This window comes from Sulfurimonas aquatica (assembly GCF_017357825.1).
Lineage (GTDB): Bacteria > Campylobacterota > Campylobacteria > Campylobacterales > Sulfurimonadaceae > Sulfurimonas > Sulfurimonas aquatica.
Genome location: NZ_CP046072.1, coordinates 2,131,094 through 2,246,436 on the forward strand (window position 1 = coordinate 2,131,094; position 115,343 = coordinate 2,246,436).

Sequence of the window (115,343 nt, forward strand, 5' to 3'; positions counted from 1 at the left end):
TTAAATCTGCTTTATCCACAGCTTTTAATATCTCAGCTATTGCAAGTTTATCAAGTGAAACAATATCTTCAAAGGTAAACATCATCTCTTTAATAAGTGTTGCTAACTCTTCATCTACCTGCTCAATATTTGAGAGTGTTGATTTAGAACTCTTAGCACCAAGACGATTAAACACATCAGCAACAGCACGTGGACCACCCACTTCAACTTTATATGAAGCGAGTGATTCTAGCTTTGATTCTAGTACTGCGGAGACTCGCTTAATAACTGATGGAGATATATCTCCAAGTTTAGCCATTCTCATCGCTACTTCACTTCGTAACTCGTCTGGGAAGAACTGAAGGGTATCTGCAGCTTCTGTCGCATCCATATGTGCCAAAATAAGGGCAATTGTTTGTGGATGCTCATTTATAATAAAGTCCGAGAGTTGCTGCGGTTTAATTTTAGATAGATATGCAAAGTTTTGTGTATTTTGCATATTTTTGGAGAGTTTTTCCAAAACTTTTTTAGCTTCATCTGGGCCAAGAGTTCTATGAAGTAGCTCACGCGCATACTCCATACCTCCACTTGTTAGATACTGTCCAGATTGAAAGATCGCGTGAAACTCTTCAAGTATAGCAGTGGCGACGGCCCTATCTATACTTGTATTTGCTACGATAAATTTTGAGACTTCAGTAATGCTATCAACACTCATAGCCGCAAAAATAGCCGCTGTAGTGTCTTCTCCAAGTTGAAGAAGCAAAATAGCAATTTTTTCAGACATACTCATCTCATCAAAAACTGCCTGCTGTTGTGGAGTTAAATTTGCCATATATTAATTCCTTAAGACTTTTGGCCAGGTATACCTGACTCTTCACTTATTAATGCTTGAAGAAGAGCTGCAATATCTTCTGGTGCATCATCTGCCATTGTTCTTACTTTGTCAAGTATAACGTCATATTTAAGTTCATCTTCATTAAATCCTTCACCAACACCTAGTTGATCCTCAACTTTTTTACGCATTGCTTGTACTTTTTCTACTAAATCTTCTTCTTCGTCATCTTCCACATTTAATACTGGACTCTCAAGTTCCTCTTCTTCACGAGAAACTTCCAGCATTTTATCAGCAAATGGAGATATGATTTTTTTATAAAGTATAAATAAGAGTATAAGTACAAACAGGTATTTGAACAATCCAGTAAATGGTGCTAAATATGCTTCACTCATAGCAAGTGCATTCGTAACACTGTCTGCAACTGCTTCAGTTTTTTCTCTATCAAACTGTAAGTTCTGCACACTAATCTGATCACCTCTATCTTCATCTATTCCAATAGAACGACTTACTAGTGATTTTAGCGCTGAAATATCTGCATCATCGAGTGCAACATAATCAACTTCATCTGTTGGCTCTCCATTTTCATCAATCTTTGTTTTATACTTACCATCAACAAGCACAGCTGCAGTGATGCGTTTAATCCTTGCAAATTGACTTTTTACAACGCTAACTGTTTTTCCTACTTCGTAATTTGTTGTACCTGTATTTTTTTCATATTTTTCAGTTGTTTTAGATCCACTAAGCCCTTGCACTGGACCTATATTACTAACAGTACCCGGAACACCACCTACAGGTTCAGCTGAGCCACCATCACGTTTCTCTTCACTTACTTGCTCACTTCTGACTACGTTTTCAGGATCGTATGTTTCAGACGTAGAATTTTGAATAGAAAAGTCAAACTCTATGCTAACCTCTGCTACCACTTTATCTTTGCCACCGACAAAAGGAGAGATAACTTCTAAAATTTTATTTTGGCGTTTTTTTTCTTCTTTTACTTTGTACTTTTGTTGAACAGTTGAGAGCTCACCCATTTGAGCCATTTCATCTTCATCACCTAGTGTCTCACCACTACTACTCACCAACATAACATTTGAAGAGGTAAGTTTAGGAACTGATGCTGCTACTAAGTTTTTGATACCACGGACCTGCTTAGCTGAAAGAACTCTATCCTCTTTCATCTCGACCATTACTGAAGCAGTTGGTTCAACTTGCTTAGATACAAAAAGTGTATCTTTTGGCAATGCTAAACTTACACTTGCTTTTTCTATTGGCTCGAGTGCGTTAATTGTTCTGGAGAGCTCTCCCTCTAAAGCACGAAGATGTTTAATTTTTTGATCAAAACTTGTAGCTCCAAACTCCTGCTTATCAAAAAGTTCGAACCCTACTCCACTATCTTTAGGAATACCTAAAGAAGCTATGGAAATTCGCTGTTTATAAACCGCTGAACTTGGAACCTTGATGACATTATTTGCGCCAAGTTCGTAAGGAATGGAGTCTTTTTCAAGTTGTTCTACAACTTTTGCCGCATCGGAGGAGCTTAAGGAATCAAATAGAACTTCATAATTACTTCTTTCGCTTTTTTTAGCAGTAAAGACTACCAAAAAGATTAAAAAACTTATAATCCCTGCAATTGCAATAGCGATGATAATCTTTTGCTGTTTAGTTAGTTTTGCATACAAAACAACTAATTGTGAAAAAAGTACTTTAAAGTCCATTAATGTCTCATATTAAATTTTATAATAGTTCTGATGTTAGTTCAAAAAAGCGAGTGTTTTGTTCTTTTGTTCCAACTGTTACACGAATTGCATTCATTCCATAACCACTTAAGTCTCTCACAATCATCCCTTTTCTAAGTAAAGAGTCCGATATTTGAGTAGAATTTTGAGCATCATTGAGGCATAAAGTAACAAAGTTTGTATAACTCTCTATTATATCTATATTTTTCTCATTTACAAACTCTTTATAACGATTCATCTCTTCAAAATTTAATGCGATACAATTATTTACAAACTCTTGGTCTTCAATCGCAACAGACGCCGCTTCAAGAGAGAGTGTAGTGATATTAAAAGGTGGTCTTAATTTATATAGCTCTTTAATTATTTTTGGATTTGATATTCCATAACCAACTCTCATTCCACCAAGTCCATAAGCTTTAGAAAATGTACCAAGATATATAACGTTGTCAAATTTTTCTATTAACTCTTTAGGAGTTATACTCTTATTTTTATCTTTAAATGCCGCATACTCCATATAAGCGCCATCAACAACAACTAATGTCTCACTATCTATCTTGGATATAAACGCAACTAAATCAGTTGTGCTAATAGCATCGCCCGTTGGATTATTTGGAGTACATAAAAATATTATTTCTGGTTTTTGGGCCTTATAAAGTTCATAAAACTCATCCAAATCATGCTCTTGTGACGCCGTTCTAATTACTTGAGCTCCTATATGTTTTGCATAAATCTCATACATGGCAAACGTAACGCTGTTCATTAATATTTTTGAATTAGAATCTGCCTTAGCATGCATGATAAATTCAATAACTTGGTCACTTCCGCTACCAATAATTATGTTTGGAACCTCAATGTCAAAGTGTTTTTTCACTGCGTCTTTGAGTCTTGTCATACTATCATCAGGGTATAGCGACATCTTTTTGACAATAGCACCTACCGCATCTTGAACTTTAGTAGAACAGCCATAAGGATTCTCATTTGAAGCAAGTTTTACAATCTCTGTGGATTCAATTCCAAACTCGCGTACGACTAACTCTATTGGCTTTCCAGCCTCATAAGTTTTTATATTTTCTAATTTTTTATTAAATTTCATTATTCGCCTTTAACATAACTTCCAAGCCATGTCACTTCATTGGTGTGTTTCTCTAAAACTTTTTGAATTTTAGCCTCGTCTATATGACCATAAAAATCAATATAAAACCAATATCCAAATCCACTCTTATCTTTTGATGGACGAGACTCAATTTTAGATAGATTTATTTTTTGATCATCAAAGTCCTGTAAAAAGTGTACAAGCGAACCTGCTTCCACCGCATCCTTTAATCGCACTAATATTGACGTTTTATCATGTCCGCTTATAGCGTTTTTAAAGTCGCTCAGTATTATAAAACGAGTTGAGCTATCATGTTCGTCTTCTATGTTTTCAAACATTGTAGGAATGCCATAAAGCTTCGCAGCTATATGTGAACATATTGCGGCTGAATTCTCATCTTCAGCTGCTAGAATAGCAGCCTTGGCAGTTGATTCTACGGGAATTTGGTCGATATTAACAAAGCCATGTTCAGATAAAAATTCTCGACATTGACCAAAACCCTTGTCTTTTGAGTATATTTTTTTAATGTCTTCTAGTTTTTTTGCCTTCGTAGCAAATGACATATGTATCGGCATATAAAGTTCTGCCACAATTTTAACAGAACTTTTAGAGAGTAAATCTAACGTCTCTCCTACAATTCCATCACGAGAATTTTCAACTGGGACTACTCCAAATTTAGCACGTTTTGACTCTAATGTTTTAAAAACTGAATGAATAGAGTTTAATGATAAATAATCACTCATTGCGCCAAATCTACTCTCAGCAGCTTGGTGAGTAAAGCTTCCCTCAGGTCCTAGGTATGCTATACGTTCTGGTAACTCTAAGTTTCTTGAAACTGCAAATATTTCTAGATAGATCGCTTCAATTGCGCTTTTATTTAGTACTCCTCCGCTCTCTTTACTCATCGTAGTCAGTCTCTCAATAATGGCTTTTTCGCGCTCGGGTCTATAGATGGCCCCACCCGTGTCATTTTTAATTTCACCAACTCTCTCAACGACTTTCATTCGCTTATTAAGCAGTTCTAATATCTCATTATCAATAGCGTCTATAGCTACTCTACAATCATCTAAAGTTTTCATATTTTCTCCAACTTGTATTGATCTAAAATATCTTGCATATCAGCATATATAAAATCTGGTTTTAACTCATCTTTTAAAAATGGCACTATCTCATCTTGCGTTTTATATTTTCCACTAGTTACAAAAATAGTATTCATGCCAAGCTCTTTAGCTCCACCCAGGTCGCCCTTAACGTCATCGCTAATCATAGTGATATTCTCATAAGACGCATTACTATCTTGCGACATCAGTCTTTTAAGAGATTCAGAATAAAAAGAAATACTTGGCTTACCGACTACGTCATAGCTAGAGCTTGTAGCAAACTCCAACATCTTTAAAATTGCACCAACTCCAGGGTAACGTTTAGAGTTTTTTGCATAAATAGATGTCTCATGCATTCCAACAAGAGTAGCGCCTGCAAGAATAAACTCTATCATCTGCGCATATTCATCTGCCATAAAGTTCTCTTTAATCGCTATTAGCACCGTTTTTGGATTATTAAAGTCCAGTTTATATCCCATGCTTTTGAGTGTTTCTAAAAACTCATCTGCTCCATAAGCGGCTACCGCTTCTTTATCAACTCTTGATTCGAGCAGCATTAAAGGATCTATGTATTTATCATATGAAAATTCAAATCCTAATGATTGTAAAAATTCATAAAAATCTGATGATTTTTTCTTTGTATTATTTGTTACAACCATATAGGGAATATTTCGCATATTTAAATTGTTTATAAACTCTATGCTCCCACGAATAGGTGATTTATCTTCATCACTAATAAGAGTGCCCTGAACATCTATGAAATACAAACCATATCCTCTTGATTTAAGCTTTTAAAAACTCTTGCTCTAAAGCGATTAGATCTTCAAAAGTTTCACGCTTTCTTATGAGTCTATCTTCTCCGCTCTCAAGTGCCACCTCTGCACTACGTCCACGTGTATTGTAGTTGCTTCCCATGCCAAATCCATATGCACCAGCACTGTTTACAATAACTAAATCATTATGATTGAGTGGGGGTAGTGGATAGTTCTTAGCAAAAAAGTCACCACTTTCACATACTGGACCTACGATATCTACAGCCCGTGGCTCCTCTTTTGAGTCTGTTATAACGTCTATCTTATGATAAGCATTATAAAGTGAGGGGCGTAAAAGATCATTCATCGCACCATCTATAACAACAAACTTTTTCTCTCCATTTTGCTTCTCGTACAGTACTTTTGAGATAAAATAGCCTGCGTTTGCAGTTAAGAAACGGCCAGGCTCACATAAAATAGTTAAATCGAGTGCAGTCAATGTTCCTAAAATAGCTTGAACATAGTCATAAGGCTTAATGGTAATCTCATTATCGTATCTAATTCCTAATCCACCACCGATATCAAAAAACTTAAGCTCAATGTTTATTCCCTCTAATGAGCGAACTAAATCAGCAACAATTTCTGCTGATTCGCGGATAGGTTCTAACTCCGTTAGTTGTGAACCTATATGAAAATGAATTCCAACAGGATCTAGATGCTCTGAATTATTTGCTTTGATGTACATACGTTTAGCGCTATTTAAATCAACACCAAACTTATTATCATGAAGACCAGTTGAAATATATGGATGCGTTTTAGGATCTATGTTTGGGTTAACGCGAATACTAATACGTGATACTTTGCCTAACTCTTTGGCGATAAGTTCAACGCGACCAAGTTCCGCTTCACTCTCAACGTTTATATATAAAATATCTTTTTCTATAGCTTCGCGAATCTCATCATCACTCTTTCCAACACCAGAAAAAATAATTTTATAAGAAGGCACTCCTGCCAAAAAGGCACGTCTCACCTCTCCAATAGAGACACAATCAGCTCCACTTCCCATATCTGCAAAATGTTTGACAACGCTTAAGTTTGAGTTTGCCTTAACAGCGTAAGCGATAATGGACTTTCTACCTTTAAAAGCGCTTTTCAACTCATCATACTGAGCAGCCATGTAATCAAAATCATATACATAGAGTGGCGTTTGGTACTTATTTGCTAGTTCTTTAAAATCAATCATATAAATATTTCCGAATTCTTTTTTAAGTGATTTTATCTAAAATGTGCTTATATTGGTGTTAAGAGGTAGTTTTACGTGGCTGTTCTATATTTACGCCACTGCAACGCGGCTAGTATAAAAAGTAAAAATATAGGAGCGATAACGCCTAATTCACTTGGAATTGTTTTTGTATTTGAGAGTTCAATAAGCATAAAAAGTATGCCCCAAACCAAAAGAGTTGAGAGAATGGCTCCAAAACTAAAGAGTGAAACATTTAGAAAACGCACGCTTATTGGAACAAAGAAAAAGATGATAATTATAAGAAATGGCACAAAAAATGGATAGATGAAAATCTTATAAAGCGCGCCTTTAATGCTACTAGTATTTATGTTCTGACCATTTAAAAGTATGATTGCGTCTATAGCGTTTTTAATGGTAAAGTTAACTTTTCCCTCATAAACCTGATCTAAAATTTTCGGACGGAATCCTTCTAATATTTTCAAATCATTTGATTTACTTATTTTTATTCCATTTGAGGTGAAACTTAGCTCATCAGGTTTTGTAATGACGTCCGCTTCTTTTATTAGCCAGTATTCATCCCTATATACTGCTGAGGATGCTACTACAACCTCTTTTAATGAGTTGTTTTTTATACTAAATACACGTATCCCCTCTGCTTTTTCTTGCAAGGGAAGCATCTTGGAAAAATATACATACTGCCCTTTATATGTAAAGAAAAGGTCTCTAGTTGGACTTAAATACTGAGAGTTCTTTTTAATATTGTTAGAAAATTCATCTGCTCTAGCAAAACTAGACCAAGAGTGAAGAGAGATAAAAATAACTATTATACTTGTAGAGACGACAACGAAAGGGCGTAGAATATCGACTCTTGAGTATCCTAAAGAAAAAAAGGAAACAAGCGCGTTTGATCGTATTAAAAATATTTTTGTTGATATCATGGCAAATACCAATGCAATTGGAAGGAGCATATCTATGGCAAAAAAAGATTTATATACTAGATATATTAAAAGTAAATTTGCAGATTTTGAGAGGCCATCGGTATTGCCCATGTAGTCAAATCCAACCAAGAACATGACTAGAGCACCAAGAATTATAAAAAAATACTTTAGATAGTGAAAGGCCACATACTTAAAGGCTAACACTTAAGTGACCTAATAGCATACTTAGAACTTGTATCTTCCATAGAATTTTCAAGTAAAAAAGTCACTGCGTCACATGTATGAGAGATAAACTCATCTAAATGTTTTATTTGATCCTCATTAAACGCACCAAGTACATAGGAGGAGACTTCTCCCTTGTGTTCAGGCTTTCCGATACCCATTCTAATGCGAATGTACTCACGAGAAATTTTAGAATCAATTGATTTGAGTCCATTATGGCCACCATGCCCACCTCCCAACTTAAAACGCAGACTTCCAAAGGGAAGGTCTAAATCATCATGTATTACAACAACATTCTCTACTTTATAAAAATTTTTAACCTTAATGACAGAGTCACCTGAGAGGTTCATATATGTTTGTGGTTTTAATAAAAAATGATTTTTAAATTTGAAAGTTTGCCCAAGAAACGAGCTTGACGTGACATCTATGGCGTTAAATCTTGATGAGAGCTCATCAATGACCATAAAACCAATGTTATGGCGTGTACTTTCATAGTCAGATCCAGGATTCCCTAGTCCGACTATAAGCATGCTAATATTTTCTTTACTACTTAGCTTTAATTATACTAAGTACAGATACACGCTCGCTATCTGTGAAAGTAATGTTTTCTACTGCTGCTAAATCACGAATAAGTCTTGAGTCACCAACATCCATTGAACTAACATCAACATTAATTGCACTTGGAATATTCTCAATTGCTGCTTTAACACGTAAACGTCTTTTAGCAAGGTGAACTAGACCTTTATTCTTAAGGCCTATTGCATCACCTTGTGGTACAACTGGAACATGATAGTGAGTCACAACACCTGGTTGTGCTACCATTAAATCAACATGTAATAGATTACCTGTAACTGCTTGTGATTCATAAGACTGAACTACTACGCTCATCTCTTTACCAGCAATATTTACTGGGAATGCTAAAGTCTCTTTATTACGAACTGTACGGATGTACTCATTCATTTTAAAAGCCGCATTAATATTTTCTAAGCCTTTTCCATAAATGTTCGCAATTAGATAACCATCTCGGCGTAGTGCATTTGTAGCACCTTTACCAGTACTCTCTCTAACGATACCTTCTAACATATAAATTCCTTGTGTTTTAAAAATGGATGAAATTATACCCTCTTAAGCATTAATAATTACTTTAATTCAAAAACATCGTCATCATCTCGATTTATCTTTCTTCTCTCTTTTGGCTCTTCATCTTTACTTCCCATACCACCTGTAAGACCACTGATTTTAAGTTCTAAATCTGAAGCACTTGTTGCGTTTTGAAGTGCTTGTTCTTTTGAAATTATTTTATTATCATAAAGCTCAAGTATAGATTGATCAAAACTTTGTGATTTATAGTGCTCTTTTCCAGCTTCAATAGCATCTCTTATCTCATAATCTCTATCTTCCATAATCAATTTTTCAATTGTTGGCGTGCGTACTAAGATTTCCATAGCTGCACGACGACCACCATCTACAGTTGGCACTAATCTTTGAGATATAATTCCTTGAATAACACCAGCGAGAGAGACTCTAACACGATTTTGCTCATCTGTTGGAAACTGAGAAATTATACGGTTAATAGTCTCTTTTGCATCAATGGTGTGTAGTGTTGATACAACTAGGTGACCAGTATCAGCAGCGTGTAGAGCAAGGTTAATAGTCTCTTTATCTCTCATCTCTCCAACTAAAATAATATCTGGATCCTCACGCAGAGCTGCCCTTAGAGCTGTTCCAAAAGTAAGTGTATCTTGACCAACTGAGCGTTGATTTATAATACATCCTCTATCTTTATGCACAAACTCAATCGGATCTTCAATAGTAATAATATGCTTTTTCTTCGTTAAATTTATCTCATTTATTATTGCGGCCATAGTAGTTGACTTACCACTACCAGTAACACCAGTAACTAGGACCAACCCTCTCTCTTTTTGAGTAAAACTACGAACTACTTCTGGAAGGTGCAGTTCATTAAATGATGGAATTTTTACAGGGATTACACGAAAAACTGCTGAAACTCCATCCATTTGAAAAAAGATATTTACACGGAAACGATTATTATCATCAAATGGATAGACTAAATCGAGCTCTTTTTTCTCAACAAACTCTGCAAATTGACCTTTGAGTAACTCTTTAGCAAATGTTAATGCATCTGCCTTTGAGAGAATACCACCAGAAAATTGCACAATATTTCCATTAATCCTAGCTCGTATTACAGAGTTTGCTTTTATATGAAGGTCACTTCCCCCTATTTCAATCATCTTCTTAAGATGAATTCTAACTCTTTTTAATTGTTCAAATGTTAATTTGCTTACATCAACATGATCACTCATAATGACTCCAGTATATCTCTAAACGCATCTTTAAACGAAACTAAACCATCATCAATCTGTTTATCTAATAAGCCATCAAAATCTATTCCTGCATTTTTAATTTTTAAAAAATGCTTTTCTATTACATCTGCATTTATAGGCAGTGCCTTAGCCGATTTTTTGTTTTTTCTAAAGGCTTGAATTGTCTCTATTGGAGCAGTATTTACACTATTAAATGCTAAAAGATTTTCTATGTAATAATCAGCTGCTAAAGAGTCATCTTTAACACCCGTGCTTGCAAAAAGTGTACGGCATCCATTGACGTTCATACTCTCAACTTCAGCATATATAGCAGCACTATTATATATTCCGCTTAGGGCTACATCAATGCCTAGTTCACTCAACTTAGCATCAAGAGCTCTATCTATTCGACTCACAAATACGCTTATCACCGTGTCTACATAAGAGCCAAAAGTCTCAACTCCTGCTTTAAATGCCTCAGCACACTTTATCGCCTGTGATTTTTTAAAAATAAGTGTCGCGTTAACTGGAATACCAAGTGAAGTTAACTCTTTCATAGCAAGGTAGCCCGCATCGGTAGCTGGCACTTTAATCATGACATTTTTTCTATTTATACTCTTAAAAAGTCTTTTTCCCTCGGCAATAGTTGCCTCAGCATCATCACAAAAGAAAGGATCAACTTCTATACTTACATATCCATCATCATTTTTATCATAAAGTGGTTTTAAGATATCTGCAGCTTTTGTTATGTCATAGATTGCAACTGCTTCATATTTCTCTTTTGGCGAGAGAGAACCAAGGGTCTGAAGCTGTTCTTTATATGCAGGAGAGTTTAGTATAGCATTTTTAAAAATGGCAGGATTTGATGTGGCACCATTAATCACACCACTATTAATGAGCTCTTTAAACTCATTATCAAGATAATCTCTTTCAATAAAATCTGCCCAGAGTGAAAACTTCAAATCTTCTATATACATTGCAATTCCTAACTAAAATTTTACCTATTATAGCTAAGAAAAAATAAAATTACGATAGTTTTTTTGGAACTCGTATGATGAAGGATGTGCCTTTTTCTGAGCTTTGAACATCTATCTTTGAGTTAAACTGTTTTTGCATAATCATCTGGGACATATAGAGACCAAGACCCGTACCATTTTTACCTTTAGTACTAAAATATGGCTCAAAAATACGGTCTATATTTTCACTACTAATTCCGTTCGCATTATCTTTAACTATGAATTTAATGTAATCATTATCAGATAGAACTTCTATTATTATTTTTGCATCAGACCTATCAACTTCCTTAAGTGCATCTATCGCATTATTTACGATATTCAAGACCACCTGAATCAGTTCATTAACATATATAGTAACCATCTCATTCGTATCATCTTTAAGTACTATCTCGATTGTATTTATTCTTCCTTGAATAAGACTCATTACTTTTTGCAGTAACTCTTGTGTAGTGATTTGGCTTAACTCTTTGTTTGGATTAAAGTATGTTTGAAAGTCATCAATAGTTTCAGAGAGATAAACAACAGTATCATTAATTTGCACTAGTGCATTATCAAGCTCATCTTCATTGAACTCTTTATCTAGCATTCTTTTAAGCTGTAAGTTTGAGATACTTAATGTTACAGTTGAGAGGGGTTGTCTCCATTGATGTGCGATCATACTTATCATTTCACCCATTACGGCTTGTTTTGACTGTAGGGTTAAGAGTTTGTCTTTGCTACTGAGTTCATCAATAGTATCTTGAAGTTGCTTTTGCTGTTTTAGAATTAGACCCTGTCCCTCTTGCATCTTATGTTGATAAAAATATATAATTAAACTTATAATTACAAGTACAAAGTTTAAGTAAGTCACTTGGTATAATGAGTAAGAGACTTCAATCAAACCTTGCAGTGGTGTCAGCATTATCATAAAAATCATAAAAAATAGCCAGTAACTACAGTACTTCTTGTCTTGTAGGTAAAGTAGGATTATGGGATATGTAAGTACCCATATATGCTTCATTTGAGAAGGTTCATATGCATATATAAGAAATAAAAAGAAGAGAGAAAACTGAAAGGTAATCATAAACGATACAAATTTCAGTCTCTCTTTATTCTGTCGTAAAAGAAAAATTAAAGCGATATTTATTAAAAGTAGAAAAATCTCTATAGGAACTATTATTCCTTGAACATCTTTAAGTATATTACCGATTAATCCAAATATTAAACCTGTGGATGATAAAAGTATTGCTACATTTACCATCTGAAATCTACCTCTAAGATCTAATTCAGACTCATCAAACTCCCAATTACTTGTAAAAAAATTATTTCTATTTATCATAACTATCCATTAAGGTAAGTATATCTTTTCTAAGAGTTCATTATACTCTGCGTTTACATTACTATCCAATGTAATGCCACCACCACTCTTATAAACATATCCTTCTTCATTTTTTTGTAAGAAGCGTATCATAACACCACTATCTAGCTTGTTTCCATCATATACACCAAACACTCCACTAAAAAAGCCTCTTTCATACTCTTCAACCTTCTCTATTATGGAGAGTGTACTCTTCTTTGGTGCGCCACTTATACTTCCTGCTGGCAAAATAGCTTCCAAAACATCTCCTATTTTCTCATGCCAAAATTCCCCTAACTCACCACTAATGTGTGAGCTAACCTGCAGTAACTCTTTTTTACCAGCATGGATGGACTCAACATATCTAAACTCTTCGACTTTTACGTCTTTGGCTACTATCGAGAGGTCGTTTCGAAGTAAATCAACAACCATTATGTGTTCCGCCATCTCTTTTGCATTGTTTAAAATAGTGTTTTTTGCACCGGGCAATGATGCATCGATAGTCCCTTTCATAGGAAACGTATGTATTTTTGTATCTTCTATTTGTATGAATTTTTCAGGAGAGAAGCATACAAATTCATTTTTATAACGCAACTTATAGCGTGCATTGGCACATTGATAAACCTCTTTTAAACTAAGCGAAGTTTTTACGGGAGTTGCCTGCGTCAGATTTAATATATATGTATTGCCTGATTTTATCTCATCTATAATTTTTTCAAATTTTTTTTTATACTGAGTGAAGTCTATCACCTGCACTTCAAGTTTATTATCATGTTTTTTATGTAAAAAATTCTCATCTATGCAAAAGTCGATATCAGAGCTTTCCAAATCTTTTAAAAGAATCACCTCTAAATTTTCAGCCTTAAAGTCTGTTATAAATAAAAAAGGCTCTCTTCTCTTTCCTAAAGAGTTTAAGTCAGAAAACTTCATCTAATGGCTAGTTCTTACCAATAAGTTTTTTTAAAATTGCCATACGAATATTTACGCCATTTGCAACTTGTTCAAGAACTTTGCAGCGTTTATCATCTAAGAGTGCATCACTAATGTCAATATTTCTATGAACTGGACCTGGATGGAGTAATATTATATCTCTATCTCCAATTAACTCTGGCGTTATACAAAAATCGCTTGCATAATCTTTTAGTGAAGCGTAACTTTGTGAAGAGTGGCGTTCTGTTTGTGTTCTAAGACTCATAATTGCATCTACTTCATCCATAATCTCTTCTAAAAAATGAGTAGTTCGTAGAGAAGTCTTTGGTAAAAAGTGTGGAGGTGCGACTAAGATTACCTCCATTCCAAAACGTGAAAGAAGTTCTATGTTTGAGTTTGCAACACGAGAGTTTTTTATATCACCCACTATGGCTATTTTCTTTCCCTCAAGATTTTTAAAGTGCTCTTTTAAAGTATATAAATCTAAAAGCGCTTGAGAAGGGTGAGCATGGGCACCATCTCCTGCGTTTAATATACTCGCCTTAGTATAGTTGGAGAGTATCTTTGGAACGCCAGAGTTTTGATGACGCACGATAATGGCATGGGGACCCATAGCATCAAGGTTCATAGCAGTATCTACTAATGTTTCGCCTTTCTTTGTAGAACTCTGTGCAACATCTAAGTGGACTATCTCTGCACCGAGGCGTTTAGCTGCTATCTCAAATGAGCTTTTAGTTCTTGTGGAGTTTTCAAAAAAAAGAGTGATTATAATCTTATCTTTGAGTATTCTCTCAAATTTCCCATTACTAAACTCTTTGGCATCTACTAAGATAGACTCAATCTCTTCTTTAGTAAAATCATCTGTTCGAATTAAGTGTGCCATCAAAGAGTCTCCATATATTTATTTTGTAAAATTATACAGGACATCACTGATAGTGTCAATGTCCTCTTTTACTTTTAGTACCTTTTTACTCGTATTTATAAAGTAAGGCTCACTCACACTACTAAAACTGCTATCTTTATCTCTGCAGTTAAATGCCACGACAAAATCAATCTCTGCATCCATTAATGCTTTTGAGCTCAAAAGTGTATCGTTTATACACCCTAGTGAGCAGTGAGTAACAAGAAGGGCTGATGCCTTAAACTCTTTAATCAAGTCAATTATCATATACTGACTATCTATAGGAACATATAGTCCTCCTGCCCCCTCTATAAGTAAAACATCACATAATGGTTCAAGTTTATCAATAGCAGAGTTTATCTTTGCTAAATCTAATTTCTCTAAATCTGAAGCTACATAAGGAGCTGCTGGCAATTCATAACTTATAGGCACAATATCTTCAATACATATCTCTTTAAACTCAGGGTTTAACTCCTGCACAAGTGACAAAAGAAGAGTACCATCAGGATAAACTCCATTAATAACTCCTGTCTCAATAGGTTTTATAACACCGACTCGAAGACCTCTTGAAGCATACTCTTTTAAAAGTAGTTTCGTTGTGTATGTTTTGCCAATATCTGTGTTTGTAGCAGTTATAAAAATTCTTCTTGCCAATATCTTTCTCTTTTTAGCAAATTATATCTCAAAGTGTTTAAAGATACTCTAGTGCTTTGCTTTACCACAGGAGATGTGTTTACAAAGTACTTGCTCTAAAGATTGTCTCTCTATAGGCTTTGATATATAGTCATCCATTCCAATATCCAAAAATCTCTGTTTATCTTCAGCAAAAGCATTTGCAGTTACGGCAATTATTGGAGTTCTAGGGACATCTCTTAACTTTTCTAAACGTCTTATCTCTTTGGTTGCTTCACTTCCATTCATGACAGGCATGTTCTCATCCATTAAAATAACAGAGTATGATCCTAACTTGTATGCCTCGACTGCTTCTGCTCCATTGTTTGCAATAATAACATCAAGCCCCGATTCATTTAAAAGTATCTCCATTAGTATTTGATTAGATAGGTTGTCTTCAACTAACAAGACTGAACCTAAGAGTTCAATCTTATTCTCTTTAGTTGCCTCTTCTATCTCTAGCTCTTCGTTAGCATTTGAAAAAACATCTACTGACATAATAAACTCACTACCCTTGCCCAAAACACTTTTTACCTCTAAATCTCCACCCATCATATTCATGAGTGTTTTACTTATAGAAAGACCAAGTCCCGTTCCACCAAATTTTCTTGTTGTAGTATTATCTTCTTGCTCAAATGCATTAAATATTCTCTCTAAATTCTCCTCAGCTATCCCTACTCCATGATCTTTAACACTACAGACAAGAAGATTTTTTTCTTTTAAGAAGCTTACTTTCACATCTACTTGACTAAGGTGACCTGAGAACTTTATTGCATTGCCTAAGAGGTTTGCATACACTTGCTTTATCCGAGTAGTATCGCCATACGCAACTTTAGGGAGTTCATCATCCATATCAACAACTATTTTTATATTTTTTTTGAGTGCTTTTTCTTCTAAAAGGTCTGTTACTAAATTAAAAAGACTTTTAGTATAAAAAGCTTTTTGTTCCATATGAAGCTTTCCGCTTTCTATCTTAGAAAAATCTAATATGTCATTTATGATTGTTAAAAGTGAATAACCAGACTCTTTAATAATATTTAACTTTTTCAATTTCTCTTTAGATGTTTCATCTTTAAATAATAGATCAATAAAACCTAAAATAGCATTCATTGGGGTTCTTATCTCATGAGACATATTAGCAAGAAAGTCTGACTTAGAAACACTTGCTTTGTTCGCTTCTTCTTCAGAGACTAGTAGTTTCTTATTTAATACTTTAAGATGTCTATTTTTCTCTTCAAGATCTTTCTCTATTCTATGTCGAATGGCGACTTCTTTTTGCAGCGCAACATTTTGATCAATCATGTCTACGTTTACGCCAATCCTTGCAATTACCTCTTCTTTTATATATGGTTTTGTTATAAAGTCATTTGCTCCAGCCTTTAAAAACTCAATCGTAATAATGGGTTCAGAGTGTATAGAAATAGCTAAAATAGAAACCTCTGTACGAGAGTAATGCTTTCTAATTTCTCTAGTTAGTTCAGCTCCATTCATTCCAGGCATCTCATAATCAACAAGGGCAATTTTAACATTATCATTTTCTCGAAGCATTCTTAATGCTTCAACACCATCTTTAGCTTCAAGTGCAGTGTAATTTTGATGTTCAAGTAGGTCTTTAAGTGCATAACGGCTTGACTTTGAATCATCAACTATTAAAATTTTTGTATTTTTATTATTAAGTATGCGTTTAACTGTTGATTGAAGTAGTTCTAAGTTTTTATCATCATTTAGTACAATATAATCAACTAGTTTTTTATTAATTACCTTCTCTCTAAGCATCGGATGAAAACTTCCTGTCATTGCGATACAAGGTATGTTCAACTTTAAAAGATAATCAAGAACACAATCCCCACAATCAGGTAAATTAATATCTACAATAGCTAGAGTCACTTTTTCTTTACTTTGAGAGGTAATCTCTTTTACTTCGCTCATATCTTGTGCAACTATTACAGTAACCAAGAGTGATTCGATAAGAGTTTTTTGATACATAGCAATTGTTTTGCTATCTTCTACTATAAGTATTAAATCTTTCATAAGTAGATATTATCATAATATTTTATTATTTGGAATAAAGTTAAATATTTGGATATAAAAGCTAAGTGAGCTTGCAATTAGATTAATTTTTTGTTGAAAAGTAATTCAAAAGAAAAGACGAAGGATTTTTAATTAGTGGGTATTAGATTTGGATGTTTTTGTAAAGGAGCTTACGCAAGTAAGTAACTGAGCAAATCATCCGAAGATGATGCTCAATAATTAAAAATACTAGTTAGTATCTTGATCTACGATTTTACCCGCAGAAATCCAAGGCATCATTTCACGAAGTTTATTACCAGTTTGAGTAATAAGTTTAGTTTTGTCATTTGTACGCTCAGCGTTCATACGAGGATAACCTGCTTGACCTTCAAGGATGAAGTCTTTTGCAAATCTACCATCTTGGATTTCAGTTAAGATCTCTTTCATAGCAGCTTTAGACTCTGCATTGATAACACGTTTACCAGAAACATAGTCACCATACTCAGCAGTGTTAGAGATAGAGTATCTCATATCAGCAATACCACCCTCAAACATTAAGTCAACGATTAGTTTAAGTTCGTGAAGACACTCAAAGTAAGCTAACTCTGGAGCATAACCAGCTTCAGTTAAAGTTTCAAACCCAGCTTGTACTAGTGCAGTTGCACCACCACAAAGAACTGCTTGCTCACCAAAAAGGTCAGTTTCAGTTTCGTCTTTGAAAGTTGTCTCGATGATAGCAGTACGACCACCACCAATAGCAGAAGCATAAGAAAGAGCAAGCTCTTTCGTAGTTCCTGAAGGATTTTGACCAACAGCGATAAGGTCAGGGATACCACCACCACGAACAAATTCAGAACGTACAGTATGTCCTGGAGCTTTTGGAGCGATCATAGTAACATTAATGTTAGCAGCTGGTTTAACACGACCATAGTGAATGTTAAAACCATGACCAAATGCGATAGTAGCACCATCTTTTAAGTTTGGAGCGATTTCATTTGTATAAATTTCTGCTTGGTTTTCATCTGGTAAAAGAATCATTACAACATCAGATTTTGCCGTAGCTTCTGCAATAGTAAGTACTTCAAAGTTTTTAGCTTCAGCTTTAGCCCATGAAGAACCACCTTTACGAAGACCTACAACAACGCTAACACCGCTATCTCTTAAGTTTTCTGCGTGTGCGTGCCCTTGAGAACCAAAACCGATCATTGCAACTGTTTTGCTTTTGATTAAGTCTAAATTTGTGTCTTTGTCATAATAAACATTTAATGCCATTGTATATCCTTGGAGTTTATAAGCTTAAGTCTTCGCTTAAGTCTTTTAAAATTTTGTGGCATTATACTCAAACTTTTGTAAAACTATTATTAGAGTAAGCTTAGATTTGTGAGTAAGATTTCTTCTTTAATATCACACTCTGTATAATAATGAAAAATTATGTACTAACTTTAAGGAATTTACTTGTCAATTAATAAACAAAAAATATCTATTGAACATAGGTATAGAGGGAGTATAGAACTTCCAGACAATAAAGATGCAAAAGATATATTCTTCCGTGTAAAACAAGCTTATGCAAATCATGACAAGATAAATATTTCACTCGTTTTTTCTAAATCAAAGATTTTGAAACTTAAACGCTATCAAAAAGGTGGGGCAGAAGAGGAGATAGAAAATCTTGATCTCTATATAGCACTAGGAGAAATTTTAGGCTTTCCTACAGAAGACGCTAAAAAACTAAAAAATACGATTCTTTTAACAACTGATAAAGCGCATACAAGTTTCAATATTACCAAGCGATTAAAACTTATTAATAAAAAAAAGGCTTCTAAAGCAGAAGACAACTATCTCTTTTGGGATATAGAGAACTTCTCCAGTATCTCTTCAATTTTTACAGAGATCATAGAAAAACACGACATAGAAGACGATCACATCTTTTTAGCGGCAAATCCAGACTCACTCTACCTAAAGCGCGCAGAGTGGGAAGCAAACCTTTTTGACTACGGAAAGACTCTTAACTCATTTGAGTTTATAAAGTGCGACCATGGAAAAAACGTTGCCGATGATGTTTTACTTGAAAAGTTTATAAACGCCAGGTTAAAAAACTCTAATGTTTTTGTTTTAACCTTTGATAGAGAGCTAAAGGAACGTTTTTGCGAAGTTGCAAATACAAGTAATAATCTCTATATTATGGCTAAATAAATCCAAAGTATTGTGCGGTTAAAAAGATACTAAAGAGTATAGGCTGGTGAATAAGATAAATAACTAAAGAGTTTTTTCCAAGATAAGAAAGTACTCGATTAGCTCTACTTGGAGAGTTAAAAAAACGATTGTTAAATATAACTGTATGAAGTCCAAAATTTCCAAACGCCATTCCTAGTAAAAAAACTCCAAACCATGGAAATATTGTTGCTAGATCTTCTGTATTTTTTGTTGGAAGATGCAGAGGAGTTTTTAAAATATCAAATAGCCAATGCATGTTTATAATAGAAAATGCATACCCAAGGATAATAAATATTCCAAGGAATAAAGAGGTTTTTGGAAATCTTAAAAAAAGTAACCCAACAATAGAAGCAAATAAAAAGAAGTGTAGTATTCCAAAATATATCCAAGTATTTGGAAACTGCGTATAACTTCCTATAGATACAAGAAGACTTGCAAAACTTAGTACAATAACCCTGCGTTTAACTTTAAAAAAATTAATTTCTTCTTTATTTGCAAGAATCAAACTAATGCCAGCGGAAAATACGAAGATACTCACAATGAGATATCTAAAGTACTTCCAAAATTCTCCTCTTCGTACATCAAAATCTACAATGTTAAAATTATCTAAATCAAAACTCAAATGAAACGTTATCATGAGTAAAATTGCAAATCCGCGAAAAATATCTAAACCAGATATTCTCATCTAGCCTATCCGTTTTGCTTTTTTTTGTAGAGGTATCTTTGAAGAATTATCATAGCGGATATGGAGTCTACTCTTCCATCACGAATATACTTTATCTCGCCCTTCATAAGGTTCTCAGCTTCTAAAGAGCTCCCAGCTTCGTCTTGATAAAAAACTTCACCCTCAAACGCCACTAAATTCATAAAGTGAGCGATTCGGCGTTTCATCTCATCTTCGCTACTTCCACCTAGAGGAACGCCAATCACTACGGCGTCAATTTCCCACTCTCTTATCACTTTTTTGACTTCGTCTGAGGCTTGGTTACGATTTTTTCGCATAACTGCCGGGAGAGGCGTTACTAAGTCTTTATGTGCAGAGTATGCTAAACCTATGCGTTTTAGGCCTAAGTCTATAGCAAGATACTTCACCCTATTTTCCTAAACAAAAGGAGCCAAACATCTTATCTAGCATTTCATCATTTTCAAAAGGTCTTGTGATACTCGACATCTCTTTTACTGCTTCATTTAGATGGAAAGAAAAAATCTCTAACTCCTGATCTTCAAGAGGGAAAAACGCTTCTTTTATATTACTCATCGTAGCTTCAACAGCTGAGATTTGGCGTTCTGATATGAGCATCATCTCATCCGAATTATTACTCTCATTCATAATCTCTTCGAGTCTATCAATAAGCTTCGAGACATCATCTTTAGAGTTTAAAGATATATCAAAATCAAGAGAGTCAAGCATAAACTTCTCTTCTAAGTCAATCTTATTTTTCACTACAATGATATTTTTACTCTCTTTGTATTTCTCTATAAGTCTAGCAATCTCTATATCTTCATCATTAACTACTCGAGAGCTATCAAAAAGCGCAACTACGATCTCACTACTCTCTATGGCTTCTAAACTTCTCTCAATCCCTATACGTTCTATCTCATCATCCGCTTCACGAATTCCTGCAGTATCTACTATTTTAATTAAATGCGTGCCAATTTTGACTTGCTCTTCTATAGTATCTCGCGTTGTTCCAGCTATCTCGCTTACGATTGCTCTACTATAATTCAAAAGAGCGTTCAAAAGAGAACTTTTCCCAACATTTGGCTTACCAATAATAGCTACTCGAAAACCTTGCATCAAACCTTCACGAGACTTTGAAGCCTTTAGCGTTTTGTTTAGCAGCGTATGAAGTTCTTCTAACTTTTCTTTTATCTGCAGAACTAAATCTTCGGGTAAATCTTCCTCAGCGTAATCAATACTTACTTCACTATATGCAAGTATATGGATAATCTCATCGCGTACAGACTCTATGAAGCCTTTAAGAGAGCCTTTCATTTGCTGCGCTAATACTTTTGCGGCGTCTTCACTTTTTGCTTCTATAAGTTGAGCTATGGCTTCTGCTTCACTCAAGTCTATACGGCCATTAAAAAAAGCGCGCTTTGAGAACTCACCAGCAGTTGCAAGTCTTGCCCCTGCGCTCAGTACGCTTTTAAGTATGCTTTGAGCAACTATAAAACCGCCATGACATTGGACTTCTATAACATCTTCAGCAGTAAAAGAAAAAGGAGCTTGAAAGTAAAGTACAATACTTTCGTCAATGAGTTCATCTTGAGAGTTATATACGTTTGTGAGTGTGGCGTAACGGGTTTTGAAATTATCTTTTTTGGTAATGTTCTTTGCTATTTCTAAAGCTTTATCACCACTGATTCTGATGATGGAAATAGAGCCAATGCCATTTGCAGTAGCAATAGCCGTAATAGTATCTGACATCTATTTTCTCCTATAGCTAAATCTTAAAAAGTTTAGCTGTTGTGGTAATCATTAACTATAATATATTTAAGACCATCTTTTGTAGAGCGAATAACTACATATTTTTGAGGGTATTTTTCACGTAACTCTTTAAGTGCAATTTGAACTAAAACGCCATCAAGAATTTTCGTTTGAGCGCGTCCATCTTTATCTATATTTTCATATACGTTCGTTAAGTACCTTGCAACCGACTCTTCTTGATTTTTTAAAAACTCAGCTATTTCTAAACGCAATTGAATGTCATACTTAGAGTTTATCCAGTTAAAAAGCATATATGAGAGTGCTTTGTATCTATAACCCTCTTTTCCAATTAACAGTGCTGCGTCATCACCCTTAAACTCTATAAGAAGCGTTTCATTGTCATAAGCGCTTACGTCTATCTTATCTATATTAAAACAAGTAAGATTGAACATAGAGTTAATTTCGTTGCTAACTTCTTCAACTATGGCACTCATATCTTTGCTGACTTCTAGTGGAGTCTCTTCTTCCCCACTCTCGTCAAACTCATCATCATAATCTGCTGTATAGTTAAGTCCACTTCCTATCTCATCTTCATCGTCTTGATCGCTAACAAACGACGCTGGCATGATAGTCTCGTTAAGCATTGTATGAGAAGGCTTAGGAGTAGCTTCCTCTGCAGGGGCCTCTTTCTCTTTTTTCTTAGGAGATGGCGTTGCTTTATCTTTCTCTTTTGGAGTCTTTATTGACTCTTTTTCTGGAGCTTTGGCTTCTTTAACTTGAGCTTTAACTTCAGGAGTCTTATCAACGCTTTGTGTAGCTTTGCTATCAATCGCAGCTACAATAATAGCCGACTTTTTAAACATACCTAAAAAGCCCTTACTTGGCGTTTGAATCACTTCAACTACAAGTTGAGTAACAGAGCAATTAAACTTACTTGCAGCATTTTCATATGCTTCTTCTAGCGTTACTGCTTCAATCTTAACCATCTCTACTTCTCGCTTTTTTTCTCTACTACAGCTTTTGCGTCTTTCGCATTTTTAAACTGTTGGTTTACTATTGACTGCTGAGCAATTGAGAAAAGGTTATTTACAAACCAGTAAAGTACAAGTCCTGATGGGAAAGTTATAAAGAAAACTGTAAAAATAACAGGTAAAAACTTCATAACTTTTTCTTGCATAGGATCTGTGAAGTTTGTTGGCGTAAGTTTTTGTTGAAAAAACATTGACGCGCCCATAAGAACTGGCAATACATAATAGCCATCCATACGAGAAAGGTCATTTATCCATAAAATCCATGGAGAACCTTGAAGCTCAACTGCATTTAAAAGTACGCGATAGATTGCAAAAAAGACAGGAATTTGCATTAACATTGGTAAACAACCACCAAGAGGATTAGCTCCATGTTTTTTATACATATCCATAGTTGCTTGGTTTAAACGCGCTGGATCAGACTTGTACTTCTCTTTAAGATCTTTCATCTTGGGAGCAAGCTCTTTGATCTTCTGCATAGAGACCATACCCTTATATGTTAATGGATAAAGAATAGCTCTGATTATTGCGGTTAACGCGATAATCGCCCATCCCCAGTTTCCGAAAATTCCATGTAACCATGAAAGAAGCGCAAAAAGTGGTTTTGAAGCAAAAGTAAACCATCCATACTCTATTGCGTTTGTTAAAACTGGATTGATAGCTTCTAATGTTTTATAATTTTTCTGACCAATATAACCACTAAACTTAATGTTTTGTAGCCCGTCAAAATATGTAATTGGATTATCGTCACGGTCTCTTTCAACTATGATGTTTCTCTCTTTAGCAAAGCCATACATGATAGACGCAGTATACTGATCAAACGCAGAGATAAGCTCTACTCCAGTAAAAGACTTTCTACCCTCAGCATCTCCATCTTCGATGATGGTTACAAGTTCATCATCAGTATAAACCATAGCGCCAACGACTGTCATCATCTGCTCAGTCTCATTAACTTGTGGACGTTGACCTAGGTAAACAAAGTATCTCTTATCTTGTGAGAGTGAAATCTCTACGTCATAATGGCCATCATCATAAAATGTAAGTTTTTTTACTACCTCAAGAGTTGATAACTTTTGAGTAAGAGTTACGCTCTTAGGCGAACCATCTATATTTAACTCTGCCGCACTTGCGGTATACGCGACTGAAGTTGCTTCTGCGTTTAAATTTTCATCTAAAAATCTAATATAAAGAGGTTTAGTTCCAAATGCAGGAATCAACTGAGCATGGTTATCCTCTTTATCTCTAAATTTCTCTTGACGTAACTCTTTTGAAGAGATACGACCAAGTGTATCCATTTTTAAAATATAATTTTTATTTGTAACGGTTAAAATATTATTTGTAGCGCTTGCCGCTATCTTATCTTGTTTGGAGATACTATGACCAGCTGGAGAATCTACTACTGTATTACTCTCTTCATTTGTGCCTTTAAGCTCTACTGTTTTGGTTTTAGCACCTTGTGCCGCCTCCATCTCTATTGGTGGAAAAATCGCTGTATAAGCTACGAAAAAAATTACTGACAATAGTACTGCTACTAAAAGTCTCTGATTTGGTGACAATTTGTCTAACACTAGTTACCCTTTATATGAAAAATTTTTTATAATGTAATGTCGGTTTTTTTTATTTGGTACCCACCAATATTTTATAGTATCAAGCTCAAGTTTTTTGGGGTTACATTTTAATTTATCGAGCAATGGATGCTCTATCCCACCATCAAAAAGCTGATTACAACGTAGTATTCTAGTAAAAGAGTGGTAAAATGCACTTGAAATTGAGTTATTTTCGAAATTTAGACGTGCAAATTCGCTACAAGATGGGTAATAACGGCATGAACCAAAACCAATTAGCGTAAAAAACTTCTGATAGAGCCATAATAACCCTAATAATAATTTTTTAATCACTACTCACTTCTTTAAACATTTTTGCGTTTGTAAGTACTTTTTTAAAGTCACTGGTAAGTTTTTCATGAGAGCTGTCAAATAGACCGACTTTTGCAACAAATACATAAGAACCATCTTTAAGAGAGTCGGAATATTCACAAAAAAGAGCTCTGAGTCTACGTTTAGCTCTATTTCTTTTAACAGCGTTACCTAACTTTTTTGTTGCGGTAAAACCTACTTTGTGAATTCCATTTTGAGAGAGAAAAAAAAGTACAACACCGCTAGAATGTTGATTCTTTCCTTTGTTATAAACATACTGAAACTCCTTATGGAGCTTTAGTGTGTTAAATCCGCCTAAACTGACAATCTTTTACGACCTTTAGCTCTACGACGGTTTAAAACTCTACGTCCATTTTTAGTAGCCATACGTGCTCTAAAACCGTGAGTTCTTTTTCTAGGTGTTGAATGGGGTTGGTATGTTCTTTTCATTTGACATATCCTTTATGAAATTAAGTTCGAAATATTACAAAAATATTACTTAAAAGGTCATTAAGATTGAACTAGTGTTATGGTAATTACGATACAAGTACCGCAATTTCACCATTTTCTATGTTAAAACTTACTTTTGAACCCTCCATAACTTTACCTTCTAAAATTAAGTCGGCAAGTCTATCTTCTACTATCTCATATAGAGCACGTTTGAGTGGACGTGCACCATACACAGGGTCAAATCCAGCTTCTGCTATATATGCTTTTGCTTCTGGACTTAAGACTAACTCAATATCTCGTTGTTCAACTTTTTTAGCAATATCTTGAAAAAAGATATCTACTATGCCTGTTATTTCATCCTGGCCAAGCGCGTTAAATATCACTATATCATCTAAACGATTTAAGAATTCTGGTTTAAATGCCTGCTTTAACTCAGCCATTACTAAAGAATCTAGCTCATCCGACTGTTCATTATTTATAATTTTATCACTTGCTATGTTTGATGTTAAAATAATTATAGTGTTTGAAAAGTCGATTGTCACACCTTTGTTATCTGTTAAACGCCCATCATCTAAAACTTGAAGCAACATGTTAAAAACATCTGGATGTGCTTTTTCTACCTCATCGAACAAAACTACACTATATGGTTTTCTTCTTACTGCTTCAGTAAGCTGTCCACCCTCTTCATAACCTACATATCCAGGAGCAGCTCCCACTAAACGCGATACTGAGTGTTTTTCCATATACTCACTCATATCAATTCTTACCATTGCATCTTCACTATCAAACAAAAATTTTGCAAGTGTTTTAGCCGTTTGCGTTTTACCTACACCTGTTGGACCTAAGAACAAAAAGCTACCAATCGGTGAATTTAAATCTGAAAGACCTGCCTTGTTGCGTTTAATAGCTCGAGCAACAGCATGAGTAGCCTTTCCTTGACCTATAACATCTTTGTTAAGTTCCGCTTCTACATTTAAAATTTTTGTCTGCTCAGATTGGAGCATCTTATTTACTGGAATATGTGTCCAACGCGATACAACAGAGGCAATAGAGTCTTCATCAACACTATTTTTAAGTAGTGTTCCTTCAGCTTGGAGTTTATCCCAGTTTAGATTTATCTGCTTCTCTTCTTCTAGAAGCGCTGGAATTTCCCCATATTCTATCTCTGCAGCACGGTTAAATTCAGACGCACTTTTAGCACTAGCTGCTTCGCGGCGTTTTAGTTCTATCTCATTTTTTATTTTAGATATTTTCTCAAACACCTCTTTTTCAGTAGCAAACTGAGACTCTAAAGCTCTTACTTCCTCATCAACATCTGCTAACTCTTTTAGAATTTCCAAGAGTCTTTTCTCATTTGCTGGCGTTGTCTCCATCTTTAGTGCTTCTTGTTCAACGTGGAGTTCTGAGCTTTTACGTTTAGCCGTACTTAAAACTGTAGGCTCAGACTCTATCTGCATCTTAAGCTCAGCTGCTGCTTCATCAATCAAATCTATCGCTTTATCTGGTAGGAATCTATCTGCTATATATCTATCAGAGAGACGCGCCGCTGCGACTAATGCACTATCTGTAATGGTTACGTTATGGTGAGTCTCTAAGCGCTCCTTAATTCCACGAAGAATCTGAAGAGACTGGTTTACACTTGGTTCATCTAAATTAATAGGTAAAAAACGGCGTTGTAGTGCTGTGTCTTTTTCAAAGTACTTTCTATACTCTTTAAGCGTAGTAGCTCCAATAGTATGAAGTTCTCCACGAGCAAGTGCAGGTTTTAGAATGTTTGCGGCGTCCATGCTTCCCTCACTAGCTCCCGCTCCGACTATAGTGTGAATCTCATCAATGAAAAGGATAATATTACCACTCTGCTTAACTTCATCTATTACAGATTTTAGTCTATCTTCAAACTCTCCTCTATATTTAGCGCCAGCTATAAGTGAACTCATATCTAATGCTACTACTCTTTTATTTTTTAGTGATGTAGGAACTTCCCCATTGTAAATTCTCTGGGCAAGTCCTTCCACTAAAGCTGTTTTACCAACTCCAGGCTCACCTAAAAGCATAGGATTGTTTTTTGTTTTACGAATTAAAATCTGCATCATACGACTTATCTCTTCATCACGTCCTATTACAGGAGAGAGATTTCCCTCTGCTGCTTCGCTCGTTAAGTCAATTCCATACTTCTCTAACGCCTCAAAATTTTCATCAGAACTTTGTGAGTCTATTTTTGCCCCACCACGCGCCGCTTCTAAATTTTTAGCAAACTCGCTTACATCTATGTACTTTGGTAAAAGAGAAGCCAATGGTTCAGTTTTTAAATTTGCCAATATATATGTATCAACAGCTAAAAAAGCGTCTCCATTTTGTGTCATAAGCCCTGCTGCACCCTCTAGTGAACTTACAAAGTTTCTAGATAGTTTAATGTTCTCTTTTGTAATAGAAGAGGACTTGGCAAGCTTCTCAGCTAAACTCTTTACATCTAACTCAATTGCTGACTTATCAATATTCATTTTGTTAAACATCTGATTTAGAACTGAACTAGAATTTGTTAAAAGTGCCCATAAAAAGTGCACTAACTCTACTTCTTGATTTTTATTATGCAGTGCTAATGAGACTGCTGACTCAATACTTTGTGTCATATTATGTGTTAATTTCTCAAATATATTATTCATTTTTATATCCTTTTTATTTGTATGAGTAATTATATCACCTTGAGTCACTCTTTGTCAAGTTAGTTTAGTTATTGTTCATAAAGAATAAATTTTCTTGCTCTCAGCAAAACTTAGAATCAAATTTGCTATAATTTCAAAAATTTATTTAGGAAGTATGTATGCCAACAGTTTTAGAAGCTTTAAAAAACCGTTCTTCAAAAAGAGCCTATACTGATAAAAAAATACCAAAAGAGATTTTAGAAGAGATTTTAAGTGCAGCGGCAATGACTCCAAGTGGGGCGAATATGCAGCCATGGGTAACTTATGCTATCAGTAATAAAGAGACTTTAAAGAGTGTTGGAGATGCTATCATTGAGAAAATGAGCACTGGTGTAATGCATGACCAGTTTATACAGTACTATCCTGTTAAATGGACTAATCCTTATAAGAAACGCCGTATTGTTACGGGGGCTGGTCTTTATAAACTTATGGATGTTGATAGAAAAGACGATGCTACTAGACTTCAGATGTGGCATGACAACTTTAGATGGTTTGGTGCGAGTACCGTAATCTTTGTATTTACAGATAAGGCAAATATAGATGGGGCGCAAGGTGCGTTTATTGATTGTGGTGCTTATATGCAAAGTATCATGCTAGCTGCTCAAGAGTATGGAATTGACAGTTGTCCTCAAGGTTCTACTACAGAGTTTGGTAAAGTAGTTGCTCGTACGTTAGAGACTCCTGATAATTTAGCTCTTTTATATAGTGTAGTTTTAGGCTATGAAGATAAAGAAGCTAAAATAAATAGCTACCAACCAGAGAAAGTTAGATTAGAAGATAGTGTAACTTTTATAGACTAAACTTTTGCTCATACCGCTTGAGCATACTCTCATTTCCACTCACTCCTCCGCTATGAATATACAATACTTCTTCATCTACTTGATTTAGAAGTGCTTCGAACATAGCCGGAGCATATAGTAAATCAAACTTTATTCCTGCTTCTTGTAGCTTTTTATAAATAGTATAAAACTCTCTATAGGGTTTTGCAAAATGATACTTCTTTTTCGGTTCTAAAATAATTAAGTTACTTGGTATATCTCCAAGTGCCGACATCTGCTCTTTAAGGTAAGTTGTGTTTCCAATACATGGTGTGGTATATACTTTAAATTCAGGAAGAGCTAATGCTAAAAAAAGAGCTGTTGTCCCTGTTCCTGATGGTGTGGCTACACTCTTTACATCTAACATTTCAGCTCTTATCTCCTCAGCTAAAACACCAAGTCCCTCTTTTGCACTAGTGTTAGCCCCACCTTGATCAATAATAAAAGTCTTCTCGTCTGAATTTACTCGTAAGGATGCGATAAAGTCACGGTAAAGTTCTTCTTCTATCTCAATATGCTCCATCCCAAAATTAAGTGAATAAAAATAGTTGCCTCTCTTTTGCTCTTTTTGAGACTTAGATACAGGTTTAGTGTAGTAAACAAATTTCCACTTTTTTTTGTGACACATCGCTGCAATAGCGAGCATAGCATTTGATTGTGTTCCACCATAAGAAATTATTTTTGAGTATTTATTGTCAGGAGTCTGTAAGAGTGCGTATAGTTTTCGGTATTTGTTCCCTGCTAAAAATGGGTCAATAAGGTCGTCACGCTTAACAAGAAACTCTCTGCCCTCTAAAGTGATTTTAGAGATGCTTGAGTTTTGCATGAGGAGTTTTAAAAATTATTTGATTGTTGCTTTTTTCTGTAGAGCATCCATTTTCTCTTTCATAACAGTTTTAAATTTTTCCATCTTTAAACGCTGTTCAATAAAAGCTTTTACATCTGAATATGCACGAGTAGCTGCAGCTTTTTTCTCTTCTAAATAGATAACATGAAATCCAAACTGAGTTTTAACAGGCTCTTTTGTAATAGTTCCCTTTTTCATACTAAATACTTTATCATTAAACGCAGGAACCATTTGACCCTGAGTAAAGAAACCTAAATCTCCACCTTTTGGTCCACTAGGTCCTGTTGATTCTGATTTTGCAAGTTCAATAAATTTAGATTTTAACTTTTGACCACTTAAAGATTTAAGTTTAGAGATGATTTTTTTAGCTTCTGCTTCTTCTTTTACAAGAATATGGCGAGCGTGAACGCTCTCTTTTTCATTGTATTCTTCTTTGTTTTTATTATAGTAATCTTTTAAATCTTTATCAGAGATACTTATGCTATCAAGCTGCTTTTTTTGCCAAACTTGAACTGCAAGTTCTTTTTTCATTCTCTCTTCTAACTTTGCATACTCTGTCTTATACTCTGTTGAGTTTAAAATACCTGTCTTTTTTGCATCACCAAAGATTAACTCTTTACCTATAAGTTGCTGTAGTACTTGCTGTCTAAATTCAGCTTGCTTATCTGCAGGAACTTGGTTAAACCTTCCTTGAGTAGCATTCATAAGTTCAGCATCAACCTCATTCTGAGTTATAGCTTTTCCATTTACAGTTACTAAAGTGTTTGCACTTGCAACTAAACCTGTAAGAAGGATAGTAGATAGAAATTTTGTCGCAGTATTCATTTTGATTCCTCATTTATTAATTACAAGAAGTTTAATCTCAAATAACTAACAATTATTAAACAGCTACTACTCCTGCTCTATATTTAGATACTTTTGTAAAATACTCTCTAACTTTTCACGTGTTAAAGGTTTCGCCATATAATCATCAAGGCCTTTAGCTATAAGCATATCTCTGTCTCCATCCATAGCCATTGCAGTAAGTGCAACTATAGGTGTATCACCATTTGGCGTTACAGCCTCTTTTATCTCTTTAGTAGCCGAAATTCCATCTTTTTCTGGCATATCTATATCCATAAAAACAATATCGTATTTAAATTTAGCACACATATCCACTGCTTCTACTCCATTGATTGCTGTTGAAACTAAAATATTGTAACTTTGTAGCAGAATTTGAATAAGTCTCTGGTTTATTAGATTATCTTCAACAACTAATGCCTCACAATGTGGTCTGATTTTGAGTTTAGCTTTTTCCTCTTTCATCACTAAACTGTTTATTGTATAGAGATGCTTTGCAACATTACTTGCAAGAAGTGGTCTTGCTATAGTCTCATCAATTAGGTGAGTCAGTTGTGTTGGTAGTTTTCCTCCATTGTCTAAAAGGAGAGTAATAGGTGTTTTCTTAACATATGTACCAAGTTGTGATCTCCAAGAAGCATCATCTTTATCTGCAACTATATAAAGAGCTTCAACTCCACTATAAACATTTTCATCTAGTTGATTTGACTTAACAACATCTATAGCAAAAGCACGTAAGTATATAGTTAAAAAGTTTGCTTCATCTACCCTCTTTTGATCTAAGAGAAGTACTTTAACTTTTGTCTTAGGCATCATTTTAAAGTTCTGCCCAACACTTGCTTTAAAGTTAAGGACAAAATTCACATAAGTTCCTTCTCCTCCATTGCTTTGAATCTTTAACTCTGAACCAAGTAGTTTTATAAGGCCTTGAGATAAATTTAGTCCAATTCCAAGTCTTTCATTACCTGCATTACTTGATGTAAAGGGTTCATTTATAGATGCCATCTGTTCTGCAGAGATTCCACTCCCATTGTCCTTAACACCAAAACCAATACTACAATCACCATTTTTCTGGCGTTTAAGAAGTTTTACTTCTATAATAACCTTTCCACCTTTTGGTGTGTACTTCACAGCATTGTCAATCAAAGAAAACATAACTTGGTTTATTTTTTTAGCATCGCTGTAAACTTCTTGAGGTAACTTTGGATCTATAAAAGTTAAAACTTTCACACCCTTTTGTGAGCCCTCTTTACAAAAAACAAATGCGAGTCTTTCCATATTTGGCAAAATGTTTAAGGGGAGTGAATCAACCTCCAGTCTTCCGCTTTGAAGTTGGGAGAGATCTAGAAGTGTTTCTATATTTGTCATTAGGTTTTTTGATGAGTGGCTTATCATATTTATATATTCAAGCTGTTGTTTGTCTAAATTTGTCTGTTGCATAAGTTCAACAAAGCCTAAAATTGCATTCATTGGTGTCCTAAATTCATGTCCAATATTTGCTAAAAACTTAGTTTTTAATTTTTCAACTGCCTCTGTATTTACTTTGGCTTCGTGTAGTTTAGAAACATCTTCTAACTCTAAAATGTAAAAATTTGTATTTTTTGAATAGCTATGGCACTTCGCCTTTATACTTAATACACTCTTATCTTTTCCAAGTATACGCAGTGAGTAACCATTAGTTTTATACTTCTTTATATAATCTAGCCAACTCTTATCTGACTCTGTAAATATCTCTTCACTTTCACTTAAAAACATATCACGGATACTTTCATTCTTCTCATTAAACTCCGCTATATCTGCAAAGTCAAAAGTCTCAAGGAAGCTTTTAGAAGCTCCTATCCAACCCTCTCCCTTAAAAAAATAAACCATCATAGAGCTACTACTATCTACTATTTCAGCAAAGAAATCTCTATCAAAATAGTTATCAAAATTTATACCTTTAGTTGCAGAGTTTTTATTTTCCCTAAAATTTGAGAGTGAAAGTCGTGAAAAAATACCCATATATATTTCCTTAAGAATGTTTAAAGCTTTGATTATATCACAAAAAGAGGGTAAAATGCTTTTATGAAAAAAGCAACAAAAGTAGAGATACAAGAGATACATCAACTCTTTATAGATAGATATAGTGATGCTGTAACAGAGCTAACATATAAAAATGCATATGAACTTGTAGTAGCTGTTGCACTCTCAGCACAATGTACTGATAAGCGAGTAAATATTCTCACCCCACCTCTTTTTGCTAAATATCCATCTCCTGCCGAGCTTGCAAATGCAGAGCTTGATGATGTCAAAAGCTTTATAAATAGCTGCTCATTTTTTAATAACAAGGCAAAAAACATTATTGCTATGGCACAAAGAGTAGTAGAGCACTATGGGGGTGAGATCCCTATGAATGAAAAAGATCTTCAAACACTTGCCGGTGTTGGTCAAAAAACTGCAAATGTTGTTATGATAGAGTACACGGGAGCTAATCTTATGGCTGTAGACACCCATGTCTTTAGAGTAGCACATAGACTAGGACTAAGTGATGATAAAACAGCCATTAAGACAGAAGCAACCTTAGTGAAAAAGTTTAAAAACAACCTCCATGCCCTGCATCAAGGGATGGTGCTCTTTGGTCGATATATATGCAAAGCCAAGAATCCCGACTGCGATAACTGTTTTTTAACACAGTACTGCAAAACAAAAGAAACATTCAAAGTTTAGATATAATTTCTCATGATTAAAATTACCCCTTATTTACTACTTTTAATAGTTCTTTTTACCGGCTGTGTAAACAAGCATGGCATCTCTGCTAAATACTATAGTGATTGTAAAGAGTACTATGACTTGCAAGGTTACTATCATAAAGAGTGTGGAGAAGATGACCTGATTACTTATGAGCAGATGAAAAATGTTTTAAAAAAGAAAAAAACAGAGCCAGAGGGTAATGTTTACTAACCCTTTACTTCACTGCTATAAAAGTAGCAAAGTTAGCCCAACGAAACAGAACCTCACAATGAGAAAATCCAGAGTTTAGTGCCATTTTTATATTTTCATCTTCACTATAAGGGACAAGAACATTCTCTAAAGCCTCACGTTTTTGCATAATCTCATACTCAGAGTAGCCTTGAGTCTTTTTAAAATCATAATAGCACTCTATTAAATCTTTATTGAGTTTAGGACTATGTGAGATAACCTTTTCGCTAAATATAAAAACACCCTCTTTTTTAAGCGCGGCTGATATTTTCTTCACTAACTCTTCACGTACAAGAGGGCGTATAAACTGCAGAGTATAGTTACTGATAAATACATCCGCTTCTTTGTACTCATAAGTTAATATATCTGCATTTTTAACTTCTATATCTACGCCAAATGCTTCACACTTACGTTCAGCTTGCGCAAGCATAGCTTCAGAGTTATCTAGTCCAATTAATTCGGCGTTTACTTCTAGTTTTCTGTGTATATTTAAAAGTAAAGATGCAGTGGAACAGCCAAGGTCATACACTAGTCCATTTTCACTTAAGTTTTTATGGGTAAAAAACTCGGTAATTTTTTGCGACTCTTTATAAAAGGGAACACTTCTCTCTAACATATCATCAAAGACTGCAGCGACCTCTTCATCAAATTCAAACTGTTTTTTTATTGGTTTTGTAAATACTTTATCATTCATAAATGCAATTTTACCTTATTTAGCCTATAATTAAAACCTACAATTACAAAGGTTTTTCATGGAGATTTCTACTTCAAGCTGGATGATGATATTTTTCATACTTGCTCTAATTATAAGTATATGGAAGATATATGCTTTTTTACCAAATAAACAACTAGTTGATGATGATAGAACGAAGGAGCAGTCTGATGTGCTCTATACTATTATGCTTGATATAATTATTTTAAAAGAGGGAGACTTAGATGAGAAAGAGTTGTTTGAAGCTATGAAAAATCATGCTTCTTTTGACAAAGATAGCTTTTGGAGATTTAACCTCAACAGGCTCAATCTACTTTTATCTAACTACTACTTGAAAAATCCAAATGTCAAAAATATCAAAGATATATACGAGCAGAGTCAAGATATTTAGATTTACTTATTATTTAACTCCCATTTGGCTATTTTGCTATCTTCGTGAATAACATGAAGAACTACCCACTCTTCTATAAATAGTGCTAAATTATCTTCAATCTCTTTTAAAGAGAGCAATGAGAATTTTTTAATGAATTCATTCATTTTTATTTTAATATTCTCATGTATCACAATATGCTCTTTTAAAGCAGGATAATTAATCGACTCCATATACTTCTCTTCATTGCTAAAGTGTTCAATTACATATTTATATAATTCATGAATTATATTTTTAATTTTTTCTTTTCTCTGATGTGCAGGAACATATCTAAAAGCTTCATTCGCTATTTCAAAAAGGTGTTTATGCTCTTTATCAATGAGATCATTACCCAGCAAGTATGTGTCATGCCACCTTACACCTTTAATATCTATATGATACTTTTCACACCAGTGACGCATTTTCATATCTTCAAATTTAATATGTGTGATTATTGTGTTCTCAATATTAAATGCCAACTCTCTTTCTAGAGTGCTGATTGACTTATGCTTATGATTTTCTCTCCACTCTTGAAAATCTTTCTTAATTTTATCATGCGATTTTTTTTCATTTTGAAGGCCGGGATAGCCTATTGAGTCCATAAAGTCTTCTTCATGCATCATATGAATTTCAAAGTAATCACTTAATCTTTGTATTAGTGAACTCATCTTCTGCTCTTTTTGAGATGGTTCAACAACACAAAAGGCTTCGTTTGCAATTTTGAAAAGCTCTTGATGCTCCTTATCAAGCATCAAATGACCTAACTCATACTCCTTCTTCCATTCAAACATGATTGCAAACCCTTCTTTGTATCTTCATAATTTTATTATATCACTTTCAGTTTTAAATTAGCTAACAATTATATAATTCTATGTTATAAAAAACATAAGGAAATATAATGAAAAAAAGATTACTTTTATCGCTACTTACTTTAACACTTACGACTTCGGCTATAGCTTATGATACTAATATGGCAGATAGACTCAATAAATTCTATTCACATATGACTCAAAAAGCTTGTGCTGACTCTAAACTATTTATAGAGGCCCAAGAGACGATGAAGATGTTACGTAAAAATGAAAAATTTACTCTACTAGATATAAGAACAAAAGGTGAAAATGCAATTATTACTCTGAGTGCCTTTAATAGTCTACATATACCAATTGAAAATCTCTTTGAAAAAGAAAATTTAGCTAAGCTACCAACAGATAAACCTATAGTGATTGTATGTCATTCGGGAACAAGGGCACTACTTGGTGCAATTGGATTAAAACAGATTGGATTTAAAAAAGTTCAGGTTTTAAAAGGCGGTTTAGTAAGTCTAGCAAAAGCAAATAGCACAAAGAATGCACCTTTGCTATAATGAGTCAAGTTTTCATACTCTTAATATTCTAAGAGTATGAGGCTTTAGTTTCGATCCATCGCGTTTAAGTCTTTAAATGCTTGAAGAACACGCTTTACTAAAGTTTCTTGTCCAGCACGTAACCATTTTCTTGGGTCATAGTATTTTTTATTTGGTTTATCATCACCTTCAGGGTTACCAATTTGAGCCTGCATATAATCACGATTTTTCTCATAGTAGTCTCTTGTACCTTCCCAAGTTGCCCACTGAGTATCTGTGTCAATATTCATTTTGATAACGCCATAGCCTATTGCTTCTTTTATCTCACTAGGCTCTGAACCTGATCCGCCATGAAACACAAAGTTCACAGGTTTAGCAGAAGTTCCAAACTCTTGTTCAATATATTTTTGAGAGTTATCGAGTATTTTAGGTGTGAGTTGTACATTTCCTGGTTTATAAACACCATGAACATTTCCAAATGAAGCGGCAATAGTAAAGTGAGGAGATACTTCGCTTAACTCTTTATAAGCATATGCAACATCTTCAGGTTGAGTGTAAAGAAGCGAGTTATCAATGTTTGTATTATCAACACCATCCTCTTCTCCACCTGTAACGCCTAACTCTATCTCTATACTCATCTCTATTTTACTCATGCGTTCTAAGTAGTTTTTACATAAAAAGATGTTTTCAGTTATGCTCTCTTCTGAGAGATCAAGCATATGAGATGAAAAGAGTGGAGTTCCATTTGCCTTATAATAGTTTTCACTTGCAGTAAGAAGTGCGTCTATCCACGGAAGAAGTTTTTTTGCAGCATGGTCTGTATGTAAAATAACAGCCACACCATAAGCTTCAGCCATCATATGAGTATGAAGAGCACCAGAAACTGCACCAGCTATTGCAGCTTTTTCATCTTCATTTGAGAGTCCTTTACCTGCATAATAAGACGCTCCCCCATTACTAAACTGAATGATAACTGGAGAATTCGCTTTTGCAGCTGCTTCTAAAACACCATTAATAGAGTCTGTCCCTACAACATTAACAGCTGGAATAGCAAATCCAACTTCTTTTGCATGTGCATATACTTTTTGTACATCTTCTCCAAAAAGAACACCAGGTTTTACGATATCTAAAATGCCTTTACTCATTACACTTCCTAAAAATTTAATTCACTAATTATAATATATAGTATATTTAAAAGAACTTTATGTTAAAATTGTTCAAAATCACTCGTAATAAAAGAGCCTATGCTTAAGCCAAAAAATAAAGAGATAAATACTGATATTGTACTAATAGATATTATAAACTTCTCTAAATTGAAATCAGCACAACAACTTGAAATAGTTAGTTTTATCACTCAAAGCTATAGAAGAATGATAGAGAAGATGCTACATGATTCAAATATGCCTCTTTCTAGACTTATTCTTGGCTACATTTCGACTGGTGATGGTTTTTATTGTCTACTCAACCCTAGACTAAAAGGGTTTGGAACTATACTGGGCCTTAGCTTTAACCATTTTTCTGATCAAATAGCCAAGAAGTATCCCTATTTCGAAGGTGTTAAAATTGCTGTTCATACAGGAATAGTGCATGAGTTCAAAGACATATTAGGTAATACTAACTTTATAGGTGATGGATTAAATGATTGTGCTAGATACTTAGAGGTAAAGCACTTTACTATATCTACTGTTATGATTTCAGATAGTGCTTATGAGTATTTGAAAAAGTTTCTTCATCATCATCAAGACTATAATAAGCTTTTAGTCCAAAGAGAATTTAAACACTCTAATGTGCATACCTTTCATGATAAACATGGAAATGAGAAAAAAGGTTGTTTGGTATGGTTAAGAAAATCAGGTATCATTAATCCACCTGACATCAACTTTAATTCACTGATATAAAAAATAAAACTTAAAAGGAAAACAATGAGATTTACAATAGATGCATACTCGAAACAATTTAAAATGTCCACTGAGATGATAAACTCAAAACTCAAGGCTAAAAAACTAAATTATATTATTGAAGATGGTATTACATATATTATAGTTAAACAGAGTTCTGTTATAACTTCTGAAGAAGCACAACCGAGTGAAAATCCTCCTAAAAGCCCTCCTCCCGTTAAACAAAAAACTACCGTCGCTATGGTTCTCTCTTTGTATCAAAAAGAGAATCAACAGCTCAAAGATAAAATCGTTCAACTTGAATCAAAAATTGACAAACTTATTAATGATAAAGAGCAGATGCTTCGAGATGAGATGAGTAGAATAGAACATGTTTACTCTACTAAAGATGAACAGCTAAAAAATATAATAGAGTTAATAAATACAAAACTATCATCAGAGCAAACCAATACGGTACACGAAGTAGAAACTCTCACAAGTATCGAAGTAGAAAAAGCACCTGTTCAAGAGAAAATTGTAGAACTTAAAGATTATCTAAAAACACTTGACTTAGAATCATATCAACGTAAAGTTATAAAAAAGAGATTTTTAGCCGCATATGATGAAGACATCCGTGTTATAAAGCAAAATGGCAAGCTCTATTTAAACTTTTCCAAATATGACTATAGCGATCTACTGGAGTACTAAAAGTACTCTAATGGGTAAATAGTCTCAACTTCTTCGACCTAACAACTCTCACCAACACTCTCTTTTACACAAACTAGCAAATATAAAACATAATAAATAATTAATAACACATATAGAAAATCAGTGATTAATACTTTCAAAAACTAAAACAGTTAATTAAAGTATAAAATTTACACGGAAAACCGTATATAATACCATATATGGTAGATATAATATAATTAAAATATGATATAAAATACATTTTATATATTTTAATACACATATAATATATTATAATACATAATTAAATGTATATTTAAGTATATAATCCGTATAATCTTCCAATGCAAATAAATGATTTATTCAATATTCTTCACAACTCATTAGAATCACAGAACAATGGGAAAAAAATATCTTTAAAAGATATGGCTTCTAACTTTGGAATTTCTATGAGAACATATCAAGACTGGAAGCTTGGACGTGCTAAGCCACAAGCTGCTGCAACAGTCATGCAAATGTTAGGAAAGTTAGATGATGATGAGATCATAAGAGCTGTTCGAAAAATAAATGCACTAGAGGGCTAAGTAATATGAGCGTACTTACAAAAAACGAAAGAGATGGACTAGAAGAAGTATTTTTATCTATAAATTCACATAGAAGCAGATACCAAAAACTCAAAGAAATATCATCTTTAATAATGAAGCAACAGAGTAGCATTGACTTCAATAAACTCTTAAAACAGGCTAAGCATGGGATAAAAGAGGCCAAAAAGTCTAATTTCATCCTTAATATCACTAAAAAGAAGAAAAATTTAAGCAAATAAACTATAAAGTACTTATAGCTGAATTATTTCATTTTCATGAAAATTCGGAAATATTAAATCCAAGGGTAATTTATGAACAAAGCTCAATTCGTTGAATTAGTACAAGCAAGTGGCGACTACAAAACTAAAGTAGAAGCAGAAGCTGCAATTAAAGCATTTACAGAAGCTGTAACTACTGCATTAGTTAAAAAAGAGGAAGTTTCTTTAGTAGGCTTCGGAAGTTTTGCTGCTGCTCTTCAAAAAGGTAAAAGTGGAAAAGTACCTGGTACTGATAAAACTTATACAACTCAAGATAAAATGGTTCCTAAATTTAAAGCTGGTAAAGGTCTTAAAGACCGTGTTGCAGCTGGTAAATAAAAATTAAATTACTGTCAGGTTTTTGGCAGTAATTTTTCTTATAATGAAAATACCTTTCATAGACTCACTTTTTAAAAAAGAAATAAAACCTCTCAGTGTTCCTGATTCCATACTTGTAAAAAAGTTAAAAGAACTCTCTTCGCAAACAGACATATCATTATACAAAGACATGGAAATTTATCACCATACTAAAAGTTTTCATATACCGCTTATGATGTTAGATGCTTCTCGTGGTCTTTATATTTTTGAAGCAAAAGATTGGACATTCGATGAATTAAAAAATGCAAATATTCAAAAAGCAGAGAATCAAACCTCTTCTCATGACACTTTAGCATTTCAAAATAGACAAGATATAATAAGAAAAAAATTCAATGAACTCACACACAGTGATGGAATACCTATTTTTAACTACCTTTTGATGGAAAATTTAAATGCTGATGAATATGAGCATTTAAATGATTCATTTAAAGAGTTACTCCCTCGTGAAAAGATTATTTTTAGCGACTCATCTCAAGGTGATATACTTAAAAAACTCCATGATGCATCAGCACCTCATAAAAATCTTTGTAATGTAAATGACACAATGGGAACACTGTTAACGCAGTATGCAATTTTAGATGATAGACTAAATCTTTATCTCTGTAGTGATGAACAGATCTCACTTATAGATCAAGAGATAGGTAAAGAAACAATTATAAAAGGTAGCTACGGAAGTGGTAAAAGTAGTGTTTTACTTTTAAAAACAGTTGTTGAACTTTTTAACAATCCTCATAAAAAAATTCTAATTATAAAACCTACAGTACTTGCATGTGATATCTTAAAGAAAAAACTCTTAGATATTATAGAACATGGGATTATTGAAGTTGACTTAACATCTGTAGAAATTTTAACTCCATTAGAGCTTCTAAATAAGCATCAAGCTAAACTTGGAAGAGAGACACTTGATAATCTAGATATTGATAACAAACTCATGAGTAAATCATTTAATGTAGCTGATATTATCATGTGTGATGATGCAGATCATTTTTCTACAGATTTTATTGAATACTTAAAACATCTACAAAAGAAATCTCAACTTCTACTCATATATACTGATACTCAAGAGAGTGACTTAAATAAAGAGTATAGAGTAGCAAGGGAGACTATCTCTTTTCATCAAACAAACCCTCATGCCAAGGCACTCCATATCATATCTACACTATTAGCAAAAGGTGAAGAAAATATAGTACTAGTTAGTAATAGTCTAAGTGCTCAAAAACTAAAAGATGATTTGGAAGACTTTATTGAGTATGAGCCAAAAATAGTAGATAGTTCTCAACATATCATTAACCAAAGTAATATTAACTTCATATTTTGTACATATGCTGACCTCAATGAGCTCTCTGCAAAACATATTATTTTAATGGATTTATGTTTTACAAGTGAAAATGAGATAAAATATGCCTTTAATTTATCCACAAAAAGTGTACATGTTCTTTATGAAGAAGATTGCCAAGAGATAAACATTTTAAAGGAATATTATGAAAGTTCTAAAGAGCCAAGAAGAGTGGGAAAAACAACTAAGTCCTGAAGCTTTTTATGTATGTAGACAACATGGTACCGAAGCACCTTTTTCGGGAAAATATAATGATAATAAAGCTGATGGCCTGTACAAATGTATATGCTGTGGAGCTCCTCTTTTTGAATCAAGTACAAAATTTGATTCAGGTTCTGGATGGCCAAGTTACTATGAAAGTATCGAAGATGCTATTACAGAGATAAAAGATGTAACTCATGGTATGGTCAGAGTAGAAGTAACATGTTCTAATTGTGATGCTCACCTTGGCCACGTTTTCCCTGATGGACCTGAGCCTACTGGACTTAGATACTGTATAAACTCCGTTTGCTTAGACTTTAAAGAAGAGGAGTAAATCATGCATAAAATATTAATCTCACTTCTATTTTTACTAAATTTAAATTTATCTGCGCAAAATACACATGTTGTACTTGAGACTACTCAAGGGAATATAGAGATAGAACTTTATAATGACATCGCACCTTTAGCTGTAGAAAACTTTACTACACACATCAAAAATGGTTATTACAATGGTATTGCCTTTCATAGAATTATTCGTAACTTTATGATTCAAGGTGGTGACCCCACTGAGAGTGGTAGAGGTGGAGAGAGTATTTGGAAGAAAGACTTTAAAGATGAGTTCAAAAATAAGGTCTTTGATAAACCTGGAATATTAGCTATGGCCAACCGTGGTCCAGCGACTAATGGTAGCCAATTTTTTATAACTACCGCACCAACGCCATGGCTTAATGGCAACCATACTATATTTGGACATATTACAGAAGCTTCCATGGTGCCTTTATTCAAATTAAATAATGTTGCAACCGATCGTAGAGATAGACCACAAGAGCGTCAAGAGATTATAAAAGCATATATAAAAGAGAGTAAGGGCAAATAATGGAAATACAAACTATTAAAAAACTAGAAAAAGAAGCACTAAAAAAAAGTGGAACGGATTTCACACGATTAGGATTTGCTCTATTTTTTATGATTGGTGTACTGACTTTTAGTTTTTTAAATAACGGTGGTATTTCAAACAATATGTTTTTAGCAGTAGCCGCATTAATTGGTGCATATATGGCTATGAATATTGGAGCTAACGATGTAGCAAACAATGTAGGTCCCGCTGTTGGCTCTAAAGCGATGACCATGACTATGGCTATTGTTATTGCCGCTGTGTTTGAAGCAGCAGGAGCTATCATTGCTGGTGGTGAAGTTGTTAAAACCATCAAAAAAGGCATCATAGACATCTCTGCGTTTGGGGGTAATAGCGATCCTTTTATATGGGCGATGATGGCGGCTCTTTTAGCTGCTGCGCTTTGGCTTAACTTTGCAACAATGATGAGAGCTCCTGTATCTACGACACACTCCATAGTGGGTGGCGTAATGGGTGCAGGTATTGCTGCGGCTGGCTTTAGTATTGTATCATGGTCAACAATGGCAAAAATTGCTGCATCTTGGGTTATATCTCCCATTCTTGGAGGTCTTATAGCGGCTGTTTTTCTTTTTTCTATCAAAAAATCTATAATTTTTAAAGAGGATAAAGTAGAAGCGGCTAAAAAGTACGTGCCTCTATTTGTTGCTATGATGTCTTGGGCTTTTGTTACATACCTTACACTTAAAGGACTAAAAAAAATATGGCCGCAGGTCGTTGATATTTTAAACTTTATTCCTTTTGTTTCAATAGAAATGAGTAAAAAGCCGTCTCTACTTACTGCACTACTTATGGGACTCACTGTTGCTTTAATTGTTTATTTTTATATGGTTAAAAGATTAACTTCAAACAAAAGTAAACTTGAAAATACAAGAGATTCCGTAAACACTCTCTTTACTATACCTTTAATTTTTTCAGCGGCTCTTCTTAGTTTTGCTCACGGTGCAAATGATGTAGCCAATGCTATAGGCCCATTAGCCGCGATTAATGATGCTGTACTTCATGGTGGAATTTCAAGTAAAGCGAGTATCCCACTATGGGTAATGGGTGTTGGTGCACTTGGAATAGCATTAGGCCTTGCGTTATATGGACCAAAACTTATAAAAACAGTAGGTTCAGAGATAACTGATTTAGATCAAGTCAGAGCTTTCTCAATCGCTATGGCAGCTTCCATCACTGTAATTATTGCTTCACAACTAGGACTTCCAGTAAGTTCTACTCATATCGCCATTGGTGGAGTGTTTGGTGTTGGATTTTTAAGAGAGTATCTGCATCTCAACGAAACGGTAAATACTATTGAAGAAGATCAGTTAATTATTGCAGATGAAAAAAATAATCTTCAAGCATATAAAGCTGAGCTTAAAACGCTAGAAGCAAAAGAAGAAAAATCTTCACTAGAATATGAAAGAGTAGTTGAACTATATAAGCTAATATCTGAAGAAGAGAAGTTGATAAAATCAACAAAAAAACATATCAAAAGAGTTCAAAAAGTTGAGTTTGTTAAACGCGATGCAGTTAAAAAAATAATTGCTGCATGGTTAATAACGGTTCCAGCCGCTGCAACACTCTCTGCTATACTCTTTTTTATGATTCGTGGGATTATGCTTTAAGAGTTATCTCATCAAGAGCACTCTGCAGACGGAGTGCTTGTATATGTTCCGCAACATCATGTACTCTAAGTATAGATGCTCCATTTCTTACAGATTCTAGATGAATTGCTAAAGTTCCAGGTAGTCTATCTTTTATCAGTGAAGAAGAGATAGCGTCTATCATAGATTTTCTAGACGCTCCCACTAAAAGTTTTTTACCAAGTAATGAAAAGTTTTCTAAATGTTTAATCAGAAGTAAGTTGTCTTCTAAAGACTTGCCAAAACCTATCCCAACATCTAAAATAATATTTTTAATTCCAAATGAGTCTGCTTTTTCAATTCTATCTTCAAAAAATGAGTAAATATCTGTTAGGATATTATCATATTGTGGATTATCTTGCATGGTTTGTGGGTTTCCTTGCATGTGCATAATAACAACTGTCGCATTATACTTAGCGCAGACTTTACAGACCTCATCGTCAATAAGCCCCGTAATATCATTCACAATGCTAAAACCTGACTTTAAAGCGTACTCTATCACGCTAGGTTCATAACTATCTATACTAAACTTCACCTGTTGATGGAGCTCTTTTTCATTAATGACATCGATAATTGGTTTGACTCGAGAGAGCTCTTCATCTGCGCTTACAGGAGTTGAATTGGGACGAGAGGATACTCCACCTATATCTATTATAGTTGCTCCATCTTCCATCATCTTCTGGATTTGAATAATGGCTTCATCTTTTTCAAATCTACTCTCACTAAAAAAACTGTCGTCATTAGCGTTAATAACGCCCATAACCTCTACTTCACTAGGCTTTTTTATCTTTGAGTACTCTTTTAATATAGCGGCTAAGCCTTTAAGCCCAAATGGCTGAGAGAGCTCTTTTTTTGCAAGAGTTTTTAACTGCGCCGTTGTAGCGATTAAGATGGCGTTGACTTTTGGAGTGGTTGCTAAAACAGTCCCACGAGGAACGGCTAAGTCTGCTCCAATGGAGAGTGCGTCTTGTTTGAGAATATTTGCAGCCCCAACGTTTAAATCTTCTATATATATAATGTGCGTCTTTGCCTTATCGGTCAAAATCTGCACGCCTCCACCATCTACGCCTAACTCTTGTAAATGTTTTTTTACATCTATGGCGTTAGATAACTTTTTAACTATCACTGCTTTTCCTGAGCAAAACTCATTAGTAGCATAGCAAGTACGCTTTGTGGTCTTGAGTTTAGGTCGAGTAGTCTATATGCTTTGTCAAAGTTATCTAACTGCGATGGAGAGAGGATAAGCATATCTGTCACGCTAGCGCGATAAAATAGCGCTTCTACAAGTTCTTTAGCTTCTTGTTTTTTTATCCGTGAGTGTTCTTTTAAAAACTCAAATACCTCTTTATAATCTAGTCTTGCCAAATTTAACTCTAACTGGTTTAGTTTATGGGAGTTTTGAACTTTTAAGATTGGTAAACGTGAACGCACCGTTGGAAGTAAGTTTGATTTTGTTGCAGAGATGATTATAAACTCTATGTTTCTTGGTGGCTCTTCGAGTAGCTTCAAAAGGGAGTTTTGCGCTACAGACGTAAAGTCTGATGAAGCGATTAAAATATATTTTGTTTGGGATTCACTTATGTAAGACTCTGATAGTACGGCTTTTGCATGTTCTATTTTAAAAACGTCTTCTATAAAGCTAACAACTCTAAAAGGCTCTAACTCAGTTTTTAATCTCTCAAGTTCACTCTCATAACTTGAAGAGATGATAATATGACCCTTAACTTGGTTATGAGCTTGCATCTACCTCTCCAAACATTGTAGCGTTTAATGAGGAGTTAAAAAGGCGGTAGAGTTGAAGTAACTTTATATCCAAGTGAGTGTCATATGATTTTAGAGTAAATGAGTTATTAAAATCTTCATCAAAAATCCAAAAATAGCTATCGTCTCTTCTTTTAGCAATATCTGCGCGCTTATCATCGCCACTTCCTATATACCAAAAGAAATAGTCATTTTTATATGACAATGAAAGCATGTCGTCAACAACCGCTATCATCTCTCCACCACTAACACTATCATAGTGTCTGCATATGCTATCTATGCTCACAATAGGAATAAGAGGTCTCTCTTGGGTACTACCATTAATAGATGAAAGTATATAGTTTTCAACCCATTTTCTTTTCTCATCCGTCACTAAAATAATTGTTTTAGCTTGGAGTACTTTCTCTAAAGCAAACGCAGTAGTCTTTGACCACTCAAAACGCTGCTCTTCCAACCATGAGAGACTACCGCCCTCTTCACGAATAGCATCTAAGCTCCATTGTGCGAATTCAGGTGCGTGCGAGTCTGTCATATTAAAGTTACTGATCTAATTTATAAGTATTGTGAAGAGAACGAACAGCAAGTTCTGCATACTTCTCATCTATAACCATAGAGACTTTAATCTCCGATGTTGAAATCATATTTATGTTTATATTTTCAGCTGCCATTGTTGAGAAAGCTTTTGCCGCAACTCCAGCGTGACTTCTCATTCCAACGCCAACAACAGATACCTTACAGATATCTTCGTTATAAGAGTCATCTTTAATCTCACCACTTTGAATAAAAGTATCTACGATTCTTTTAGCGTCGTGAAGATCGCCTACGGGAACCGTAAAGTCAATATTTGTAGCGCCATCGTGAGCTACGTTTTGAATAATCATATCTACGTTTACTTCCGCTTCTGCAAGACGGTTAAATATGTCAGACGCTATCCCTGGTCTATCTACTACTCCCATAAGAGAGATACGTGCTTGATTTCTATCTAACGCAATTCCACTTACTAATGGTGCTTCCATAATATTTTCTTCCTTCGTTATTAATGTTCCCTCTTCATCTGAAAAGCTTGTTCTTGTTACTAAATTTACATTTAATTTTTTTGCCATCTCAACTGAGCGATTTTGCAATACTTTCGCGCCAAGTGACGCTAGTTCTAACATCTCATCATAAGATATCTTATCCAGTTTTTTTGCTTTTGGCTCTATTCTAGGGTCTGTAGTAAATATACCACTTACGTCTGTGTATATCTCACATAAGTCAGCTTTTAAGGCGCCTGCAATTGCTACGGCTGAGAGGTCGCTTCCTCCACGTCCAAGCGTAGTTACGTCACCATGCTCATTTACGCCTTGAAAGCCAGCTACAACTACTATTTTTCCCTCTTTAATTGCGTCTTGCATCTTTTGAGGATTGATCTCTTCTATACGAGCTTTTGTATGATGAAGGTCAGTGATTATTCCTGCCTTTCTCCCTGTCATGGCTATTGCGTCATGACCCATCTCTTGTAGAGCTATAGAAAGAAGCGATGCCGTAACTCTCTCTCCCGCGCTTAAAAGCATATCCATCTCAGCGCGCGCTGGATTTTTTGAAAAATGTTCAGCATATCCAACAAGCTTGTTTGTCTCTCCACTCATAGCTGAAACAACGACAACGACGTCGTTGCCTTTTTTGACTGTTTCACTTACTCTATTAGCAACGTTTTGTATACGGTCTAAATCCCCTACGCTCGTTCCACCAAATTTTTGAACTATTAACATCTATAGTAGTCCTTCTTTTTTAAAATAATTTATAACCGTTTCATAAACGGGTTTTTTAAAGTGTGCCGTGTGATTTAAGACATCATCGATATCTACAAACTTATGGTTTACAAACTCTGGATGCTTTGTATCAAGATTTATTTGAGCGTCTTTTTTTAATTTTATTAAAAAATATCTCTGAGTTTGCCCTTTATATGGCTTCATTTTTTTAGCAATCTTTTCTGGAAAGTCATATGATATCCATTTAGGATACTCTCCAACTATTTTAGCTCTATCAGTTCCGATCTCTTCTTCCATCTCTCTAAAAAGCGCGTCTATAACCTCTTCACCCTTATCAACCCCACCTTGTGGGAACTGCCAAATGTCAAGTAGGTCGTTTCTTTGTGCGATAAAAATCTCTTTTTTTTCTGGATAGTTGTTTGAAACAATTATCATCGCCACATTTGGACGATAGTCTGGTTTTTTACTCATTTAAACACCTATATTATAGTTATCGCGATTATACAAAAATAGTAATTAAAATAAGATAATTTACTCTTAATGACTATGTGGATATACTTCGGACATGTTACTTTACATTCATATTCCCTTTTGCGATTCAAAATGCTCCTACTGCGCTTTTAACTCTTACGTTGATAAATTTCACTTAAAAGAACAATACATGCTCTCTTTAGAGAAGCAACTTATCTTCGAATTAGATAGGTTTAAAGCTCAAAAAAACTTTATTGAAACTATTTTCATAGGAGGGGGAACGCCCTCTACCGTTTCACCTGAGCTTTATAAACCCATTTTTAAGCTGTTACAACCTTACCTTAAAGATGAGATAGAGATTACAAGCGAAGCCAATCCCAATAGCGCAACGATAGAGTGGCTAAAAGGAATGAAAGAACTTGGAGTAAATCGCATAAGTTTTGGCGTTCAAAGTTTTGATGAGAAAAAACTTAAACTTCTAAATCGCGCTCATAATCCAGCTCAAGCAAAAGAGGCTATATTAAATGCCCAGAGCGTTGGTTTTAAAAACCTTTCTCTTGACCTCATCTATGCAACTCTTGGCGATACAAAAGAATTACTTCAAAATGACATTGACATAGCGTTTTCACTTCCAATAAATCATATAAGCGCTTATGCTTTAACTATAGAAGAGGGAACGGCGTTTGAGAATAAACCTCAGATGAGTAGTGAACAACTCTCTTTAACGTCATGGATATTTGAGACTATAGCCTCTCATGGATTTACTCAGTATGAGATAAGTAATTTTGGAACGTACCGATCATCTCATAATCTCGGCTATTGGCTCTATAAAGACTATATGGGAGTTGGCGCGGGAGCTGTTGGTAAACTTGATCTGCAAAGATTTTATCCAAATCCCGATATAGAAGAGTATATTCAAAACCCCTTAGATATAAAAATTGAAACGCTTGAACTTGAAGATAAAAAGATTGAGCAGTACTTTTTAGGTCTGCGTTCATGCATTGGCATAGATAAAAAACTTTTTACGTCAGAGGAGCTTAAACGTGCCGAGATGCTTCATGAAGAAAAAAAGCTAACGCTCAAAGATGGAGTTTACTATAACCCCGATTACCTTTTAGCCGATGAGATAGCTCTTTTTTTAACATCTTAATATTACATAATTAGCTTTTAATCATTCTTTTGATAAAATCCTAAAAATTAATTATGAGGGTATTATATGTTTGGTATGGGTTTTACTGAAATACTTATTATAGCCGTTATCGCCATTCTCTTCTTAGGCCCCGATAAACTTCCTAGCGCAATGATAGACATTGCTAAATTTTTCAAAAACGCGAAAAACACTCTAGGAAGCGTAAAGAGTACGCTTGAAGAAGAGATGCATGTAAGTGACATAAAAAAAGAGGCTCTAGCGTATAAAGCGCAACTTGAAAAAGCCACTTCGGCGTTAGATGACGTTAAAAACATTCCAAATAACCTTGGACTAGATACAAACTCATTTGAGGATACGTCTGCAGACGCAAAGCCTGAAGTAGTTGTCAACAAGTCTGCCACTAAAGCGGAAGAAGTAACGTTTGCAAAAAAATCAAAAAAAATAGAAGAAGATAATACTGATGTTTGATGAACTAAAACCGCACCTAGCAGAGCTTCGAAAAAGACTTGGGATTTCTGTTGGAAGTCTCATTGTGATGTTCTTTGTAATGTTTTACTTTCATGAGCCAATCCTTAACTGGATGGTTGAACCTCTAAATACGGCCCTTATAGAAGTCGGGAAAAAATCTCTTCACGCAGCGGATGGAATGATTACGACTTCCCAAGTTGGAGGAGCGTTTTTTGTAGCGCTTAAAGTCTCTTTTTTTGCAGCCATAGTTGCTTCACTACCTATCATCCTCTCTCAAATCTGGCTATTTATCGCTCCTGGACTCTACTCTAGTGAAAAGAAAATGATAATTCCATTTATAATTGGTGGAACGTTGATGTTTCTCATAGGCGTTTTATTTGCATACTACGTTGTTACCCCATTTGGTTTTGACTTTCTTATCACCTTTGGTAGTTTTAAGTTTACCCCACTTATCAACATCGAAGATTACGTAGGTTTTTTTACAAAGATAATGTTTGGTTTTGGACTTGCGTTTGAACTTCCGGTCTTTGCTTACTTCTTAGCGCTTTTAGGCCTTGTAAATGACAAACAGATGACGGCGTTTTTTAAATACGCTATCGTTATTATTTTCATCGTTGCGGCGCTTCTAACGCCACCGGACGTTCTAACGCAGCTACTAATGGCTGGTCCGCTTATCATCCTTTATGGTTTTTCTATCTTGATAGTAAAACTGGTAAATCCAGCTCCAGATGATGATGACGAGGATGAAGAAGAAGATGAGTCAGCAGATGAAACTAACTCTAAATAAAACTGAGTGTTTAGCAGCCTAGCATGCAAGACATTGAACTACTGACTGCTAGCTATGACTTTGTCCTTCCGGATGAACTCATTGCCACCCATCCAGCACACCCACGAGACCATGCAAAACTTTTAATATATAACAGAGAGACAGACACTATAACTCATGCTCACTTTTATGATTTTGAAAAATACATACCAAAAGATTGCGCTCTTATTTTTAACAACACTAAAGTCATAAAAGCAAGACTGCATGGAAAAAAAACAAGTGGTGGAAAGATAGAACTTCTTATAAATAGACCATTAAACGCCATAGATATAAACGTATACCTAAGAGGTAAAGTAAAAGTTGGCACAGAAGTCCTCTTTAAAAATAACTTAATAGCCGTCGTTAAAGAGCTTAACGAAGATGGAAGTCGCATTGTTAACTTTATGCAAGATGGTATACTCCTGCGTTTTGAAGAGATTTTGCCTATCATAGATAAGATAGGCCATATTCCACTTCCTCCATACATACAACGCGAGGACAACGAAGAGGATGCCGACGAGTACCAGAGTGTTTTTGCCAAAGAAGAAGGAGCGGTAGCCGCTCCTACGGCTTCACTTCATTTCACGCAAGAGCAACACCATAGAGTATGTCAAAACCATGCCCATGCCTATGTAACGCTACATGTTGGAAGCGGTACTTTTAAACCAGTAGACGCAGAAGTTATAACAGAACATCCTATGCACTCAGAGTATTATGACATCTCAGATAAAGCAAAAGATATACTTGACTCAGATATTCCCGTACTTAGTATAGGAACGACTTCAACGCGAACTATTGAGTATTACGACAAGCACGGCAAGATTCAAAAAGGCGAGGCAAATCTCTTTTTACATCCAAACAACAAGCCTAGTAGAGTCAACCACCTACTTACAAACTTTCACCTACCAAAGTCTACGCTTTTGATGTTGGTCGCGTCGTTTGTTGGACTTGAAAAAACACAAAAATTGTATGCGGAAGCCATAAAAGAAAATTATCGTTTTTACTCTTATGGCGACGCGATGCTGATTATCTAAAGCAGATAGAGTCTTGAATTTTTTATCTCTATCTCACCACTAAGTTCCGCTTCAAAAACTCGAGAGGGAAACTTTTTTAAAGCCTCTTCATAAGTTGGGTTAGATTTACAATACTCTAAAAAATCATCAACGCGCTTTACTTCACTCGATTCAGTGGCAAATAAGGCAACAAACGAGTCTATGTCATATATAGCCTTTGCCTTGCCCTCTTGCAGGAGTCTATTCGTTGCTTGGCTCTCGCCTATTCTGTGAGAAAGAACATATATCTCTTTTCCCATCTTTAAAGCATACTCTATGCTTCTCATAGTTCCAGAGTTTAAATCTGCATAGGAAACTATGAGGATGTCTCCTAACGCGACTACCAACTCATTTCTCAGTACAAAGTTATACTTAGTAGAGGGCGAACCTTTTTCAAACTGAGACATAACCAAACCAGACTCTTCTACGCTTTTTATTATGGATGCGTTAATAGCTGGATAGCGTTTATTAAGACCCGTTGCTGCGATAAGTATAGTATTTGAAGGCCCTGCACCTTTATGAGCGATTGCGTCAACGCCAATAGCCCCGCCACTCACTATGCAAACTCCTGCGTTTGAGAGTTTTGTTGCAAGCTCATGTGTTTTATCTCTAGCATATTGGTTGGGAGAACGGCTTCCAACTATGGAAATCTTTTTTCTATGTAAAAGTGAAGTATTACCAATGTAAGAGAGTTTTAAAGGATAGCGCTTCATGCTCTCTAACTCTTTTATATGAAAATCTACCTCTCTAATCATATTTTAAAGCCTATGTATATAGACCAACTCCACTTCTTTAAGTAGTTTTTTTGACTCATAAAGCGCTTGGAGAGTATTTTTATGTGGATGTCCTATTGCAATGGCGCTTCCATTATCTTTTGCTGTTTTTATCGCTTTTTTAATCTGCTCTAGTATATATGGCTTATCCATATGATGGTCTAAAAAAACATCACGCGCGACATACTTCATTCCTAAGTTTTCTAATACTTTTGGAGCCATTGTCTGTGCCGTAGTTCTACTATCTACAAAATATATACTGCTTTTAGTGAGTGCGTATATAAGTCTATTCATAGCGACTTCGTCTGCCGTAAATTTACTTCCTGTGTGATTATTTATATACTTTACTCTAGGAAAGAGTTTTTTAATACTTTTTACACGTGAAGAAATAGTCGCTTGAGAATCTGTAATGCGCAGAGTGTCTGGTTCTTCCGCGCTAAAACTTTGTGCTTCCATAGGTAAGTGAACCATATAGTTATCTTCATGCGATGCTAGTTCGGACGTATGTGGTCGTGCCTTGCTTGGTGGCAAAAAAGACATAGTAAGGGGTAGTCTCAAACTCTTTATCGCCTCGACTTGAGACTTTGTTCCTACGTCATCGATGATAATGGATAAACGCGGCTTGCTAGAACTCACGTTTGCCTTGCGTTTAACAATATTTGGTGCATTGACAAGTGATACGTCTTCAAGTTCATGAGAGGCTGAAACATAATGTTTCTCTGCGTTTTTTAAGACCTCTTGCTTAGAGCTCTTCTCTTTTAAAACTTCTTTTTTTAGAACCTCTTTGAGTCTCTTGTTTACACTTGCTTGTTTTTTATCGACCGTAACTGTCTTTTCAAGTTCTTTGAGTAGCCCTAAGCGCTTCTCTTTTTCCTTTTTTTCTAACTGTGCTACCTCTTTTTTAGCAGCTTCATAACCAAAATAATAGCCCGTGACTACAGAGCTCAATATAAGGGCTACGATTGCCAATGTCCATGCTATATAAGAGAGGATTTTTGAAGTAGATTTTTTTTTAGTAGTTATCTTTTTTCTTTTAGCCATTTTAAATAAAACTTTCTTTGAGTAAATTTATGAAACTATACCCTCTTAAATATTAATATACTATTTCATTTCATTTTGACATACATTCTCTCTATATATACTTTAGATTCTCAAATTTATAAATAAAACTAATATAAAACATTTTTGTATGCTTTTCTTAAGTAAGATTTCTATATAATTCCGAGTTCCTTTCTCTTTGTAATGTCAATTTTGACACTATATTTTAGATCCGAAAGGGAAACAAATGCCTATGTGCAGATACCAAAGGGAGATTATACTCTATGAGAAATTACGAAAACCTAGTAATCGTAAAACCAACATTAACAGCAGAAGAAATTCAAGCTAGCATTCAAGCGGTTGAGGAAGTTATCACTTCTAACGGCGGCGAAATAGCGGCTACAAGTCCAATGGGAATGAGAAAATTAGCATACCCTATTGATAAAAACGAACGTGGTTATTACCATGTAGTATACTATTCAATTGCTCCAGCAGCTATTGCAGAGATCGAAAGACGTTTCCGTATCAACGAAGAGCTTTTACGTTTTGTAACGATTAAATATGATTCAAACCGTGAAGTTAAAGCGTTTAACACTCTTGTTGAAAACGCTAAAAAAGCGGCAGCGGCTCCAAAAGTTGAAGCAACTCCAGCAGTTGAAGCGACTCCAGAAGCAGAAGCTCCAGTTGAAGCAGCAGTAGAAACAGAAGCTCCAGTAGCAGCTGAGTAATAAGTAAAAGCCAAAAGAAGGAAACCTTATGTTCAATAAAGTAATTTTAGTTGGAAACCTAACGCGTGACATCGAACTCAGATACTCTCAAGCGGGTATGGGCATTGCAAAAACAGCAATCGCTACTAGCCGTAAATTCACTACAAATGGTGAAAAAAAAGAGGAAGTATGTTTTGTAGATATTACATTTTTCGGAAGAAGTGCTGAAGTTGCCAACCAATATCTTCGTAAAGGGAGTAAAATCCTAGTCGAAGGTAGATTAAACTTTGAACAGTGGGTAGATCAAAATGGTCAGAAACGTTCTAAACACTCGGTTACTGCTGAAACTATGCAGATGCTAGATTCTAAAGGAGACAACCAAGGTGCATACGCTGCTCCAACTGGTGCTCCTATGGATAATAACTATGATGGTGGATACAATGAGCCTTCTCAAGGGCAGCCTCAAGGGTACCAACAGCCTAAGCAACAGAGCTACCAAGCTCCAAGGCCAGAGCAACAACCTCAGAGTTATCAAAAGCCTAGCTATAACAATAACCAAGCAGCGGCGCAAAGTCGTCAGATGCCTAGTAGTGAATCAATCCCAACGATTGATATAGATGAAGATGAAATTCCATTTTAGACTTAATAAAATAGATACAAAAAGGTAATAACATGTCAGAAAAAAGAAAATACAAAAAAAGATTTTGTAAGTACTGTGAAGCAAAAGTAGACTTCATGGATTATAAAGATGCGGGAGCTTTACGTTTCTCACTATCTGAAAGATATAAAATTATGCCAAGACGTTTAACAGGTAACTGTAAACGTCACCAAGACATGATTTCAGTAGTTATCAAGCGTGCTCGTGCGGCTGCTCTAGTTCCATATACTGTAACTCGTAAGCAAGTTGTAACTGCACCATTCGAAAACCTTAGATAGGTCTTCTTAAGTCCCTTTCTGGGACTTAATCTTCTTTACCGCCCTCTTTTTACATACAAATTCTCTAAATATATCCAATGCACTTTTGTAATATAAACCTAAGAATTGAATGCTATACTAAACAAAATATAAACTAGGAATATAGAATGACTATAGAAGAAATCGAGTTTGAGTTAGAGTTAACGGGAATGGCTAGAGATCAGCAACTCAAGTTACTATCAGCTGTTAAAAGAGATGGCTATGATGCAAAACTACTTGATAAGAAACTTAGGACTATGGGGTTTGAGCCTGTCTTTAGTATTTACGATGAAGAAGAAGATACTCATCAAGATAAGAGTAAAGCCTAGGCTTATTGCAAAATTACTATTAGTAATACTATAATAATTCCATTTTTGTATAATTAATATAATACGCTATAATTCCAATTATGAAACTTAGACTATTATTATCTATCTTCTTTGTAATTGTCACAACGCTTTCAGCACTGCATGAAACGGAGCATACACTCCAAGGTGAAGAAACCTGTTTAGTTTGTCATGTAAACGACAACCTTACATCAGCAGATATACTTTCAATACCTACTGAGGCTCTCAACTTTCACTACGAATCTATTTTAGATAATGGCCAAGTAGCAAACCTACACCTTCAAGACAGATCAAACCAAAACCGCGCCCCACCAAAACAATCCTAACTACCCAATAATAAAACAAAAAACTTTACAAAATATAATAATAAATAGGAATAACTATGCAAAAAAAAATACTAATAGCTACATCTTTGTGGGCGATAGGAACGGCGACTTCAACTTGGGCTTGTAATGGCTCTCATGTCTTAGGCGGGGCAACTACGGGGGCAGTTTATACTATCTCTGCAGATACTATGAAAAAAGGTGATTTTTACTTAGGCGTAAATGTGGAAACACTGCAAAACAAAAGTCTCTCAGATTCAAAAATCATAAACGCTATACAAAATGGTGCAACTCATTTACATAGTATAGACGCCGTAAACTCTTACTCTATAGCATTCTCTTATGGTATTACAGACAATCTTACGTTAAACACACAACTACCGTATGCTTCTCGCAAAAATATACGCGCAGGTGAAACCCCTCCACCTGACGTTCACACCCATGGTAACGTTGAAGGTATGGGTGATATTTCAGCAATTCTCCAATATAAAGTATATGACGATGTGGTAAAAATCGCTCTTTTGGCAGGGCTTAAAGCACCAACTGGAAAAGATAATTTAGAAGATGAGGGTGAAGTGCTAGAGGCTGACTTACAACCCGGAAGTGGTTCGTGGGATATTTTCACCGGCGCCGCTATAACTAAAAACTTTGAGAACTTCTCACTTCACTCAGATATACTCTACAAGTATAATAATACAGGAGTAGATAAAAGTCAATTAGGAGATGTGTTTACGTATAACACGGCAGTCTCTTATAAATTATTTGAGAATAATCATGACCATACGCTTCATAAGTTAGAAGAAGAAAAAGAGCTTGGATACTCCCTCAGTACTTTCTTAGAGCTAAATGGTGAGCATGCGCAAAAAGATCGTTTTCATGGTGATAATGCAGAGAATACTGGACATAATATACTTTTTGCCACTACTGGACTCCAGCTTGTTAGCGATGCCGGTTACTCACTCTTTTTTAGTATTTCAAAACCTATATACCAAGACTTTAACGGTCTGCAAAATGATATAAACTACAAATCAAGTTTTGGGATTGGAAAGAGCTTTTAAAAGAAGTATCTCCCTTCTTTAGGGGAGAATCTTTCAAAGTTATTGATAAGGGAATGTTTATTGCTATAATTTATAAAAAAGTTTTTCAATGAAATATACACTCCTTATACTAACGCTAATTACTCATATGCTCTATGCCAATGAAACGGACGACTCTCTCATCATTAAAGAGCCGTTTAACGCAGAACTTTTTGACATAACGCAAGATTACGACAGGTCCATCTCTACTGTAGGTTTCTCAACAAAACATAAAAAACAGTACTCATCAAGTGAACCATATAGTGATGCTTTTGATTATTTACAGAGTGTTTCATCTTCACATGGCGTTCAAATGCATTTGGTTAAAGTTGACGACTCCACAAATATCTCTCTTTCAAAAAATGTAAATCTACCAAAATTCTCTAAAGCTGTATCCGTACTAAAGACCCCTTCTAACGGTTACTTTATAGGCGGATATACGCTTGATGGCTCTTTGCTGTTTTTAAAACTAGACGCAAACGCCAACATAATGTTTTCAAAGAGTTATGGCACAAAAAATCAAAATAAACTCACATCTCTAACACTACTTAACGATGGAGGAGTTCTAGCGGTTGGCTATTCTACGACATCAAGATTTAAACACGACAATATTTTTGAAATGGGCTTAGGTAAGAATGATATTTACCTCACTAGGTTTTCTAAAAATGGAAATAAAATCTGGAGTAAAAAATATGGTACGCAAGAAGATGACAAAGGCGTAGATGCAATCCAAGCCGAAGATGGCTCTATCATTGCAGTGAGTACTACCACTAAAGGAAATAGGACACTCATAGATTTAATGCGACTCAGTGAAAATGGCGATAAAATCTGGATGAAAAACTATAATGCCATTGCCCAAACTGATAACAAAATCATTCCGCATCGCCTCATTAAGCTAAAAGATAACAACTTTCTCCTTTTGCTTTCTCAATTTAACGAGATGAATCAAGAGCATATACGCTTAGTAAAGTTTGATATAAATCAAAATATACTTATAGATAAAGAGATATTTACCACTTATCCTAGCGCGTTAAATGATATAAAGCAGTTCTCTGATGGCACCTTTATAGCTGTAGGGTATGTTAGAGACGCATATAATACAGATGGTTTGGCAATGTCGCTTGACTCTAATCTAGTGCAACTAAACCAAGAGCATTATGGTGGAGAAAACTATGACGCTTTTTCATCACTCGCCATACTTCACAACTCTCAAGTCGCTGTAGCGGGTAGTCATACAGATGAGAATTCTCAAGAATCAAATATGTGGATAGTAAAGCTAAATAAAGACGCTTCTAGTGCTAAAAAAGCTTCATCTACTAGCTCACTATATCAAAAGCTAGTTTCAATCTTTAAAGAAGAGATAATCACTTCAAAACTAATTATAAATGAAGATTTATCCATTGAGCTGATAGATAAGTCTTTATATTTTTCAGTTGCAAAGCATAAGCTCAGTGAACAACAGAAGCTATTTTTAGACACCTTTACCAAAAAACTCATTCCTCTTCTCTATAAGTACAAAGAAACGATAGTGGCGTTGGAGATAAACGGACACACCTCGAGTGAATGGAAAGATAGTGACTTCTCATCAACTTACCTTAAGAACTCTAAACTCTCTCTAAATAGAGCATATGCCACGCTAAGCTATATCTTTAATTCTCAATCTTCACCAACTCAAGAATGGCTGACTAAAATGCTAAAAGGTAGTGCTCTGAGTTACTCAAAAAAAGTACTTTACAATGATGTTGAAAACAGAGAAAAATCAAGAAGAGTCTCATTTAAAATATACACTAAAGAGTAGGTATACCTGGTCTCCCCACGAGGACTCGAACCTCGAGCTATCCCTTAGGAGGGGACTGCTTTATCCAGTTAAGCGATAAGGAGTTTCTGTAAAATTTTAGCTTAAAATAATAAATAGCACCGCGATCGCAGGTGCTATTTATGAAATATTCTCTTTAACTTTATGAAGTAAATTACTTTAGATAAATCAAAATGGGTATGACAAATTACATATTTGTTGAATACAAGAAAAAAAGTTAAGAATTAAGTGTGTGGGAAATAATTTTTAAGTTAGTATGGTGCGCCCGACACGATTCGAACGTGTGACCGCTGGTACCGCAAACCAGTGCTCTATCCAGCTGAGCTACGAGCGCACACCATCTCTTATTAGAGGATGAAATTATACCACTTTAAACTTATGTTATTCTAAAATCAAGTTCTTAGTTATCTAAAGTGTTTAAAATGTTTGCTATCTTTTGCTCCTGAGTATATAGCTCATGAGCTTTTCTCACATAGGATTGGAGTACAATTTTAATATCGTTATTTCCTTCAAAATTAAAATCTTTGGTCATCTCTTTTTCTAGAAATTTTGCAAAGTCATCCGCCACGTCAACGTCAAACCTTCTTCCTCCAATATGTAATCCTATTTTTCTACTCATAATTTTACTAGCCTAAAATACTTTCTATTTTATTCACGATTTCTTCTATTTCAAGGTCTTTCATTGCATTTTGATCTGCCAGTTTATTAATCTCTTGATCTTTGATTTCTCTTTCAGCTTTTAGTGTGACCAACTCATTTCTCATCATATCATTCTCTTCTTTTAGAGTGTTCAGCTTCTGTAAAATACCTGATACTTTTTCACTTAATGTATCTATTATTCTTTGTTCTTGCATAAAACTTCCTGCTATGTATTTATTTTCTAATTCTATCATAATTAAGTAGATAGGATTTATATTATCTCTATTTTGGTATAATTTATTAACAACTATAAAGGTATAAATACAAATGAATAAGTTTGAAGAGTATGCGACAAAATTTGTACAATCTGTAGGTAGCAAAGAAGGAGCTGTATCTCCTGTTCTTACTACGTCTGCATCATTTGGCTATGGGTCAGCAGAAAATGCTGAGGGAATATTTGACGGAAGTATAAAAAAGCCACTTTATTCTAGAATGGGTAATCCTACTACATCAAAACTAGAGTCTATAATGGCTGAAATGGATGCTGGAATAGGAGCGGTAGCCACAAGTTCAGGCATGGGTGCTACGACATTAGCTACTATCTCCCTTTTAAGTAGTGGAGATGAAATTATCAGTATTGGTGGTCTTTTCGGTGGGACATATGCCCTCTTTTCAGAAACTTATAGTAGATTTGGCATAAAGACACATTTTTTTGATGTAGATGAATTGCAAGAGATTAAAAACAGAATAAACGATGATACAAAGGTTATCTTTTTAGAGAGTGTTGGTAACCCAAATATGCGATTGCCTGATATTAAAGCAATAGCGAATATTGCAAATAGTGCTGGAGTAGCACTGATTGTCGATAACACAATAACTCCATTGAGCATCTCTCCACTTAAGCTTGGTGCAGATATTGTAGTTTACTCAACAACAAAAATCATATCTGGAAATGCATCCGCACTGGGTGGTTGTGCAGTTTTTAGAGCTATTAATGATGGCGATGACAAGTTTAAATCAACTAGATATAAATTTTTAGATAAATTTATTAATAAGATGGGTAAAATGGCATTAATTCCTAATGCCAAGAAGCGTGCACTTAGGGATTTTGGGATGAGTGCAAATGCTCAAGCAAGTTATCAAACGCTACTTGGTTTAGAAACTTTACCACTTAGGATGCAAAGAATTAACAGCAGTATTGAACTGATTGCTAAAGAGCTTGATAAAAATGGATTAAACATTAACCATCCATCTCTAAGTAAACATCCACACAACGAAAGGTATAAACAAGACTTTTCAGATGGTTGCGGTACGCTCCTTACTATAGACATGGGTTCTAAAGAAGCAGCATATAAATTTATAAACAATAGTAAATTAGCTACGATAACGGCGAATATAGGTGATAGCAGAACACTGGTTTTACATATGGCATCGACTATATACAGTGATTTCGACAAAGGTACAAGAGAATTTCTTGGAATTACAGATGGTCTTATAAGAGTATCTATTGGGCTTGAAAATCCTTTAGATATAATTCAAGACTTTTTAAATGCAGCAAAGTAAAAATTATGTCAACAAGTATAGAGTTTCAATTAAAAGACAAAACAAAAGTAGGTTATCCAAAAAAATATAAAGTATATTTACTCAATGATGATTATACATCGATGGATTTCGTTGTTAGCATACTTACAACAATATTTCATAAGTCTTATGAGGATGCAGAGAAAGTTATGCTCGAAATCCATAAACAAGACAAAGGTTTATGTGGTGTATATGTACATGAAATAGCAGAAACTAAAGTTATGCAAGTATTAAAAAGAGCTAAAGAAGATGGTTTTCCATTAAGAGCAATTATGGAGGAAGAGTAAAATGATCAGTCCATCATTAAATGATATTTTTCAAAAGTCCATATCTTTTGCTAAAGAGATGAGACATGAGTACCTCACAATAGAGCATGTATTCTTTTTATTGTTGAGCTCACCAAAAGGTTCAAGAATTATTCTAGCTTGTGGTGGAAATGTAGAAAAAATGCAAAAAGAACTTGCTGAATACATTAAAACTAACATGGATACGTTACCTGCAGATATAGAAAGTAATCCTTATGAGAGTGTTGCTTTATCGCGTTTAGTTGACAATATGATAAGACATATTAAATCTGCTCAGCAGATAATAGCAGACGTAGGTGATTTAATAGCAGCGCTTTACGAGGAAGAAGAACATACTTTTTCACATATGCTTTTAAATCAGTATCAAATTTCAAGACTTGATATATTGGAAGTTATAGCTCATGAAGATGAAGAGGAGAGTGAAGATGAGAATTCAAAATCATATTTACAAAAGTACTCTATTGATTTATTAGAAAAAGTTAAAGAAGGAAAGATTGACCCAGTTATAGGTCGAGATAATGAAATAAGACGAGTCACACAAATTTTATGTAGACGAAAAAAGAACAACCCGATATTAGTAGGTGAGCCTGGAGTTGGTAAAACAGCCATAGCTGAAGGTTTAGCTTTAAATATCTACAATAAAAACGTACCTCCAATAATTCAAGACTCTAAACTTTATGCATTAGATCTTAGTGCTTTATTAGCAGGTACAAAATATAGAGGTGATTTTGAAAAACGACTTAAGGGTGTCATGGATGAAATTAAAAAAGAGCCAAACGCCATTCTTTTTATAGATGAAATTCACACTTTGATAGGTGCTGGAAGTACAAGCGGCACAATGGATGCAGCTAACCAACTAAAACCTGCTCTTGCATCAGGTGAAATAAAATGTATGGGTGCTACCACTTTTGCTGAGTATAGAAATGGATTTGAAAAAGATAAAGCTCTTAGTAGAAGATTTTCAAAAATCGATATTAATGAACCATCAAAAAAAGATAGCTATTTGATACTCAAAGGTTTACAGAAAAAGTATGAAAAGCACCATAGCGTAACATACACAAATAAAGCGCTAAAAAGTGCTGTAGATTTATCAAGTAGATATATCACTGATAGATTTTTACCTGACAAAGCCATAGATTTAATTGATGAGACAGCAGCATCATTCCATCTATTAAAAAACCCTAAATCAAAAGTTACAAGTAGTGATATTTCAAAAACCATATCATCTATAGTAGGTGTGTCTAATTCAAATATTAAACAAAATGAAATAAAACTATTAATAAATTTAAAAGAGAAGTTAGAACAAAGAGTAATAGGTCAAGATCATGCAATAGAAACTGTTACACATGCCATTAAAATATCTAAAGCTGGTTTAACGCCACATAATAAGCCTATCGCATCCTTTTTATTCTCTGGACCAACTGGTGTGGGTAAAACAGAACTTGCAATAGCTCTTAGTGAAACAATGGGCATACATTTCGAAAGATTTGATATGAGTGAGTATATGGAGAAACATACACTAAGTAGACTTGTAGGAGCTCCTCCTGGCTATGTAGGTTATGAGCAAGGTGGATTACTCACTGAAGCAATTAAAAAGCATCCTTATACAGTTTTATTACTTGATGAAATAGAAAAAGCACATCCAGATTTAATTAATATTTTACTTCAAATAATGGATAGTGCAACTTTGACTGACAATAATGGTTATAAAGCAAATTTTCAAAATGTCGTACTAATTATGACTTCTAATATCGGTGCTTCAGCTCGAAATGTGATGGGCTTTAATAAAGATGAGTCACTATCAAAAAATGAAGAACTTAAATCATTTTTTACACCAGAATTTAGAAATAGACTTGATTCTATAGTGGAGTTTGAACAACTAAGTACAAAAACAGTAGAAGGAATAGTTGCTAAGTTTATAAAAGAATTAAATAAAGAATTAAAAGGTAAAAAAATAACTATAACTCTTTCTTCTTCTGCTATTGAGTATATTGTTCAAGAAGCTTACTCAGCTGAGATGGGTGCTAGACCTCTAAAGCGTTATATACAAGATAATATAACAAACAAGTTAAGTGATGAAATCCTCTTTGGAAAACTCCAAAAAGGTGGAATTGTTGAAGTTGATGCAAAAAATGGATTAGAGCTATCATATAAAGAGCTTTAGTGTCCATTCCAGAACTAAACCCTTACTCCTTAGAATTCCCTCATCCATGTGAAGCTAATCAAGATGGAATAGTTGCATGGGGAGGAGACTTAACTCCCCAACGACTAATTCACGCATATCAGAGTGGAATCTTTCCGTGGTATTCAAAAAATGATCCCATTATTTGGTGGTCCCCTTCTCCTCGACTTATCATGGAACTCAATGATTTTAAATTAAAAAAATCCTTAAAAAAAAGTCTTAAAAAATTTGAATACAAATTTGATACAAATTTTTCTGCTGTAATTAAAAAATGTGGTTCTGCACGAAGAAATAACCAAAATGGTACTTGGATACAACCCGATATTATAAGAGCATATGAAGAGCTCCATAAAATGGGTATAGCACACTCAATAGAAAGCTATCAGGAAGGTGAACTTGTTGGTGGACTATATGGCTTGGCAGTAGGAAAAGTATTTTGTGGTGAATCAATGTTTGCAGATGTAAATGATGCATCAAAATCTGCCTATGCAACTCTAGTTAAGCATTTGAAAGTTTGGGGTTATGACTTTATTGATTGTCAAGTTCCAACAGATCACTTAAAAAGTCTAGGTGCAAAAGAAGTAACAAGAGAATATTTTTTAGATAGGCTGTATAAAGTGAATGAAGATAATATTAATCACAAATGGAAAGTAATAAAAGAGATATAAAAAATAAGTGGAATGACAATCATAAAAAGTCAACAATAATAAGAAATAAATTAGTAATAAAATAAAAGTGATTGATAAAAAAGAAGAAATAACGATTAACTAGGCAGCGACCTACGTTTCCAATCCTGAAAGGATAAGTATTATCAGCGATGAGGGGCTTAGCTTCTGGGTTCGGAATGGAGCCAGGCGTTTCCCCCTCTCTATAGCCACCTAGACAATCAAAGCTAAAGACATCATCTGCACTCCACTTACGCTTTAGCGACGGGAGTATCGGCATTTAGTGCCAGATGTTCTTAACTTTGACTGTAAAAGTCAGTTAAAAGGGTTAATGAGTTGTACTCATTAAAGTATAATTGTTAAAGTCAACATAACTAAATAACTTGTTTTAAACATTTCTGCTTATTAATGTAATTGTTTACACTAAATAAGGTAGTGAACGAATTGTGTTCATTTAAGAACTTAATTGCATGTAAAATATCATAATGACATTCTAAATGTATTTTTAAAAAAAGACGAACGTACTATTAGTACTGGTCAGCTAAACATCTTGCGATGCGTACACACCCAGCCTATCAAGCTTGTAGTCTTCAAGCGTACTTCAGGGATTGTTCATCTTGGAGTTGGCTTCCCGCTTAGATGCTTTCAGCGGTTATCTCATCCGTGCGTAGCTACCCAGCGATGCTCTTGGCAGAACAACTGGTGCACCAGTGGCACGTTCAACCCGGTCCTCTCGTACTAGGGTCAACTCTCCTCAACAATCCTACGCCCACGGAAGATAGGGACCGAACTGTCTCACGACGTTCTGAACCCAGCTCGCGTACCGCTTTAAATGGCGAACAGCCATACCCTTGGGACCTGCTCCAGCCCCAGGATGCGATGAGCCGACATCGAGGTGCCAAACCTCCCCGTCGATGTGAGCTCTTGGGGGAGATCAGCCTGTTATCCCCGGCGTACCTTTTATCCTTTGAGCGATGGCCCTTCCACACAGAACCACCGGATCACTATGACCGTCTTTCGACTCTGCTCGACTTGTATGTCTCACAGTCAGTCCGGCTTATGCCATTATACTCTACGGTGGATTTCCAACCCACCTGAGCCGAACTTTGTAAGCCTCCGTTACTTTTTAGGAGGCGACCGCCCCAGTCAAACTACCCACCAGACATTGTCCTCGCACAAGATAATTGTACGGAGTTAGCTATCAGAATATTCAAGGGTGGTATCTCAAGGATGCCTCATCATAAACTGGCGTCTATGAATCAAAGGCTCCCACCTATCCTGCACATGAATATCCCAATAGCAGTGTCAAGCTATAGTAAAGGTGCACGGGGTCTTTCCGTCTTTCCGCGGGTAGGAGGAATTTTCACCTCCACTACAATTTCACTGGATCCATTGTTGAGACAGCTCCCATCTCGTTACGCCATTCATGCAGGTCGGTATTTAACCGACAAGGAATTTCGCTACCTTAGGACCGTTATAGTTACGGCCGCCGTTTACTCGGGCTTCAATTCACCGCTTCGCAAAGCTAACGGATCCTTTTAACCTTCGAGCACCGGGCAGGCGTCACACCCTATACATCCTCTTACGAGTTAGCAGAGTGCTGTGTTTTTGGTAAACAGTCGGGAGGGACACTTTGCTGCCACCCATCAATGCTTTTGAGAGTAAATCTCATAACAAATAGGGCACACCTTATACCGAAGATACGGTGCTAGTTTGCAGAGTTCCTTAACAATGGTTCATCCACGCGCCTTAGAATACTCATCTCACCCACCTGTGTTGGTTTACGGTACGGGCAACATTATATCTCGTTTAGAGGCTTTTCTCGGCACGACAGTATCGACGATTCAAACCGCTCTCCGAAGAGATTGGTCTGCCTGTAAGATCTCGGTCTCATGTGAAGCGGATTTGCCTACTTCACGACCTACGTCCTTCGAGCCACTATTCCATCAGTGACCTCGTCTAACTCTATGCGTCCCCCCATCACTCAAACGATATAATGTCGGTATCGGAATATTAACCGATTTGCCATCGTCTACCCCTTTCGGACTCGACTTAGGTCCCGACTAACCCTACGATGACGAGCATCGCGTAGGAAACCTTGGGTTTACGGCGAAGAAGATTCTCACTTCTTTTCTCGCTACTCATGCCTGCATGCTCACTTCCATCCGCTCCAGTACTCCTTGCCGGTATACCTTCAGCGCTGAATGGAACGCTCTCCTACCACTTGGTATAAATACCAAATCTAAAGCTTCGGTGCTTGTCTTAGCCCCGTTATATTTTCGGCGCAGAATCGCTAGACCAGTGAGCTGTTACGCTTTCTTTAAAGGATGGCTGCTTCTAAGCCAACCTCCTGGTTGTCACAGCAACTCCACATCCTTTTCCACTTAGACAAGACTTTGGGACCTTAGCTGTTAGTCTGGGTTGTTCCCCTCTCGACATAGGATTTTATCACCCTACGCCTGACTCCCGAGGTTACACATGAAGTATTCGGAGTTTGATAGGGTTTGGTACCGCGGTAAGCAGCCCTAGCCCTGTCAGTGCTCTACCCCTTCATGCTAATGCTCGAGGCTATACCTAAATATATTTCGGAGAGAACCAGCTATCACTAAGTTTGATTGGCCTTTCACCCCTATCCACATGTCATCCCAACAGTTTTCAACCTATACGGGTTCGGTCCTCCACTGGCTCTTACACCAGCTTCAACCTGCACATGGATAGATCACTTAGTTTCGGGTCTGCAGCATCTGACTAATTCGCCCTATTAAGACTCGCTTTCGCTACGGCTTCTCGTTCGATTAACCTTGCCAGATACCACAACTCGCAGGCTCATTATGCAAAAGGCAGTCCGTCACACATTAAAATAGTGCTCCGAATGATTGTAAGCCATAGGTTTCAGGTTCTATTTCACTCCGCTCACCGCGGTCCTTTTCACCTTTCCCTCACGGTACTAGTTCGCTATCGGTCTGGTAGTAGTATTTAGGGTTGGAGGGTGGTCCCCCCATATTCAGTCAAGATAACACGTGTCCCGACCTACTCGTTCGTTAACCTAGTACCACATAAATATTTTCGCTTACGGGAGTATCACCCTCTATGCCGAGTCTTTCCAAACTCTTCTGCTAATAAATATGCTATCGCTAACCGCCCTAATCCCATTTCGCTCGCCGCTACTCTGGGAATCTCGTTTGATTTCTCTTCCTCTAGGTACTGAGATGTTTCACTTCCCTAGGTTCGCCCCCCGAAGGGTAACATGATTCGCACCATGCTGGGTTGCCCCATTCAGAAATCCCCGGATCAAAGCTCATTGGCAGCTCCCCGAGGCTTATCGCAGCCTATTACGTCTTTCATCGCCTCTACCAGCCAAGGCATCCACCTATGGCCCTTAATATCTTTTTTTTCTAATTTGCGTTCACTACCTTATTTAATGTATCTCTACACTTCAATAAGATGAATGATCTGTTTATTGTAGTTATTTAGTTTAATTATATTTCTATAATTAAGTTGTTGACTTTAACAATTGTAATTTAATGAACAAGACGATTATAAATAAAAGTCTAATTTAAATTCTTTAAAATTAAGAACTTAAATTAGATTTTTAAAAATTGATTTAAAGATTAATGGTGGAGAGTAGCGGGATCGAACCGCTGACCTTCTACGTGCAAGGCAGACGCTCTCCCAGCTGAGCTAACCCCCCATTTATACACTTTAAATCTATTGTGATTTATAAAAATAGATCACTGAAAACTAAGCAAGTAGAAGAACTAAATAATAACAAACTTATCTCTTGTGAGATTTTCTTTGTAAGATAAACAATCGAATGTTTACTCTTTACTCTAGAAAGGAGGTGATCCAACCGCAGGTTCTCCTACGGTTACCTTGTTACGACTTCACCCCAGTCGCTAATTCCACCGTAAGTGGTAGCCTCCCGAAGGTTAGCTTCCCAATTTCGGGTGAAATCAACTCCCATGGTGTGACGGGCGGTGAGTACAAGACCCGGGAACGTATTCACCGTAGCATTGCTGATCTACGATTACTAGTGATTCCAGCTTCATGAAGTCGAGTTGCAGACTTCAATCCGAACTGAGAGACGCTTTATGAGATTGGCTCCACCTCGCGGTATCGCAACTCTCTGTACGCCCCATTGTAGCACGTGTGTAGCCCTAGCCATAAGGGCCATGATGACTTGACGTCGTCCTCACCTTCCTCCTCCTTGCGAAGGCAGTCTCCTTAGAGTGCCCAGCTTAACCTGCTGGCAACTAAGGACGAGGGTTGCGCTCGTTGCGGGACTTAACCCAACATCTCACGACACGAGCTGACGACAGCCGTGCAGCACCTGTTTTCAAGTTCCCCGAAGGGCACCACTCTATCTCTAGTGTGTTCTATCAATGTCAAGGCTAGGTAAGGTTCTTCGCGTATCTTCGAATTAAACCACATGCTCCACCACTTGTGCGGGTCCCCGTCTATTCCTTTGAGTTTTAATCTTGCGACCGTACTCCCCAGGCGGAACACTTAATCTGTTAAGTGCATCACCGAGATGACTAGCATCCCGACGACTAGTGTTCATCGTTTAGGGCGTGGACTACCGGGGTATCTAATCCCGTTTGCTCCCCACGCTTTCACACCTTAGCGTCAGTAATGTTCCAGGAGATCGCCTTCGCTTTCGGTATTCCTAGTGATATCTACGGATTTTACCCCTACACCACTAATTCCATCTCCCCCTCCCATACTCTAGGTAACCAGTTTCCAATGCAGTTCTACAGTTAAGCTGTAGGATTTCACATCAGACTTGGCTACCCGCCTACGTGTCCTTTACGCCCAGTGATTCCGAGTAACGCTTGCACCCTCCGTATTACCGCGGCTGCTGGCACGGAGTTAGCCGGTGCTTATTCATAAGGTACCGTCATTTTCTTCCCTTATAAAAGGAGTTTACACACCGAAATGCGTCATCCTCCACGCGGCGTTGCTGCATCAGAGTTTCCTCCATTGTGCAATATTCCTCACTGCTGCCTCCCGTAGGAGTCTGGTCCGTGTCTCAGTACCAGTGTGGCGGATCATCCTCTCAAACCCGCTACCCGTCATTGCCTTGGTAGGCCATTACCCTACCAACTAACTGATGGGATATAGACTGATCTCTTAGCGAAAAACTTTCCCGACTTCAATTAGAAGAAGAAGGAGTATCTAGTATTAATCATCGTTTCCAATGGCTATCCCAGACTAAGAGGTACATTATCTATATATTACTCACCCGTGCGCCACTAATCCACCTAGCAAGCTAGGCTTCATCGTTCGACTTGCATGTGTTAAGCACGCCGCCAGCGTTCACTCTGAGCCAGGATCAAACTCTCCATAATTGTTGTCCGAAGACTTGATTATGTAAAGATCACATTGCTGTGATTATTTACTGATCTTTTGCCCAAGAATTAAATTCATTGGCTTTGTTTTTACTCGTACTAATCTGCTTAAAGAATTAGTCAGAGCTTCTAATACTAGTTAAAGTATTAAAGTATAGTTATCTACACTATTGGGAAACCATAAAAGCTATAAAACTAATGTGGATTTCAAAATAGAATAGACGGTTGTTGTTATATTAGTTATTTCTAAGTAATACCAACTGATTCGTTAAAATCTAGTCTTCTTACTTGCTTAGTTTTCAATGATCTTCAAACAATCTCTTAACTCTTCAACATGAAGTGTTCGTATCCTCGTTTTAAACAAGGTGTCTCTGTTTGTGGATGGGAATTATAGGAGGATGTTGCTTAGAGATTGCTTAATATGAATGGGTTGAGAAAAAGAATTATAAGATTGTTTTTTGTGGGGATTTGTTTGTCTAATTTAGTTCTTTTTCTCTTATTATTATATCTTATAGTCTGGTATGGCTTTAGGGCTTTAGATAGCAGTTAAAAGTTACTTATACTTTTGTGATCCATCCCCCGCCTATTAGTTTGTCTTGGCTGTAGAAGACTGCTGTTTCATATCAAATGATAAATTCTATGATAAAAGTATACTACTTAAAAAGTTTTAAATGGTTAAGGTAAATGAAATTAATTTTTTTGTGAGTTTTGGAAATAGGATGGGTGGACTTAGAAGATTATTTTCTTCTAAGTTCTTTAATACGAGCTTTTTTACCTGCAAGATCACGAAGATAAAATAGTTTAGCGCGACGAACACGACCACGACGTATAACTTTAATCTCTTCAATTGAATCAGAAAATAGAGGGAATATTCTTTCAATACCAACACCATTTGCCCCAATTTTACGTACAGTAATAGTTGCACCAGTACCTTGACCACGTTTTGCAATACATACACCTTCGTATGCTTGTATACGAGATTTCTCGCCCTCTTTAATTGTTACTGCTAAACGTACAGTATCACCAGCACGAAAATCTGGAATGTTTTTCTCAGAAGTTTGTGCTTTTTCAAAGTTTTCTATGTACTTATTTCTCATAAGATTTCCTTGTTCTATGCTTTAATAGCTGCTCTGGTCTGAAAAAACGAGTTTTACATTCAGACAAAGCTAATTTTAATGAGCGAATTTTACTATGATTTCCCTTTAAGTATTCTGATGGAACACTTAAACCTTCATAATCTTTTGGTTTTGAAAATGATGGTGCTTCAAGAAGTGGCGTTTCAAAACTTTCTACAGTTAATGAATCACTATTTCCTAAAACTCCATCTATGTTTCTACTAACGGCGTCACAAATAACTAAGGAAGCTAACTCACCGCCTGTTAATATATAATCACCTATAGAGAAAACTTCGTCTGCATACTTTTCAATAACTCTCTCATCAATTCCCTCATATCTTCCACTCACAAAAGCTATATGGGACTTAGTTGCTAAACGCTTCGCATCATTTTGTACAAAGGGTTTTGCAACTGGAGTTACAAAAATTATATGGACATTTTCATCTTTTTTTTTCAAACTCTCTAATGCGTCATACAGAGGCTGTGGATTCATAACCATACCGGCTCCACCACCAACAGCTGTGTCATCTACTTTAGAATGCTTGTTCTTAGAGTATTCTCTAGGATCTAGATAATTAATATCTAGTAAATCCTTATCGATTGCTCGCTTTAAAATCGAGTCTTTAAAATACCCATCTATCAAGTTTGAAAAAAGTGTAACGAAAGTATATTTCATCAAGAAGCTTCTAAGATATCCAATGCACCACTTAAAGTGATGATTTTTTTATCTATATCTACGCTTTGCTTAAATGGTTCACTAAAAGGAACTAAAAAACTTTTTGCAGAACCACTCTCAACTAAACTTTCATCTGTAACAATACTTAAATAGTTACTTATCGCTATTCTCTCGACTTCTTTTACTACACCAAGAAGTTTTCCATCTTCATAAACTTGACAATCTTCCAAGTCAAACCAAAAATATTCACCCTCTTCAAGGTGACAATTTTTTCTTGTCTCTTCATAAGTTGTAAAGAGCTTAGCATTTGTAAACTTCTTACAATCCTGCGGATTGCTCAAGCCGTTTACTTTTACAAGCAAGCGATCATGATCTACTTCAGTTAAAGTAATGGTATCTTTTTTATTAATTAAAAAAGTACTTCCAGCTTTAAACTGTTCTGGAAAATCACACTTAATGTGAAACTTCATATCACCTTTTATACCGACAGTTTTGCCGATAGTTGCTATATGCAAAAGTTGAGTTTGTACCTTAGGGGCACTTGTTCGCTTATTGCTCACAGTAGTGGTTCGACATTTATTCTATAACTCAACCCATCTTTGGCTTTACAACCAGAGATAACTGTTTTAATAGCACCAATCATCTTTCCACTCTTACCAATCAACTTACCAATATCGGCTTGATTAGCATAGAGAACGATTTCTGTAACTTCATCACCCTCTTTCACTTCAACTCTTATATCGTCTGGATTAGACGCTATTAGTTTTGCAAATTGTGCGACAAAATCAGCAATCATAATTAACGGCCAGTAATCTTTTTAACGCGATCACTCATTTGAGCACCAGTACTTAACCAGTAGTCTAGTCTTTCATTATCAACCACTAAAGTTTTTTCTTCATTCATTGGATTATAGTGACCAATAAGTTCAATCCAACCACCATCTCTACGCTTACGGCTATCTGTTACCGCTAAACGATAAAATGGTCTCTTTTTTCTTCCCATACGAGTAAGTCTAATTACTGTCATTTGTATTCCTAATATTAATTTGTTTGGAGGTTATTTTGCAGAATAAATATATACTAAAGTAGTATATGTAGTTTATTGTGCCTCTTACCGCCTTTTGGCGTTTTATATCTTTATAAAAAGATACCTTCTAATCACAGAGGGATTATTTCAGAAGTTAAACGATAGTGGAATTATAGCGAAACTTTTCTTAAAAAGAAAGACAAAGTATTTTATCGCGGTATTCCACCCATGCCACCAGCTCCACCCATCTGTCCCATCATAGACTGCAATTGCTTCATTCCATTTTTTCCAGAGAATTTTTTTGCCATTTTACCTGCATTTTTAAACTGTTTTATCATTCGATTTATCTCAACGTCACTAAGACCACAACCTGCAGCAATCCTTTTTTTTCTAGAATTATTCAGTAGGTCTGGGTCTTCTCTCTCTTTTGGCGTCATTGACGAGACCATAGCTTTGATACCTTTTAGCTCACCTGAGTTTTCAAAGTCAAAGTCTTTAATAGCTTTACTCATATTTCCCATACCTGGGATCATACTCATCATTGAGCTCATTGAACCCATCTTTTTCATAGACTCCATCTGCTCTAAAAAGTCATTAAAGTTAAATTTACCTTTTTGAATCTTCTTGGTGAGAAGTTTTGCTTTTTTCTCATCTATTACATTCGCTGTTTTTTCAGCAAGTCCTTCAATATCTCCAAAACCCATAAGACGATTTACTATTCGCTCCGGTAAAAAAACTTCCAGGTCTTCCATTTTTTCACCACTACCGATAAAACGAAGTGGTACTTGTACTTGTGATGAAAGACCAAGCGCTACACCACCCTTTGAGTCACCATCATATTTTGAAAGGATAACGCCATCAATGCCTATCTTCTCTTTAAAGCTAGTTGCGGTTCTTATTGCATCTTGACCAGTAAGTGAATCCGCTACATAAAAGATTTCATCAGGAGAAGCTGCTTTTTTCACATTCTCGAGTTCATCCATCAACTCATCATCTATAGCTAAACGACCAGCTGTATCTATTAGAACAACGTCAAATATTTTAGAGTTTGCATATTCCATTGCTGCTTTTACAACCTCTACTGGATTCTTAGTTGCTTCATCTTCATAAAGTTCTACTTCTATCTGAGTTGTAATTTGACGAAGTTGTTCAACCGCAGCCAAACGCTGTAAATCGGCAGCAACTATTAAAACTTTCTTTTGCTTATTTTTAAGATATGTAGCCAGCTTACCAGTTGTAGTCGTTTTACCAGACCCTTGAAGACCTGTCATTAGAATAGTCGTAGGAGGATTTGGAGCAAAAGTGAAACCTTTGTTTCCACCCACTTCAAGTAGTTTATATAGAGTCTCTCGCAGAGCTTCTAAAAACTGATCTTTACCTATTCCTTTTTCTTTAGTGAGAACTTGAACGTCAGCTATAAGCTCTTTTACAACTTTATGATTTACATCTGCTTTTAAAAGGTTTTTCTTTAACTCACCAAGTGCTTTAGTTAGGGCTTTGTCATCATCATGAAAACGAATCTTTTTTATTGCACTAGTAAACGAATCTGTTAAAGTATCAAACATTAAATTACCTTTTTATTTTATATATTTTTCGAATTGTAACTAAGTTTTTCTTAATTATTCAAAATTGATAAATGCTTTTGGTTCTGGCGCTGTAAACTCCATTCCGAGCAGTCTAACTTTATAAGCATGAAGCATAACACGTTTTGCACGACGCCCACCATACTGCTCGTCACCTACTATAGAGTGATCGATATAACGCAAGTGAACACGAATCTGATGAGTACGGCCATGATGGATAATACATTTGATTTTTGTCTTATTTGCACTTACTATGTCTGGAAAAAACTCACTTCTTGCTGGTTTACCTTTTGGAGAGACGTTAGAGAATGCTTTATTATTTTTTTTCTGTGTTGTTATCGGCTTATCAACTTCCATTGGCTCACTCATGATTCCTTCAACCCAAGCAATATACTCTTTATACACATTATCTTGTTTGAACTCTTTAATCGCACGTTGGCGAAACTCTTCATTTTTCACCAGCATTAAAACGCCACTAGTTTCACGGTCAAGCCTATGAAGAAGAACCGCAGGTTTGAACTGTCTCTCTATCTCATCTGAGTTAATATATGCTGGTTTATCAACTACAACTATGTCATCATTCTCAAAAATTGGTTTTGCTTTTTCGACTTTGATAACTCTGAAGTTAGTATTTACATCTATCTCTCCACGGGCTATCATTACTTTTTTATTTCCAACATATACAAGCCCACGATCTATCATCGACTTTGCTTCACCGTTTGAAATATTCTCTTGTAGTGCTAATATCTTATATGCTTTTTCTAATGCCATTTTATGCCACCTTATTTTTAATTTCTTCTATTTTTTCAATAATAGGTTTTAAATCTATCTTTTGCTCAACTAAAGAGACAGGAAGTTCTTTAGTCTTTAAGAGAGCCTTGTGAATATAATCACTTTTTACATACTGGACATGGTGCACGTACTTAAAAAGCTCTTTTTGGTGAAAAAAGTGCTCTCCCGTAATAATTTTACAGCCAAAATATGCAGGTTCTAGGGGATTATGTCCACCAACATCATCTCTAAATGCTCCACCAAGTATCGCTATATCGCCAATAGCGTAGAGGTTGTTTAGTTCTCCCATCATATCACATAAAATTAAGTCTGTAGATAGCTTTTTATCTTGTGAAAAACGAGAAAGTGTTAAAGAGCTCCCTTTTGAGTACTTTTGCATTAGCGTATAAACTATCTCAAATCTTTCAGGATGACGAGGAACTATTACAATCTTAGCATTTGAGCTTTTTTTGTACTCGATAAAAGCTTTTATGATAGACTCTTCTTCACTTTCATGTGTACTTCCAGCTATTATTAACTCTTCATCAGGCTTGAGATACTCTTTTGATTTAGTAATCTCACCAGCTAATTTGATATTACCAACAACTTCTATGTTTCTTGCGCCAAGTGCTAAAAACCTATTTTTATCTACTTCACTTTGCGCATAAACAATCTCAACACAATTTAAAAGTTTTTTATAAAACCATGCAAATTGCAAATACTTATCTACGCTTTTGTCAGATATTCTTGCGTTTAATAAAATCACTTTAGCACCTCTAGCTTTTGCTAAAGTGAAAAGTATATACCAGAATTCAGCTTCCAGAACAACAAGAACTTTTTGTTTCGTAATCCAAAATGGTAAAAACATTTCATAAGGTAAGAATCTTAACTCTTTATCATACTTCTTTGCTTCATCAAACCCAGTCTGAGTTATAGTAGTTATTACTATATCTTCACTTTTTAAAAGCTCGATTATTGGTTTTAATGCTCTTGCTTCACCAAGTGAACATACATGAAACCATATATTTTCTTTTGATATGAAACGAGAGTTGTTAAAAAGAAAGAAACGTGAGGGAATTGACTTTTTGTATTTCGATTTAAACGATAAGTAGATGATAAGTGGTAGTGCTACTAAAAAAAGCACTACACTCAAAATGTAGTAAAGTAAAAAAAATGGCTTCAAGCCTACTCTTCGTGAGCTTTCATATATAGTATACGACCGCAGTGAGGACATGTTGTAATATCTTCGCCTTTTATAACATCTGCATAAACTTTATCACCTATAACCATGTGACAACCCATACATGCTTGATCTTCAACAACTACAACGGTAGTGTTTTTAGCCCAACGACGAATCTTTTGATAAAAAGCAAGTCCCTTTTGATTCATAGTTCCAAGAAGCTTCTCTTTAGCTACAAATACTTCTTGTCTGGCTTTATTAATATTTTCAAGTTTTGCATCAACATCAGCTTTGACACTCTCAAGTTTTGCAGTAAGTTCTTTAAGAGAAGATTCTGCTACTTCAATTTGCTCTTTTTTAGCTTCTATTATTTTCTCAAGTCTTGCAATTTCTTCATTCGCAAATGTTACTTGTTCTTTTGCTATCTCTTCTTCAAGTTGAAGTGATTTCATCTCACGTTCAGTTTTGATTTCACCGCTCTTTTTAGAGTTTTCTTCAAGTTTTTGTGAAAGTTCAGCAAGGTGAAGTTCATTTTTTGATTTTTTTAACTCTTCATCTTTAATTTCAGTAGTTAAATTCTCAATATCTGATTCAATACTTTGAGTTTTTGCAAGTGCTGCTTCATAATTATAGTTTGCTTCTTCAATTTGAGGTTCAAAAGCATCGATATCTTTATCCACTATTGATAGGTCGATGAGTTGCTGAAGGTGATTGTTCATTGGTGTCCTTTAGGGGTGTTTACTTTTTCCATTAGTACAAAAAAATACTTAAATATATGTAAATGGATTTTCTGATGACGCAATTATAACTTCTAAACCTAAATTTTTCAAATGCTTTTGCATAATTTGTGCAAAAAAGTGCTCACTTTCATAATGACCAATGTCAATTAATGATAAATTTATACTTTTTGCTTCCATAGCATCATGATATTTTACATCTCCAGTCAAAAAACAATCTGCATCTAAACTTTTCATTAATGAGCATCCCGAACCAGTTGTCAGTGCGACTTTTCTAACTCTATTGGAGGTTTTAACGCATCTAGCATGTGAGAGCCCAAATGCCTTAGATACCTTAGATGCAAAAACATCAAAATCCTCATCAATCTCCAAGTACGCGACAAACCCATCTTTTTTTGCAATTTTATAACCTAGTATCTCTGTTGCTACATACTCATTTAGATGTGTTTGATCAAAATTTGTATGCATCGCTATATTAGAAATATTTTTTTTAACCATTTTCTGAATAAGATTTGCTGGATATTTACTAAATTGTAACTGCTTTAGGCCACCAAAAATAATAGGATGATGAGTTATTAATAGTGTATTTTCTGACAAAGAGTCTATAAGTGCTTCGTCTACATCAATGCTCAAGGCAATTGTAGAAATTTCTTCTTTAAAGTCCCCAATTAATAAGCCTGAGTTATCCCAAGACTCTTGTAGTTCAAATGGAGAAAGTTCATTTAAAAACTTATAAATTTCTAAAATTTTCATATTTTCCTCACTATTGTAGTTTCGCCAACTCTTCTTTTGCCTCAGTAAAGCCTGCATCGATCTCTATTGCTTTCATATACATGCTTTTAGCCTCATCAAAGCTTTTCATATCTACAAGAAGATTGCCATAATTATAATAAGTGATTTTATCATTTTCATCAAGTGCTATAGATGCGTTTAGATGCATTCTCGCTGATGCATACTCTTTATCTTTTCTATAAAGTGAAGCAAGAGCTTGATGAATATATGGATTTTCCTTATCAAGGGCTAATGCCTCTTTATAATAATCTAATGCTTCGTCATTTCTCTCTTGAAGCGCTAGATTATAACCCATTTTAAAAATTGTATCAGCATTATTGGGTGCTTTAATATTTGCTTCACTGTAGATAGCCAGTGCTTTTTGTAAATCACCTTCACTCATCGCCTCATCAGCCTTATCAATAAGTGAACTAGAGTCAAAGGTAGAAAACGCTTCTGCCGTTCTTTGAGGCTCACCTGAAGCACTCTCATCTAGCTCTTGTGGATCTTTAAGTGTCTGTACATGTTCGTATATTTTATATGCAAAAAATGCTGAGGCTCCAAGCATAAGTAGTTGAAAAAATGTCATTTATATTCCTTGAGATTTATTATAGCAAGTTGTTGTTAAACAGTGAGATAAGTTGAAGTGGGTCAACTTGAATGCCATTTATTCTTGCAGAGAAGTGTAAATGAGGACCAGTAACTCTTCCAGTGCTTCCAGAGAGTCCTAAGACATCTCCTTTTTTTACTACTTGAGCCACTTTTACATTAAAAGCGCTCATATGGAAATAGCATGTATATATTCCCTGTCCATGATCAAGTAAAACTGTTCCTCCGGAGTAAAACCTTTTCTTTACAAGTACAACTTTACCATCGTTTGCAGCTAAAATAGGAGTAGGTGTTTTAGCCCTGAAGTCTGTCCCACTATGATAGCCTTTAAGTGATCCATTATAGACCCTAGCCTTACCGAAGTCACTAGTGATATTACTATCAATAGGAAGAATAAATTTTGATTCTAAATAATTATATGAAGATATCGTATTGTAGATTTTCATTGCTTCATGATACTCTTTAGAAATTCTTTTCTTTACTTCTTTATCTTGTGGATTAACCTTTGAGCTTTGTACATGAATCTCTTCTTTTTCATACTTGGCGTCTTTTACTTTGATGGATGTAGACAAAGACTCTTTTTTGCCATCTTTTATATATGAAATAATCAACTTTTTATCTGATGGCTTTTCATAATAACTTATTGGAATCAGAGCATAATATTTTGATTTATCTTTTGCTAACTTAGATATTTTAAATCTTTTTTTACCAAGCTGAACATTTTTATACTCTATCGTTTTATCTTGTTCAAATGTTAAGAGTGCTGTTCTTCCATTTTCAACATTAGAATCTAGTATCTTAAAATCGAGAGCTACAAGTGATGAAAAAATAGTTAATATAACGAGTAAACACCTCATCAATATTCCTTCATTGACCTTGCAATATCTCTTTTTTGATCTTTCTCTTTTAAATCATTGCGTTTGTCATGGAGTTGCTTTCCCTTTGCAATTGCAATTTGTAGTTTTGCAATGTTTCTATCGTTAAAGTAAAGTTGCAGAGGTACTATTGTATATCCGTCACGATTAACAGCTTTGAGCATCTTTTGTATCTGTTTTTTGTGAAGTAATAACTTTCTGCTCCCTCTCTCTTCATGTCCATAAAAGTGATGTGTAGTTTCTAGTCTTCCTATATGAGCGTTAAAAAGAATTGGCTCATCTTTTACAAACTTTATAAAACTATCTTTTAGGTTCACACGCTTAGCTCGCAGACCCTTAACCTCACTTCCTAAAAGAACAAGCCCTGCTTCAAACTTCTCTTCTACAAAAAAATCATGATAAGCTTTTTTATTTTTTGCTATCGTTTCACCCATTTTCTATACACTGTCCTCTAATATTTTAAAAAAACTACTGCCACTACCACTAAAGTAATAGCCACTTTTATAATAATCTTTTAGCCCTGGATACTCTTGGAGTGCAGGTTTAAAGAGATCATTTGCCTCATCTGCACTCATACTTTTTAGAGCTTCAATAGAGCTCGTATGTTTAAGTTCATCTGTTTTAAATCCATCTATAGGATTATAAAAATCCTCTCTATACACAGTGTATACACGGGGAGTACTTATCTCTACCTGTGGTGTATAAGTTTCTATGTTTAAAAGCTCTTCATTAAACTCTTCTACTACTTCACCTATTCCACTTACATTTGCACTATCATACCCATAAATAAAAAATGGAACGTCCGCACCCACTTTTAAGCCAATAGCTGCAAGCTCATTCAAACTAAGACCTAAGTCTAAAACACTATTGCACATTTTTAAAAAAGTTGCTGCATCACTACTCCCACCACCAAGACCTGCAAATGCTGGAATATTTTTACTCACCTTAATGGCATATTTTTTCATTAGATTTTCAAGTGATTGAGAGTTTGTAGCCTCTTTTAAAGCAAAATAAGCTTTATAAATTGTATTTTGCTCAGTTGCACAAGCAAAAGAGCCCACTATTTTAAACTCGCCCTCTTTCGCATCAGTCTCTTCTTTTAAAATAAATTCTAATTCATCATATAGATTTTTTACCTTCATAAAACGCGAAATAATTTCATGATAATTGTCTCTAGAACCAGTAATTTTTAGGAAAATATTTACCTTGGCATAGGCTCTATATTTTTTCATAAATTTATCTACTTGCCACTTAACAGCTTACTTAAAGTACCCAGAACTGAGCTATCAACATCTTTACTTGATGCAGCAATATTACCCTCTTTAATCTCTTGAAGTAATTCATCACGTATAATAGAAATATTTTTTGGAGCGTCAATTCCAAGTTTTACCACACCATTTTCCAATGATACGACTTTGACTATTATATTATCCCCAATAACAATTGACTCATCTTGTTTTCTTGCCAATACTAACATTCTATCCTACCTAATTCATATTTTACTTTATCTTCAACAATCGTAATAATAGAAATATAATCGCCATTATCCAACCAATACGTTCCTAATTCTTGAACTTCTAAATCTTCTAAAGCAAGAACTCTTCCATATCTGATATTTTCATAATCGCCTAGATAAAAATTCTGTTTTATATTAAGCGATTTTTTAATATCTAAAGCTTTTTCATCATCATATATAAACTGACCCTCGTTGAGTCTTTCTAACGCGCTAAGACTGGCCTCTTGCACCCCTAAACGCTGAGCAATGATTCTTCCTAATGAACGAATGTATGTGCCTTCACTAACAGTGGCCTCAAATGTCACAAAGGGGTGAGAGTAATTTACTAACTTAGTCTCGTGTATTGTTGAGTTAATTTTATTTAAAATTACTTCTTTACCTGCACGAGCTAAATCATAAGCACGTTGTCCATTTATGCGTTTAGCACTAAAAATAGGTGGTTCATACTCTAATTCACCCTCTAAGGATTTAATAGTTTCCACAACCAATGACATAGGAAGTTCATTTAAAATATCAACATTTTCAATCATCTCTGTATCTAGCGAATCACTCTTTGCGCCAAGCCAAAGGGTAGCACGATAAGACTTTGGCGTTTTATTTAAAAATCTAAAGAGTTTTGTATGAGACCCAAAACCTATTAGCAAAACACCCTTTGCAAATGGATCTAGCGTTCCCGAAAAGCCCGCTTTTTTAGTATTATACTTACGTTTTAATTTTGAAAGAAAAAAATTAGAGCCGATCCCCGATGGCTTATAGGCAACAAAAAGACGATTCATAATCTTTCTACAAATGATGCGAGGATATCGCGTTTAGTCCCCGCAAAATTTATGTTGAGTTTAAACTCACGTCCAGCTCTACTTACGCCAGCGACTCGACCAGTTCCAAAGACTTTATGTCTTACTAAATCACCTTTTTTAAATGCTGTGTTTTTTTCTACAATTAAAGAGCCATCACAAAGTCCCGCTTCATTGAAAAACCTACTTTTTTGTAGATCACTTCTTCTACCCTTATAAAATCTACTTGCGGCATGTGAAAGCGTAAGCGTCTCTTTCGCACGAGTCATCGAAACGTATCCTAAACGTCTCTCCTCTTCTAAATCACTCCCATCGCCGATAAGAGGTAAAAAGCCTTCTTCTAATCCTATAATAAACACATGTTCAAACTCAAGCCCTTTTGATGCATGTATGCTCATCATATAAATACTTTCACCTTCAACTTGGTCCTGCTCACTCTGAAGTGTCAACTCATTTAAAAACTCATCTAAAGAGCTATCTGGCGATTTTTTAATGAAGTCTCTGAATAGACCGTAAAACTCATCCATATTTAAAATTCTATCGGACTCGTCTTGTGTCCCTTTATATATATCTTTTAAATGAAATGTATCTTCAAGTAGATCAATAAACTCATAAGTCGACTCAAGTGCAGCTTTAGCAACCATGTCAATATTTTTCACAAACTCTTTAAGTGTCAGAGAGTTTTTCTTTTTAACAAGTCCCTCTAGAGTACTTATATCAGAGTTTTTTATATACTCATAAATAGATGTTTCATTTGCATGAGCTGCTAGTTCTATTTTATCAACACTTGCTTTTCCAAGTCCGCGTTTAGGCTTGTTTACTATGCGTTTCAAAGAGAAGTCATCATGGTTATTAGTAATAACCCTTATATAAGAGATAAGATCTTTAATCTCTGCACGATCGTAAAAACGCAGACCTCCTACAAGTTTATAAGCTATTCCTGCACGGTTTAAGCCCTCTTCAATAGAACGACTTAAAACATTAACGCGATAAAGCACTGCTATCTCTTTTGCTCTTACGCCTGACTCTAAAAGTTTTCCAATTTTTGTCGCGATCTTACGTGCTTCTTCATTTTCATCATTTGAGTTTAGAGTAGTTACGTCATCACCGCCTCCACGAGTTGAAAGAAGTTTTTTACCTAAACGCGAGCGGTTATGTTCTATTAACGCATTTGCAACTTTTAGTATTGGACTACGTGAACGATAGTTCTCTTCAAGTTTGTAAACATTTGCACCTAAAAAATCTTGGTCAAACTCCATAATATTTCTTATGTGTGCGCCACGCCAACCGTATATACTTTGATCATCATCGCCAACAACACAGATATTATTGTGTGATGTACATAATTTTTGAATTAGTTTGAGTTGCAATTCATTTGTATCTTGGTACTCGTCTATCATAATGTACTGATACTTTTGTGACGTAGTTTTCGCTAATTCTGGATTATCATTCAATAATTTGTAAGTTAAAGCGATAAGATCGTCAAAATCAACAAGGTTGTTTTCATTTAAGTAATTTTCATACTCTCTATAAACTTCCGCTATCTGCTTGTAATTAAAAAGTTCTGCTTGCTTGTACGCATCATCTGGCGTTAGAAGTGAATTTTTATAACGCGAGATTTCACTTGCTATTAGAGGTGTTGGAAGCTCAGAATTTATCTTTTTTATAATTCGTTTTTTATCATCTGTGTCTATTACTACAAAGTTATTTTTTCTATTAAGAAGATGTATATTGAATTTTAAAAAAAGTAATCCAAACTTATGAAAAGTACAAAGTAGTGGAGGATATGCAACATTTTCTATCATAGCTAAAGAGCGTTCTTTCATCTCTTTTGCTGCCTTATTTGTAAATGTCAAAGTAAGCGTGTTTGAAGCGGGAATACCAATAACCTCAATGAGATATGCCAAACGCGAGATTATCGTTGTAGTTTTTCCACTCCCAGCACCAGCAAGTATTAGAACTGGACCCTCTGTTTGTTTTACTGCATTTGTTTGAGACTCATTTAATCTATTAAATATTTTTTCCATTTATAACCACTATTTTGTTGAAGTTATTAATATTATAACTAAAAAAGCTAAAATTATTACAAAACTATTGTAATAAATATAATTATGAGTTATAATTTCATTATCAATATTACTTATAGGAATTATTATGTTAAAAGATTTTGCAAAATTACAAACATTTTTAATGGTCATAAAAGAGAAAAGTTTTTCGAAAGCTTCTGCAAAGTTAGGCATATCTCAACCAGCTGTTACACAACAGATAAAATTTATCGAAGACTATTTAGACACTAAAATTGTAGATAGAAAAAAGAATGGAATTATCCTTACAAAAGAGGGTGAAGATCTTTTTAGAATCGCATTAAAACTTGAAAAAGCGATACAAAGCAGTGAGAAAGAGCTTCTAAAAATCATAAATAAAGAGTTTACGTTTGTTATGGGTTCATCATTTTCAATAGGTAACTATATCCTTCCTAATTATCTAGGAGAGATTAAAAAACGTATCGATAATGAAGTATTTATGAATGTAGATCTATCGTGCAATATTATTGATCAACTAGAAGATAAGAAGATAGACGTGGCGCTAATTGAATCACCTGTATTTAAAGATGGCATAGTTTATAGAGAATGGGTTGAGGACGAACTTGTAGTTTTTTCAAATAAACCGCTTAAAAAACAGCTTAACGCTGATGATTTAATGGAATTTGACTGGATATGTAGAAATGAAGATTCACATACTCGAAAACTTACTTCTGAAGTATTTGAAGAGATGGGCGTACAGTGTAACAACTTTAACGTACTTGGAGTTCTAGCGAGTCAAACTGCTATAAAAGAGTCAATCTTACATGCAGATAAAAGTTCAGAGAGACCAGTTGTTTCCATAATGTCACGTCACGTACTTAAAACAGAGTTAGAAAATGGCACTCTTTTTGAGGCAAAACTAAAAAATCACAAGATTAATAGACACCTTTACATAGCGTATATGAAAGAAAGAAAGCATGACGCTTTTGTAGATAACGTAGTTAACTTTTTGTTATCTTTAAATAAAGTCTAAATTTACTTTTTAATAAACTTAGAATTTTCTGGGTTATTTAAAAATGACTCCATGGAGTTTTTTACTCCTGGTTCATCCCCTTCAACGACCTCTTTTTGAACTTCTTCCTTGTACACAGATAGGTTAATTAGGACTGGCGTCTCATCAATTATTATCTGCATAATACTTATAAGCGGTACAGTTACTATACTTCCATAGTTGTCTGCTCCAAATCCTGCTTCAAAAATCAGTAAGCCATCTTCAATTCGTGCGGTTTCAAATGTGTACCCAGCTAAGAAAAAAAGTGTCAAAGGGCGAAAATCACTATTTATATCCTCTGGGAGTTCTGGAGTGAAGTCTACCTCTTCAATTTTACAAAGAATACCAAAGTTTTGTTCTATTGAAAAGAAATGAATAATCACATCCTGTATGCTTTTTTTCATTATTTCTGCGAAATCTTTTTCGTATATTACATTTTCTAACAAATTATTTCCTCAATATTATCTTTTGCAATTATATCAAAATCTATCATGGCATTCATTAGCGCCACTTTAGAAAATGTTTTTAAATCTTGAACTTTTATATCTTTTTCAATGATTTTAGACTCTTCAAGTAATCTCTGCCTTACTGTCCCCTGAAGTAGTGGGCTCTTTGGCGTTAGCCATTTACTTCCATCGTAGAATGCGATATTTGCTATCGTAGTGTCTGTAATCAGAGCATTTTTAACTATTAAGATGTCATCACACTCTTCGCGTTTTTTAAAAAGCTCGTTAAGGCACTTCCTGTCCTCATATTTTATAGAATATTCTATGGTATTGTCATATACAAGTTTTAATCTCTTTATAGATCTTTTTTCATACTTTATATACTCAATATTTATTGTTTTTTCATTATAGAGGAGTCTACATTTATATACTCCACTAGAGGGAGGTTTTATGAGATCTTGAAGATTCCATATAGTAGTTGTGTTAAGTAAGTTTAAAACAGTATCTAAACGCCGTTGATGATAGAGTAGGTTCATAACCACTCCATCAACAATCTTTATTGTTTCAAGATAGTTTCTACTCACTAAATAGTTCTGTGCTTAGGTATCTCTCACCTGTATCACATAAAATAGTTACTAATGTTTTACCCTTAAATTCTGGACGCGATGCTACTTGCATAGTAGCCCAAACATTAGCACCAGCAGATATTCCAACTAATAGACCCTCTTTCTTAGCTAACATTCTTGCAGTTGCTATTGCATCTTCATTGCTCACCTTAATAACTTCGCTATATACAGAGGTATCTAAATTCTCAGGGATAAATCCAGCACCTATACCCTGTATTTTATGTGGGCCGGCTGCTTCACCAGATAAAACTGCAGATACTGATGGCTCAACTGCTATAATAGTAATATCAGCAATCTCTTCTTTTAAAACTTTTGACGTTCCAGTAAGAGTTCCTCCAGTTCCAACAGCTGCAACAAATGCATCAATTACTTTATCAGTATCACGAAGAATCTCTTTTGCTGTAGTTAGCATATGTATTTCAGGATTTGACTTATTATTAAACTGCTGTAAAACGATAGAATTATCAATTGTAGAGTTTAACTCATTTGCCTTTTCAATGGCACCTGTCATTCCTTTTGCAGCAGGAGTAAGTATAAGTTCTGCACCTAAAGCTTTTAGAAGATTACGTCTCTCAATACTCATAGACTCTGGCATAGTTAAAATTAACTTCAAGTTTTGAGCTGCACAGTTTGCAGCAAGAGCTATACCTGTATTTCCACTTGTCGGCTCTATTATTGTAGTGCCTTCTTTTATATCTCCAGATTCAATTGCTCTTCGAATCATGTTTAACCCAATTCTATCTTTTACTGAACTCGTTGGGTTCATAAATTCACATTTACCGATGATCGTAGCTCCAGTTAACTCAGATGCTGTGTTCAATCTAACTAATGGTGTGTTTCCTACTAAATCTGTTATATTATTTGCTATATTCATGATGATATTTCCTTAGTGGGCTATTCTACACTAAAATAGTTATATAGTAAATATTATTAGCCTAATTTTAGTACAATATTATCCTAAAAGAGGTAAATATGGCTATATATAACAGTGATGGAAAGAAATTAATTAATGTAGAATATGATGTTGTCCCTAAGGTAAATGACACTATAGATGGGATGAGAGTAATCTCAATTAACTCAAAAAATAATGATGAATATGTAGTTTTTTTACTCGAAAGTAATACTCGAGTGACTTGTTATATTTTTGATGAAATATTTATAATTGGGAAGTCTAGTAGTTTTGATAGTTTAAACGAAGCCGTAGAAGCATGGAATAACGACGAAATATAGATTGAGAAAGTTATAGAGAGTAAAACCGTGCCAAAGACACGGTTAAAAGATTACTTGTTACCGTTGTTATTTTTAGAAGGTTCAAGAATTGGCTCAAGTCCAACTTCTTTAGCCCATGCAGCTGTTAAATCATAAGCAGCTGATGCAGTATCAAGATTCTTTTGAATTAGTTCTTGTTTCTTCTTAAACTTTTTCTCAATAACTGAGTCAAGTGTAGCAGTACCACCAGATGCAGTATATTTCTTAAGGAATCTATCTTTAATTCCCTCTTCAATTGCAGCTTTAGAAACTGTACCAAGAGCACCAAACAGTGCACCTAACATAGCCATGTTAGTTGCAAGTTCAGTACCAGCTTGATCGATAGCAAACTGAGTAAAGTCTTTAGTAAGAACCTTAACATTTAAGTCAGATAAAACTTTCTTATCGTGTTCAGTTAAAAGCTCTACTTCAGAGTTAATGATAACTAAACCATTCTCTTTAATACCAGCGTAAAAAGGCATAGTGTATGATTTACCCATAGTAATAACTTGTGGGTGGAAAATCATAACAATATCAGGATAAATTACTTCCCCTCTATCGTAAATAGGCACTGTACCTATTCTTGCATAAGACTCTGATGGAGCCATACGTTTTTCAGCACCAAAGAATGGATTTGAAACAGCATAGTAACCATCAGTATCAGCAGCAGTTGCAGCAATGTGAGCTGCAGTAACTGCACCTTGACCACCAAGACCCGGAAGTCTTACTTTAATTGAATCTTTTGCCATTATAAACGTCCTTCTTCTTTACATTTTGCTAAAAACTCTTCAGCTTCTGGTGAAATATATTTGTAAGACTCAAATCTATCTTTGTCTTGCTCTTTCATTTCTCCAAGTCCTTCATTAGCACTTAGTCCAATTTCAAGAATACATGGTGTATAGATGTTAAGGAAAGTTGGTCCGATTTCTCTTGCAACTAATATCGCTTCTCTAACTGCTTTAGCAACTGCTTTAGGAGCAGAAGCTGTCATGTTTATAGAATAGTGACATCCTGATGTAGTAGCTAGCTTCCACATTGGCACTTTATCGAACTTTTTACCAGTTGGAGCCATTTTAAATACTTGACCTTTTGGTGTAGCACCTGATTCTTGTCCACCAGTATTTGCGTAAACTTCATTATCGAAACAGATTGTTGTAATGTTTTCTTGTCTAAAGAAAGATTGAAGTGTATAGTCAAGACCGATATCAACAGTAGCACCGTCTCCCGCTAAAACAACAACATCTTTTTCAGTATCTGGAAATCTCCAGTCAAGAACTCTTTTGATACCAGTTGCAACAGCATTTTGGTTACCAAATAGTGAGTGCACAGTATGTAGTGCAATATGTGGGAACATTAATGAAGTACAACCAGTTGAGTTAACAATGATAGTCTCTTCAGGTTTAGGAAGTGCAGAAAGTACATATCTCAATGCAGCAGCTTCTGGACAACCAGCACATAAAGAGTGCTCTTCTAATAACTCTTTTGATTGTGGAAGTTCTTTAATACCACGAGGCTTGTCTTGATTTTGAGCCCATGTAGCTTTTTCCTCAAGATCAATAATCTCTTGAGGCATAATGTCTCTAAATTCTGGATTGATTTTATAGATATCTATTGCCATACTATGCTCCTTTACCTGGATTGATTTTTTCCATAACTTCTTTAATAATTGCTTCAGCAGGCATACTCATACCACCAGCAACTCTAGGTCCGCCAACGATGTCCGCTTCAGTTTTTTTGTAAAGTGCTTTTTTCACTTCTTTTTCTAACCAACCAACAACATTAAACTCAGGTACAAATATATGTTTTACACCTTCTAGTGCTGTAATAAGTTCTTCTTCTGGGAATGGTCTAATAGTTCTTAACTTAATAACTTTAGATTTGATTCCAAGTTTCATTAGTTCTCTTTCAGCCTCTTTAGCTTGATGAGAAGCAGTACCACAAGTAACAAATGCGATTTCAGCGTCTTCACTACCTGTTGTATGAACTAGACCATCTAGGAAGTGCTCAGCATATGGACGTGAACGTTCAACTGCAGATCTAATTTCAAACTGCCAAGAAGCATGTGTTGCATAAGAGATATAGTTAGACTTCATTACGAATGGATCTCTTAAGAAACGTCCCGGAGGTGTTTCTGAATCAATCGGAGGTAATGGAGACTTATATGGCTCATATGGGAAGAGTGCGATATCATCAGCAGGAAGCATTACTGCCTCTCTAGTGTGAGATACAAAGAATCCATCAACTACAGTAATAATAGGCACATGAACATCAGGCTTTTCAGCTACAACGAATGCTGCAATTGACATGTCAAAAAGTTCTTGAACATTTTCAGCATACCAAATCTGGCATCCAGTCTCTAGCATATAAGAAACTTCCAAGTTATCTGGTTGAATAGTAAGTGGTGAGTTAATACCACGAGCCATTAGAATCAGTTGACATGGAATTCTAGTTCCTGACCACTGAGCAAAGTTTTCCATTGCTCTTAGTGTACCTGGACCTGAAGTAGTTGTAATTGTTCTAGCACCTGCCATTGCACAACCTGCAACTTCAGACATAACACCAAACTCATTCTCTCCACGGAAGTATGTACCTACATAACCCTCTGCCCATAGTTCACCGATAAGGTGAGCTGCTTCAGATTGTGGTGTAATTGGGTACGATACTGATGCATCAACTGTACATCTTTTTACCGCTTCTTTTAAAACTTCAGAACCTGTCATGAAGTGTTTTTCTCTTGGTGCTTCAAATAATAATTCGTCCGCTGTAACTAGTCTTTGTCCAGACCAGTTATGCGTATCTGTCATATCAGTAATTTTACTCATATTATAATCCTAGTTCTTTTTTTACTTCTCTAGCTATTTTATTGAATTTTTCAAGTTCTGATGAATGCTGGTCTCTTAATGTAGCCATAGCATCTTCGTGTCCTGATAAACCACAAATAGCAACTGTATAACAATCTGTCTCTGATCTAACCATTTTTAATGCAACATTTGCATAGTGACAGTGAACACCGATAAATATCGCTGCTTTAATATTGTTATGCCAAATTGTTAAGTTTGGGTGATTTGGATTGATCTCAACTTCTGCATCAATTTTTGGATACTTTGGTCTGTAATCATACATTGGAATCATGTTAGCGTTAAGAATTTCTGACATCTCTTTTATAAGAGTAGCTTTCTTTTTAGCTTCTTCGTTAAATCCGTATAGTACTTGTGGACCAGGGAAAATTGTTGCATTCTCTTTAGTCAACATAACTTTTGCAATTTCTCTCATTGCAATTTCTTCATCTACTATCTCTTCTAGTAAAAGTGCTTTTCCTTCTGGTGGTGTAATTACACCTTCATACGTAGCCGCAGGATACGGTGAATAATACGCGGGACCTTGGTTTGCCATAAGTTCTCCTATGATTTTTTTTAACTGTATTTTGAATTAAGTCTAAATTCTATACTTGTTTTTTTTAGTTTGAGCCATTTTTATCGAGATTTACTCTCGACAATAGAATGGGAGCTTAAACTTCTTTTGCTTCAGCCATTTCCATCGAAATACAATCTCGATTAAGTAGGTCAGAACATACGTACACACACAGTGCACACCCTTTACATCTATCTTCATCGACCCAAGATGTATTTCCAACTTTATCGAACATTAGCGTATTAGCTTCTGGACAATATAGTGTACACATATTACATTTATGCTCAGCACACTTGTCTGAATCAACTTTTGCTACATAATACATTTATTTACTCCTCATAATAACTTAAACATTGTTATTAAACCTGACAATAATATTTAACTGTCAAGTCCAATAATTCGCGATGTAGCCTCAAAAAAACTATAAATAAATCTATTAGTCAGCTACATTTTATGTTTTATAAAAAGAATTCTACTCAAAAAACCTTTTAGTGTTCTTTAAATTTAAAAAAAGAGAGAGGGATTGGAAATTTGTGTGTAGTTATTTTTTCTTGCGCACTTTAGAAACTCTACTTTTATTTTCTTTATATTTATAACTTTTTAACTTTTCAATAATTTGAAAAGAGAGTTCATGTATTTCACTTATTTTACACTCTTCTTCTTTATAGAAGTGTTCTCTATTCTTTTCAAACTTTCCCATCAGCTCTAAAAAATCAATCTTATCTAAAAAAGGGTATTTATGTGTTGATTTTTCCTCTCCAAGTACCCACTCGGATAATACACATACAACTAAAAACTCTGGCAGGTAAGCAGGTTTATTTTTATAGTGATTTCTTACTTTTTGAGCCATAATATCATAATAGGCAATTAAAGGTTCCTCTTTTTTAGTTAAGTGCTTAAGTTCTGGATATATTTTTGTTGCTTGTGATATATTAATTAAGTAATCTACATTCACAACACATTCTTGTAAATCTTCAAGTAGCTTTTGTAGTGTTTTGTAAACATATGCTATCTCTTCGTTTTCTTTAAATAGTGGCTCCATAGCCACTTCATCTACTTGTGCAAAATATCTTTCAAGAGCTGTTCTAGAAAAAACAAGTAGTGCTTCACTTTTTACATCACGAAGGATAGAAGACTTGATTCTATTTTTACAATTTTCATTAATAAAGTTATGTGTTGGAATTACACTCATATTAACTCCTAGTTGTGAGTTTATTCTCTTTTATCTTTTTAATCATACTTGATATGAATGAAATTTTTTCATTTTCTGCTTGTAAAGATGACTTTGCATTAAAATTAAAAGTATCCATTTTTTCACCTAAAAAGCCTGTATTAAACTTTCCAGCTTTAAAGTCGGCATCTCTTACTATCTCTCTATGCAGTGATATGTTTGTTTTAACTCCATCTATATTGTATTCATCAAGTGCACGCTTTGCTTTTTTCACCGCACCTTCCCAATCTAGTGCAGATACAATAAGTTTACCCATCATAGAATCATAATTTGTAGGTAGTTCATACCCTTCATATAAAGAAGAGTCTATTCTAACCCCTGGTCCACCTGGCGTTAGATAGTTAGTAATAGTTCCACCTGAAGGCATAAAGTTGTTTTGTGGGTCTTCAGAGTTTATTCTAAACTCTATTGCATAACCACGGAACTTTATCTCTTCTTGTAAAAAGTGTAGCTTATCTCCGCCAGCAATTTCTATCATTCTTTGAATTAAATCAACCCCTGTAATAACTTCAGTGACAGGGTGCTCAACTTGAACTCTAGTATTCATCTCAATAAAGTATATATTGTCATCTTCATCCACTAAAAATTCAACTGTTCCAACACTTTCATATCCTAATCTAAACATAGCCTTTGTTGAAACTCTGTATATCTCTTTTCGAACAGTGTCACTTAAGAGTGGTGATGGAGCAATCTCTATTACCTTTTGATGACGTCTTTGAATCGAGCAATCTCTCTCACCTAGGTGAACTACATTACCATAGCTATCAGCAATAACTTGTACCTCTATATGTCTAGGGTTCTCAACATACTTCTCTATAAAAACTTCAGTTTTACCAAAATATTTTAGAGACTCGTTTGTTGCTTCATCAAACATTTTAGAGAATTCTTTTGCCTTTTTAACGATTCTCATTCCTCTACCACCACCACCAAACGCAGCTTTAATAATTACAGGAAAACCTATCTCGTTAGCGATTCCCTCACCCTCAGCTTTGTCAACAACCGGTGTATCCGTACCTTCTAGCACTGGAACACCAATTTTCTTCATAGCAACCTTTGATGCCATTTTGTCACCAAATAGTTCTATATGCTCAGCTTTTGGACCTATAAAAATAATGTCGTTTTCTAAACACGCAGTAGCAAACTCAGCACTCTCAGATAAAAAACCATAACCAGGGTGTATTGCATCACAACCTGCTTTTTTTGCGATTGATAAAATTGGCTCAAAATCGAGATAAGCTTGAACTGGATTACCCATTATTGGATAGCACTCATCAGCTTTTCTTACCCAAACACCATCTACATCAGCTTCTGAAAAGACAACTACACTTGTTATTTCAAGTTCTTTACAAGCTCTAATAATACGTAAAGCGATTTCACCTCTATTTGCGATTAAGACTTTTGATATTTTCTTCATGACTAAGCTCCAAAAATTTAAGATAGTATAATTTTAGTATTATTTAAAAGTTTTATCTTCACTACTTTTGCTTTATTAGTTATCTATTCTTGTTATATTTATCTTCTTATTATGCTATATTAATAGGCTATTGTTGATATTAGAATATTTATAAAAAAAGTACTTGCAAGTTAGAGCTGTATGTTTAGCATGATAGAAGTGTTTATATGTGAAGTATAACACCATTAACAGGTGTTATCTAAGGGACTAGTTTCCCATCTCTTTTAAATATCGTTTATACTCAATATTTTTCAGTTTTTCTGATTTAGCATCGACTTGTGCTTTCATCTCTTGTTTATAGAGTGCTATTTTCTCTCTCAAAGTGCTATCTGAAGAGCCAATAATTTGTGCAGCTAAGATACCTGCATTTTTAGCACCATTTATCGCAACTGTTGCTACGGGAACACCACCTGGCATCTGTACTATTGAAAGAAGAGAATCCATTCCTTCCAATGAAGATCCTTTAACGGGTACGCCAATTACAGGTAAAACTGTCTCTGAAGCAACCATACCTGGTAAGTGAGCAGCTCCACCAGCACCAGCGATGATTACTTTCAAACCCCTAGCCTCTGCACTTTTAGAATATTCAACTAGCTTTTCTGGTGTTCTGTGTGCAGATACAATATCTAATTCAAATTCAATTTCAAACTCTTCACAGATTGCTGCTGCAGCACTCATAACTGGTAAATCAGAGTCACTTCCCATAATAATTCCAACTAATGGTTTACTCATATTTTCTTGCTTCCTTTAATTTTTAAAATATCTTTTGCTCTCATCGCTTTTTCTAACGCCATATCTATATCATCATCAAGAATTGTTACATGACCCATTTTACGATAAGGCTTTGTAAAAGTTTTTCCATAGAAGTGAAAAGACAACTCTGGGATCTCTAATGCATCATGAATACCCTCAATAAATGGCTCACCCTCATAGCCTTCTTCTCCAAGTAAGTTAATCATTACAGCCGGAGAGATTAGCTTCGTCGAACCCAATGGTAGATTTGTCACAGCTCTTATTATCTGCTCAAATTGTGAAGTTGCACATGCTTCAACTGTGTAGTGTCCTGAGTTGTGAGGTCTTGGAGCGATTTCATTCACTAAGATTTCTCCCTTTTTAGTTAAAAAAAGTTCAACAGCAAAAATTCCAACACCCTCTAAAGCTTCTATAGACTTAACGGAAATTTCAATGGATTTTTTTTCAACTTCTTTAGAAATCTTTGCAGGTGCCATAACGATATCACAGATGTTAGTTCTATCGTCAAATAGCATCTCGACAACTGGATAACATTTAGTTTGTCCCTCTATATTTCTAGCGACAATAACAGCAAGTTCTTTGTCAATGTCAACAAGTTCTTCAATGAATGATTCTGTTGGCAAGCGATATGCAAGATCAGCTTTAGTTTTAATCATCTGGACACCCTTGCCATCATAGCCACCCATTTTTGCTTTTTGTATAACAGGGAATCCAAATGCAGATAAATCTTCATCATTTTCTACATTTTTATATTTAGGTACGGGAATACCTTTCTCATCAAGTAGTTTCTTTTGCTCATACTTATTTTGGATTAACTCGATTATATAAGGAGATGGATGAATAATATGTCCATTGTCAAATAACTCTTTTAAAATAGAAGTATCTACATGCTCTAATTCGAAAGTCGTAACGTCTGTCTCTTGTACTAATTGCTCAAGTTTCTCTTTATCATGGAATCCTCCCATAATATGCTTGTCAGATACTTGAGCTGCGGGACAATTAAATGTTGGATCTAAAATAGTGACATGAAAGCCCATCTTTTTGGCTTTTTGAGACATTATTTTGCCCAATTGTCCTCCGCCAATAATTCCTAGCTTTAGATTAGAATAGTTAAAATTTTTGTCCATTTTTTCTCTTTATATAGTAAATGCGATATTTTAACCTAATTAATTTGTTAACTATATAAATAGTTGCTGGTAAATAGAACTCTTGTAAATTTTTAGTTAACCTTTCCAGAGTACTGAAGGTTAATACTCTCTTGTCTTTGCTTCTCCCCTAGAAGTAACATAACATCAATAAGCATACATTTACCACCATATTTTTCTAAAAATTTTCTAATATCTACTTCCATATCTTTAAACTGCTCTGCTTCACATACGGTAAAGACATAGTTATTACTAAAAGCATCACTAACATCATCAGCAGTTCTAACGCCATGGCCTCCAGCACCTTCAATATCTTTAATAATGGTATAACCATATATCTTATGTTTTTTAAAAAGTTTTATTAGCCTATTCACATAGACAGCTTCGATAACAAATTCGACTTTTTTCATGCTTTTCATAATTCTATCCCCATAATGAATTTATAATAAAATAATAGAGTGGAATCCCTAATGAAATATTAAAAGGGAATGTAACTGCTAGACTTAGTGGTAAATATAGACCTGGATTTGCCTCTGGTACTGATAATCTCATAGCTGCAGGAACTGCAATGTAAGATGCACTAGCACTTAATAACGCAAGTAAAAAAGCATCACCTTTGTGTATTTCAAACATATATGCAAAACCTGTTGCAACAAGAGCATTGACTAGTGGCATGATAAGTGCAAATGCTATTAGAAAAAATCCAACTTTTTTAAGTTCATGAATCTTTCTAGCAGCCACAAGTCCCATATCTAAAAGAAAGAATGCTAGCATACCCTTAAATAGTGTTCCAAAGAGTGGCTCCATTGAGTGCCAGCCTTTCTCACCTGTAAGTATTCCTATAAGAAGAGCACCTACAAGTAAAAATACTGAAGGGTTTAAAAATGCTTCTCTAAGAATTTCACCCCAATCAGTTTTCTCCTCTTCTTCACCATCCTTGGCTTTAACAAAGAGTGCTGCAAAAACTAAACCTATAACGATAGCTGGAGACTCCATAAGAGCCATAGAAGCCACCATAAAACCACCATACTCTACACCGATAGTCCCGAGGTATGTTATACCTGTTATAAATGTAACGGCACTAATAGAACCATAAGTAGCAGCGATAGCAATAGAGTTATAAACATCCATCTTTGTTTTTAAGATAAAAAAACTATAAATAGGTACAAGCATAGACATTCCAACGGCAATCATCAGTGCTTCAAATATATAAAGGTTAAATCCACTCATAGAAAGTTCATACCCACCATGTAAACCAATAGCTATAAGTAAGTAGAGAGAAAAGAGCTTAGGTAATGGTTGTGGAATTGTTAGTTCAGACTTTAGAAATACTGCAAGCATTCCTAAGAAAAAAAACAGTACAGGGGGATTTAGCATATTCTGTAATATTAAATCGAAATTCATTTTACTACTCCTCAATATAAAATTGTATCGTATATTAACTAAGAATTTTAAGATTATTCTTCACTAATTTTGACATATAAATTATCTATTATTGTGATTTTCATTTACCTTTGATGCTACAAATATTTATATTTTTGCTATAATCTGAGCATGAAAAGAGAAACGCTGAACAAGAAAACAAAAATATCAAACGATATACTATTCTATATATACACAAATATTGAGATAGATATAAATATGGACGAACTTGCGCAGAGCTTTAATATTAGTAAGTTTTATATGCATAAAATATTCAAAGAAATTTTCGGTAGGAACATATATGAGAGCATTAAATCTATTAGATTACAAAAAGCTTCAACTTTATTACTTACAAATAAGTACTCTACCATTACTGAGATAGCCTCATCCTGCGGATACAGTTCACAAACCTCTTTTATCCGAGTATTTAAAGATCGATTTTTGATGACACCAACAGCTTGGAGAAAAGGTGGCTATAAAAAGTACTCTAAAAACATAATCGAAGAATCTCCAAAAGCAAAGGCTTCCAATGCTAGTTTTGAGAATCTTGAACCTACTATTGTGAAGATGCCCGAAATAGAAGCATACTATCTTAGACATAGTGGATATAACGACCAAATTAAACAAACTTGGCAAAAGATTCAAACATGGTCATATGGCAACAATATTAAAAGCTATAAGCACATTGCACTATTCCATGATAATCCAACTGTAACACATCTTGATGAGTGTCAATATGTTGCATGTATACAAGTCGACAAAGACAATATATCTGAGAATGAGCGCTTACCTAAATTTAAAATATCTAGTGGTATATATGCTAAATTTGATATACATGGAACGGATGGTGACTTCCTACGATTTATGCACTGGCTTTACAATGAATGGCTTCCCCATAGTGAGTATGAGACAACTACAAAACCACCCTATGCTATTTATAAAAAAAATAAATACTTATCTGATGATAATAATTTTGACTTAAGTTTTTATTTATCTATTAAGTTTTAAGTAGCCCTACAATACCTAGATGTGTTTGAACTATTTTATAGGTATTGTTGTAAAATAGTAGCACTACTAAGTGTTAAATTGAACTCTTAAGCATAACTTTGTTTTTAACTAAACTATATTTAGAAAAATAACCTATAATTACAAAGGTTTTCAAAGGTAACTTTGATAATCTTCGTTGAGCAATTTATTTATGGTCAATATAATGAATATCATTTATTCTTAATTCGATAACTTATAGATAAAAAATTAGTCAAACAGAGGAGCTTAAGTGGAAAAAATTATCTTATCCATTCCATTCATTCCAATAGTCATAGCATTTATTTTGATGTTTGTTAAACAAAAAGAGTCTATTCCAAGAGTGAGTATTTTTCTATCAAGTATGATTGCACTTCTTGCATTGTATGGAACATATCATGTCATAAGTAATGACAAAGCGATTGTTGGATTTGATGGTTTACTTATTTATAATGAACTCTCAGCTATATTAGTTCCTTATGTTGCAATACTGGGCTTAGTTATCCGAAAATATGCAACTAAGTATATGTGGGATGAAGCGGGGTATAAAAGATTTTTTATTCTTCTAAACTTTATATTTGCATCTATCTACTTACTTGTAATGAGCAATAACCTTATTGTACTTGCGTTAGCTTGGCAGCTCATGAGTGTTGGTTTATATCTTCTAGTTTCATTTAATGTAGGTTCTAAAACTGCTGTAAAAAATGCTAGATGGACGATGTATATCCATAAAAGTGCCGACTTTGTATTCTTACTCGCAGTTATTTTAACATACCAAACATTTGGAAGCTTTGATTTACTCGTACTAAAAGAGCAGTGGCTTACAATGTCTGAAAATCCGATTGATGATCCCATGATATTTTCCGTTGGTATACTCTATTTACTTGCGGCAATGATGAAATCTGCAATCGTTCCATTTCATATATGGCTACCTTACACATCTGAAGCACCTACTCCAGTATCAGGCTTAATGCATGCTGGCGTTGTAAATGTTGGGGGAATTTTACTTAATAAAATGGCATATTTACTGATTCTAACACCTGCTGTACTTAATATAGCATTTGTCATTGGTCTATTTACTGCTATTTTTGCATCATTGCTTATGCTTGTTGTGTCAGATATCAAACGTTCACTTGGCTACTCAACAGTTGGTCAAATGGGCTACATGATAATGGAAGTAGGCTTAGGTGCATTTTCCCTTGCGATTTATCACCTTATAGTTCATGGAATTTTTAAGGCCTCACTCTTTTTAGAGTCTGGTAGCATCATAAAGTATGCAAGAAAAGATCCAAGTATCCCTGAACGTCTTTCACAAAAAACATTTTCAAAAGATAAAGTGAAATACAAAAGTAGTAAAACATTCAAGTTTATTGCACTTTTTACTATTGTTCCTGTGGTTGCATTTCTTGGGATTAAAGCATTACTCGCTCCAGAGTTCTTCGAGTTCAATGCAGCTATAGTTATTTTAGCATTTGCATGGCTTACAGGAACACAGCTTTTATTATCATTTTTTAAAGTATCTAAATTTGATTCTATAAAAGCAATTTTAGGAATTGTAAGTTCTTTCATAGTTGTTTTATTTACATATGAATTTATTGGCTTAAGTTTAGAGCACTTTCTTTACGGACATGATTCTTTACTCTTTTACGAAGCAGCAACACTTAATGTGAGTTTAGTCATGGCACTAGTTGTTGTGGCATTTATTATGTTAATTGGATGGCTATTTATATATAGAAAAGCTTCTATCCATTCTGAAGAAAAGCCAAATCAAACTAAATGGCACTATTATAGATTCCTAGCAAAAGAAGGTTACTATTTCGATATGTTTAAAAGTTCTAAAAAGGGTAAATTATGATTGCTAATATTATATTTCTTTTGTTAGTCTCTGGTTTGCCATACTATATTTTTTTAGAAAAGAGTGATAATTTCACAAGTAAATCCATATTTTTACTGAGTGCTTTTATGCTTTCTTGTGCAATTGTTTTGTCTTTTTTTATACATAATGCACACTCTGAGTCATTAGTTATTATCTCATTTATTAGTGCAATGTACTCTGTATATAGAGCAACAAAGACAACGAATTTTTACAAGTTGGCTTACTATTTTATATATATCAATGCACCATTTTTTCTTCTTTTTGAAGAGAATGGTGCATTTTACAGCTTATCACTTTTAGTATCAGTAGTAGGTCTTTATGCAATTGCAAATTTTTATGAAAAACATTATGGAAGTGCAAACTACCTTTATGTTAGAGGTATAACACTTGCAACTCCATTAGTTGGAATTCATATTACAGTGTATCTAATTAGTATAGGCCTTTATCCTCCACTACCAAACTCTCTATTCTTTTTAACTTATATTTTCAATACTCAAGCTGATCTATTATGGTACATCGTTGTGGTAAGCATATATCTTGGAAACTTTTTAGTTTCTATGAAGGTGTTAGAAAAATCAATTTTTGGAAAAACTAATCCAAATATACATTATGTTGATTTAAATTTTAAAGAAAAAATTGCTCATTTTATTATAATAGTATTACTCACACTATTAAGTATTTATGGAATTAAGGAGATACTAGTATGGGTATTATAGAAAAGCTAGATGCCATTAAAGGTAATGTACCACACTATTGGCCAATTGGCTCATTTATTCACCATAATCCATTAAAAGGATTTGAGCATCTTGGCTTTAAAGATGGGCTTAATAAAGCAAAGAAAATCTATGGTGGAAAAGTTTATATGGAGCCCTCATATTATTTAAAATTTTATAATGAGGGAAAAATTTCACACTCCATTTTAGAAGAAAATCTAAAAGAAGTACTTAAAGTTGACGGGCTAGCAGAGTATTATGACTTAGCTATGAAATGTCTACTCGAAGTTAATCCTCAATGGAATCATTTCAGAAAACAAGCGGATAATAAAGAGCATCCAATTGATGAAGAACTTCTTGCATACCTAGATGAGGAGTTCTCATATCATAATAAAGAGAGATGGCTAAAACAGATCACTAAACATATGACACTTTATGAGATAAATGATATCCTTTTTCATCGTGATGATAAAGAGGTCATAGAAAAAAGTGTTATAGAGTATATTACTCGTTTTTTAGATGAAGATCAAACAACACTACCGATGGAAAATAGAGAACTTGGCATGTTTGAAACCTTTAAGCTTTATGAAGATTTTGACTATCCTCATAACTCTGAAGCCTTTGTAGAAGAAGCACTTGAAAAGCTAAAAGTCAAGAATAAAGAGAGATATCTTCTAACACATATTCTTAAACTACATGGCTGGGCTGGATTTATCAAATACCGCTCAGAGGACCCTGGCTATTTCCCACAGCAACAAAACCCATCATCTCTAATGGACTATATGGCAATCAGACTCTATTATGAACTTGCCTATTTGCAACACAGAAAGATAAATAATTTTGACCTATTGCATGATTACTCTTTAGCAAATGCTTCATATGTAGTACTTAAAATGCTTAAGCACAACTATAGTTTACCAGGGAAATATATAGATGCAATGGAGAAGTCTAGTAATTATGATGACATCTTAGAAAGATATGTACAAGAAGAACTTCAACTTGATGCAAAACAGGTTCACCTCTCAAACGATATACTTAAAAATACAAATATTCCTTTAGTAGAACTCGCTAAGATTATGGAAGTACTACGAGAAGAAGAGGGATATATCTGGATGAAGTCTCTTGAAGACACTTATATTCATTCATTTATTGATGAAATGAAACTAACAGATGAACCTGAAATTGAGAGACCATTGGCTTCAGTGACAATGTGTTTAGATGTTAGATCTGAGACTGCGAGAAGAGCCATTGAGAGTACTGGAAACTATACAACATATGGTGCTGGAGGATTCTTAGGTTTTCCTATAGCTTTTGTTGAGTTTGACAAGACAAACGAACAACTTTTATGTCCAGCCGTTGTCAAACCTGCTAACATAGTGTTTGAGATAGCAAAAGAGACAGATAATGAATATAAATCTAAAAAGACTATTAATAAAACTACTAAAAAAGTTATATCTGATCTGAAAAACAACCCATACACACCTTACATAATGGTCGAAGCTATTGGTTGGATATTTGGGATTAACCTTTTTGGTAAAACATTTGCACCACAAAAAACTGAAAAATTCTTTGCAAACTTTAAAGCTAAAAAACCAAAAACAACTTATACATTAGATAAGTTATCAAACGAAGAGATAGAGCTCTATGTAAATAAACTTCATATACACCTTATTAATGAAGCATTAATTAATCACTCTTCATCTAAGTATACAGATGATGAAATTCAAGAGATAAGAGATCATCTTGTTATAGGAAATACTTTATCATTTGATGTTCCATTAGAATTTTTAAATATACTAAAAAATAACTATAATGTTTCAGAAGATGATTATGAGTTACAAAAAATAAAACTTTCTAAAGTTGGATTTACACTTGAAGAGAAAGTTCAGTACTTATATAACTTCTTAATGATGATAGGACAAATTGATAATTTTGCTGAGTTTGTGATTCTTTCAGGGCATGTTAGTATGTCGGATAACAATCCATTTGAGTCTGCATTAGACTGTGGTGCTTGTGGTGGCAAGAGTAGTCTTCCAAATAATAGAGCACTCTGTATGATTGCAAACTCACAAGAAGTACGAGAGGCTATAGCAAAAAAAGGTATTATAATCCCTGAAGATGTGAGGTTTATACCATCTCTACACATTACTACTACAGATCAAATAGAGTTTCACGATACAGATATTTTAACACAAGCAGAGATGAAAAGATTTTCTGTAGTTATGAAAGATTTTGAAAAAGCATCAGCTATTGCACGTTATGAAAGAGTGGCACAACTTCCATATACAAAAACTCAAAATGATATTATGATCAAATCTATGGATTGGTCAGAAACTAGACCAGAATGGGGATTAGCAGGTGTTATGGGTGTTTTTGCAGGTCCTAGAAAGTCTATCAAGCATATGCCTTTTGGCAATAGACTTTTTATGCATTCGTATGATTCAAAACTAGATAATGAAGATGCTGACATACTTACACGTATTTTTGATGGTCCACTTGTAGTTGGAGAGTGGATTAACCTAGAACACTATTTTGCTACCGTAGACAATGCCATATATGGAGCTGGATCTAAGGTATATCATAATGTTGTTTCAAAAGTTGGTGTATTTAATGGAAACTATAGTGATCTAAAAATTGGTTTGCCAACACAATCTGTACTTTTAGAAGGTCAAGCATACCATGAACCTGTAAGACTTCTTACTTATATGGAAGCACCTTTAGAACTAGTAGGAAAAGCAGTAGAAAAATCAGTAGCTAAAGAGTTCATTCTTAATGAATGGATACGACCTATCATTGTTGATAAAGCGGCTGGAAAAGTTTATTCATTTGAATCTGGTGACTTTAAGGTTATTAAAGAATTTTAATAACCTTACCTTAAGACAAGAGATAAACAAAGAAAGCACTGAGTCAAACTAAAGTTCTGAGTGCTATAATTTCAAAATAATATTAAAAGGAAAGAATATGTATACAATTGAGATTGATGATCCTTGTAGTTGTTTTAAGAAAAGTGGTATGGATCAGACTATGACTTTTGAGAATAGAGAAGATGCACACATGAGAGCTAAAGTATTAGAGTGTCGCATGAATCAAGAGTTTTGTCTTACACACTACTTTACTGCAGTAGATCTTGGTGAAAAAATTCTTATTACTAAAATAGTACGTCCAGTAGATGAAGATGAAGACTATGACTATGAAGATGTAAAAAAGCTTATAGCAAACAGTAATGTAAAAATAGGTTTTGATGATGCTGAAGAGACTCCAAATGGTGACAAACGCGGAAAAACTAGTACTCATAGTTAAGCTACTTCAATTAGAACAAAAAAACTCTCTTTAACTTACTTTAAAGAGAGTCTCCTCTTTAACAAAAACAACTCCCTTAAACTACTTAAAGTCTAAATAAACTTTTAAAACATTATTAATAGAATAGGTTAGCTTCTATTATTATTACAATTACGATAATTTAATGCTAAAATACGAAAAATTATTGTGGGGATATTATAATATGCAAGATGAGAATACTAAACGTTTACTAGAGTTACAAATGGAAGAACTAAAGGCCACTTATGCATTAGATACACAAGAAGCAGCTCCTGAAAAAACTATAGATGATGAAAAAGCAGAACTAGCAAAAAAGAAAAAAAATGAAAAAGATGCAGCTCTGGCTAAATTATATGAAGATGCTGCAGAATATGAAGAAGAATTAGAATCTTTTGAAAATGAGTTAGCAGTAGTTAAAGCTAATGAAATTAAGGATATCCCTGAAGCACTTAGTAAGGAGCTTCCGAATGAAGAACGAGACTATTCAACTGAATTACAAGCAATTTTGATAGCACACTGGACACATTTAGTCGAAGTTCAAAAGACGAATGAATTAGGTGAATTAGAAATCATTAAAACATCAAACTTTTCTGATGTTGTTGAAAAGCTTACTAATTCATATCCAAACTATGAAGGTAACTTTGAAATAGATATTAAAAATATATTAATTAAAAGATTAGAAACTCTTATCGCTATAAAAAAAGAACATATTGAAGAAGAGATGGATGAGATTTACATTGCAGGGCTTAAACCAAGTTTTGTAAAAAGAATTTATAAACAATATCATGGAATAAAATAAAATATATTTAATACACCAACTATTTAGTACCACATAAATATATATTTTTTAGAAATCCAATTTCACATTGGAATTCTATACCCTCAGCAAAAATTAAAACAAAATTTCTCTAATTAACTTACTTTATTCAAAATCTTAGTTTTAGACAATAATGCTAAAATTACATTATTAAAATAAAAAGGATTATAGTGAATATTACAGTAGAAAAATTAGATGATATTAACTACATAATTAGTGGAAGTGTAGAAAACAGTACGATAGAAGATAAAGTAGCTAAACTTAAAGAAGAAGCTGGAAATGACTCAGCTAACGATAATCAGAGTGCTGAAAAGTTTGAACATGATGCTGCTGGTCTAGTATTCAATGAGTTTGTAGATGCTGGAATTACAAAAGCTAATATTGAAGTAGAAACTCTTCTTGGTCAGCCAGGACTAAAAAAGTATGAGAGACTCGAAAATGGTATATACTTTGAAGTACAATTGTCTACAAGTCCCGAGATTAATGTCGATGTTGAGTTTATGGATATAGTACCTAAATTTACTAAACCAAAAGCAGATCCTGATGCGGTAGAAGCAAAGCTATTAGAGTTTGCTACACAACAAGCACCTTTTGTAAAAATTCCAGAGGCAAAAACTCTTGAAAATAATGATGTTGCTGTTATAAATTTTATAGGTTATTTAGATGATAAACCATTTGAAGGTGGTAGTGCAGATAATTTTAATCTTAAAATAGGATCTAAATCATTTATTCCAGGATTCGAAGAACAACTAATTGGCATGGAGTATAATGATGAGAGAACAATATCAGTTACTTTTCCTAAGGATTATCAATCAGAAGAACTAGCAGGTAAAGAAACTAAATTTGTTGTAAAACTTCTTGAGATTCAAGAGCAAAAAGCAGAAACACCTGATGATGCATTTGCAAAAAGAATCTTAAATGATACAACAGCTACCCTTGATACATTAAAAGCTAAACTTGAAGATCAGATAACATCTGAAGAGATTTCTCAACTTTATATGTCTGAACTAAAACCAAAACTAATAGAAGGTCTACTTACAAAATTTAACTTTACACTACCTAACAATATAGTAGAACAAGAGATGGATGCAAAAGTACGTGAAAAAACAAAAAACTTTACTCAAGAGCAACATAAACCATATGTAGAAGATAAAGATAAATTTCGTGAACTCAGAGAATCAGTACGTGATGAAGCAAGAAATGGAATTAAAATAGCAATGATTGTTGAAGCCTTAGCTAAAAAAATGAATGTTGATGTTGATGAGCAAGAAGTAATAGCAGCACTTACATATCAAGCAATGATGGCAGGTCAGGATGCTCAAGAGCTTGTTAAGTACTACAGAGACAACAACTTAATGGTATCAGCAAAGCTAGGACTCACAGAAGACAAACTATTTGGTCAAATCTTAGGATTTAATAGATAAGTAAGAAGGTTATAGATTTGATTAATAAAATAGGTGATGGGGCAATACAGAAAATATTAAATTGGGCAGATGAAAATAAGATCCCCAATCTAAAATGGATAGAACATGACTCCTATTTAAAAGGTGGCTACTTTAAAGGTATACCAAGAGATAGAGATAAATTAGTAAAATTAACTGAGCTAAATCTTCTTGGTTATCAACTAGACAGCCTACCAAAAGAGATATGTGACCTTAGAGATATAACTAAGCTCTATTTATCAGGTAACAAGCTTTCTAAGCTCCCTATAGAAATCGGTAAGCTAATAAATCTACAAGAGCTATATATTCCAGGGAATCACTTAACACATTTACCAAAAGAGATATCTTCACTAACTAATTTAGAAGTTCTTAGCATTCAAGAAAATCAAATTTTTGAGATACCAAAAGAAATAGGTAATTTATCAAACTTAACTATTTTAGAAGTTGGAAGGAATCAACTTACTTCCCTTCCAAAAGAAATTGGAAAGCTTACAAAATTAACAAGACTTACTTTATGGAAAAATAAACTTACAAAGTTACCTAATGAAATTGTCAATCTTATAAATTTAAAAGAACTAGATTTTCTTTATAATAAACTAGAGCTAAGCCAACAAGATGTTATATGGCTAGAAAAGTTATTGGAAAACAATTGTGAGGTTTCTATATAGTAAGTTATTTTTTTGGGGAAAAGAGTAGATAAATATTAGCAGATAGTAAAATACTATCTGCTAGAGACATCCCGAAGAATGACTCTAGGAAAAGAGCTTAAACTTCTTTAGCTTCAGCCATTTCCATTGAAATACAATCACGGTTAAGAAGATCAGAACAAACGTATACACAAAGTGCACACCCTTTACATCTATCTTCATCAACCCATGAAGTATTATTTTCTTTATCGAACATAAGCGTATTAGCTTCTGGACAATAAAGTGTACACATATTACATTTGTGCTCAGCACACTTGTCTGAATCAACTTTTGCTACATAATACATTCATAAATTCCTTTTATACGTCAATTTGGGTAATTAAATCACCAGATTCTAAATCTACTTTAGCAGCCATGTCAAATGTCCACTTGATAACATTCATGTTAGCTTCAAGTAATTGCTCTTTTTTCTTGAATTTCTTCTCAATTGCAGAATCCAGCATAGCTGTACCACCTGAAGAAACGAAAGAAGTTCCTAGGAATCTTTCTCTAACAGCAGCTTCGATATGCTCTGTAGTAACAAGCTTAGTAAGACCAAGTAACATACCCATCATTGCCATATTTGTTGCAAGTTCAGTACCTGCAATTTTTTGTGCTAGTTTAGTAGCATCAAATTGAACAACAGTAGCATTTAAGTCACGAAGTACTTGCTTATCTTCCTCTTCAAGAACATTAAACTCTGAGTTAATAATAATTAAACTATTTGGTTTAAGACCTGTATAAAAAGGCATTGTATATGATTTACCATGAGTTACAACTTGTGAATGGTAAATCATAATAATATCAGGATAAACAACTTCCCCAACTTCATAAATTGGCTCTGAAGAAGCTCTTACATAAGCTTCAACAGGTGCCATTCTTTTTTCAGAACCGAAAAATGGAACCAAAGATGCATATTTACCTGCATTATCCATAGTTGAACCAAGAATGTGTGCAGTAGTAACAACACCCTGGCCACCAAGACCAGAAATACGTATGTTATATCTTTTTTTATCTGTTGCCATACTAGTTTGCCTCCGCTCTTGCAGCTTTTAATGCTTTCTTAGCTGCTTTTTCTTCGCCTTCTACACGCTCTATAACTTCTTTAGAAGCATCAGTCATATATTCGTAAAATGCGAAACGACCTTTTTCTTTCTCTTTAGCATCTGCAAATACTTCTTCAGTAGGGATTGAATACTCAATATTACATGAAGTGTATGCATGGATAAATGTAGGACCAACTTCACGAGCTACAAAAATAGCTCTTCTGATGATCTGCGCCGCTTTTTTGATATTTGTAGGAGACATTCTTACAACATATACACAACCAGCAGCAATTGCTAAGTCTGTAGCTGGCATTTTTTCGCCTTTCTTACCTAATGGAGCCATTTTAAGAACAGCACCCTTAGGAGACATACCTGACTCTTGTCCACCAGTGTTTCCATAAACTTCATTATCAAGCATGATTGTAGTGAATTTCTCACCACGAATCCATGAGTGCATAGTCATTGAGAAACCGATATCCATAGTACCACCGTCACCGGCAATAGTAATAACATCTTTTGTTTTATCTGGAAAACGTAATCTGAATGCACGAGTTAAACCAGAAGCCATTGCATTTTGGTCACCGTAGTTACCATAAATAAATGGAACAGCAGCTTGAGAAATCGCTAGACGACCACAACCAGCTGTACCTAATGTTACTGTCTCTTCCGGACATGGAAGTGAAGCAAATATTAGTCTGATGTAATAAGCCATCCAACAACCAGAACACATTGGGTGCTCTTCAACTAACTCTTTGAATTGACCCATATTTTGAGGACCAGCTTCTTCTTGAGTCTTTCCAAATGGACCGTAATCAACTAATTCAACATAATCTTTTGGCAAATATCTTTTAAATACTTTTGCCGGAGTTACATATTTTAAACTCATTCTATCCCCTTTACTTTATAATTTAAGATCGTACTCTAAACCTAGAGCAGTATAAATTTCTTTCATGATAAGTTCAACAGGTAGTGTCATACCACCGTATACTCTTGGACCTTCTACAACAATACCACCATTAGGAATTGCCGCTTTAACCTCTTTAGATAACCAACCAATAATATTGTGCTCAGGAACGATAAGTGTCTTAGCATTCTTAACCGCTGCATTGATTTCATCAATTGGGAATGGTCTAATTGCTCTAACTTTAATTAGACCAACGTTTAAGTTTTCTTCTTCAGCATATCTTTGTGCTTCTCTACCTTGAGCAGCAGCACAACCAGATGCGATAACAAATACGTCAGCATCAGGATTAACAACTTCAATTGGTCCACCTAGATATTGGTAGATATACTTCATTGCGCGACGATTTGAATCCCAAATCTCTTGCTGCCATACTGAGTGAATCAGGTAAGACATAAAGTTTGACTTTTGAACCGGAGCATCTCTTTGAATTCTAGCTGGTGGAGTTTCATTATCCATAGCTGGAACTGGAGCTGCAACTGAATCAAAATCTTTGTATGCTAAGTCTTCAGACATCATGTCAACATAACCCTTAGCGTGAGTAACAAAGAAACCTTCTGTTGAAACAGATACAGGAATATAAACATCAACTTTTTCAGTAATAGCAAATGCTGCTAATGTCATGTCAAATGTATCTTGCTGATTTTCAGCATGTAACATTACAGCACCACAATGCATTAAATATGCCATTTCTATATTATCAGGTTGAATTGATAATGGTGCGTTTACAACACGAGTAAGAACACCTAATACCGCTGGAACACGGTGACCTGGCCAAGAAGCAATAGCTTCAAGACCTCTTAAAAGCCCTGGTCCTGAAGTTGCAGTAAACAGACGTACACCTGCTCTAGCTGCACCAGCGATTGCTGACATTGTACCAAGCTCTTCTTCAGCTCTATAGTACTCTTTAAGGTGACCTTGAGCATAAATATCACCAACAAGGTGCATTACCTCAGATTGTGGTGTAATAGGATAAGCAATTGCCATATCAACATTTGCTCTTTTAACAGCTTCCGCCATTGCTTGAGCACCTGTGATAAAATGCTGCTCTCTTGGAGCCTCATGTAATAGGTAATCCATATCTACGAATGTTTTTGTCTTGTTTGGTTGTGGTCTTTCTATTGCGCTCATTTATTCTCCTTTATTCGACATCAGTAACATGCTCACCTTTTTTTGTCATGATGAGACTTCTATACTCACCATAATCAGCAGGTGATAATGAACTATTGTCCTCTTTTTGTAAAGATGGATTTTCTGGTGGTAGAGTAGTTTCCCACTCAATGCCTAATTTATTTCTTTCTTCAATAACGATTTCTTTGAATCTAGTAATGTTTTCTGCATGTAAATCTCTGATTGACGCCATTGCTTCTTCATGTCCCATATAAGCACATAGAGCAATTGTATAACAATCAGTACCAGCACGAATCATTCTTAATGAAAGATTTGCATAGTGACAGTGAACACCAACAAAGATACATGCTTTAATTTTATTATCTAAAATCGTTAAATTCGGGTGATTTGGATTAATTTCAGCCTTAACATCAATTTTTGGATATTTAGGTCTGTAATCTGGCATTGGAATAATTTTACAGTTTGGAATTTCAGATGCAAGCTCTAAAAGTGCTGCTGCTTTAGCTGCAACGTCTTCTTTCCAGTCCCATAACACTTGAGGACCAGGGAAGATAGTTGGGTTTTCTTTTGTAAGCATAGCTCTTGCTGCATCTCTCATTGCCTCTTCTTCTTCGACAATGTTTCCATAGAGAAGTGCTTTACCTGTTGGTGCTAGCTCAACTCCCATAGATGGTGCTGACTGTGGCATATACCCAGCAGGACCCTCTGTGATAATTTTTGACATAGTTTTCTCCTTTATTTACGAAACGATTTTGTAAAATACACAAAAAATGCATAAAACATTTTTAAATTCTATACCTAATAACAAATCTTAAAGATTAGATATAACGTCTTTCAGAATAGATGTACCACCTGATACATTCCATACATATGAAATACATGAATTTGGGAAATACTATCGTATAAAATCTTTGAGATACATGAATTTAGTTAGAAGTAGTAATTTGTAACATATTGATAATAGTATTGGGCAAAATTGAAACATATTTTACTTATGTATATTATTAAACAGAATGATTTTAATAGGATTAATGAAGAATTACATATTAAATTTATGGAGGTAACTAATAAGATTCTATTTTTACACACTATAGAGATTAAGAAGAGTATATATGGCTTACTAATCTTTAAATTGGCTATAAAGATTAGTATGTTAAATTTTTACTTTGCGAGTCTAAATTTAGGAAGGTTCATAAACTCGAACTTTTCAGTTAATAATAGTACATCATCATCTATAGATTCCCCTATAAATATCAGAATCGACTTTTCACTATAACCTTCTAACTCATCGTATGATACATTACCAAATGAATAATTGATAACTAGAGGATTGGGCACATCCAGTGTTCTCACAATACCTTTAACTCTATAAATACTTTTAGGAATATTTTGTAATACTTCATCAATATCGTTAAAATTGATATTTTCTTTAAGGTAAACAACTTTCTGAGTTATTGAGTCCTCAGTAGTATGATCAAGATGATTATAATCTTTTGCTAAACCAATGATTTCTTCAGTTTTAAAAACCCCGTTAAAAATATCTTTTTTTACTACACCCTGTTGAGCATTATCAACAACATAATTAGTAAATATCATTTTGCCTGTAAGGTTATTTTTGATATTAAATTTTTCTTTAATTTCGATAACCTCTTTCCTTGCATGCTCTAACTCGAGCTCACTAACCAAGTCGGTCTTGTTTAAAATAATAATATTTGAACCACCAATTTGATATTTTGCAGTTGAATTATCTTTGTAGGAATCTAAATTTTTGGCATCAACCACACAGATAACGCCCTCAACGGAAATACCAAGATTTTGTAAAGATAAAAAGATAGGAAAGGGCTCTGATGCTCCCGAAGTCTCAACAAATATAATCTCTGGATTATATTTATTCATAATCTCAATTACACCACTTTCAAACTCTTCTGCCAATTGACAGCAAATACAGCCTTCTGATATCTCCAATACTTCACTGTAAACATTGCTTAGGATATTTCCATCTATTCCTATATCTCCAAACTCGTTTACGATAATAGCTACTTTTTTATCACTAAAATGCTCTTTAACTGTATTGGTCAACATAGTTGTTTTTCCAACACCTAGAAATCCAGTAATTACGAATGATTGTATCATGAGGGAACCTTAAAATAATATTTGATTGAATTAGTATTTGTAAATGCGAAATGCATCTTGTGTAGATAGAGAGTAAAACCGTGCCAAAGACACGGTTAAAAGATTACTTGTTACCGTTGTTGTTTTTAGAAGGTTCAAGAATTGGCTCAAGTCCAACTTCTTTAGCCCATGCAGCTGTTAAATCATAAGCAGCTGATGCAGTATCAAGATTCTTTTGAATTAGTTCTTGTTTCTTCTTAAACTTTTTCTCAATAACTGAGTCAAGTGTAGCAGTACCACCAGATGCAGTATATTTCTTAAGGAATCTATCTTTAATTCCCTCTTCAATTGCAGCTTTAGAAACTGTACCAAGAGCACCAAACAGTGCACCTAACATAGCCATGTTAGTTGCAAGTTCAGTACCAGCTTGATCGATAGCAAACTGAGTAAAGTCTTTAGTAAGAACCTTAACATTTAAGTCAGATAAAACTTTCTTATCGTGTTCAGTTAAAAGCTCTACTTCAGAGTTAATGATAACTAAACCATTCTCTTTAATACCAGCGTAAAAAGGCATAGTGTATGATTTACCCATAGTAATAACTTGTGGGTGGAAAATCATAACAATATCAGGATAAATTACTTCCCCTCTATCGTAAATAGGCACTGTACCTATTCTTGCATAAGACTCTGATGGAGCCATACGTTTTTCAGCACCAAAGAATGGATTTGAAACAGCATAGTAACCATCAGTATCAGCAGCAGTTGCAGCAATGTGAGCTGCAGTAACTGCACCTTGACCACCAAGACCCGGAAGTCTTACTTTAATTGAATCTTTTGCCATTATAAACGTCCTTCTTCTTTACATTTTGCTAAAAACTCTTCAGCTTCTGGTGAAATATATTTGTAAGACTCAAATCTATCTTTGTCTTGCTCTTTCATTTCTCCAAGTCCTTCATTAGCACTTAGTCCAATTTCAAGAATACATGGTGTATAGATGTTAAGGAAAGTTGGTCCGATTTCTCTTGCAACTAATATCGCTTCTCTAACTGCTTTAGCAACTGCTTTAGGAGCAGAAGCTGTCATGTTTATAGAATAGTGACATCCTGATGTAGTAGCTAGCTTCCACATTGGCACTTTATCGAACTTTTTACCAGTTGGAGCCATTTTAAATACTTGACCTTTTGGTGTAGCACCTGATTCTTGTCCACCAGTATTTGCGTAAACTTCATTATCGAAACAGATTGTTGTAATGTTTTCTTGTCTAAAGAAAGATTGAAGTGTATAGTCAAGACCGATATCAACAGTAGCACCGTCTCCCGCTAAAACAACAACATCTTTTTCAGTATCTGGAAATCTCCAGTCAAGAACTCTTTTGATACCAGTTGCAACAGCATTTTGGTTACCAAATAGTGAGTGCACAGTATGTAGTGCAATATGTGGGAACATTAATGAAGTACAACCAGTTGAGTTAACAATGATAGTCTCTTCAGGTTTAGGAAGTGCAGAAAGTACATATCTCAATGCAGCAGCTTCTGGACAACCAGCACATAAAGAGTGCTCTTCTAATAACTCTTTTGATTGTGGAAGTTCTTTAATACCACGAGGCTTGTCTTGATTTTGAGCCCATGTAGCTTTTTCCTCAAGATCAATAATCTCTTGAGGCATAATGTCTCTAAATTCTGGATTGATTTTATAGATATCTATTGCCATACTATGCTCCTTTACCTGGATTGATTTTTTCCATAACTTCTTTAATAATTGCTTCAGCAGGCATACTCATACCACCAGCAACTCTAGGTCCGCCAACGATGTCCGCTTCAGTTTTTTTGTAAAGTGCTTTTTTCACTTCTTTTTCTAACCAACCAACAACATTAAACTCAGGTACAAATATATGTTTTACACCTTCTAGTGCTGTAATAAGTTCTTCTTCTGGGAATGGTCTAATAGTTCTTAACTTAATAACTTTAGATTTGATTCCAAGTTTCATTAGTTCTCTTTCAGCCTCTTTAGCTTGATGAGAAGCAGTACCACAAGTAACAAATGCGATTTCAGCGTCTTCACTACCTGTTGTATGAACTAGACCATCTAGGAAGTGCTCAGCATATGGACGTGAACGTTCAACTGCAGATCTAATTTCAAACTGCCAAGAAGCATGTGTTGCATAAGAGATATAGTTAGACTTCATTACGAATGGATCTCTTAAGAAACGTCCCGGAGGTGTTTCTGAATCAATCGGAGGTAATGGAGACTTATATGGCTCATATGGGAAGAGTGCGATATCATCAGCAGGAAGCATTACTGCCTCTCTAGTGTGAGATACAAAGAATCCATCAACTACAGTAATAATAGGCACATGAACATCAGGCTTTTCAGCTACAACGAATGCTGCAATTGACATGTCAAAAAGTTCTTGAACATTTTCAGCATACCAAATCTGGCATCCAGTCTCTAGCATATAAGAAACTTCCAAGTTATCTGGTTGAATAGTAAGTGGTGAGTTAATACCACGAGCCATTAGAATCAGTTGACATGGAATTCTAGTTCCTGACCACTGAGCAAAGTTTTCCATTGCTCTTAGTGTACCTGGACCTGAAGTAGTTGTAATTGTTCTAGCACCTGCCATTGCACAACCTGCAACTTCAGACATAACACCAAACTCATTCTCTCCACGGAAGTATGTACCTACATAACCCTCTGCCCATAGTTCACCGATAAGGTGAGCTGCTTCAGATTGTGGTGTAATTGGGTACGATACTGATGCATCAACTGTACATCTTTTTACCGCTTCTTTTAAAACTTCAGAACCTGTCATGAAGTGTTTTTCTCTTGGTGCTTCAAATAATAATTCGTCCGCTGTAACTAGTCTTTGTCCAGACCAGTTATGCGTATCTGTCATATCAGTAATTTTACTCATATTATAATCCTAGTTCTTTTTTTACTTCTCTAGCTATTTTATTGAATTTTTCAAGTTCTGATGAATGCTGGTCTCTTAATGTAGCCATAGCATCTTCGTGTCCTGATAAACCACAAATAGCAACTGTATAACAATCTGTCTCTGATCTAACCATTTTTAATGCAACATTTGCATAGTGACAGTGAACACCGATAAATATCGCTGCTTTAATATTGTTATGCCAAATTGTTAAGTTTGGGTGATTTGGATTGATCTCAACTTCTGCATCAATTTTTGGATACTTTGGTCTGTAATCATACATTGGAATCATGTTAGCGTTAAGAATTTCTGACATCTCTTTTATAAGAGTAGCTTTCTTTTTAGCTTCTTCGTTAAATCCGTATAGTACTTGTGGACCAGGGAAAATTGTTGCATTCTCTTTAGTCAACATAACTTTTGCAATTTCTCTCATTGCAATTTCTTCATCTACTATCTCTTCTAGTAAAAGTGCTTTTCCTTCTGGTGGTGTAATTACACCTTCATACGTAGCCGCAGGATACGGTGAATAATACGCGGGACCTTGGTTTGCCATAAGTTCTCCTATGATTTTTTTTAACTGTATTTTGAATTAAGTCTAAATTCTATACTTGTTTTTTTTAGTTTGAGCCATTTTTATCGAGATTTACTCTCGACAATAGAATGGGAGCTTAAACTTCTTTTGCTTCAGCCATTTCCATCGAAATACAATCTCGATTAAGTAGGTCAGAACATACGTACACACACAGTGCACACCCTTTACATCTATCTTCATCGACCCAAGATGTATTTCCAACTTTATCGAACATTAGCGTATTAGCTTCTGGACAATATAGTGTACACATATTACATTTATGCTCAGCACACTTGTCTGAATCAACTTTTGCTACATAATACATTTATTTACTCCTCATAATAACTTAAACATTGTTATTAAACCTGACAATAATATTTAACTGTCAAGTCCAATAATTCGCGATGTAGCCTCAAAAAAACTATAAATAAATCTATTAGTCAGCTACATTTTATGTTTTATAAAAAGAATTCTACTCAAAAAACCTTTGACTTTTCTTTAAGAATATATAAACTTAATTGATACGAATGATAAATTAACATAATTTTATATTCATTAAATATTAACAAAAATGGGCTTTTATATATTTAATAAATTTTTATTCTAAATTATATCTCTTTCTTAACTTAAATAAAAAAACAACTCTAAAAAGCACTGAGTGAAACTAAAGTTCTGAGTGCTATAATTTCAAAATAATATTAAAAGGAAAGAATATGTATACAATTGAGATTGATGATCCTTGTAGTTGTTTTAAGAAAAGTGGTATGGATCAGACTATGACTTTTGAGAATAGAGAAGATGCACACATGAGAGCTAAGGTATTAGAGTGTCGCATGAATCAAGAGTTTTGTCTTACACATTACTTTACTGCAGTAGATCTTGGTGAAAAAATTCTTATTACTAAAATAGTACGTCCAGTAGATGAAGATGAAGACTATGACTATGAAGATGTAAAAAAGCTTATAGCAAACAGTAATGTAAAAATAGGTTTTGATGATGCTGAAGAGACTCCAAATGGTGACAAACGCGGAAAAACTAGTACTCATAGTTAAGCTACTTGAATTAGAACAAAAAAACTCTCTTTAACTTGCTTTGAAGAGAGTCTCCTCTTTAACAAAAACAACTCCCTTAAACTACTTAAAGTCTAAATAAACTTTTATAAAAATAAAGTACTTTTAAATCCTATCTTTGTTTTGGCTTTAATCACTATAATTCGAAAATTAAAGATAAAAGGATAGATTTATGAATACAGTAGAAATGGCATATGAATGTGCATGTTTTAAAAAAAGTGAATATGAAGCAAAAAAAGCATTTGATAATCAACAAGATGCATACAATTATGCAAATGTACTAGCAGAACTTATGAATGAAGAGTTCTGCTCTACACACCAATTTGTTTCTCAAAAAACTGAAGATGATAACTTT

125 protein-coding genes, 3 tRNA genes and 3 rRNA genes (2 of these 131 running past the window's edge) are annotated in these 115,343 nt (G+C 34.7%); 42 read left to right on the forward strand and 89 right to left on the reverse strand.

Annotated features, from left to right (window positions below):
• The 17 genes from fliG to ilvC all read right to left on the reverse strand — a co-directional run.
• A protein-coding gene (fliG, locus tag GJV85_RS10135) for a flagellar motor switch protein FliG (protein ID WP_207561267.1) crosses the window boundary here: on the reverse strand, positions 1–811 show its 5' portion. Its footprint begins 218 nt before the window's first position; 811 of the gene's 1,029 nt are visible here — the first part of the coding sequence; it begins with the start codon at positions 809–811; its stop codon lies off the left edge, out of view.
• Positions 812–822: 11 nt separating this feature from the next.
• Positions 823–2,529: a flagellar basal-body MS-ring/collar protein FliF gene (fliF, locus tag GJV85_RS10140; RefSeq protein WP_207561268.1), complete on the reverse strand. Its 1,707-nt coding sequence runs from the start codon at positions 2,527–2,529 to the stop codon at positions 823–825.
• 19 nt (positions 2,530–2,548) lie between these two features.
• Positions 2,549–3,643, reverse strand: coding sequence for a histidinol-phosphate transaminase (gene hisC, locus GJV85_RS10145; RefSeq protein ID WP_207561269.1), 1,095 nt, complete (start codon positions 3,641–3,643; stop codon positions 2,549–2,551).
• Complete coding sequence (gene pheA / locus GJV85_RS10150; RefSeq protein WP_207561270.1) at positions 3,643–4,722, reverse strand: prephenate dehydratase; 1,080 nt, start codon at positions 4,720–4,722, stop codon at positions 3,643–3,645. The genes hisC and pheA overlap by 1 nt, the downstream gene beginning before the upstream one ends.
• The gene (locus tag GJV85_RS10155) at positions 4,719–5,510 is read right to left on the reverse strand and encodes an HAD-IIA family hydrolase (RefSeq protein ID WP_207561271.1); all 792 of its coding nucleotides are present in this window, start codon (positions 5,508–5,510) and stop codon (positions 4,719–4,721) included. Before GJV85_RS10155 ends, pheA begins: the two co-directional genes overlap by 4 nt.
• Positions 5,511–5,526: 16 nt before the next feature.
• On the reverse strand, positions 5,527–6,738 hold the full coding sequence (lysA, locus tag GJV85_RS10160; RefSeq protein WP_207561272.1) for a diaminopimelate decarboxylase: 1,212 nt from the start codon (positions 6,736–6,738) through the stop codon (positions 5,527–5,529).
• A 71-nt stretch (positions 6,739–6,809) separates the two neighbouring features.
• Positions 6,810–7,880, reverse strand: a complete 1,071-nt coding sequence (locus GJV85_RS10165; RefSeq protein ID WP_207561273.1) for an LptF/LptG family permease — start codon at positions 7,878–7,880, stop codon at positions 6,810–6,812.
• A complete protein-coding gene (pth, locus tag GJV85_RS10170) occupies positions 7,874–8,428 on the reverse strand; it encodes an aminoacyl-tRNA hydrolase (protein WP_207561274.1) in 555 nt (184 codons plus the stop codon). The genes GJV85_RS10165 and pth overlap by 7 nt, the downstream gene beginning before the upstream one ends.
• A 16-nt stretch (positions 8,429–8,444) precedes the next feature.
• On the reverse strand, positions 8,445–8,981 hold the full coding sequence (locus GJV85_RS10175) for a 50S ribosomal protein L25/general stress protein Ctc (RefSeq protein ID WP_207561275.1): 537 nt from the start codon (positions 8,979–8,981) through the stop codon (positions 8,445–8,447).
• Positions 8,982–9,037: 56 nt separating this feature from the next.
• Positions 9,038–10,222, reverse strand: coding sequence for a type IV pilus twitching motility protein PilT (locus GJV85_RS10180; RefSeq protein WP_207561276.1), 1,185 nt, complete (start codon positions 10,220–10,222; stop codon positions 9,038–9,040).
• Positions 10,219–11,199 carry a transaldolase gene (locus GJV85_RS10185; protein ID WP_207561277.1) on the reverse strand — a complete coding sequence of 327 codons (981 nt, stop codon included), beginning with the start codon at positions 11,197–11,199 and terminating at the stop codon, positions 10,219–10,221. Before GJV85_RS10185 ends, GJV85_RS10180 begins: the two co-directional genes overlap by 4 nt.
• Positions 11,200–11,248: 49 nt before the next feature.
• Positions 11,249–12,556: a sensor histidine kinase gene (locus tag GJV85_RS10190; protein WP_207561278.1), complete on the reverse strand. Its 1,308-nt coding sequence runs from the start codon at positions 12,554–12,556 to the stop codon at positions 11,249–11,251.
• A gap of 9 nt (positions 12,557–12,565) precedes the next feature.
• The gene (locus tag GJV85_RS10195) at positions 12,566–13,504 is read right to left on the reverse strand and encodes an aminodeoxychorismate synthase component I (RefSeq protein ID WP_207561279.1); all 939 of its coding nucleotides are present in this window, start codon (positions 13,502–13,504) and stop codon (positions 12,566–12,568) included.
• A 7-nt stretch (positions 13,505–13,511) separates the two neighbouring features.
• On the reverse strand, positions 13,512–14,387 hold the full coding sequence (locus tag GJV85_RS10200; RefSeq protein WP_207561280.1) for an aspartate carbamoyltransferase catalytic subunit: 876 nt from the start codon (positions 14,385–14,387) through the stop codon (positions 13,512–13,514).
• A gap of 18 nt (positions 14,388–14,405) precedes the next feature.
• Positions 14,406–15,059, reverse strand: a complete 654-nt coding sequence (bioD, locus tag GJV85_RS10205) for a dethiobiotin synthase (protein ID WP_207561281.1) — start codon at positions 15,057–15,059, stop codon at positions 14,406–14,408.
• Positions 15,060–15,107: 48 nt separating this feature from the next.
• Complete coding sequence (locus tag GJV85_RS10210; RefSeq protein ID WP_207561282.1) at positions 15,108–17,108, reverse strand: response regulator; 2,001 nt, start codon at positions 17,106–17,108, stop codon at positions 15,108–15,110.
• A 228-nt stretch (positions 17,109–17,336) separates the two neighbouring features.
• The gene (gene ilvC, locus GJV85_RS10215) at positions 17,337–18,359 is read right to left on the reverse strand and encodes a ketol-acid reductoisomerase (protein WP_207561283.1); all 1,023 of its coding nucleotides are present in this window, start codon (positions 18,357–18,359) and stop codon (positions 17,337–17,339) included.
• 183 nt (positions 18,360–18,542) lie between these two features.
• Here ilvC and GJV85_RS10220 point away from each other — a divergent pair, with 183 nt between their 5' ends.
• Positions 18,543–19,280, forward strand: coding sequence for a hypothetical protein (locus GJV85_RS10220; protein WP_207561284.1), 738 nt, complete (start codon positions 18,543–18,545; stop codon positions 19,278–19,280).
• Here GJV85_RS10220 and GJV85_RS10225 read toward each other — a convergent pair.
• From GJV85_RS10225 to GJV85_RS10265, 9 genes are all read right to left on the reverse strand, one after another.
• Positions 19,273–19,986 carry a heparan-alpha-glucosaminide N-acetyltransferase gene (locus tag GJV85_RS10225; RefSeq protein WP_207561285.1) on the reverse strand — a complete coding sequence of 238 codons (714 nt, stop codon included), beginning with the start codon at positions 19,984–19,986 and terminating at the stop codon, positions 19,273–19,275. The genes GJV85_RS10220 and GJV85_RS10225 overlap by 8 nt on opposite strands.
• Before the next feature lie 5 nt (positions 19,987–19,991).
• A complete protein-coding gene (gene ruvX / locus GJV85_RS10230) occupies positions 19,992–20,393 on the reverse strand; it encodes a Holliday junction resolvase RuvX (RefSeq protein WP_207561286.1) in 402 nt (133 codons plus the stop codon).
• Position 20,394: 1 nt separating this feature from the next.
• On the reverse strand, positions 20,395–21,732 hold the full coding sequence (gene mnmE / locus GJV85_RS10235) for a tRNA uridine-5-carboxymethylaminomethyl(34) synthesis GTPase MnmE (RefSeq protein ID WP_207561287.1): 1,338 nt from the start codon (positions 21,730–21,732) through the stop codon (positions 20,395–20,397).
• Between the two features lie 32 nt (positions 21,733–21,764).
• The gene (locus GJV85_RS10240; protein ID WP_207561288.1) at positions 21,765–22,718 is read right to left on the reverse strand and encodes a Jag N-terminal domain-containing protein; all 954 of its coding nucleotides are present in this window, start codon (positions 22,716–22,718) and stop codon (positions 21,765–21,767) included.
• A 2-nt stretch (positions 22,719–22,720) separates the two neighbouring features.
• Positions 22,721–24,328: a membrane protein insertase YidC gene (gene yidC / locus GJV85_RS10245; protein ID WP_207561289.1), complete on the reverse strand. Its 1,608-nt coding sequence runs from the start codon at positions 24,326–24,328 to the stop codon at positions 22,721–22,723.
• 3 nt (positions 24,329–24,331) lie between these two features.
• Entirely contained in the window at positions 24,332–24,658 is a 327-nt protein-coding gene (gene yidD, locus GJV85_RS10250) for a membrane protein insertion efficiency factor YidD (protein WP_207561290.1), read from the reverse strand.
• Entirely contained in the window at positions 24,651–25,004 is a 354-nt protein-coding gene (rnpA, locus tag GJV85_RS10255; RefSeq protein WP_207563184.1) for a ribonuclease P protein component, read from the reverse strand. Before rnpA ends, yidD begins: the two co-directional genes overlap by 8 nt.
• Positions 24,992–25,126, reverse strand: coding sequence for a 50S ribosomal protein L34 (rpmH, locus tag GJV85_RS10260; protein ID WP_207561291.1), 135 nt, complete (start codon positions 25,124–25,126; stop codon positions 24,992–24,994). The genes rnpA and rpmH overlap by 13 nt, the downstream gene beginning before the upstream one ends.
• A gap of 86 nt (positions 25,127–25,212) precedes the next feature.
• Positions 25,213–27,789 carry an ATP-dependent Clp protease ATP-binding subunit gene (locus GJV85_RS10265; protein ID WP_207561292.1) on the reverse strand — a complete coding sequence of 859 codons (2,577 nt, stop codon included), beginning with the start codon at positions 27,787–27,789 and terminating at the stop codon, positions 25,213–25,215.
• Positions 27,790–27,947: 158 nt separating this feature from the next.
• Here GJV85_RS10265 and GJV85_RS10270 point away from each other — a divergent pair, with 158 nt between their 5' ends.
• The gene (locus GJV85_RS10270; RefSeq protein ID WP_207561293.1) at positions 27,948–28,628 is read left to right on the forward strand and encodes a nitroreductase; all 681 of its coding nucleotides are present in this window, start codon (positions 27,948–27,950) and stop codon (positions 28,626–28,628) included.
• On the opposite strand, the gene GJV85_RS10275 is transcribed toward GJV85_RS10270, so the two are convergent.
• The 3 genes from GJV85_RS10275 to GJV85_RS10285 form a co-directional block, all read right to left on the reverse strand.
• Positions 28,618–29,472, reverse strand: a complete 855-nt coding sequence (locus GJV85_RS10275) for a pyridoxal-phosphate dependent enzyme (RefSeq protein ID WP_207561294.1) — start codon at positions 29,470–29,472, stop codon at positions 28,618–28,620. The genes GJV85_RS10270 and GJV85_RS10275 overlap by 11 nt on opposite strands.
• A gap of 15 nt (positions 29,473–29,487) precedes the next feature.
• A complete protein-coding gene (locus GJV85_RS10280; protein WP_207561295.1) occupies positions 29,488–30,318 on the reverse strand; it encodes a peptidylprolyl isomerase in 831 nt (276 codons plus the stop codon).
• A gap of 66 nt (positions 30,319–30,384) precedes the next feature.
• Entirely contained in the window at positions 30,385–32,334 is a 1,950-nt protein-coding gene (locus tag GJV85_RS10285; protein WP_207561296.1) for a response regulator, read from the reverse strand.
• 63 nt (positions 32,335–32,397) lie between these two features.
• Here GJV85_RS10285 and nth point away from each other — a divergent pair, with 63 nt between their 5' ends.
• Together nth and GJV85_RS10295 are read left to right on the forward strand one after the other, a co-directional pair.
• Positions 32,398–33,039: an endonuclease III gene (gene nth / locus GJV85_RS10290; protein ID WP_207561297.1), complete on the forward strand. Its 642-nt coding sequence runs from the start codon at positions 32,398–32,400 to the stop codon at positions 33,037–33,039.
• Positions 33,040–33,051: 12 nt separating this feature from the next.
• On the forward strand, positions 33,052–33,273 hold the full coding sequence (locus GJV85_RS10295; protein WP_207561298.1) for a hypothetical protein: 222 nt from the start codon (positions 33,052–33,054) through the stop codon (positions 33,271–33,273).
• 4 nt (positions 33,274–33,277) lie between these two features.
• On the opposite strand, the gene cmoA is transcribed toward GJV85_RS10295, so the two are convergent.
• Entirely contained in the window at positions 33,278–33,985 is a 708-nt protein-coding gene (gene cmoA / locus GJV85_RS10300) for a carboxy-S-adenosyl-L-methionine synthase CmoA (protein ID WP_207561299.1), read from the reverse strand.
• 58 nt (positions 33,986–34,043) lie between these two features.
• Here cmoA and GJV85_RS10305 point away from each other — a divergent pair, with 58 nt between their 5' ends.
• A complete protein-coding gene (locus GJV85_RS10305) occupies positions 34,044–34,394 on the forward strand; it encodes a hypothetical protein (protein ID WP_207561300.1) in 351 nt (116 codons plus the stop codon).
• A 2-nt stretch (positions 34,395–34,396) separates the two neighbouring features.
• On the opposite strand, the gene GJV85_RS10310 is transcribed toward GJV85_RS10305, so the two are convergent.
• Positions 34,397–35,203, reverse strand: coding sequence for a bacteriohemerythrin (locus tag GJV85_RS10310; protein ID WP_207561301.1), 807 nt, complete (start codon positions 35,201–35,203; stop codon positions 34,397–34,399).
• Between the two features lie 107 nt (positions 35,204–35,310).
• Between GJV85_RS10310 and GJV85_RS10315 the strand changes: the two genes are divergently transcribed.
• Positions 35,311–35,775 (forward strand): rhodanese-like domain-containing protein, encoded by a 465-nt coding sequence (locus tag GJV85_RS10315; RefSeq protein ID WP_207561302.1) that lies wholly within the window; start codon positions 35,311–35,313, stop codon positions 35,773–35,775.
• Positions 35,776–35,819: 44 nt separating this feature from the next.
• Here the strand turns inward: GJV85_RS10315 and fbaA are convergent, their stop codons facing one another.
• Positions 35,820–36,899 (reverse strand): class II fructose-bisphosphate aldolase, encoded by a 1,080-nt coding sequence (gene fbaA, locus GJV85_RS10320; protein ID WP_207561303.1) that lies wholly within the window; start codon positions 36,897–36,899, stop codon positions 35,820–35,822.
• Between the two features lie 99 nt (positions 36,900–36,998).
• On the opposite strand from fbaA, the gene GJV85_RS10325 reads away from it, so the two are divergent.
• The 9 genes from GJV85_RS10325 (at position 36,999) to GJV85_RS10365 (ending at position 43,597) form a co-directional block, all read left to right on the forward strand.
• Positions 36,999–37,652 (forward strand): hypothetical protein, encoded by a 654-nt coding sequence (locus GJV85_RS10325; RefSeq protein ID WP_207561304.1) that lies wholly within the window; start codon positions 36,999–37,001, stop codon positions 37,650–37,652.
• A gap of 24 nt (positions 37,653–37,676) precedes the next feature.
• Complete coding sequence (locus GJV85_RS10330; protein WP_207561305.1) at positions 37,677–38,339, forward strand: hypothetical protein; 663 nt, start codon at positions 37,677–37,679, stop codon at positions 38,337–38,339.
• A 323-nt stretch (positions 38,340–38,662) separates the two neighbouring features.
• Positions 38,663–38,902: a helix-turn-helix domain-containing protein gene (locus GJV85_RS10335; RefSeq protein WP_207561306.1), complete on the forward strand. Its 240-nt coding sequence runs from the start codon at positions 38,663–38,665 to the stop codon at positions 38,900–38,902.
• A gap of 5 nt (positions 38,903–38,907) precedes the next feature.
• On the forward strand, positions 38,908–39,141 hold the full coding sequence (locus GJV85_RS10340; protein WP_207561307.1) for a hypothetical protein: 234 nt from the start codon (positions 38,908–38,910) through the stop codon (positions 39,139–39,141).
• Positions 39,142–39,213: 72 nt separating this feature from the next.
• Positions 39,214–39,498: an HU family DNA-binding protein gene (locus tag GJV85_RS10345; RefSeq protein WP_207561308.1), complete on the forward strand. Its 285-nt coding sequence runs from the start codon at positions 39,214–39,216 to the stop codon at positions 39,496–39,498.
• Between the two features lie 43 nt (positions 39,499–39,541).
• Positions 39,542–41,068 carry a DEAD/DEAH box helicase family protein gene (locus GJV85_RS10350; protein ID WP_207561309.1) on the forward strand — a complete coding sequence of 509 codons (1,527 nt, stop codon included), beginning with the start codon at positions 39,542–39,544 and terminating at the stop codon, positions 41,066–41,068.
• Positions 41,019–41,408: a peptide-methionine (R)-S-oxide reductase MsrB gene (msrB, locus tag GJV85_RS10355; protein ID WP_207561310.1), complete on the forward strand. Its 390-nt coding sequence runs from the start codon at positions 41,019–41,021 to the stop codon at positions 41,406–41,408. The genes GJV85_RS10350 and msrB overlap by 50 nt, the downstream gene beginning before the upstream one ends.
• Before the next feature lie 3 nt (positions 41,409–41,411).
• Complete coding sequence (locus GJV85_RS10360; protein WP_207561311.1) at positions 41,412–41,951, forward strand: peptidylprolyl isomerase; 540 nt, start codon at positions 41,412–41,414, stop codon at positions 41,949–41,951.
• Positions 41,951–43,597 (forward strand): inorganic phosphate transporter, encoded by a 1,647-nt coding sequence (locus GJV85_RS10365; protein ID WP_207561312.1) that lies wholly within the window; start codon positions 41,951–41,953, stop codon positions 43,595–43,597. Before GJV85_RS10360 ends, GJV85_RS10365 begins: the two co-directional genes overlap by 1 nt.
• Here the strand turns inward: GJV85_RS10365 and folP are convergent.
• The 5 genes from folP to GJV85_RS10390 are packed head-to-tail and all read right to left on the reverse strand — an operon-like array spanning position 43,587 to position 47,598.
• Positions 43,587–44,741 (reverse strand): dihydropteroate synthase, encoded by a 1,155-nt coding sequence (gene folP / locus GJV85_RS10370; RefSeq protein WP_207561313.1) that lies wholly within the window; start codon positions 44,739–44,741, stop codon positions 43,587–43,589. The two genes, GJV85_RS10365 and folP, sit on opposite strands and share 11 nt — an antisense overlap.
• Positions 44,738–45,358: a DNA polymerase III subunit delta' gene (locus GJV85_RS10375; RefSeq protein WP_207561314.1), complete on the reverse strand. Its 621-nt coding sequence runs from the start codon at positions 45,356–45,358 to the stop codon at positions 44,738–44,740. The genes folP and GJV85_RS10375 overlap by 4 nt, the downstream gene beginning before the upstream one ends.
• Positions 45,345–45,908, reverse strand: coding sequence for a HobA family DNA replication regulator (locus GJV85_RS10380; RefSeq protein ID WP_207561315.1), 564 nt, complete (start codon positions 45,906–45,908; stop codon positions 45,345–45,347). Before GJV85_RS10380 ends, GJV85_RS10375 begins: the two co-directional genes overlap by 14 nt.
• A gap of 7 nt (positions 45,909–45,915) precedes the next feature.
• Positions 45,916–47,127 (reverse strand): aspartate kinase, encoded by a 1,212-nt coding sequence (locus tag GJV85_RS10385; RefSeq protein ID WP_207561316.1) that lies wholly within the window; start codon positions 47,125–47,127, stop codon positions 45,916–45,918.
• Positions 47,128–47,598, reverse strand: coding sequence for an RNA pyrophosphohydrolase (locus tag GJV85_RS10390; protein ID WP_207561317.1), 471 nt, complete (start codon positions 47,596–47,598; stop codon positions 47,128–47,130). It lies immediately after the preceding gene.
• A gap of 94 nt (positions 47,599–47,692) precedes the next feature.
• Here GJV85_RS10390 and hemW point away from each other — a divergent pair, with 94 nt between their 5' ends.
• The 4 genes from hemW to queA all read left to right on the forward strand — a co-directional run bounded on the left by hemW (position 47,693) and on the right by queA (position 51,055).
• Positions 47,693–48,748, forward strand: a complete 1,056-nt coding sequence (gene hemW / locus GJV85_RS10395) for a radical SAM family heme chaperone HemW (RefSeq protein WP_207561318.1) — start codon at positions 47,693–47,695, stop codon at positions 48,746–48,748.
• A 66-nt stretch (positions 48,749–48,814) separates the two neighbouring features.
• Complete coding sequence (gene tatB / locus GJV85_RS10400) at positions 48,815–49,216, forward strand: Sec-independent protein translocase protein TatB (protein ID WP_207561319.1); 402 nt, start codon at positions 48,815–48,817, stop codon at positions 49,214–49,216.
• Positions 49,209–50,003: a twin-arginine translocase subunit TatC gene (gene tatC, locus GJV85_RS10405; RefSeq protein WP_207561320.1), complete on the forward strand. Its 795-nt coding sequence runs from the start codon at positions 49,209–49,211 to the stop codon at positions 50,001–50,003. Before tatB ends, tatC begins: the two co-directional genes overlap by 8 nt.
• A gap of 23 nt (positions 50,004–50,026) precedes the next feature.
• Positions 50,027–51,055 (forward strand): tRNA preQ1(34) S-adenosylmethionine ribosyltransferase-isomerase QueA, encoded by a 1,029-nt coding sequence (gene queA, locus GJV85_RS10410; RefSeq protein WP_207561321.1) that lies wholly within the window; start codon positions 50,027–50,029, stop codon positions 51,053–51,055.
• Here the strand turns inward: queA and GJV85_RS10415 are convergent.
• A complete protein-coding gene (locus tag GJV85_RS10415; RefSeq protein ID WP_207561322.1) occupies positions 51,052–51,828 on the reverse strand; it encodes a DNA-processing protein DprA in 777 nt (258 codons plus the stop codon). The two genes, queA and GJV85_RS10415, sit on opposite strands and share 4 nt — an antisense overlap.
• A gap of 3 nt (positions 51,829–51,831) precedes the next feature.
• On the reverse strand, positions 51,832–52,887 hold the full coding sequence (locus GJV85_RS10420; RefSeq protein ID WP_207561323.1) for a divergent polysaccharide deacetylase family protein: 1,056 nt from the start codon (positions 52,885–52,887) through the stop codon (positions 51,832–51,834).
• Positions 52,888–53,168: 281 nt separating this feature from the next.
• Between GJV85_RS10420 and rpsF the strand changes: the two genes are divergently transcribed.
• The 7 genes from rpsF to GJV85_RS10455 all read left to right on the forward strand — a co-directional run bounded on the left by rpsF (position 53,169) and on the right by GJV85_RS10455 (position 58,089).
• Positions 53,169–53,612 (forward strand): 30S ribosomal protein S6, encoded by a 444-nt coding sequence (gene rpsF / locus GJV85_RS10425; protein WP_207561324.1) that lies wholly within the window; start codon positions 53,169–53,171, stop codon positions 53,610–53,612.
• A 28-nt stretch (positions 53,613–53,640) separates the two neighbouring features.
• Complete coding sequence (locus GJV85_RS10430; RefSeq protein ID WP_207561325.1) at positions 53,641–54,231, forward strand: single-stranded DNA-binding protein; 591 nt, start codon at positions 53,641–53,643, stop codon at positions 54,229–54,231.
• Between the two features lie 32 nt (positions 54,232–54,263).
• Positions 54,264–54,527, forward strand: a complete 264-nt coding sequence (gene rpsR / locus GJV85_RS10435) for a 30S ribosomal protein S18 (RefSeq protein WP_207561326.1) — start codon at positions 54,264–54,266, stop codon at positions 54,525–54,527.
• Between the two features lie 146 nt (positions 54,528–54,673).
• Entirely contained in the window at positions 54,674–54,874 is a 201-nt protein-coding gene (locus tag GJV85_RS10440; protein WP_207561327.1) for a hypothetical protein, read from the forward strand.
• Positions 54,875–54,954: 80 nt separating this feature from the next.
• A complete protein-coding gene (locus tag GJV85_RS10445) occupies positions 54,955–55,218 on the forward strand; it encodes a hypothetical protein (RefSeq protein WP_207561328.1) in 264 nt (87 codons plus the stop codon).
• A 56-nt stretch (positions 55,219–55,274) separates the two neighbouring features.
• Positions 55,275–56,273, forward strand: a complete 999-nt coding sequence (locus tag GJV85_RS10450; protein ID WP_207561329.1) for a transporter family protein — start codon at positions 55,275–55,277, stop codon at positions 56,271–56,273.
• Between the two features lie 88 nt (positions 56,274–56,361).
• Complete coding sequence (locus tag GJV85_RS10455) at positions 56,362–58,089, forward strand: OmpA family protein (RefSeq protein ID WP_207561330.1); 1,728 nt, start codon at positions 56,362–56,364, stop codon at positions 58,087–58,089.
• 7 nt (positions 58,090–58,096) lie between these two features.
• Here GJV85_RS10455 and GJV85_RS10460 read toward each other — a convergent pair.
• The 4 genes from GJV85_RS10460 to GJV85_RS10475 form a co-directional block, all read right to left on the reverse strand.
• Positions 58,097–58,172 (reverse strand) — tRNA-Arg (locus GJV85_RS10460).
• Between the two features lie 192 nt (positions 58,173–58,364).
• Positions 58,365–58,441, reverse strand: a tRNA-Arg gene (locus tag GJV85_RS10465).
• Positions 58,442–58,507: 66 nt separating this feature from the next.
• Positions 58,508–58,726 carry a hypothetical protein gene (locus GJV85_RS10470; protein WP_207561331.1) on the reverse strand — a complete coding sequence of 73 codons (219 nt, stop codon included), beginning with the start codon at positions 58,724–58,726 and terminating at the stop codon, positions 58,508–58,510.
• Positions 58,727–58,733: 7 nt separating this feature from the next.
• Positions 58,734–58,961: a hypothetical protein gene (locus GJV85_RS10475; RefSeq protein ID WP_207561332.1), complete on the reverse strand. Its 228-nt coding sequence runs from the start codon at positions 58,959–58,961 to the stop codon at positions 58,734–58,736.
• A gap of 112 nt (positions 58,962–59,073) precedes the next feature.
• Here GJV85_RS10475 and GJV85_RS10480 point away from each other — a divergent pair, with 112 nt between their 5' ends.
• From GJV85_RS10480 to aat, 4 genes are read left to right on the forward strand one after another with little or no spacing between them, the layout of a single operon-like run.
• Complete coding sequence (locus GJV85_RS10480) at positions 59,074–60,309, forward strand: PLP-dependent transferase (protein WP_207561333.1); 1,236 nt, start codon at positions 59,074–59,076, stop codon at positions 60,307–60,309.
• A gap of 5 nt (positions 60,310–60,314) precedes the next feature.
• Positions 60,315–60,614 (forward strand): ATP-dependent Clp protease adaptor ClpS, encoded by a 300-nt coding sequence (locus tag GJV85_RS10485; RefSeq protein ID WP_207561334.1) that lies wholly within the window; start codon positions 60,315–60,317, stop codon positions 60,612–60,614.
• A 1-nt stretch (position 60,615) separates the two neighbouring features.
• Complete coding sequence (locus GJV85_RS10490; protein WP_207561335.1) at positions 60,616–62,796, forward strand: AAA family ATPase; 2,181 nt, start codon at positions 60,616–60,618, stop codon at positions 62,794–62,796.
• Positions 62,796–63,482 carry a leucyl/phenylalanyl-tRNA--protein transferase gene (aat, locus tag GJV85_RS10495; protein WP_207561336.1) on the forward strand — a complete coding sequence of 229 codons (687 nt, stop codon included), beginning with the start codon at positions 62,796–62,798 and terminating at the stop codon, positions 63,480–63,482. The genes GJV85_RS10490 and aat overlap by 1 nt, the downstream gene beginning before the upstream one ends.
• Positions 63,483–63,580: 98 nt before the next feature.
• Here aat and rrf read toward each other — a convergent pair.
• From rrf to GJV85_RS10600, 21 genes are all read right to left on the reverse strand, one after another.
• Positions 63,581–63,696 (reverse strand): 5S ribosomal RNA (gene rrf, locus GJV85_RS10500).
• A gap of 289 nt (positions 63,697–63,985) precedes the next feature.
• Positions 63,986–66,872 (reverse strand): 23S ribosomal RNA (locus GJV85_RS10505).
• Positions 66,873–67,094: 222 nt separating this feature from the next.
• A tRNA-Ala gene (locus tag GJV85_RS10510) sits at positions 67,095–67,170 on the reverse strand.
• 143 nt (positions 67,171–67,313) lie between these two features.
• Positions 67,314–68,827: ribosomal RNA gene (locus tag GJV85_RS10515) — 16S ribosomal RNA — on the reverse strand.
• The 16S, 23S and 5S rRNA genes sit together here with 1 tRNA gene alongside, the layout of an rRNA operon.
• Before the next feature lie 737 nt (positions 68,828–69,564).
• The gene (gene rplS / locus GJV85_RS10520; protein ID WP_207561337.1) at positions 69,565–69,924 is read right to left on the reverse strand and encodes a 50S ribosomal protein L19; all 360 of its coding nucleotides are present in this window, start codon (positions 69,922–69,924) and stop codon (positions 69,565–69,567) included.
• Positions 69,914–70,618: a tRNA (guanosine(37)-N1)-methyltransferase TrmD gene (gene trmD / locus GJV85_RS10525; protein ID WP_207561338.1), complete on the reverse strand. Its 705-nt coding sequence runs from the start codon at positions 70,616–70,618 to the stop codon at positions 69,914–69,916. The genes rplS and trmD overlap by 11 nt, the downstream gene beginning before the upstream one ends.
• Positions 70,618–71,178 carry a ribosome maturation factor RimM gene (gene rimM / locus GJV85_RS10530; RefSeq protein ID WP_255550546.1) on the reverse strand — a complete coding sequence of 187 codons (561 nt, stop codon included), beginning with the start codon at positions 71,176–71,178 and terminating at the stop codon, positions 70,618–70,620. Before rimM ends, trmD begins: the two co-directional genes overlap by 1 nt.
• Positions 71,175–71,414 (reverse strand): KH domain-containing protein, encoded by a 240-nt coding sequence (locus GJV85_RS10535; RefSeq protein WP_207561340.1) that lies wholly within the window; start codon positions 71,412–71,414, stop codon positions 71,175–71,177. Before GJV85_RS10535 ends, rimM begins: the two co-directional genes overlap by 4 nt.
• A gap of 2 nt (positions 71,415–71,416) precedes the next feature.
• Positions 71,417–71,644 carry a 30S ribosomal protein S16 gene (rpsP, locus tag GJV85_RS10540; RefSeq protein WP_207561341.1) on the reverse strand — a complete coding sequence of 76 codons (228 nt, stop codon included), beginning with the start codon at positions 71,642–71,644 and terminating at the stop codon, positions 71,417–71,419.
• Between the two features lie 209 nt (positions 71,645–71,853).
• Positions 71,854–73,209: a signal recognition particle protein gene (gene ffh, locus GJV85_RS10545; protein WP_207561342.1), complete on the reverse strand. Its 1,356-nt coding sequence runs from the start codon at positions 73,207–73,209 to the stop codon at positions 71,854–71,856.
• 54 nt (positions 73,210–73,263) lie between these two features.
• Positions 73,264–73,998 carry a pseudouridine synthase family protein gene (locus GJV85_RS10550; protein ID WP_207561343.1) on the reverse strand — a complete coding sequence of 245 codons (735 nt, stop codon included), beginning with the start codon at positions 73,996–73,998 and terminating at the stop codon, positions 73,264–73,266.
• A 1-nt stretch (position 73,999) separates the two neighbouring features.
• A complete protein-coding gene (waaA, locus tag GJV85_RS10555) occupies positions 74,000–75,181 on the reverse strand; it encodes a lipid IV(A) 3-deoxy-D-manno-octulosonic acid transferase (RefSeq protein ID WP_207561344.1) in 1,182 nt (393 codons plus the stop codon).
• 2 nt (positions 75,182–75,183) lie between these two features.
• Positions 75,184–75,897 carry a zinc ribbon domain-containing protein gene (locus GJV85_RS10560; protein WP_207561345.1) on the reverse strand — a complete coding sequence of 238 codons (714 nt, stop codon included), beginning with the start codon at positions 75,895–75,897 and terminating at the stop codon, positions 75,184–75,186.
• Positions 75,898–75,945: 48 nt separating this feature from the next.
• On the reverse strand, positions 75,946–76,668 hold the full coding sequence (locus tag GJV85_RS10565; protein WP_207561346.1) for a Nif3-like dinuclear metal center hexameric protein: 723 nt from the start codon (positions 76,666–76,668) through the stop codon (positions 75,946–75,948).
• A gap of 10 nt (positions 76,669–76,678) precedes the next feature.
• The gene (locus tag GJV85_RS10570) at positions 76,679–77,275 is read right to left on the reverse strand and encodes a tetratricopeptide repeat protein (protein ID WP_207561347.1); all 597 of its coding nucleotides are present in this window, start codon (positions 77,273–77,275) and stop codon (positions 76,679–76,681) included.
• A gap of 19 nt (positions 77,276–77,294) precedes the next feature.
• Positions 77,295–78,152: a peptidoglycan metallopeptidase Pgp3 gene (gene pgp3 / locus GJV85_RS10575; protein ID WP_207561348.1), complete on the reverse strand. Its 858-nt coding sequence runs from the start codon at positions 78,150–78,152 to the stop codon at positions 77,295–77,297.
• Complete coding sequence (gene smpB / locus GJV85_RS10580; protein ID WP_207561349.1) at positions 78,152–78,604, reverse strand: SsrA-binding protein SmpB; 453 nt, start codon at positions 78,602–78,604, stop codon at positions 78,152–78,154. The genes pgp3 and smpB overlap by 1 nt, the downstream gene beginning before the upstream one ends.
• Positions 78,605–78,607: 3 nt before the next feature.
• Positions 78,608–79,402, reverse strand: a complete 795-nt coding sequence (locus GJV85_RS10585) for a 4-(cytidine 5'-diphospho)-2-C-methyl-D-erythritol kinase (protein WP_207561350.1) — start codon at positions 79,400–79,402, stop codon at positions 78,608–78,610.
• An 8-nt stretch (positions 79,403–79,410) separates the two neighbouring features.
• The gene (gene csrA, locus GJV85_RS10590; RefSeq protein ID WP_207561351.1) at positions 79,411–79,647 is read right to left on the reverse strand and encodes a carbon storage regulator CsrA; all 237 of its coding nucleotides are present in this window, start codon (positions 79,645–79,647) and stop codon (positions 79,411–79,413) included.
• Positions 79,641–80,462, reverse strand: a complete 822-nt coding sequence (gene truB / locus GJV85_RS10595) for a tRNA pseudouridine(55) synthase TruB (protein WP_207561352.1) — start codon at positions 80,460–80,462, stop codon at positions 79,641–79,643. The genes csrA and truB overlap by 7 nt, the downstream gene beginning before the upstream one ends.
• A complete protein-coding gene (locus GJV85_RS10600; protein ID WP_207561353.1) occupies positions 80,459–82,507 on the reverse strand; it encodes an ATP-dependent helicase in 2,049 nt (682 codons plus the stop codon). The genes truB and GJV85_RS10600 overlap by 4 nt, the downstream gene beginning before the upstream one ends.
• 127 nt (positions 82,508–82,634) lie before the next feature.
• On the opposite strand from GJV85_RS10600, the gene GJV85_RS10605 reads away from it, so the two are divergent.
• Positions 82,635–83,537: a LysR family transcriptional regulator gene (locus GJV85_RS10605; protein ID WP_207561354.1), complete on the forward strand. Its 903-nt coding sequence runs from the start codon at positions 82,635–82,637 to the stop codon at positions 83,535–83,537.
• Positions 83,538–83,539: 2 nt separating this feature from the next.
• Here GJV85_RS10605 and GJV85_RS10610 read toward each other — a convergent pair whose 3' ends face one another.
• The 3 genes from GJV85_RS10610 to cysK are packed head-to-tail and all read right to left on the reverse strand — an operon-like array spanning position 83,540 to position 85,501.
• Positions 83,540–84,001, reverse strand: a complete 462-nt coding sequence (locus GJV85_RS10610) for a hypothetical protein (RefSeq protein WP_207561355.1) — start codon at positions 83,999–84,001, stop codon at positions 83,540–83,542.
• A complete protein-coding gene (locus GJV85_RS10615; RefSeq protein ID WP_242689781.1) occupies positions 83,995–84,585 on the reverse strand; it encodes an aminotransferase class IV family protein in 591 nt (196 codons plus the stop codon). The genes GJV85_RS10610 and GJV85_RS10615 overlap by 7 nt, the downstream gene beginning before the upstream one ends.
• The gene (cysK, locus tag GJV85_RS10620) at positions 84,578–85,501 is read right to left on the reverse strand and encodes a cysteine synthase A (RefSeq protein WP_207561356.1); all 924 of its coding nucleotides are present in this window, start codon (positions 85,499–85,501) and stop codon (positions 84,578–84,580) included. Before cysK ends, GJV85_RS10615 begins: the two co-directional genes overlap by 8 nt.
• A gap of 98 nt (positions 85,502–85,599) precedes the next feature.
• Here cysK and GJV85_RS10625 point away from each other — a divergent pair, with 98 nt between their 5' ends.
• Positions 85,600–85,857, forward strand: coding sequence for a hypothetical protein (locus GJV85_RS10625; protein WP_207561357.1), 258 nt, complete (start codon positions 85,600–85,602; stop codon positions 85,855–85,857).
• Between the two features lie 50 nt (positions 85,858–85,907).
• Here the strand turns inward: GJV85_RS10625 and GJV85_RS10630 are convergent, their stop codons facing one another.
• From GJV85_RS10630 to GJV85_RS10680, 11 genes are all read right to left on the reverse strand, one after another.
• The gene (locus tag GJV85_RS10630) at positions 85,908–86,624 is read right to left on the reverse strand and encodes a 2-oxoacid:ferredoxin oxidoreductase subunit gamma family protein (RefSeq protein ID WP_207561358.1); all 717 of its coding nucleotides are present in this window, start codon (positions 86,622–86,624) and stop codon (positions 85,908–85,910) included.
• Positions 86,624–87,493: a thiamine pyrophosphate-dependent enzyme gene (locus GJV85_RS10635; RefSeq protein ID WP_207561359.1), complete on the reverse strand. Its 870-nt coding sequence runs from the start codon at positions 87,491–87,493 to the stop codon at positions 86,624–86,626. Before GJV85_RS10635 ends, GJV85_RS10630 begins: the two co-directional genes overlap by 1 nt.
• 1 nt (position 87,494) lies before the next feature.
• A complete protein-coding gene (locus GJV85_RS10640; RefSeq protein ID WP_207561360.1) occupies positions 87,495–88,697 on the reverse strand; it encodes a transketolase C-terminal domain-containing protein in 1,203 nt (400 codons plus the stop codon).
• 1 nt (position 88,698) lies between these two features.
• Positions 88,699–89,268 carry a carbon monoxide dehydrogenase beta subunit family protein gene (locus GJV85_RS10645; protein WP_207561361.1) on the reverse strand — a complete coding sequence of 190 codons (570 nt, stop codon included), beginning with the start codon at positions 89,266–89,268 and terminating at the stop codon, positions 88,699–88,701.
• Between the two features lie 115 nt (positions 89,269–89,383).
• Positions 89,384–89,611 carry a 4Fe-4S dicluster domain-containing protein gene (locus GJV85_RS10650; protein ID WP_207561362.1) on the reverse strand — a complete coding sequence of 76 codons (228 nt, stop codon included), beginning with the start codon at positions 89,609–89,611 and terminating at the stop codon, positions 89,384–89,386.
• Positions 89,612–89,827: 216 nt separating this feature from the next.
• Entirely contained in the window at positions 89,828–90,478 is a 651-nt protein-coding gene (locus GJV85_RS10655) for a hypothetical protein (protein ID WP_242689782.1), read from the reverse strand.
• Position 90,479: 1 nt separating this feature from the next.
• Positions 90,480–91,931, reverse strand: a complete 1,452-nt coding sequence (locus GJV85_RS10660; protein WP_207561363.1) for an acetyl-CoA carboxylase biotin carboxylase subunit — start codon at positions 91,929–91,931, stop codon at positions 90,480–90,482.
• Positions 91,932–92,177: 246 nt separating this feature from the next.
• Complete coding sequence (gene purE, locus GJV85_RS10665) at positions 92,178–92,702, reverse strand: 5-(carboxyamino)imidazole ribonucleotide mutase (RefSeq protein ID WP_207561364.1); 525 nt, start codon at positions 92,700–92,702, stop codon at positions 92,178–92,180.
• Positions 92,699–93,850 (reverse strand): 5-(carboxyamino)imidazole ribonucleotide synthase, encoded by a 1,152-nt coding sequence (locus GJV85_RS10670; protein WP_207561365.1) that lies wholly within the window; start codon positions 93,848–93,850, stop codon positions 92,699–92,701. The genes purE and GJV85_RS10670 overlap by 4 nt, the downstream gene beginning before the upstream one ends.
• Positions 93,851–93,942: 92 nt before the next feature.
• Positions 93,943–94,287: a P-II family nitrogen regulator gene (locus GJV85_RS10675; protein WP_207561366.1), complete on the reverse strand. Its 345-nt coding sequence runs from the start codon at positions 94,285–94,287 to the stop codon at positions 93,943–93,945.
• A 4-nt stretch (positions 94,288–94,291) separates the two neighbouring features.
• Complete coding sequence (locus GJV85_RS10680) at positions 94,292–95,272, reverse strand: sodium-dependent bicarbonate transport family permease (protein WP_207561367.1); 981 nt, start codon at positions 95,270–95,272, stop codon at positions 94,292–94,294.
• A gap of 150 nt (positions 95,273–95,422) precedes the next feature.
• Between GJV85_RS10680 and GJV85_RS10685 the strand changes: the two genes are divergently transcribed.
• The 8 genes from GJV85_RS10685 (at position 95,423) to GJV85_RS10720 (ending at position 105,147) form a co-directional block, all read left to right on the forward strand.
• Positions 95,423–96,298, forward strand: a complete 876-nt coding sequence (locus GJV85_RS10685) for an AraC family transcriptional regulator (RefSeq protein ID WP_207561368.1) — start codon at positions 95,423–95,425, stop codon at positions 96,296–96,298.
• Between the two features lie 268 nt (positions 96,299–96,566).
• Positions 96,567–98,168, forward strand: a complete 1,602-nt coding sequence (locus tag GJV85_RS10690; protein WP_207561369.1) for a proton-conducting transporter transmembrane domain-containing protein — start codon at positions 96,567–96,569, stop codon at positions 98,166–98,168.
• Positions 98,165–98,905 carry a hypothetical protein gene (locus tag GJV85_RS10695; RefSeq protein ID WP_207561370.1) on the forward strand — a complete coding sequence of 247 codons (741 nt, stop codon included), beginning with the start codon at positions 98,165–98,167 and terminating at the stop codon, positions 98,903–98,905. Before GJV85_RS10690 ends, GJV85_RS10695 begins: the two co-directional genes overlap by 4 nt.
• On the forward strand, positions 98,893–101,766 hold the full coding sequence (locus GJV85_RS10700; protein WP_207561371.1) for a putative inorganic carbon transporter subunit DabA: 2,874 nt from the start codon (positions 98,893–98,895) through the stop codon (positions 101,764–101,766). The genes GJV85_RS10695 and GJV85_RS10700 overlap by 13 nt, the downstream gene beginning before the upstream one ends.
• Before the next feature lie 97 nt (positions 101,767–101,863).
• On the forward strand, positions 101,864–102,202 hold the full coding sequence (locus GJV85_RS10705; RefSeq protein ID WP_207561372.1) for a hypothetical protein: 339 nt from the start codon (positions 101,864–101,866) through the stop codon (positions 102,200–102,202).
• 202 nt (positions 102,203–102,404) lie between these two features.
• Positions 102,405–103,019: a hypothetical protein gene (locus tag GJV85_RS10710; protein ID WP_207561373.1), complete on the forward strand. Its 615-nt coding sequence runs from the start codon at positions 102,405–102,407 to the stop codon at positions 103,017–103,019.
• Between the two features lie 188 nt (positions 103,020–103,207).
• Positions 103,208–104,461 (forward strand): trigger factor, encoded by a 1,254-nt coding sequence (gene tig / locus GJV85_RS10715; RefSeq protein ID WP_207561374.1) that lies wholly within the window; start codon positions 103,208–103,210, stop codon positions 104,459–104,461.
• 17 nt (positions 104,462–104,478) lie between these two features.
• A complete protein-coding gene (locus GJV85_RS10720; protein ID WP_207561375.1) occupies positions 104,479–105,147 on the forward strand; it encodes a leucine-rich repeat domain-containing protein in 669 nt (222 codons plus the stop codon).
• A gap of 97 nt (positions 105,148–105,244) precedes the next feature.
• On the opposite strand, the gene GJV85_RS10725 is transcribed toward GJV85_RS10720, so the two are convergent.
• From GJV85_RS10725 to GJV85_RS10775, 11 genes are all read right to left on the reverse strand, one after another.
• Positions 105,245–105,472: a 4Fe-4S dicluster-binding protein gene (locus GJV85_RS10725; protein WP_207561376.1), complete on the reverse strand. Its 228-nt coding sequence runs from the start codon at positions 105,470–105,472 to the stop codon at positions 105,245–105,247.
• Positions 105,473–105,485: 13 nt separating this feature from the next.
• Entirely contained in the window at positions 105,486–106,190 is a 705-nt protein-coding gene (locus tag GJV85_RS10730) for a 2-oxoacid:ferredoxin oxidoreductase subunit gamma family protein (protein ID WP_207561377.1), read from the reverse strand.
• Between the two features lies 1 nt (position 106,191).
• Positions 106,192–107,097, reverse strand: a complete 906-nt coding sequence (locus GJV85_RS10735) for a thiamine pyrophosphate-dependent enzyme (RefSeq protein ID WP_207561378.1) — start codon at positions 107,095–107,097, stop codon at positions 106,192–106,194.
• Positions 107,098–107,112: 15 nt separating this feature from the next.
• Entirely contained in the window at positions 107,113–108,303 is a 1,191-nt protein-coding gene (locus tag GJV85_RS10740; RefSeq protein ID WP_207561379.1) for a transketolase C-terminal domain-containing protein, read from the reverse strand.
• 10 nt (positions 108,304–108,313) lie between these two features.
• The gene (locus GJV85_RS10745; RefSeq protein WP_207561380.1) at positions 108,314–109,027 is read right to left on the reverse strand and encodes a carbon monoxide dehydrogenase beta subunit family protein; all 714 of its coding nucleotides are present in this window, start codon (positions 109,025–109,027) and stop codon (positions 108,314–108,316) included.
• 437 nt (positions 109,028–109,464) lie between these two features.
• Positions 109,465–110,436: a CobW family GTP-binding protein gene (locus tag GJV85_RS10750; RefSeq protein ID WP_207561381.1), complete on the reverse strand. Its 972-nt coding sequence runs from the start codon at positions 110,434–110,436 to the stop codon at positions 109,465–109,467.
• Positions 110,437–110,539: 103 nt separating this feature from the next.
• Positions 110,540–111,256, reverse strand: coding sequence for a 2-oxoacid:ferredoxin oxidoreductase subunit gamma family protein (locus GJV85_RS10755; protein ID WP_207561358.1), 717 nt, complete (start codon positions 111,254–111,256; stop codon positions 110,540–110,542).
• The gene (locus GJV85_RS10760; protein WP_207561359.1) at positions 111,256–112,125 is read right to left on the reverse strand and encodes a thiamine pyrophosphate-dependent enzyme; all 870 of its coding nucleotides are present in this window, start codon (positions 112,123–112,125) and stop codon (positions 111,256–111,258) included. The genes GJV85_RS10755 and GJV85_RS10760 overlap by 1 nt, the downstream gene beginning before the upstream one ends.
• Position 112,126: 1 nt before the next feature.
• On the reverse strand, positions 112,127–113,329 hold the full coding sequence (locus tag GJV85_RS10765) for a transketolase C-terminal domain-containing protein (protein ID WP_207561360.1): 1,203 nt from the start codon (positions 113,327–113,329) through the stop codon (positions 112,127–112,129).
• A gap of 1 nt (position 113,330) precedes the next feature.
• Positions 113,331–113,900 (reverse strand): carbon monoxide dehydrogenase beta subunit family protein, encoded by a 570-nt coding sequence (locus GJV85_RS10770; protein ID WP_207561361.1) that lies wholly within the window; start codon positions 113,898–113,900, stop codon positions 113,331–113,333.
• A 115-nt stretch (positions 113,901–114,015) separates the two neighbouring features.
• Positions 114,016–114,243, reverse strand: coding sequence for a 4Fe-4S dicluster domain-containing protein (locus GJV85_RS10775; RefSeq protein WP_207561362.1), 228 nt, complete (start codon positions 114,241–114,243; stop codon positions 114,016–114,018).
• A 388-nt stretch (positions 114,244–114,631) separates the two neighbouring features.
• Between GJV85_RS10775 and GJV85_RS10780 the strand changes: the two genes are divergently transcribed.
• The gene (locus GJV85_RS10780) at positions 114,632–114,970 is read left to right on the forward strand and encodes a hypothetical protein (protein WP_207561372.1); all 339 of its coding nucleotides are present in this window, start codon (positions 114,632–114,634) and stop codon (positions 114,968–114,970) included.
• A 190-nt stretch (positions 114,971–115,160) separates the two neighbouring features.
• Positions 115,161–115,343, forward strand: the 5' portion of a protein-coding gene (locus GJV85_RS10785) for a hypothetical protein (protein ID WP_207561382.1). Its footprint extends 90 nt past the window's final position; the window shows 183 of its 273 coding nt (coding positions 1–183); the start codon lies at positions 115,161–115,163; its stop codon lies off the right edge, out of view.

Coding starts and splice junctions, on each gene's coding strand:
- GJV85_RS10780 (WP_207561372.1), top strand. CDS start 114,632: ATGTATACAATTGAGATTGATGATCCTTGTAGTTGTTTTAAGAAAAGT.
- msrB (WP_207561310.1), top strand. CDS start 41,019: ATGAAAGTTCTAAAGAGCCAAGAAGAGTGGGAAAAACAACTAAGTCCT.
- hisC (WP_207561269.1), bottom strand. CDS start 3,643: ATGAAATTTAATAAAAAATTAGAAAATATAAAAACTTATGAGGCTGGA.
- GJV85_RS10270 (WP_207561293.1), top strand. CDS start 27,948: ATGCCAACAGTTTTAGAAGCTTTAAAAAACCGTTCTTCAAAAAGAGCC.
- rpsR (WP_207561326.1), top strand. CDS start 54,264: ATGTCAGAAAAAAGAAAATACAAAAAAAGATTTTGTAAGTACTGTGAA.
- csrA (WP_207561351.1), bottom strand. CDS start 79,647: ATGTTAGTATTGGCAAGAAAACAAGATGAGTCAATTGTTATTGGGGAT.
- purE (WP_207561364.1), bottom strand. CDS start 92,702: ATGAGTAAACCATTAGTTGGAATTATTATGGGAAGTGACTCTGATTTA.
- tatC (WP_207561320.1), top strand. CDS start 49,209: ATGTTTGATGAACTAAAACCGCACCTAGCAGAGCTTCGAAAAAGACTT.
- GJV85_RS10755 (WP_207561358.1), bottom strand. CDS start 111,256: ATGGCAAAAGATTCAATTAAAGTAAGACTTCCGGGTCTTGGTGGTCAA.
- GJV85_RS10325 (WP_207561304.1), top strand. CDS start 36,999: ATGCTTAAGCCAAAAAATAAAGAGATAAATACTGATATTGTACTAATA.
- GJV85_RS10180 (WP_207561276.1), bottom strand. CDS start 10,222: ATGAGTGATCATGTTGATGTAAGCAAATTAACATTTGAACAATTAAAA.
- GJV85_RS10710 (WP_207561373.1), top strand. CDS start 102,405: ATGCAAGATGAGAATACTAAACGTTTACTAGAGTTACAAATGGAAGAA.
- GJV85_RS10570 (WP_207561347.1), bottom strand. CDS start 77,275: ATGACATTTTTTCAACTACTTATGCTTGGAGCCTCAGCATTTTTTGCA.
- GJV85_RS10680 (WP_207561367.1), bottom strand. CDS start 95,272: ATGAATTTCGATTTAATATTACAGAATATGCTAAATCCCCCTGTACTG.
- GJV85_RS10440 (WP_207561327.1), top strand. CDS start 54,674: ATGACTATAGAAGAAATCGAGTTTGAGTTAGAGTTAACGGGAATGGCT.
- GJV85_RS10455 (WP_207561330.1), top strand. CDS start 56,362: ATGAAATATACACTCCTTATACTAACGCTAATTACTCATATGCTCTAT.
- GJV85_RS10345 (WP_207561308.1), top strand. CDS start 39,214: ATGAACAAAGCTCAATTCGTTGAATTAGTACAAGCAAGTGGCGACTAC.
- GJV85_RS10655 (WP_242689782.1), bottom strand. CDS start 90,478: ATGAGTGTAATTCCAACACATAACTTTATTAATGAAAATTGTAAAAAT.
- GJV85_RS10375 (WP_207561314.1), bottom strand. CDS start 45,358: ATGCAAGCTCATAACCAAGTTAAGGGTCATATTATCATCTCTTCAAGT.
- GJV85_RS10185 (WP_207561277.1), bottom strand. CDS start 11,199: ATGTATATAGAAGATTTGAAGTTTTCACTCTGGGCAGATTTTATTGAA.
- GJV85_RS10175 (WP_207561275.1), bottom strand. CDS start 8,981: ATGTTAGAAGGTATCGTTAGAGAGAGTACTGGTAAAGGTGCTACAAAT.
- GJV85_RS10700 (WP_207561371.1), top strand. CDS start 98,893: ATGGGTATTATAGAAAAGCTAGATGCCATTAAAGGTAATGTACCACAC.
- GJV85_RS10385 (WP_207561316.1), bottom strand. CDS start 47,127: ATGTTAATAGTTCAAAAATTTGGTGGAACGAGCGTAGGGGATTTAGAC.
- smpB (WP_207561349.1), bottom strand. CDS start 78,604: ATGGGTGAAACGATAGCAAAAAATAAAAAAGCTTATCATGATTTTTTT.
- GJV85_RS10735 (WP_207561378.1), bottom strand. CDS start 107,097: ATGAGTTTAAAATATGTAACTCCGGCAAAAGTATTTAAAAGATATTTG.
- GJV85_RS10285 (WP_207561296.1), bottom strand. CDS start 32,334: ATGGGTATTTTTTCACGACTTTCACTCTCAAATTTTAGGGAAAATAAA.
- ffh (WP_207561342.1), bottom strand. CDS start 73,209: ATGTTTGATACTTTAACAGATTCGTTTACTAGTGCAATAAAAAAGATT.
- rpsF (WP_207561324.1), top strand. CDS start 53,169: ATGAGAAATTACGAAAACCTAGTAATCGTAAAACCAACATTAACAGCA.
- GJV85_RS10445 (WP_207561328.1), top strand. CDS start 54,955: ATGAAACTTAGACTATTATTATCTATCTTCTTTGTAATTGTCACAACG.
- GJV85_RS10470 (WP_207561331.1), bottom strand. CDS start 58,726: ATGAGTAGAAAAATAGGATTACATATTGGAGGAAGAAGGTTTGACGTT.
- cmoA (WP_207561299.1), bottom strand. CDS start 33,985: ATGAATGATAAAGTATTTACAAAACCAATAAAAAAACAGTTTGAATTT.
- fbaA (WP_207561303.1), bottom strand. CDS start 36,899: ATGAGTAAAGGCATTTTAGATATCGTAAAACCTGGTGTTCTTTTTGGA.
- GJV85_RS10550 (WP_207561343.1), bottom strand. CDS start 73,998: ATGGCATTAGAAAAAGCATATAAGATATTAGCACTACAAGAGAATATT.
- GJV85_RS10740 (WP_207561379.1), bottom strand. CDS start 108,303: ATGAGCGCAATAGAAAGACCACAACCAAACAAGACAAAAACATTCGTA.
- trmD (WP_207561338.1), bottom strand. CDS start 70,618: ATGAAATATACTTTCGTTACACTTTTTTCAAACTTGATAGATGGGTAT.
- GJV85_RS10645 (WP_207561361.1), bottom strand. CDS start 89,268: ATGGCAAACCAAGGTCCCGCGTATTATTCACCGTATCCTGCGGCTACG.
- GJV85_RS10390 (WP_207561317.1), bottom strand. CDS start 47,598: ATGAGTAAAAAACCAGACTATCGTCCAAATGTGGCGATGATAATTGTT.
- GJV85_RS10415 (WP_207561322.1), bottom strand. CDS start 51,828: ATGATTAGAGAGGTAGATTTTCATATAAAAGAGTTAGAGAGCATGAAG.
- rpsP (WP_207561341.1), bottom strand. CDS start 71,644: ATGACAGTAATTAGACTTACTCGTATGGGAAGAAAAAAGAGACCATTT.
- pth (WP_207561274.1), bottom strand. CDS start 8,428: ATGCTTATAGTCGGACTAGGGAATCCTGGATCTGACTATGAAAGTACA.
- cysK (WP_207561356.1), bottom strand. CDS start 85,501: ATGAATATAGCAAATAATATAACAGATTTAGTAGGAAACACACCATTA.
- GJV85_RS10200 (WP_207561280.1), bottom strand. CDS start 14,387: ATGGCACACTTAATTCGAACAGATGATTTTACTAAAGAAGAGATTGAG.
- GJV85_RS10730 (WP_207561377.1), bottom strand. CDS start 106,190: ATGGCAACAGATAAAAAAAGATATAACATACGTATTTCTGGTCTTGGT.
- GJV85_RS10310 (WP_207561301.1), bottom strand. CDS start 35,203: ATGTTTGAATGGAAGAAGGAGTATGAGTTAGGTCATTTGATGCTTGAT.
- nth (WP_207561297.1), top strand. CDS start 32,398: ATGAAAAAAGCAACAAAAGTAGAGATACAAGAGATACATCAACTCTTT.
- GJV85_RS10480 (WP_207561333.1), top strand. CDS start 59,074: ATGAATAAGTTTGAAGAGTATGCGACAAAATTTGTACAATCTGTAGGT.
- GJV85_RS10600 (WP_207561353.1), bottom strand. CDS start 82,507: ATGGAAAAAATATTTAATAGATTAAATGAGTCTCAAACAAATGCAGTA.
- GJV85_RS10725 (WP_207561376.1), bottom strand. CDS start 105,472: ATGTATTATGTAGCAAAAGTTGATTCAGACAAGTGTGCTGAGCACAAA.
- GJV85_RS10695 (WP_207561370.1), top strand. CDS start 98,165: ATGATTGCTAATATTATATTTCTTTTGTTAGTCTCTGGTTTGCCATAC.
- GJV85_RS10340 (WP_207561307.1), top strand. CDS start 38,908: ATGAGCGTACTTACAAAAAACGAAAGAGATGGACTAGAAGAAGTATTT.
- hemW (WP_207561318.1), top strand. CDS start 47,693: ATGTTACTTTACATTCATATTCCCTTTTGCGATTCAAAATGCTCCTAC.
- ilvC (WP_207561283.1), bottom strand. CDS start 18,359: ATGGCATTAAATGTTTATTATGACAAAGACACAAATTTAGACTTAATC.
- GJV85_RS10585 (WP_207561350.1), bottom strand. CDS start 79,402: ATGAAAAAATATAGAGCCTATGCCAAGGTAAATATTTTCCTAAAAATT.
- GJV85_RS10225 (WP_207561285.1), bottom strand. CDS start 19,986: ATGAGAATATCTGGTTTAGATATTTTTCGCGGATTTGCAATTTTACTC.
- GJV85_RS10660 (WP_207561363.1), bottom strand. CDS start 91,931: ATGAAGAAAATATCAAAAGTCTTAATCGCAAATAGAGGTGAAATCGCT.
- GJV85_RS10295 (WP_207561298.1), top strand. CDS start 33,052: ATGATTAAAATTACCCCTTATTTACTACTTTTAATAGTTCTTTTTACC.
- fliF (WP_207561268.1), bottom strand. CDS start 2,529: ATGGACTTTAAAGTACTTTTTTCACAATTAGTTGTTTTGTATGCAAAA.
- GJV85_RS10605 (WP_207561354.1), top strand. CDS start 82,635: ATGTTAAAAGATTTTGCAAAATTACAAACATTTTTAATGGTCATAAAA.
- GJV85_RS10280 (WP_207561295.1), bottom strand. CDS start 30,318: ATGAATACTGCGACAAAATTTCTATCTACTATCCTTCTTACAGGTTTA.
- GJV85_RS10485 (WP_207561334.1), top strand. CDS start 60,315: ATGTCAACAAGTATAGAGTTTCAATTAAAAGACAAAACAAAAGTAGGT.
- GJV85_RS10420 (WP_207561323.1), bottom strand. CDS start 52,887: ATGGCTAAAAGAAAAAAGATAACTACTAAAAAAAAATCTACTTCAAAA.
- GJV85_RS10315 (WP_207561302.1), top strand. CDS start 35,311: ATGAAAAAAAGATTACTTTTATCGCTACTTACTTTAACACTTACGACT.
- GJV85_RS10745 (WP_207561380.1), bottom strand. CDS start 109,027: ATGTCAAAAATTATCACAGAGGGTCCTGCTGGGTATATGCCACAGTCA.
- GJV85_RS10190 (WP_207561278.1), bottom strand. CDS start 12,556: ATGATAAATAGAAATAATTTTTTTACAAGTAATTGGGAGTTTGATGAG.
- GJV85_RS10360 (WP_207561311.1), top strand. CDS start 41,412: ATGCATAAAATATTAATCTCACTTCTATTTTTACTAAATTTAAATTTA.
- GJV85_RS10630 (WP_207561358.1), bottom strand. CDS start 86,624: ATGGCAAAAGATTCAATTAAAGTAAGACTTCCGGGTCTTGGTGGTCAA.
- lysA (WP_207561272.1), bottom strand. CDS start 6,738: ATGATTGATTTTAAAGAACTAGCAAATAAGTACCAAACGCCACTCTAT.
- GJV85_RS10275 (WP_207561294.1), bottom strand. CDS start 29,472: ATGCAAAACTCAAGCATCTCTAAAATCACTTTAGAGGGCAGAGAGTTT.
- GJV85_RS10750 (WP_207561381.1), bottom strand. CDS start 110,436: ATGATACAATCATTCGTAATTACTGGATTTCTAGGTGTTGGAAAAACA.
- GJV85_RS10565 (WP_207561346.1), bottom strand. CDS start 76,668: ATGAAAATTTTAGAAATTTATAAGTTTTTAAATGAACTTTCTCCATTT.
- GJV85_RS10195 (WP_207561279.1), bottom strand. CDS start 13,504: ATGAAGTTTTCTGACTTAAACTCTTTAGGAAAGAGAAGAGAGCCTTTT.
- GJV85_RS10765 (WP_207561360.1), bottom strand. CDS start 113,329: ATGAGTAAAATTACTGATATGACAGATACGCATAACTGGTCTGGACAA.
- GJV85_RS10365 (WP_207561312.1), top strand. CDS start 41,951: ATGGAAATACAAACTATTAAAAAACTAGAAAAAGAAGCACTAAAAAAA.
- GJV85_RS10330 (WP_207561305.1), top strand. CDS start 37,677: ATGAGATTTACAATAGATGCATACTCGAAACAATTTAAAATGTCCACT.
- GJV85_RS10640 (WP_207561360.1), bottom strand. CDS start 88,697: ATGAGTAAAATTACTGATATGACAGATACGCATAACTGGTCTGGACAA.
- GJV85_RS10775 (WP_207561362.1), bottom strand. CDS start 114,243: ATGTATTATGTAGCAAAAGTTGATTCAGACAAGTGTGCTGAGCATAAA.
- GJV85_RS10705 (WP_207561372.1), top strand. CDS start 101,864: ATGTATACAATTGAGATTGATGATCCTTGTAGTTGTTTTAAGAAAAGT.
- GJV85_RS10650 (WP_207561362.1), bottom strand. CDS start 89,611: ATGTATTATGTAGCAAAAGTTGATTCAGACAAGTGTGCTGAGCATAAA.
- queA (WP_207561321.1), top strand. CDS start 50,027: ATGCAAGACATTGAACTACTGACTGCTAGCTATGACTTTGTCCTTCCG.
- GJV85_RS10305 (WP_207561300.1), top strand. CDS start 34,044: ATGGAGATTTCTACTTCAAGCTGGATGATGATATTTTTCATACTTGCT.
- rpmH (WP_207561291.1), bottom strand. CDS start 25,126: ATGAAAAGAACATACCAACCCCATTCAACACCTAGAAAAAGAACTCAC.
- GJV85_RS10335 (WP_207561306.1), top strand. CDS start 38,663: ATGCAAATAAATGATTTATTCAATATTCTTCACAACTCATTAGAATCA.
- GJV85_RS10430 (WP_207561325.1), top strand. CDS start 53,641: ATGTTCAATAAAGTAATTTTAGTTGGAAACCTAACGCGTGACATCGAA.
- GJV85_RS10560 (WP_207561345.1), bottom strand. CDS start 75,897: ATGAACAATCACCTTCAGCAACTCATCGACCTATCAATAGTGGATAAA.
- GJV85_RS10490 (WP_207561335.1), top strand. CDS start 60,616: ATGATCAGTCCATCATTAAATGATATTTTTCAAAAGTCCATATCTTTT.
- GJV85_RS10450 (WP_207561329.1), top strand. CDS start 55,275: ATGCAAAAAAAAATACTAATAGCTACATCTTTGTGGGCGATAGGAACG.
- GJV85_RS10625 (WP_207561357.1), top strand. CDS start 85,600: ATGGCTATATATAACAGTGATGGAAAGAAATTAATTAATGTAGAATAT.
- GJV85_RS10760 (WP_207561359.1), bottom strand. CDS start 112,125: ATGGCAATAGATATCTATAAAATCAATCCAGAATTTAGAGACATTATG.
- GJV85_RS10240 (WP_207561288.1), bottom strand. CDS start 22,718: ATGGTTAAGATTGAAGCAGTAACGCTAGAAGAAGCATATGAAAATGCT.
- GJV85_RS10210 (WP_207561282.1), bottom strand. CDS start 17,108: ATGAAAGATTTAATACTTATAGTAGAAGATAGCAAAACAATTGCTATG.
- GJV85_RS10685 (WP_207561368.1), top strand. CDS start 95,423: ATGAAAAGAGAAACGCTGAACAAGAAAACAAAAATATCAAACGATATA.
- GJV85_RS10635 (WP_207561359.1), bottom strand. CDS start 87,493: ATGGCAATAGATATCTATAAAATCAATCCAGAATTTAGAGACATTATG.
- GJV85_RS10380 (WP_207561315.1), bottom strand. CDS start 45,908: ATGACAGACTCGCACGCACCTGAATTCGCACAATGGAGCTTAGATGCT.
- pheA (WP_207561270.1), bottom strand. CDS start 4,722: ATGAAAACTTTAGATGATTGTAGAGTAGCTATAGACGCTATTGATAAT.
- GJV85_RS10475 (WP_207561332.1), bottom strand. CDS start 58,961: ATGCAAGAACAAAGAATAATAGATACATTAAGTGAAAAAGTATCAGGT.
- rplS (WP_207561337.1), bottom strand. CDS start 69,924: ATGAGAAATAAGTACATAGAAAACTTTGAAAAAGCACAAACTTCTGAG.
- GJV85_RS10770 (WP_207561361.1), bottom strand. CDS start 113,900: ATGGCAAACCAAGGTCCCGCGTATTATTCACCGTATCCTGCGGCTACG.
- GJV85_RS10670 (WP_207561365.1), bottom strand. CDS start 93,850: ATGGACAAAAATTTTAACTATTCTAATCTAAAGCTAGGAATTATTGGC.
- GJV85_RS10535 (WP_207561340.1), bottom strand. CDS start 71,414: ATGATTGCTGATTTTGTCGCACAATTTGCAAAACTAATAGCGTCTAAT.
- GJV85_RS10265 (WP_207561292.1), bottom strand. CDS start 27,789: ATGAATAATATATTTGAGAAATTAACACATAATATGACACAAAGTATT.
- pgp3 (WP_207561348.1), bottom strand. CDS start 78,152: ATGAGGTGTTTACTCGTTATATTAACTATTTTTTCATCACTTGTAGCT.
- truB (WP_207561352.1), bottom strand. CDS start 80,462: ATGAATCGTCTTTTTGTTGCCTATAAGCCATCGGGGATCGGCTCTAAT.
- mnmE (WP_207561287.1), bottom strand. CDS start 21,732: ATGTCAGATACTATTACGGCTATTGCTACTGCAAATGGCATTGGCTCT.
- tatB (WP_207561319.1), top strand. CDS start 48,815: ATGTTTGGTATGGGTTTTACTGAAATACTTATTATAGCCGTTATCGCC.
- GJV85_RS10350 (WP_207561309.1), top strand. CDS start 39,542: ATGAAAATACCTTTCATAGACTCACTTTTTAAAAAAGAAATAAAACCT.
- GJV85_RS10675 (WP_207561366.1), bottom strand. CDS start 94,287: ATGAAAAGCATGAAAAAAGTCGAATTTGTTATCGAAGCTGTCTATGTG.